Source organism: Candidatus Margulisiibacteriota bacterium (genome assembly GCA_041661965.1).
Classification (GTDB): Bacteria; Margulisbacteria; WOR-1; order O2-12-FULL-45-9; family XYB2-FULL-48-7; genus XYB2-FULL-45-9.
In genome coordinates, this window is the sequence record JBAZTH010000003.1 from 257,250 (window position 1) to 371,534 (window position 114,285).

Here is a 114,285-nt window from a genome sequence, read left to right on the forward strand (position 1 = left end):
GTGATCTTTTCCGGGATCTTGACCTCGACCAGGACGAAGAGATCTCCTTTGCCTTTGCGGCCGAGGTGGGGGAGTCCTTTTTCTTTCAGCCGGAGGTTGGTATTCGGTTGAATACCAGCCGGGATCTTGAGTTTAGTGTCACCATCGATCGCCGGGATAATGATTTCGTCCCCCAGGATCGCCTGGACAAAAGAGATCGAGGTTCGATAGTAAAGATTGGCCCCATCCCGGTTAAAGCGGGGGTGGGGGTCGACGGTAATGAAGAGATAAAGGTCGCCCGGTTCGCCCCCCCGGTTACCGGCGTTCCCGGCCCCCGGGACCCGCAGACGCGAACCGGAATCGATCCCGGCCGGGATCTTCACCGAGATGGTATGCTTTTTCTTTTCTTTGCCGTTGCCGTGGCAGTTGGGGCAGGGGTGCTGAATGGTCGTCCCTTTTCCCTGACAGGTTGGGCAGGGGGTAACCTGCATGAAGCTCCCTAAAACTGTCCGCTGGGCCCGCTTGATCTGGCCGGTGCCGCCGCACTTTTCGCAGCGGGTTGGACTAGTCCCTGGTTTTGCCCCGCTCCCTTTACAGGTGGCGCAGGCGGTGTAGTGGACAATTTCGAGCTCTTTTTCGATCCCCTTAGCCGCTTCTTCGAGGGTCAGCCGGACATCGTAACGGAGATCGTCACCCCGTTCCGGCCCAGTCCGGTGTTGGGGGCGGCCCGCTCCGCCAAAGAACATGTCGAAGAGGTCGCCAAAATCGCCAAAGTTCTCCGCGCCGTTAAAGCCCCCCTGGTTGAAGCCGCCGTAACCGCCGGCTCCTTGCTGACTGCCGGCTTCGCCGTAGTAATCGTATTGGGAGCGCTTCTGCGGGTCGGAGAGGATCTGGTAAGCCTCGTTGATCTCTTTGAACTTATCGGCCGAGCCGGCTTCTTTGTTGACGTCGGGGTGGTATTTGCGCGCCAGGTTACGGTAAGCCCGCTTGATCTCGTCAGCCGAGGCTCCCTTGGCGACCCCTAGTGTATTATAATAATCCTTCATGCTTTTATCCCGCGAATAAATTCGCGGTAAATAGGCGAGAATTCATTCTCGGCCCTATTATTATTCCTTATCTTTTACTTCATAGTCGGCGTCGACCGTCTTGCCTTCCGGTTGGCCTCCGCCTTGACCTTCACCTTGGCCTTCGCTTGGCGGCGGTGTCGCTTCTTTGTAGAGCTTGGCCGACATTTCATAGACCTCTTTTTGCAACGCTTCAAAGGCCGCTTTGATGGCGGCGGTATCTTTTTCCGCCAGGACCTTCCGGGTTTCGGCGATCGCTTTTTCGATCTTATCTTTGGTGGGAGCGTCGACTTTGTCTCCCGCGTCTTTGAGGGTCTTTTCGGCGGTGTAGCAGAGCCCGTCCGCCTGGTTCCTGACCTCGGCCTCATCTTTGCGCTGTTTGTCGTCCGCTTCGTGGGAGGCGGCTTCTTTCTTCATCTTTTCGATCTCGTCTTTGGAAAGGCCAGACGAGGCGGTGATAGTGATCTTCTGTTCCTTGTTGGTCCCTTTATCCTTGGCTTTGACGTTCAGGATCCCGTTGGCGTCGATGTCAAAGGTGACCTCGACCTGCGGAATGCCGCGCGGCGCGGGGGGAATGCCGTCCAGATGGAAGCGCCCCAGGCTCCGGTTATCGGCCGCCATCGGCCGTTCCCCCTGCAGGACGTGGACTTCAACGGAAGTTTGGCCGTCGGCCGCGGTCGAGAAGACCTGGCTCTTGCTGGTCGGGATAGTGGTGTTCCGCTCGATCAGCGGGGTCATGACACTGCCGAGGGTTTCAATACCAAGGGTCAGCGGCGTGACGTCGAGCAGGACCAGTTCTTTAACTTCACCGGCCAGAACGCCACCCTGAAGAGCGGCGCCGATGGCGACGACTTCGTCGGGGTTGACCCCTTTATGCGGTTCTTTACCGAAGTAAGATTTTACCGCTTCCTGGACTTTTGGCATCCGGGTCTGGCCGCCGACTAAGATCACCTCGTCGATCTCTTTGGTCGAGAGTCCCGCGTCTTCTAAGGCTTTGCGGCAGGGGATCATCGAACGTTCGATCAGCGGGGTGACCAATTGTTCCAGTTTCGCCCGGGTCAGTTTGATGACCAAATGTTTCGGGCCGCTCTGGTCGGCGGTGATAAACGGCAGGTTGATCTCGCTTTCAGTCGACGTGGAGAGTTCGCATTTGGCTTTCTCGGCCGCTTCCTTGAGCCGCTGCATTGCCATCCGATCTTTACCGAGGTCAACTCCCTGGTCTTTTTTGAACTCGTCGAGGAGCCATTGGATAATCGTCTGGTCGAAGTCGTCGCCGCCAAGGTGGGTATCGCCGTTGGTCGATTTGACTTCGAAGACCCCGTCGCCGATCTCCAGGATCGAAACGTCGAAGGTCCCGCCGCCAAGGTCATAGACGGCGATCTTTTCGTTCTTCTTTTTGTCGAGGCCGTAGGCGAGGGCGGCGGCGGTCGGTTCGTTGATAATTCTTACGACCTCCAGCCCGGCGATCGTCCCGGCGTCTTTGGTCGCTTGGCGCTGGCTGTCATTAAAGTAGGCCGGGACGGTGATGACCGCTTTCTTGACGCTTTCGCCGAGGAAGTCTTCCGCCGACTGCTTCATTTTTTGCAGGACCATGGCGGAGATTTCCGGCGGAGTGTAATCCTTGTCGTCAACTTTGATCTTAACTTCCCCTTTACCGCCGGAAGTGACCCGGAAGGAGATATATTTCAATTCCGCGCTGACTTCGTCGAAGCGCCGGCCGATGAACCGTTTGATCGAGGAGAGGGTGTGTTCCGGATTGGTGACCGCTTGCCGTTTGGCGACCTGGCCGACGACCCGGGAGCCGTCTTTCAGGAACGAAACGATCGACGGGGTGGTCCGGCCTCCTTCGGCGTTTGGAATGACCGTCGATTCTCCCCCCATCATCACCGCGACGCAGCTGTTCGTAGTTCCCAGATCGATACCGATAATCTTTTCTTGTGCCATTTTAGAGTCCTCCTTGTTTCTTAATTAATGTCAAATGACCAATGACAAATATTATTTATTATTCCAAACTTGAGCATCTTCTTCATTAAATTCTTCCCAGTCTTTTTTAGATAAGAAACTAATTTTGTCTAAATATTGATTTAATAAAGCCTCTTTTTGAATTCTTGATAAAGCAATTATTTTGTCAAGTTCTTTAACAATTACTTCTTCAGCTGTAGGAGCTGTTCTTTCTAAGTTTTCAATATATCTTTTGTAAACTAAATTATATTCGCGCATAAAATTATAAATAGAAAATATGCGACCCTCATCTTTTTTGACGGCGGAAAAAAGAGCATTTCTAATCATTGAGTCAAAAGCGACAAAAACCGGATCAACATAAATGAGTCTTTTTAATAAATGTTTGCTTGTTAAAGTTGTTTTTATGTCTTCGGAAACTCGTCCTAAATCAATCATTTGATAAAAGTTGTGAAAAATTTCATATTTTAAGGCTCGCCTTGTTGCCTCTTCTTTTGGTCGCTTATCAAAGAAGGTTTCTTTTATCCAAAAACCGATAATTGTTAAAATAAAGGCCAAAAATGTTAGGCCTAATTGTATGAGGTTAGTTTCCAAAATAGATTTAATTTGAGGAGTTGGCGCTACTTTAGCTATTACTTCAATGGTTGGTATGATTAAATTTTTAATCATTATTGTTTGCATATTTCAATAACGCCGCTGGAGGCGACCCCTTCATTTGTCATTTCTTGCTCACAATTACCATCGATGGCCTGATCACCCGGCCGCGAAAAACGTAACCTTTTTGCATCTCTTCAATGACGATCCCGGCGGGACCGCTATCTTCTTTCTGTAGGATCGCTTCGTGCAGGTTCGGGTCGTAAGGCTGGCCGACCGCTTCGATCTCCTTGAGGCCGTGTTTGCCAAGGGTATCTTCGAACTGTTTCTTGACCAGGGCGATCCCTTTGAGCATCTCTTCCGCCATCTTGGCCGCGGCGGCGGCGTCTAACGCCCGCTTCAAGCCGTCGACGATGGGGAGGAGGTCGGTGACGATCGTTTCGTTGGCGAACTGGGCAAACTGTTCGCGTTCGGCCGCGGTCCGTTTCTTATAATTATCAAAATCGGCTAAGCAGCGCAAATAACGATTTTTTGTCTCTTCTAATTCTTGTTCTACGGGATTAATTGTTTCTTCGGCCATTATTCATCTCCTAACAGGCTAAGTCTTTCGGCGAGGGCGGCGAGAACCGCGGCGGTCCTGGCGTACGACATCCTGGTCGGGCCGATGATCCCGATCCCGCCGGAGGCGCCGTTCTTCATGTCGTAAGAATTCATGATCACGCTGTAATTCTTGACTTCTTTAAACTTGTTCTCGTTGCCGACGTGGATCGTCAGCCCTTTTTGCTGGGTATATTCCTTGACCATATCGACCATCAGCTCTTCCTCTTCCAGGGTCGAGAGGAGCTGGCGGGTGTTGTTGATGTCGGTGAATTCCGGTTGTTGGACAAGCCGGGCGAGGCCGGAGGAGAAGACCTGTTTTTTATCTCCCAGGGTCGCGACCAGCGAAGCGTATTCTAAAAGGTGGGAGAGGACCTTCAAGGTCTGGCGGATCGCTTCTTCCACGCTCTGGTTGATCTGGCCAAGGGCGGCGGCGATGTACTCTTCTTCTTTGGGGGTCAGTTTGCGCGACTTCATAACATGGTCGATGTAATAGCGGTAACCCAGGTCGGTCGGGATCCGGCCGGCGGAAGTGTGCGGCTGGGTGATGAGCCCCATCTCTTCCAGATCGGCCATTTCGTTCCGGATCGTGGCCGGGGAGAGCTCGTCCATGTGGGCGCACCAGATCGCTTTGGAAGCGACCGGTTCGGCGCTATGCAGGTAATCCCGGACGATACATTCCAGGATCTGTTTCTTGCGGTCATTGAGTTCGAATTGTTTTATCATCTTAGCACTCTCTGTGTGTGAGTGCTAATTATAGCAATTGCCGCAACGGGGTGTCAAGGGAGGGGGGATCAGACAAACTTTTCGAAGACTAGGTTCCCCAGATAGGGGTTGCGGCAGAAAAAAAATAAACTGAAATATTTGAAAAAACGGTCGACATATATCTGTGAGCGGTTTCAATAATGGGTCGGACGAAGGTCAATAGGAGGAAAAAAATGGCTAACGGAATGAACGCAGTCGGCAGAAGTTATCGTCGGAGTTTTGTTCCAGCGCTTCTGGTAATGGCAGGGTTGGCGGCTTCAGTTTCCGGGTGTAAAGAAAAGCCGCGCGTAAATCTCACGGTTCCCGCGTCGGAGCTTCAGAAAAATAATGCCCGAGTGGCCGCCGATGGTGTTGCCTTTAGGGAAGTCCGCCTAGATACTGCAGGGTTAGCTCACATAGTATTAGAACAAACCAACCCACAAGTAACAATCATGCTTGGTGCTGGTTTGAAAGATTACCTGCCGGTTGAAAGGCGTGGAAGTCTTTCGACGTTCCAAGTTCCATATGGGGATAAACCCTTTTTTGATGCCCCAGTTTCCTATGGAGCTACCGGTGTTGAGGTGCAAGTCCGAGTTCTCGATGCATCCGGCAATAAATTGTTCAGTGTTAACGGAGTTTTTTCCGGCACTGCCAAATAGAGATTGTAGATTAAAAGATTGAAAGAAAAGGGGCCGTCTGCTTAGGTAGGCGGCCTCTTTTTTATCAGACAAACTTCTCGAAAACCAGGTTCCCCAGATAAAGACCTTGTTTAGTCAGCTTATAATTGCCGTTCTCTTCTTTTAATAAGCCATCCGCAATTAGTTCCGCGACCTCTTTTTCGAACCCATGGAATTTTTCGGTTGGGAGGCCGTCGAGCAAGCGAAGGCCCATGAAAAGGAGTTCGTTCCTCCTTGCTTCATCAGGAAACCGCGACGAGACTGTCGCAGGTTTTCTGATGAGATATTCTTCGATGCTATCAACATTGGCCCACAATTTCCCGTCAACATGCGAATGCGCGCCGGCCCCAACGCCAAGCCAATTCCCCATCTGCCAATAGTGGAGGTTGTGGCGGCACTCTTTGCCAGCTTTTGCGAAGTTAGAGATCTCATAATGCTTGTAGCCGGTCAGCCAAAGGGCCTCGATGGTGTATTCATACATGGCTAAGGCGACTTCTTCCGTTGGTAGATTTAATGCTTTACCTTCATTTTTCATTTTTAATTTGTCATTTGTCATTTCCCAGAAAGGTGTTCCTTCCTCAATTTGTAAACTATAAGCCGAAAGATGTTCCGGATTAAGGGCGATCGCTTGTTGCAGATCTTTTTTCCACTCTTCAAAAGACTGATCGGGGAGGGCAAAGATCAGGTCGAGGCTAATGTTTTCAAAACCGACCGCCCGCGCGTCTTCATAGAAGTGAAGGGCTTGGGACGAAGAGTGGATCCGCCCTAGAGTTTGAAGATGGTGATCGTGAAAGGATTGGATCCCGATCGAGAGCCGGTTGATGCCAAGCGAGCGGAGCTCTTTTAGCTTGTTCAGGTCGGCGGTTCCGGGATTAGCCTCAATTGTTATTTCAATCTCTGGAAGCCGCGACGACATTGTCGCTGGCTTCCAGGAAAGGGTTGTTAGGATCTTTTCGTAATGCTTTGGCTCAAGGAGGGTGGGCGTTCCGCCACCAAAGAAGATAGTAGAAAGTGGAGCGTCGAGCGTAGGAAGTTGGAGCTTTATTTCCTGGATCAGCGTCTCAACATATTCGTCAATCAACTCTTCTTTACCGGCATAGGAAACAAAATCGCAATAGTTGCATTTCTTTTTGCAGAAGGGAAGGTGAATGTAGAGAGAAGGGGCGGCCATTAGGTTCCGATCCGGAGCACCGCCAGGAATGCTTCTTGCGGCAGGTCGACCCGGCCGACCCGTTTCATCCGCTTCTTTCCTTCTTTTTGCTTTTCCAGCAGTTTGCGTTTGCGGGTGATGTCGCCGCCGTAACATTTGGCGAGGACGTTCTTTCCCATGGCGGAGATATTTTCTCGGGCGATGACCTTGGCGCCGATCGAAGCCTGGATCGGGATCTGGAACTGGTGGCGGGGGATCACTTCCTTGAGCTTCTCGACTAGTTTCTTCCCTTTATAGTAAGCCTTTTCCCGGTGGACGATGATCGATAAGGCGTCGACCGGTTCCCCGTTGAGAAGGATGTCGAGCTTCACCAGGTCAGATTCTTTATAGCCGATCAGTTCGTAATCCATGGAAGCATAGCCGCGAGTGACCGATTTTAGCTGGTCGTGATATTCAGAGATGATCTCGGAGAGGGGCATTTCAAAGGTCAGCATGACCCGCTTTTGATCAAGATATTCCATATTAATAAAGGTCGCCCGCTTGTCGATCGATAAGTCCATGACCGAGCCGACATAGTCGGATGGAGTAAAGATCGTCAGCTTAAGATATGGTTCTTCGACCGATGAGATCTCACCGACGGGGGGCATCATTGATGGATTGTCGACGTACCGGGCTTCTTTATTGAACAGGTTTACTTTGTAGACGACGTTGGGGGCGGTGGCGATGATGTTCAGGTTAAACTCGCGCTCCAGCCGTTCCTGGATGATCTCCAAATGAAGGAGGCCAAGAAAGCCGCAACGGAGCCCGTAGCCGAGAGCGGCGGAAGTTTCCGGTTCAAAGAAAAGGGCGCCGTCGTTGAGTTGAAGTTTGCCGACCGCGTCCTTCAGATTTTCATAATCTTCACCGGCTAAAGGGTAGAAACCGCAAAAGACCATCGGTTTGATCTGGACGTAGCCGGGGAGCATGTGGGCGGCTGGTTTGACCAGGTTGGTAATGGTGTCACCGACCCGGCATTCTTTAACGTTCTTAATATTAGCGACAACATAACCGACTTCGCCGGCGGTCAGCTCTTCCTGCGGCATCAAACCAAGCTTCAAGGTCCCGACCTCCTGGATCTCGAACTCGCCGCCGGCTCCCATCATTTTGATCTTCTGGCCCGCTTTGATCCGGCCGTTAACGATCCGGACATAGGCGATGACCCCGCGAAAAGAGTCGTAATGCGAATCGAAGATCAGGGCTTGGAGCGGGGCGTCAGGGTCGCCTTCCGGGGGCGGGACCCGTTCAATGACCGCGTCAAGGATCTCACTGATACCGATCCCTTCTTTGGCGGAGGCGAGGATGACCTCGTCCCGGCTGATGGCAAAAATATTTTCGATCTCTTCCTTGATCTTTTCCGGTTCGGCCGCCGGGAGGTCGATCTTGTTGATGACCGGGATGATCTTCAGCTTGGCCTGGGTCGCCAGGTTGGCGTTGGCCAGAGTTTGCGCTTCGATCCCCTGGGAGGCGTCGATCAGGAGAAGGGCTCCTTCGCAGGCGGCAAGTGAGCGGGAAACTTCATAAGAAAAGTCGACATGCCCGGGGGTGTCGATCAGGTTGATGATATAACCTTTATAATTCATCCTGATCGCCTGGGCTTTAATGGTGATGCCGCGTTCCCTCTCCAGGTCCATGGAATCGAGGATCTGGGCTTTCATGTCCCGTTTGGCGATCGTGCCGGTAAATTCGAGCAGGCGGTCGGCCAGGGTCGACTTGCCGTGGTCGATGTGGGCGATGATCGAGAAGTTCCGAATTTTTTTCAACATACGTCTATTTTAACACAACCGTGTTGACATTAAAAATAATAAAAGAGATAATAGCCTTGCGAAATGACAAATGACAAATTAAAAATGACAAATGGGGTCTCCCCATCGCGATTATTAAAATACTTCGGCCGTCTTACCCTGTTTTTGCTGATCGCTTATTGCTTTATGCTTCCCGCTTTCGCCGCTCTTGACTTAAGCGAGATAGGGGTTGGGGCCCGGCCGCTCGGCATGGGGAAAGCTTATTTTGCCATCGCCGATGACGCCAGCGCGATCTTCACCAACCCGGCTGGCTTGGCTCTTAATGACCGCTTAAACTACACCAGCATGAGCGGTTCGATGCTGGGAGATGCCAACTATCTGATGCTTGGCTTGAGCGACAGTTTCCTGATCGGCAAGTTCGGCCTTGGCTATGTTAATGCCTCGGTCGGCTCGATCCCTTTGACCAGGCTGATCGGTTCCGGGCCGAGCCTCGAAGTTGAACGTTACGCCCAGACCGATTACTCCTCGAGCATGGTCTTTCTTTCTTACGGCACCAAGCTTAGCCGTCTGCTGCGCAACAACGCGGGGAGCGGGATCTCCCTCGGCGGGACTTTGAAATATTACTTCCAGGGCTTTAACGGCGGTGGGGATACGATGAAGGATACCGTCGGCTACGGAATGGACCTTGATCTTGGTATGTTGTGGGATGTTAATGACTGGACGACTTACGGTCTGACTTTTCAGAATGTATTGCCGACCAACCTGGGCGGGAAATTCGTTTGGAAAGAACGGAACGGCCATCCGGAAGTGGTGGAAAGCATCCCGATGATAACCCACTTGGCCGGCCGCTTTAAACTGCTCGGCCCGCTTGGTTTGCAGCGTTTGACCGACCAGCGGCTTGATCTGGCGATCGAATACGAGAAAAATAACAACCTGAACTGGCCCGATACTTACCATCTCGGCTTTGAATATTGGCCGATCTCGATGTTAGCGATCCGGACCGGGATCGACCAAAAAGCGAGAGCGACCGAAACAGGGACCGGGGTCGACAGCAATTATACCTTCGGGGTGGGGACCGTCTGGGAAGGCTTTACTTTTGATTACGCTTATCACCAGTTCGGCGAACTGTCCGAAAATACTTCGCACTTCTTCTCCTTTGGTTATCGGGGGATCGAAAAGATCTGGGACAAGACCGGCAAGAAGAAAGAAGAGCGTAAAAAACCGACTATTCCGGCGCCGGAGATCGTTCCCAAACCGTCGCTGGAAGCGTTCTCCGACGTGCCGGAAGGGCACTGGGCCCGTAAGCCGATCCAATACCTGGCGACCCTGAATATTTTTCCGGGGGATGCCGACAAGAAATTCCGGCCCGACAAAGAGATGACCCGCGGCGAGATGGCCGTCCTGCTGATCAAGGCCAAAGGGTTTACGGTCGGTAAAGAGATCAACGTTAAGTTTAGAGATGTCCCGCTCCAGTCGTATGAGGCGCCGTATATCAGCCTGGCGGTGGAGCGCAAATATATCAGCGGGTTCCCGGATGGTAAATTCCAGCCTAAAAAACGGCTGACCCGGGCCGAGACCGCGGTGATCATGGCCAAGTTCTCCGGCCTGTACATGAAGCCGAAAGTTGAAGCCAAACCGTTCCCGGACGTTACCGTTAAGCACTGGGCGGCGCCGGCGATCGGCGCCGACAAAGCGGCCGGTTTCTTTGAATATTTGAGCGGCAAGAACTTTCTCCCCAATGCTTTTATTACCCGGGCCGAAGCGGCCGAGGTCATCTCCAAAACTCCTTTCGCCAAACAGCAGATCGAGCAGTTGATCTCCGGCAGTAAGTTCGACTAACAGTAGCAATACGGAGGGATGGCCGAGCGGTTGATGGCGGTAGTCTTGAAAACTACTATGCGCGTAAGCGTATCGGAGGTTCGAATCCTCCTCCCTCCGCCAATTTTCACTTTTTGTGAAATCGTAAGAAACAGCCTCGGCGCAAAGCGCCTCGGCATGGTATTTTTCCGCAATTTTGAAGGCATTTTTGAAATCGCACGCCAGCGTGCGGTCGGCAATGCGGAAGTTCGAACCAATCTTTTTGAGAAAATCCCGAATCCTTTCGGGATTTTCTTGTTGAGCGTATTTTTCGGCTTGGTTGGCGTCTTTTAGAAAGGCAATGGCAAGTTCGAACCGATTATTGCTCTTTCGCCCAAAAGCGGTAATTTTTTCTTCCAAATCTTTTTTAGCGAGAATGAGCTTGTACTTTTTTGCAGTGTATTCCGCTTGCGACAAATTGCCGTCCAGTTGTAAATCAAGCAAGCGATCAAGTTTTGTTTCTATTTCTACAAGCTCATTTCTCGCTTTTTGGGCAAAAGAGCTTTCCGCTTGGGCAATCTTCATTTTCTCATTTTCAAAATAATTGATTGAAGCGTTTGCCCAAGCGGAAGACAAAGAAACTTTTTTGATTTCTTCCTTTATTTGAGAAGTGATGGCGTCCTCTCTCGCGTATCTTTGCGAACAAGGATTTTTCCGTTTGGTACATCGCAAATAGTTATGACCTTTTTGCGTTTCGGTGGTAATGAAACAGCCACATTCTCCGCAACGGAAAAATCCTCTAAAAACATAAGGTTTGAGTTTTGGCGATTTCGGTTTGCTCTTGTTCGCCATCACTTCTTGAACGGAATCAAAAAGTTTCTTTGTGATAATCGGTTCGTGCTTTCCGTCATACAATTCTCCGTTGTACTCAATCATTCCGCAATAGATTTTATTTTTCAGCATATACTGATAATTTGAGACGGAAAGCATTTTGCCTTTCTTGCCAACCAAGCCCAAGGAATTGATAATCTTTCGGATTTGAGCGAGTGGGTATTCGCCAGTTGCGTACATTTCAAAAGCCCGCTTGATATATTTTGCCTTTTCTTTGTCCACGGCGATACAGCGGGCATTTTTGTCGTTCACATAGCCAAGTGGAGCCCAAGCGGGCCATATTCCATTTCGCAATTTCTGGCGAATACCCCTCTTTATATTTTCCGAAAGATTATCAATGTAATATTTTGATTGCCCAAAAGCGATAGACAACATAAATTTTCCCTGTGGTGTCGGATCAAACCAAAAAGTAGGAAATTTTAGCGTGGTAATTTTGCCAGTATCTACCAAGTAAATTATTCTTCCGCCGTCTATGCTATTTCTCGCCAATCTATCGGGGTGCCACGCTAAAATTCCTTCGGCTTCATTTTTCTCTATGCTTGCGATCATGTCGTTAAAAATCTCTCTGCCCGGCTCTTTGGCGGTTTTGCTTTCCACAAATTCACGGACGATATTTAGGTTTTCTTTTTTGGCATATTCTCGCAACTCAAACATCTGTGCCTCAATGGAAAGCACTTGTCGCTCTGGCTCGTCCGTGGATTTGCGGGCATAGAGAAAAATCTTTTTGGTTTGTAAATTTATGTTGTCCATATTGTTTTTAGATTAGTTTTTGGGCAATCGGGGAAAAATACGCTCAACCTTTCGCTGAAAGCGAAAGAAAAAAGATTGGTTTGCAAAATTTCATTTTGCCAGAGCTTCGCTCTGCGAACTTCCGCATTGCCGACCGCACGCTGGCGTGCGATTTCAAAAATGCCTTCAAAATTGCGGAAAAATACCATGCCGAGGCGCTTTGCGCCGAGGCTGTTTCTTACGATTTCACAAAAAGTGAAAATTGGCGGTGTTTTTTGATTGATGTTCGAACTTTTTTTGAGCAAAACCCCCAATAAGGAAGCCAGACCCGCCACTGCTCGACAAGCTCGCCACACCACAGAAAAATACTCTTTGCTCTTTTCATTTTGCGCGCGCCCGATTTCTTTTTCTTTTAATGAAAAGAATATTTTTCTGCGGTGTTCTGCCCTCCAAGTATTCAGGCAGGTGGCGGGGCTGGCCTCAATTTGATTTCGCAAAGGAAAAGCGGAATTCCCCCCAAACCCCCCTTCCGCTTTTCCTTTGCTCAAACGGAACGGGAACGGAAGCAGGCGGGCGAAAATTCCTTCCCCCCAACCCCCTTCCTTTTTGCCCGCCCGCTTGGGCTTCGCCCCCAAAACTTTTCGGCGGACGGATTTTTCGGCGGAATTTGAGGCTGTATTTTGCAAAGCAAAATGCGCCACCAAAGAAGATGTTGTCCTTGACCCACCCAACCCATTCGCGGGCAACGCCAAGGAACTCCCTTTTTGTTTGCCAAATTTTAATATTTTTGATACCATTGTATTAAGCAAGTTGATATACACTCAATATAAGTAGTGTATTATAATAGTTTATCAAAGTCAAACCAATATGGCAAATACAGTTAGCGAAAACATTCGCAAATTGCGAATCAAAAAAGGAATTTCACAAGATCGCCTCTCAAAAGACGCTGATTTGGCGTTAAATACCGTTGTAAAGATAGAAACAGGCGAAAGCCCGAATCCTACTGTCGATACATTAGAAAAACTAGCCAAAGCCCTCGGCGTGCCAGTGGCGGAATTGTTTAAATAAAATTATGGATAACTTTTCACAACAAATTAAAACTGATGAGCTACGAAAATGCCAACGAGAGGCATATTCCAAAATTCTTGAGCATTTTTCAAAGCCACAAGCGGAAAGGAGCATACTTGTCCAGTTACCAACTGGAACAGGGAAAAGTGCTCTTATTGCAATTGCTCCGTTTGGTCTAGCCAAGAAAAAAGTTTTAGTGCTGACACCAAATGTTAAGCTCGCAAAACAGATCGAATCAGATTTAGATATTATAAATAACACATCAGGAAACATTTATAAAAAACTTAGTTTGATAGAAACGAGTACTTTGAGTACGCTTGAACTCTATGTTTTAAGACTAGAGGGAACAGTTAGCCAAAGCGATATTGCCGAACATCAAATTTTGATCGCTAATTATCAGCAGTTACAAGATATAGAAAAATGGTTTAAGAACGAGAAAGAAGCGGTTGATTTAATTATTATTGACGAAGCACATCATCAAGAGGCAAATACTTATCAAGAAATAATTAAATTTTTTGATAAGTCAAAAATTATTGGTCTGACAGCAACTCCCTTTCGTTCAGACGGCAAAAAAGTTGAGGGTAATATTATTTATAAATACCATTTTCACGAAGCGATCAAGGATGGTGTGATTCGAAATATAAAAATCATCAATGTTTCCCCCCAAGAAGTAGAACTATCTTTTACAGATGACGGCTCTAAAATTTATTCTCTCGAACAAATTTTAGAGCTCAAAGATGAAGCGTGGTTCAATAGAGGTATCGCATTGTCTCCCGATTGCTGTGGCTCAATTGCTCAAAAAGCTAAAGAAAAGTTAGAGGAACTAAAAGCAGAGTTTCCAAACACTAAACATCAAATAATCGCTTCAGCGATTAGCAAACGCCACGCACGGGAATTTGTTAAGCCCGCTTTTGAGAAACTTGGTTTGAAAGTTGGACTGGTAAGCTCGGATGCCCAAGACATGGCAACGAATGACAAAGTTTTTGACGATTTGAAGTATGGAAAAATTGAAGTGATAATTCATATTGGTATGCTTGGCGAGGGCTTTGATCACCCGCCACTTGGAGTCGCTGCAATTTTTAGACCATACAAGAGCTTAAATCCGTTCATTCAATTTCTTGGACGAGTTATTAGACGAAATGATGAAACTTCTCATTGCTTTGTTGTATCTCATATAGGATTAAACCAAATTAAACGCTTTCAAGAATTTAAGATGTTTGATTATGAAGATCAAAAATTTTTGGAGGAACTTTTTACAGAAAAAGATACGGACGATAGTTTTGTAAAAGACGGAAACAAGTCAGGCGAGAAAAGGGATTCCGAAGAAGAACAATTATCAATTCGAGAGGTTGGAGATGATGTTGTAAATTTCGAGTCCCAATTCCTTTCACCAGAGCAAGGAATAGAAAAACTGGTCGGACAAGTTAAGCAACTTTCACCGGAAGAAAAGAAGAGTTTTTTTGAAAAATTCGGAATAGATGTTGCGGATACAGAATTATCTGTTGGAAAAAAGGTAAAACGAATAAAACCAGTTGATAAAAGAAAGGCATCTCGTAATTTACTCAATGAGAAAGAAAAAAGTATAACTGTTGATATACTAAAGAAGTTATCCTTAAAAACACACGACCGAAATTTTAATCCTCTTTATACCAACCTTGCGTGGGTGAAAAAGAAGGTAAGTAAAGAGGTCAATAAAAAGTTATCGATCAAAAAGAATCAAAGGAAAACAATAGACAATACTGCTTTTGACGGAATTGAAAAGAACGGATTACTCAAGGATGTTTCAAGTGAGTGTTTACAGTATTTTCAAAATAAATTGAACGAAAAATAACTATGGCAAAAGATTATTCAAAACTGGAAAAAGACGACTTGCTCAAAGTCATTGAAAAACTGGAATCCCGCAAAAAATACGGGTTGATTTGGGACGAGGAAAAAACCAAAGAGCAATTTGAAAAAGAATCAGAAAATGCCTTGCCAGTTTTAAAAGAGGTCAAAGGCAAAGAAATCAAAACCGACGCGAGCAAGCCAACCAATATTTTAATTGAAGGCGATAATTATCACGCCTTATCTGTTTTGAACTACACCCACCAAGGCAAAATTGATGTTATCTATATTGATCCACCATATAACACAGGGAATAAAGATTTTAAATACAACGACGATTATGTAGATAAAGAGGACGCATATCGCCACAGCAAATGGCTTTCTTTTATGAGTAAGCGTTTGCGCCTTGCAAAAGGTTTATTAAAGGAAGAGGGTGTGATTTTTATATCAATTGACGATAACGAAGTCGCACAACTTCGTTTGTTATGCAATGAAATATTTGGTGAACTAAATTTTATCGCGACATTACCAACAATAATGAATTTGAAAGGCAACCAAGATCAATTTGGTTTTGCTGGAACACATGAATATACGCTTGTTTATTGTAGAAATTATTCGTTAGCTCATATCGGAGAATTTACTATCGAAGATGACGGCTTGGATGAATGGGAGCAGGATGAATATGGTTATTTTAAAAAAGGGGCAAACCTAAAAGCTACTGGCGTTAATGCTCCGAGAAGCAAGAGACCCAATCTATTTTTTCCTATATTTATTACATCTGGCGGGAATATCTATGTAACAGATAACGACAAACCGGAAAGCAAAAAAGATATTATTTTAATGCCAATTACCGACAGCAAAGAAATGTCATGGCGTTGGGGTAAAAACAAGATAAGAAATGAAAGACACAATATCATTTTTGAAAATAATGGAAGCAACGCAATTTATAAAAAACAAAGACCCTCACTTGGTGATATTCCTTCGAAAAAACCAAAAACAGTTTTTTATAAGCCCGAATATAGCAGTGGCAATGGGACAGCTCAATTAAAGGATATTTTTGGCGACAAAATATTTAATAACCCGAAGCCACTAGACTTGATTAAAGACTTTATTGTTCTTGGAGCTGACAATCAAGGAATAGTATTGGATTTTATGGCTGGATCAGGCACTGCCGGTCATGCAGTTTTAGAATTGAATAAAAAAGATAGTGGCAATCGACAATTTATTTTATGCACCAACAATGAACTTAACGGTTTTGAAAAAGAGCTTAAAGAAAAGGGATTGAGCGATAAAGAAATCCAAGAGCATGGAATTTGTAGAAGAGTAACTTATCCGAGAATAGAAAAAGCAATTAAAGGATACAAAACACCAAAAGGCGAAAAGATTGAAGCACTTGGCGGAAACTTAAAATACTACAAAACCGCTTTCGTTAAAAATTCTATCAGCCGAGATGATTTGAAAATACGCATTACCCGCGAATGTACAGAAATGCTTTGTTTGCGGGAAGGAATTTTTGACGAGGTAACAGCAAAACCTGACTATCATATTTTTGAACAAAATGGCAAAATAATGGCGATATATTATGCGTTAGAGCGGGACGGCTTGGAGCAATTGAAAAAGGAAATGGACAAAATGAAAGGCGAAAAGATTTTGTATTGCTTCACGCTTGATCCGTTGGGATTAAATAAAAACGATTTTGTTGATTGGCAAGGCGTAAGTTTGGAGCCGATACCACAAAAAATATTAGATATTTACGAGCAAATATATGAATATTAATTTAAAACAATATCAAGAAACAGCGGTCGGCGAGCTTATCGCCACCATTAAAACACTTCTCACAAAAGAGGGCGAAAAGAAAGTGTGTGTTTTTCAAGCTCCGACAGGAAGCGGAAAAACTTTGATGACAGCCAAATTTATTGAAGAAATCATCAGAGAACTGCCGGAAACGGATTTATGTTTCGTGTGGGTAAGCATTGGCAAAGGTGAACTGCACTTGCAAAGCAAACGCAGTTTAGAAAAAGTTTTTGGCGGTGCGCCGAGAGTGTCGCTGGTTGAAGAAGAATTTACTGGCGGGCGGGAGCGGATTGTTCGCAATGAGGTTGTTGTGGTGAACTGGGAAAAATTGCGAAGCAAGTACAACAAAGACGAGGGAGAGAACAAAAAAGGTGACTGGAAAAATATATTGATGAAAAACGGCGAAAAGCTGAATTTTCGCGATGTGTTGGCAAAGACGCGCGAACAGCGGAAAGTCATCTTGATTATTGACGAAAGCCATATCGGAGCGACTGCTGAACGAACAAACGAATTGCGGGACGAGATAAACGCTGATGTGATTTTGGAAATGAGCGCAACGCCTAAAATAAAGCCCGATGCCCGTGATTTGGCGCGCGGAACGGCGGGATATGTTTTTGTTGAGCCGAAAGATGTGATTGACGAAGGCATGATCAAGAAAGAATTGATTATCAATGAAAAAATTGACGAGATAACAGATAACGAAGCCGATTCGCAAGAAGTGGTTTTGGAAATTGCGTATAAAAAACGGCTGGAATTGAAAAAACTTTTTGAAGTTGAGAAATCAAACATCAATCCGCTTGTTTTGGTACAGATACCAACAGCCGAAGCGGGCGAAGATAAAATCAAGGCAGTCAAAAAGTTTTTGGCTGACAAGGGAATAACAGAAAGAAAAGACGGGCATGGCAACGGCAAGCTGGCCATTTGGCTTTCGGAGCAAAAATCCGAAACATTGGACTGGGTATCAGAGCCAGACAATGAAATTGAATTTCTAATTTTCAAACAAGCGATTGATACTGGCTGGGATTGTCCGCGCGCTCATATTTTGGTGAAGTTTAGAGAATCGCGTAGCGAAACTTTTGAAATCCAAACAGTCGGGCGTATTTTGCGTATGCCTGAACAAAAGCATTACGCCAGCGAAGACTTGAATCGTGGCTATATCTATACGAATGTCCAAAGCATTATTGTCAAAAAAGAAGAATACAATCCGAACATTATCAAGCACCTAAAAGCAACGCGAAAAGATATTTACAAAAATATCGCGATTACTTCCTACTATAAATCGCGCGCCGATTATGGAGATATTACTTCCAGTTTTTCGGCTGTGTTTGAAAAAATGACATGCGAACACTTTGACTTAAAAGGCGACCATACTTTCTTTGCGCAAAATGTGAAGAAATTGGAAGATCAAGGCGTGATTATTGATGTTACAAAATATCAACAGGAAATTATCGCCAACGCCAAAATTGAAGGCACAACATTTGACGAGATTGAGGGCAAAATTGATTCCGAAGCGCGCGCTCGTCTTACAATCGCCGGTAATGATTTACAGGCATTGTTTGAGCAAATTATAAAAGCTCATCTCGGTTCGTTCAAAAATATCAAAAGGTCAGTGCCAGCCGTAAAAACTGCAATTTATTCGTATTTTAGAAAATATCTTGGTTCAAAAGCATGGCCAGAAGAAGCAATCCTCGTGCAAATGGTGATTGTCCACAACGGCAATAGAATAAAGTTTGAGGAAATTTTGGCACAAGCTGTTGAAAAATACAAAGCGGTTAGAGAAAAGGAAATCCAAAAGAGAGTTCAAGAAAGCGAGAAATGGTATGAGTTCGAAATTGCCAAAGAGAGTTTTTTCAATCAGCACACGGACGAACTGGTGGATTATGAAAAATATGTTTATGAGCCGTGTTATTTGAGCGTGGCGCGCCTTAATCCTGAAAGGAATTTTGAAAAGTTTTTGGCGGAAAATAGCGATAAAATAGTTTGGTGGTGGAAAAATGGCGAAAACAAACAAGATTATTTTGGCGTTAAATACGAATACCCCGTCGGAGTGATTCATACTTTCTACCCTGATTATCTCGTGCAATTAGCTGACGGACGAATTGGAATTATTGAAACGAAAGACATGGGAGATCGCGACGGCGGAAACTATACAAAAGCTAAAGCGGAAAAATTGCAGGAATATATCAAAGAGCAGAAAGGCAAAAAACTTTTCGGTGGTATTGCGATTGAAAAAAGCGACGGCTGGAAGATAAATCAAAAAGATAAATACGATTGGAGCAAGTGCGAAAGGAATGATTGGAGCGATTGGGAAAAATTGGATTTGAAATAAAACTATGGCAACAACTATTACAACATCATTCCAAAAACTAAAAGAAAACCTTGAAATAACAGGGCTTCAAAAAAGCACAACTTCAACTCGTCAAGAAAATGTTCGCGATGTTGTGGCGAATGAAATGGATGTTTTAGATTCTTTTTTAACTGGCTCATATGCAAGATCAACAATGATTGCTCCTCTCGTGAAAGCAGATATTGATATTCTCATTGTTCTTGATCCGAAATATTTTGAGTCAGACGGACAGGCAAGTTTGTTGGATAAAGTAAAAAGAGCGTTACTAAAAACCTATACAAAAACTCCAAAAATAAGCAGAAACGGACAAGCAGTTACTATCACTTTCACGGATTTTATTGTTGATGTTGTTCCTGCTTTTAATAGAAAGGGTGGAGGTTATTTAATTCCAGACACGATTCCGAAAGTTTGGATAGCCACAAACCCCAAAATCCATGTTGATGTAATGGCTAGCGAAAACAAAAGTCATAATGGCGATTTAGTACCAATTATAAAAATGGTTAAAGGCTGGAACAAAAATATCAACGATGATTTTGTTTCATTTTATTTAGAATTATTAGCAATCAAGATTTTTAAAAATGTTACTATCAACGACTATCCCAGCGGAATGAGATTTTTCTTTGATAAAGGACGGGAGGCAATAAAATATAAAGTTCAAGATCCAGTTGAATATGGCAGTCAAATAAATCCATTAAGAAATTGTCAAACTGTTGATAACGCAGTAGGTAGATTTGAAACTGCATACAATCGGGCAATTAAAGCTGAACAGTATGCTAAAAATGGAAATACTGAAAATGCTATTGATGAGTGGAAAAAAATATTTGGTGATTATTTTCCAGCATACGGATAAATTAAAATACTATGAATAATCAAGAAAAAATTATAAACGAGGCCAAAAGAATTGAGGAAGACAGTATTTACTCTGCCAAAGGTCATTTTTATGCTGGTCAATGTTGGGTAAATATGAACCTTTGGCTCGGCGGAATTTCCGCTGTTCTTTCTGCAATCGCTGGGGCTTCCGCTCTATCTCAATTCGATTATCACAACATCGTCGCTGGCGGACTTTCAATTATTGTAGCTGGCTTAACTGCTGTGATTACTTTTATAAATCCAAGCGAGCGATCAGTCGTTCATCAAAAGATTGGAAACGAATATAATGCTTTGCGAAATGATACAAGAATATTTTATGATATTGAGGTTAATAATATGGACGAGAAACGGGCGATTGAAGATTTGAAAAAGTTAAACGATAAAAGAAACAAATTAAATTTGGAATCCCACCAAATCCCCAAATGGGCTTTTGAAAAAGCCCGAAAAGGGATTGAAGAAGGAGAAGCAAAATACAAAGTTGATAATTAAAAAGAAGTCCGCCGAAAAGTTTTGGGGGTGAAGCCCAAGCGGGCGGGCAAAAAGGAAGGGGGTTGGGGGGAAGGAATTTTCGCCCGCCTGCTTCCGTTCCCGTTCCGTTTGAGCAAAGGAAAAGCGGAAGGGGGGTTTGGGGGGAATTCCGCTTTTCCTTTGCGAAATCAAATTGAGGCCAGCCCCGCCACCTGCCTGAATACTTGGAGGGCAGAACACCGCAGAAAAATATTCTTTTCATTAAAAGAAAAAGAAATCGGGCGCGCGCAAAATGAAAAGAGCAAAGAGTATTTTTCTGTGGTGTGGCGAGCTTGTCGAGCAGTGGCGGGTCTGGCTTCCTTATTGGGGGTTTTGCTCAAAAAAAGTTCGAACATCAATCAAAAAACACCGCCACTAGATAAAAAGTTGAAAAATAGGAGGGGTAAATGATTATTCAAGGAGTAAATATTTGGGCCGCAATCACTGGTTCGCTTATTAGTTTCATCGTCAGTTTTGTTTGGTATATGATCCTTTTTCGCGCCCCGTACATAGAGGGGCTTGGCAAGACCGCGGAGCAGCTGGCCAAAGGGCCTTCGATGCTAGTTGCTTCCGTCCTTCAGCTGATCGGCTACCTGGTGACCGCCGTTGTTCTGGCCTGGCTGATGAAACGCACTGGTCTGCAATCGGTCAGCCAGGGGTTGTTGTTGGCGGTCGTGGTTTGGGGTGGTTTTGTCGCGGCTGTTCTCGGGCCTTTTTACGCTTTTGAAGCCTTCTCCCTGAATTTCTTTTTTATTACTGCGGGGAATGTCCTGGTTTCGCTTTTGATCATGGGGGCGATCTTCGGAAGTTGGAAATGAAGCGATTAAGAGGGCCTATGAAGGTAAAGCGCCTTAATCTCCTCAATAATAAACTACCCAACTAAAATTGATTAAGGTATAATTGAATCAACGCGGAGGAGTACCCAAGTGGCTCAAGGGGACGGTTTGCTAAACCGTTAGTAGGGGCAACCCTAGCGTGGGTTCAAATCCCACCTCCTCCGAGTTTTTTAACGGTAGGTGAAGAGGGCGCCCCAGCCGGCTACATCGTCGGCGGCCAGCACGACCGGCGGATTGAACCGGTAAACAGTCGTATCGGCGCCGGAAAACCCCAGATTGAACTTTTCGACCGAGTCAGCCTTTTCCCCGATCCCTTCAATAAAATTGTCGTTGGCGGCGTAAAGCAGGGCTTTTTGTTCGTTGGCCAGGTTAAGGTTGAAATGTTGGATCCCGGTCCCGGCTTTATGTCCGGTAGCGTTCCGGTCAATAACCAGGATCGCGTTGGTGTAGGGGACAATCTCTCTTTCCATTTCGCTTGAGGTCAAAGTGTACATCACGTAAACATCGAGGATTAGCAGGCTATTTGGATATTTTTTCATCAACTCTTTGATCGTTTCGGTCGAGGGAAGGACATCCCCCTTGATCCTGATGATCGAATCGAATTTCCTGGAATCGACATAGCCGATCAGATCGGTCGTTTCAAAAAGGAGCCGCTCTTTTGGTTTGACCAGGGGCCTTCTTTCCAGGACCGGTCGGGCCTGGGTGATCACGATATGGCCGTTATTGACCGCGTACTCAATGTCATACGGCCGTCTTGGTGTTGAAGCCTCTTCTAAAAAGTGGGCAAATTCCCCCAACTTGAGCTGCATATCCGGGAAGCGTTTTTCTAAGGTTTCCACGTAAAGGGGCGGAAATAAAACGGCCGCCCGCGGCCCGGTCAGGTATTCCTGGTTGCCCGTTTTGGTATTGACGGCATAAATCCCGCCGGTATTTAAACGGCCTTCAATGGAAAGATGGCGCGGGGCGATCCTCCGGTCGCCGCAGGCTTTGGGGAGTTTGTGCAGCAACCCGGACCCGCTGTCGCTAACCGCGGCCACTCCCAGCCCCAGGACCGTCGCGACCATTCTGGCGTTCCGGATCGAGGTGTTGATGATCCCGGCCAATTCCGGGCAGAAATATTCTGGCGCGAATTCCCATTGCCGGCCGACGACTTCCTGGATCAGGACCGGGATCTGCGGGATGCGGGAATAACCCTGTCTTTCCCAATAGGGCTGGGCTTTCCGGGCGAAGGCGGAGTTTAAAACGTTCAACAGTTTCGCGACAAAGCGGTCTCTGTCCTTGGTCGTGTTAAGCTCGCCGGAATCGAATTCAGTCTCAAATATCCCGGCCGCGACCGAGCCGCCGAGGTCTTCAACCTGGCCGGAAGAACGGATCGCGATTGGTCCCCTTAAGTATCTTTTTAAAATATCGAATAGCTGGCTGATCCTGGACGGAGTTAGTGCTTTTACGTCTATTGGCGTGATCTCGGGTTTGATCTCACGGGGAAGGAAGGGAAAAAACCCCGAGCCGATGATAATCGATCGCGGGATGCTGATCCTTGCTTGCGGCAAATGGTTCAATTTTTCGTCCAAAAAGGCGGTCCCGCCCCCTTTTCCGCCAATGACCGGCGTTCCGGCGATAATTATCCGGCCCGAGCGGCTGGCGCAGACCCCTTTTTCTACCGGGACGAAATGGTATTCACCGTACGATTTGGTCGAAACCCTAATGCCGCTCATTGTTGCCCTCTTTGGAAATATTTATTAATAAACAAGGCGAGTTGTTTTATCTTGTCATATCTCGTGTATTTATCGCGAGCATTGAAATCGGCGCCGTAATCCATCATTTCCCAATTCATGATCGGATCGTTGGAATTGGCCAGAATATATCCCCGATAGCCCAGGCCTCTTAATTCTTTGATTATTTCAGTACCGGTCAGTTTTTCTCCGGTCGTGCCGGTCCCCAGGTTTCCGTCCATGATGATCAGATCGGGCGCCGCGGCCGCGACCGCGGCCAAAACCTGTTCTTTGATCGGGCAGGGAGATTCCGGGTCGATGCAGGCGGGTCCGACCCCCAATTTCATTTCGATCTTGCCGGCCATGTTCTTAAGCAGCTCCGCTTGGTCGTCAACTAACAAAATGGTTCTGACCTCCGTCGGCCGGTTTTCGATCCAAAAAGGGAGCTTTAGCCTGGCGGCTCTGGAGTGTTCAAAAGTCTTGGTCACGAGGCCAAATGATAGGCTGGTAAGTTTTCTGATGCTCATGGCTTATTATCAGCGATATATTTGGAAAATTTCAAACAGATCGATTATAATTAAGCCATGAATTTAAAAGAACTTCTCGCCGAACTCAAAAAACACGCCAACCCAAAAAGTGTCGCCGGCATGGCCCGCTTTGGGATTAATCCTAATAATACGCTTGGCATCAGTATCCCGACCCTCCGTGCTTTGGCCAAGAAAATAGGGAAGGACCACCAGTTGGCGGCGGAGTTATGGCAAACCGGGATCCACGAGGCGAGGCTACTGGCCGGATTTATCGATGACTATAAACAGGTCACCGAACGGCAGATGGAGCGCTGGGTCAAAGATTTTGACTCCTGGGACATCTGCGACCAGGTTTGTTCCAATCTTTTTGATAAAACTCCTTTGCCTTATAAAAAGGCGAAAGAGTGGGCTGTTAGAAAAGAGGAATTTGTCCGGCGGGCCGGGTTCGTAATGATGGCTTGTCTGGCGGTCCATGATAAGAAAGCGCCGGACGAGAAATTTGAGCCCTTTTTCCCGCTGATCAAGAAATATTCGACCGATGAGCGGAACTTCGTGAAGAAAGCGGTCAATTGGGCTTTACGGCAGATCGGCAAACGGAATAAAACGCTTAAGGCTAAAGCGCTCAAGCTTGGGGAAGAGATCGTTAAAATTGATTCGCCGGCCGCCAAGTGGATCGCTCGCGACGCCATCAGGGAATTGAAAAGCCGGGCGATTTGAAGCGGGCGCTAAAAAGAGCTAAGATTATGGGGTGATGGCAAATGGGAAAGTTCTGGTCCTGAATGCTTCCTTCATGCCGATCAATATTACCAGTTGGCGTCGGGCGATGGGCCTGCTCTACAAGGGTAAAGCGACCGGTCTGGTCTATAACGGCAAAATGATCAACGGCCAATTTCGTCTCCCCGAAGTTATCCGCTTGACCCATTACGTTTTTGTGCCGTTCTCCGACGTTGTTTTTTCCCGCAAGAACATCTTTCTGCGTGATAATCATACTTGCCAGTATTGCGGCAAAAAGCATGTTACCCTAACCATCGATCACGTTATTCCGAAAAGCCGGGGTGGGCGCGATGTGTGGGAGAATGTGGTTGTCTGCTGTTCGTCGTGCAATAGCCGCAAAGGAGACCGTCATTACGAAGAAGTGGGGCTCAACCTGCGGATTAAACCGTACCGGCCGTCTTCGACCCTTTATCTGCATATTACCCGGATCGCCGCGCCGGAGAGCTGGAACCGCTATTTCTTCCGCGCTCCGGAGAGCTCTTCTATTCGTAATCCAGGGGAAGCGACAATTTCTGTTTGAGAGCGATATTGTAAGCGTCGATCTTTTGCTGGGCGTAGGCTGGGCTGATATAATGCGCCGGCGTCGCGTTAAACGCGTCGATGAAAAAGCCGACGACCATCCCCAGCGCCCCGCCGGTCACGACCTTGGAATCGGCCCCCAGCGCCGCGCCTCCCAGCATTACCCCAAGGCCCGAGCCGATCAGGATGTTGCCGACAAAACGCATTTTTCCTTTTTGGTCTTCGATCCCCTGAATGCGGGCGACCTCCCGGTCATCACCGACCAGTTTCAGAAATTCATAGTCGGAAATTTCGCTGATCCCGCCGAGATAGATATACCATTCGTTGATCACCTTGGTTTCTGCTTTCTCGTAGCTCTGGCTGGTTATGCTGGTCGTGGAATCACGATATGACGGCAGATAGAAGGTCGAAGTGTTGATGTCGGTGTTGTTGTAGTTCCGTTTTTCATCGATCAGCCGTCTCCGGGTCAGTAATTCCAGCTTGTTGTGCCGGTAATAGAGCTTATTGATATAGTCCTGATCGGACTGTTGGGTAACCGGCTGGTCGGCGGCAAAGGCCAGGGTGGCGGCGCAGAGCAGGAGCATAATGAGGGCTAATTTCTTTATCATTATATAATTATAGTACAACCCCTGGGGTATTTCTACTTCCCAAGGTATGGCTCGGAAACCTGCGGCAATATCGCCGCGGTTTCCTAAAAACAGGAACCTGCGAACCTGCCTACCGGCAGGCAGGTGAGGAATATTGAGATAGGGCTAAGTGGCTTGGCAAGTTAAGTTTTGTTAGAAAACGAGAAGAAAGTCGGCTGCCAGCTAATAAAAAACTAAATGCTAATGAATAAATGGCGGGCCCGAAGGGATTTGAACCCTCGGTCTCCTGCGTGACAGGCAGGCGCGTTAAACCAGACTACGCTACGGGCCCACTATTAAACAACGGCAATCATTAGTATATCAGATAACAAAATACTTGGGAAGATGGCTTACCACCACACTAAAGTGTGGAGAATAATTTGGCTATAAATTATATTCCCCAGACTTTAGTCTGGGGTTATACGGAATAAATTGGTAAGCGAAATGCGTGCCCATTGTTTCCTGGTTGTTAGTTGTAGCGAACGAAGAGAGCGTCTGTCAGTTGTTAGTTAACTACTGCGCCTGGACCGCGGTGATCGCGATCACATTGAGGATATCTTCCACGCTGCAACCACGAGAAAGATCGTTCACCGGTTTCGCTTCCCCCTGCAAGATCGGGCCGAAAGCCTGCGCTTTGGCCAACCGCTGGGTCAGTTTGTAACCGATATTACCGGCGTCGAGGTCGGGGAAGATCAGAATATTGGCCCGTCCGGCGATAATGCTCCCGGGCGCTTTGCGGCTGCCGACCTCGGGAACGATGGCGGCGTCGAGTTGGAGCTCGCCGTCGAGGAGAAGTGTCGGCTTTTTCTCTTTGGCGATCTTGGTGGCGTTGATCACTTTATCGACATCGGGATGGACCGCCGAAGTCTTGGTCGAGAAAGAGAGCATCGCGACCCGCGGTTCGCGGCCGACAAGTTTCACGAACTGGTCGGCGGTTTGGATGGCGATGTCGGCTAATTGTTCTGCCGTCGGATTGGGAACGACGCCGCAGTCGGCGTAAAAGAAAATTCCTTCCTCGCCGAAAGTTTTGTCCGGCAGGATCATCACGAAATAGCTGGAGATGATCGATTGTCCGGCCCCTTTGCCGATGCAGTCGATCGTCGCCCGAAGCGTATCGGCGGTGGTGTGGGTCGCGCCGGAGACCATCCCGTCGGCTTCGCCCTGGTCGACCAGCATCGCGCCAAAGTAGGGATAGTCGCGGGTCAGGAGCTGGCGCGCTTTTTCAATCGTCATTCCTTTAGCGGCCCGTTTATCTTTCAGGACCTGGATAAATTTATCGAGCTTGGGATGTTCGAGCGGGTTGATGATCGTCAGGCCCGAGAGATCGACGTCACCGGCGCCCGGGGTCTTTTTGATCTTGTCGGCCTCGCCGATCAGGATGATCTTAGCGATCTTGCTTTGGGCGGCCAGTTCCGCCGCCTTCAGGGTCCGGGCGTCATCGGTTTCCGGGAGGACGATCGTTTTGTTGAGGCGTTTAGCTTTGTTCCAGATCTCGGCGATTAAGTCCATGAAAATTATTTTAGCACAAGTTCGTATTTCCGGCTACCCAGGCCGATCTTCTCGGCGTGAGCGAGCTGGACGCTCCAGTCGACCGCCGGCCAGAGGGCGCGGAATTTATCAACCCCGGCGGCTTTATTGACGAGGTCGACACAGGCCTGGTCGAGCGCGACCGGGTCGAATGAGGCGGCGATCCCGAGGTTCGGGACGACTGGCGGATCGTTGTGCGGATAGCAGTCGCAATTTGGCGAAACGTCGGTGATGAAATTAAGATAAGCGATCTTCCCTTTGAAATGGGCGGCGATCCCGGCGGCGTACTCGGCGATTTTTTCCTGGACCAAGACGGGCGAACCGAACCAGCAGGCGTCAAAGGTTTGGTTTTTGCGGCAGGTCTTAACTTCGGGGCAATGCTGGCAATCCTGATGCATTTTTAGTTTGCCCAGTTTGCTCCCCAGTCCCATGCCGATGTTTTTCAGGGCGCCGCCGAAACCGGTCGTTTCATGCCCTTTAAAATGAGTGATCACGATCATGGCCTTTGCCGTCAGAACTCTGGCGGCGACATAAAGTTTTTTGAAGTGCGGATAGTTGACGGCTAATTCTTGGCCTCGCTGGTCGCCCGGTTCATCGGCGATGACCGTTTCCGCGCCGGTCTTGGCCGGCGTATAACCATGTTCGCGCGCGGTTTGAAGATGAGCGTCGTTGTTGTTCCGCTGGCCGTTATAGAGAGTATTGGCGTCGGTCCAGAAGGGGAGCCCTCCAAGTTGTTTGATCTTAGCGGCGATCGGGCTGACCCGGTCCGGCTTAAGGTAAGCGTTATTTCCCGGTTCGCCGAAATGAATTTTGAGGGCGACGGGATCATCTTTGGCGATCGTTGATTCAAACCCGGCGGCGGAAAATAATCGAACGGCGGCCTCGGTATTTTGGGTGAAGTAAACTTGTGACATTAACTTTTGGAATTAGCCAATTCCGCCACTTTCTTTAAGTATTCCAGGGCGTTCTTAACTTCTTGCATATCCTGCCAGGTAGTCCACTTGGGGGAACCTTTTTCTTTGGCCGGATTCCGCAACAGGTAAGCCGGATGGAAGATCGGCATGATCGAAATATCTTTTTTCCCGGGGAACTTGAACCAGCGGCCGCGGAGCGAAGTCATGGGGTCATCCATATTCAGGATCGCTTTGACTGCCGGCGCGCCGAGCAAAATAATGATTTTCGGGTCGACCAGCCTGATCTGGGCTTCCAGATAAGGAGCGCAGGCGGCTTGTTCCGGCGCGAGCGGCGCCCGGTTGTTTGGCGGCCGGCATTTCACGGTGTTGGCGATATAAACGTCATCCGGCCGTTTGATTCCGACCGAACCGAGGATCTGGGTCAGCAGTTGACCGGAGCGGCCGACAAAAGGGAGCCCTTGTTCGTCTTCGTCCGCGCCGGGAGCTTCGCCGATGATCATCAGATTGCAGGGAACCGGGCCGTGGCCAAAAACGACCTTGGTTCGACCGTTAGCCAGCGGACATTTCGTGCAGGTTTGCGCGATCTTTTCAATTTCAGCGTAAGAAAGTTTGCTAAATTCCGGTTCTGTGCCGAACAACTCCATGATTAATATTTTAGCAATAATAATAGAGAAAATCAAACTTTAGAGCGATCAGTAAGTTTAAAAGAGGGGGCTTCTACTGTTTTGCTTTGGCAAAGCAAACTTGAGCCTCGGCGGTTCGGCCTAACTTGGTTAGGACCACTCCTTGGGCATACCAGATTTCCGTTAAAAAAGGCGCTAATTCCAAGGCGTGGTTGTAACAGGCTAACGCTTCGATATTATTTTTGGTGAGGCTGAACGCGTCTCCTTTAAAACAATAATGGGTGGCGATGCTTAGCCGATCGGGAGTGGGACTCTCGCTGGTCTCCTCAAAAATTGATTCGACCGCGTCTAATTTATAGTTTTTTCCAGCGATGGTCGCGATGACGTAAGCGTGAACATCGATCTCTTTAACTTGCGCCTTGATCCCGGCCGCTCTTAAAAAGACGGTCAATAAAAAGCTGTATTCGAGGCAGATGGCCGATCTTTTCTCCGGCGGCAGGCTCAAGAGTTCTTTCGGCAGTAAATTGCCGTATTTTTTCCGCATGGGGAGCTCGGGGCGGTCATCGTAGGGGATATTCAAACCTCCCTGATCGGAACGAAGACCGAAATATCTGGTTTGATCAAAGACAAACGAATTCTGTTCCGGTATTACCGCCCGCAGTAAAAGGATCGCCTGCTCTAATGGTGAAGCGGTCCGGCCATTGTTCTTGGTGAAGATCATTTTCGTTTTGGCCTTGATCTTGGGGGCGATTTCGAACGGGTCTTCCAAACCCGAGCGGCGGAGCGCCTTTAACGTGCCGGCGATGACCGGGTTTTCCCGACCTTTGACGGGTTCATCTGCCCGCCGATCCAGTGCGATATCCCATAATCTGGTGGTAGGGAGGTGGCGTAACCTGGCCCGGTCGGTCCGTTGTTCGCCGAACTTTTCTTTGATCAGCTGGTTTAAAGAAAATGATGTTTTACCAATAGCCATCCTGAATATATATCGACAAAAAACAGCGGATATTTCAAGGCAATTGAGGGGGCAAGGTGTGCTATAATTTCTCCATGCAGGTTAAACTTTTTGATACTACTTTGCGCGATGGCGCCCAGACCGAGGGCATCAGTTTTTCCCTTGAGGATAAAATAAAGATCACCCGCCTGCTTGATGAGTTCGGTGTTCACTATATTGAAGGGGGCTGGCCGGGGAGCAACCCGAAAGATATTGAATATTTCCAGAAGATGAAGTCGATCAAACTGAAACAAGCCAAGCTGGTCGCTTTTTCTTCCACCCGCCGGGCCGGAATAAAAGTTGAGGACGACAAAAACATCGCGACCCTGATCGCCGCCGAAACGCCGGCCGTTTCGATCTTCGGCAAGAGCTGGGATTTCCATGTGACCGACGCCCTCAAGACGACCCTGGAAGAAAACCTGGCGATGATCTCCGACACGATCGCGTACCTGAAAAAAGCGGGCCGCGAAGTGATCTACGACGCCGAACACTTTTTCGACGGCTACAAAGCCAATCCGGAGTACGCCCTGAAATGTTTGCAAACCGCGGCCGAGGCTGGGGCTGATATTCTCTGTTTGTGCGATACCAACGGCGGCACGCTCGCTTTTGAAACCCAGCTGATCATTAACGAGCTTAAATCCCGGTTGACCGTTCCCTTTGGGATCCACGCTCACAACGATTCGGAATGTGCCGTCTCCGTTTCCGGCATGGCGGTCTATTGCGGCGCGACCCACGTCCAGGGGACGATCAACGGTTACGGCGAACGCTGCGGCAACGCCAACCTTTGTTCGATTATTCCGCTGTTGAAGTTGAAGCTGAAGATCAATTGCGTTAGTGACGAGAAACTGCGCGGGTTGACCGAGCTTTCCCGGCATGTCGCGGAGATCGCCAACCTGCCGCAATCGCCGCATCAACCCTATGTTGGCCGATCGGCTTTCGCTCATAAAGGGGGAATTCATGTCAGCGCGGTCGCCAAAAATCCCGGCACCTACGAACATATCGCGCCCGAAGCGGTCGGCAATGAACGGCGGGTGACGATCTCGGAGCTTTCCGGGGTCAGCAACATCCTCCATAAAGCGGAAGAGTACGGGATCGACCTGAAGAAGGATTCGCCGGAAATCAAAGGGCTGATCAAAACTTTGAAAGAGATGGAAAATCAGGGTTATTCATTTGAAGAAGGGGAAGCCTCCTTCGAAATGCTGGTCAAAAAAGCGCTTGGCCAATTCAAGCCGTACTTTGACCTCGAAGAATTTCGGGTCGAGACCGGGAAGCAGGGCTTGGCTTCGGCTAAAGTAAACGCCTTTATCAAGCTGAAGGTCGGCGATAAACATTATGACGCCAGCGCCGGCGGCGACGGACCGGTCAACGCCCTTGATAACGCCCTCCGTAAAGTCCTGGAAGGGTTGTATCCCCAGCTCAAAGAGATGAAGCTGACCGACTACAAGGTTAGAGTCTTGAATACTGAAGCCGGGACCGCCGCTAAAGTCCGGGTGACGGTTGAATCGGCCGATGACAGCAAAGTTTGGGGGACGGTCGGTGTCTCCGAAAACGTGACCGAAGCCAGCTGGCTGGCATTGATCGACTCGATCGAATACAAGCTGATGCTCCGCGCCGGTTAGCTTACCGCACTGAAATATTAGACAGGACAAATCCCGCCGGAACTCTCGCTTGGCCGATAAAAACCAACTCCACTCTTTTAATGTCCTGAACTTCAGCCGGTAGAGGAAGCTTGAGGTCTAACCCGTTTTCAACGGCGACCAACGGAGTCGGTGTTTTCCCTTTACAGTTGCCGTATTGCCCTAGCTGGCATAATTCCGACAAAATAACATGGCGTTCCGGATCATTAGAACCGGTTATCTGAACCGACGCGTAGTGGTCCCAATTTTCTAATTGAACTATCGGGCCTTGGAGCCGCAGGGCAAGCGTGCGGGTTGCCCCTAGCTGTAAGGGAGTAGGAAAGGCGATAAAGAAACCAGGGTCTTTCCCTTCGATCGTAGCGGTTGTTCTGACCAGGTCGGAGAGGACCGCGACTTTGCCTTCCGCCCCGTTGTAGCCAACGACGGAAAAAACTGGTTGGACCGGGCGATTGGTAACGGTGGGGACGGAGGCGATTGGGGTCAGTGTTGCCGGGGTTTGGGCCGGTTGCCGGGTGCTTTCAGCGCAACCCAAGTGCGCGGCCGAAAGAGCCGCGACGAGACTTAGGGACCGAAGGCTTAAGGGACGAACGTTTCTGATCATTTTTTTCTCCTTTTTTATTCGAACCGAATATTTCTGACTTCAATTTGGCACGAGCCAAGATCGCTGCTTAATTGCCATTGCAGCTTTTGGAGGTTGCTCACTACACTTCCCAGGTAAATTATAACTTCGGTCCAATCATTGGTAACGTCAATTGAGTCGAAGGTTATCGTTGGCTGGCCGGCGTTGTTCTTGTCATTGTAAACTTGGGCGATTAATCTGGCCCAATTGCCGTGTTTGGTGATTGATCCCCGGACCTCGAAACGGAGCGTTTTTCGCCCACCTAGATCGGCGTTGCCGGTCGCAATGCCAAAACCCGGATCAGCGGCCCGATTGGCCTGAAAGGTGTAAACACCGTTTTCTTCTTTTATTGAACTGTTGCTCGGATTGTAAACATATGAACGTTGCTGGATGGAACCGATCGGCAAACCGATGACCCGGCTGACCGCTGGAGCCGGGACCGGCAGGGCTGCGGTCGTTGTCGGCGTGGGGAGGGTTGGGGCGGCGGCTGTCGGTGGTTGTTGGGTGGCTGCTTCTAAGGTGGAGTACCGGATCCAGTCGTAGAAAGCGATTTGCCGTCCGCCTGAATAGACTTCGCCCAGCCAGCCGATAATATCCGGCTTGGTCGAACCTTTCCAAATATTAGCCATGATTTGAGTTTCGCCGTTAGGAATGTTAGTTGTGACATGTCGGACCGGCTGGCCGTCAACGTAGAAGGTCAGATCGTTCGGCGCCCAGCGAAAGCCGTAATTATGGAAGTCTTTAGTCGGGTCAAAGTTTAACGGGATGTCTTCTTTGTTCTCGCTATTTTTCCCTGAACCGGCGAAATAATAGTTGGTTTCAACCATGTTCGATTGATTGCCGATGAATTCGAAATCGATCTCCCGATGCGAAGCTTCTCCCCACGTGCCGCTAAAAACAAAGCCGGAGCCGCCCATGATCCCCTGTGCGCTAGCTGGCTTCATTCTCCATTCATAATAACCGTAGCTGTAGTCCGTTCCTCTGGTGCGATATTCTCCCGATGCGTAAGGAAAGCCTTTACAATTTGACCGACAGCGATCGAGGCTTAGTTGCAGGACCCCGTCTTGAAAATCAACCATACTGGGTTGAAAAATACTACCGAATGTCTCTGGTCCATTAGCCCCGTTCCTGATGTCCCAAGCACTTTCAGGCGCGTTCATCTCCTGGGCCATTGTTGGCTTCCAGGTAATTAGGGCGTTACTTGGTTTGATTTGTGATTGGACGCTTGGCGGAGCGGTTATTGTGCTTGTAGGTGTGGTCTGGATCGGTGCCGGTTTCTGTCCGCCGCAAGTTGAACTGCACGCGGCCAACACCGTCGTGCTGGCTAATATAAAAGGCCGAGAAAGTTTGGGCAAGCGCTGGGTCAATTGAATTGTTTTCATGGTTCCCTCCCGGATAGTTATCATTAACATATCCGGAAAATTTCACGTTTTTTAAGGATATTTTTTATGGTATAATTTAGTCATAATGCCATACGTAAATTTGCCCAACACCACGAAAATTAATACTGTCGGCCATTTGGAAATTGGCGGGTGTGATCTGCTCTCGGTCGCTAAGGAATTCGGGACCCCGCTTTACGTGATCGATGAGGCGACGGTCCGCTCCCAGTGCCAAACATATTTAAAATCTTTCCGCGCCCATTATCCGCAGACCGAACTGGTTTTTGCCAGCAAGGCCCTTTGCGCGATCGGCGTGACGAAAGTTGTCGCCGGCGAAGGATTTGGTTTCGATGTCTCTTCCGGCGGCGAACTTTTTACCGTTTTGAAAGCCAAAGCCGACCCGAAAAAGATCTGTTTTCACGGCAACAACAAATCACCGAAAGAGATCGAAGAGGGGATCAAGGCCGGGGTTGGGCGGTTTGTTGTCGATAATCAATATGAACTGGCCAATCTGGCGGATGCGGCGGAGCGTTTAGGCCGGGATGTTTCGCTCCTGATCCGGGTCAATCCCGGGATCGAAGCCCACACTCACGAATTTATCCAGACCGGCCGGATCGACTCGAAATTCGGCGTCCCGCTTGACCAGTTAGCTGAGCTGGTGGCGGCGGTCCGCAAAACCAAGCGGCTCCAACTGGCCGGTTTTCACGCTCATATCGGTTCGCAGATTTTGGACGTCGAACCTTTTATCGCCGAAGCGAAATTGCTCGTCTCCTTGACCAACAAATACGGGACGAGCGAGATCAGCCTTGGGGGCGGGATCGGGATCCCGTACCTGGCCAGCCAGCAAGCGCCGAACATCGAAGAGTTTGCCAAACGGATCGCGGCCGAACTGAACGGGAAGACCACGGCGAAATTATATCTTGAACCGGGCCGCTCCATCGTCGGATTGGCCGGGGTCACGCTTTACACCATCGGCGCGATCCGCGACATTCCGGGGATCAGGAAATACCTGATTGTCGACGGCGGAATGTCCGACAACCCGCGCTACGTCCTTTATCAGGCGGTCTACGAAGCCTGTCTGGCCCGTGATCCGGCCGCGGCCAAGACTGAAACGATCACTATCGGCGGACGCTTCTGCGAATCGGGCGATCTGGTCATTAAAGACGGCAAATTGCCGCCGGCCAAAGTCGGCGATCTGATCGTCGTCTCCTGTACCGGCGCTTACAACTATTCGATGGCTTCCAATTACAACCGGGTGCCGCGGCCGGCCCTGGTCATGCTGAATGGCGGCCAAGCGAAAGTTGTCGTCAAACGGGAAAGATACGAGGATTTGATCGCCAATGATGCCATTTGAACTTCGCTGGGTCGACCTGATAGATATTTTTACGGTCGCGGTCTTTATTTATTACTCGCTTCTCTGGTTGCAGGGGACGCGGGCGATCTCGCTCATCCGCGGGTTGATCGTTTTATTGCTTCTTTACGCGACCGGGCGGCTGATCGGGCTTTACACCATCAACTGGCTGTTTGAAAAGTTCGCGCCGGCGGTCGCGGTCATGCTGGTCGTTCTTTTTCAGCCGGAATTGCGCCGCACTCTGGAGCGATTCGGCCGGGGCCGGATCCTGGGGATCTTTTCTCTTTCCACCGTCCGGGAGGGGAGCTATTACATCCGGAGCGTGGTTAGGGCGGTCCAGCAGTTGTCGGAAGAAAAAGTCGGCGCGCTGATCGTCATCGAGCGGGTGATGGGAATGACCGAGCATCTGGAATCCGGGGTGCGGCTTGACGCGCTCCTTTCGACCGAGCTTCTTCTTTCGATCTTTGACCCGCGCTCGCCCCTGCACGACGGAGCGGTCATCGTTCAGGGGGATCGGATCGTTTCGGCGAGCTGTCTCTTGCCGATCTCCGATAGCCGCCTCCTTGATCATCGGTTGGGGACCAGGCACCGGGCGGCGGTCGGCCTGTCGGAAATATCCGACGCCATGGTGATCGTCGTTTCCGAAAAGACCGGGATCGTTTCCGTTGCCGAGAACGGCAACCTGATCCGCCATTTGACCGGTGATTTGCTGGAAGAAAAGCTTTGCTCTCTTTATCGGGTGGAAAAACCGAAATTGGATCTCTTTGGCTGGAAAAATGAACATCAAACAACTGCAAAATAAAAAGGGCCGGGAAAAAATAGTGATGCTGACCGCCTACGATCAGCCGATCGCCAAGCTTCTTGACGGGGCCGGGCTCGATGTCGTTTTAGTCGGTGATTCCTTAGGGAACGTCGCCTTAGGCTACCGGAACACCCTGCCGGTGACCATGGATGAAATGGTTATTCATGTTCAGGCGGTCGCCCGCGGCGTTGAAAAGGCTTTGATCGTGGCCGACCTGCCGTTCGGTTCTTACCAGATCGAACCGAAAGAGGCGGTCCGGTCCGCTGTCCGATTGATTAAAGCCGGGGCCGACGCGGTCAAGCTCGAAGGGGCGGAGCATCTGGACGCGGTCCGCCAAATAATTAAAGCCGGGATCCCGGTCATGGGGCATCTGGGTTTTACGCCGCAGTCGGTCAAACTTCTCGGCTATAAGGTCCAGGGGAAAGAAAAAAGTTCTGCCGCTAAAATATTGGCGGACGCTAAGCTGCTGGAAAAAGCCGGTTGTTTTGCGTTGGTTATTGAACTGGTCCCTGAAGAGCTGGGGGCGAAAATTTCCAAGGCGCTGAAGATCCCGGCCATCGGGATCGGCGCCGGTCCGAAAGTCGACGGCCAGGTTTTGGTGACGAACGACCTGATCGGCCTCTTTGATTCGCCGCCGAGCTTTGTTAAGCCGCGCGCGAACGTGGCGGGGGTGATCTTGCAAGCGGTCCAGGGTTTTATTAAAGAAGTAAAGGATGTTTGATGAGTGATCGAGCCCCCGTAGCTCAGTTGGATAGAGCAGCAGTTTCCTAAACTGTTGGCCGCAGGTTCGATCCCTGTCGGGGGCAGATCGCACAGTAAGATATCTATGAACATAATACTAATCGGCTTTATGGGTTCCGGAAAATCGGCGGTCGGTCGGGCGCTCGCCGAGCGGCTGCGCCTGGAGTTTTTGGATACCGACGAGCTGATCGAAGGGACGGAGGGGATGAAGATCAATAAGATCTTCAAGGAAAAAGGGGAAGAGTATTTTCGCGCCCTGGAATCGGACACCTTGGAGACCTTGGCCGCTTACGATAATTTTGTCCTGTCGACCGGCGGCGGGATTATTTTACGGGAAGCGAACGTTGCGCTGTTGAGAAGTTTGGGGAAGGTCGTCTTACTCTGGGCCGAGCCGGACGTGATCTTTGAACGGGTCGGCAAAGAAAAACACCGTCCGCTCCTCAACGTTCCGGACCCGAAAGCGGAGATCAATAAGATCCTGAACGCCCGACGGGCGAAATATCAGGCGGCGGCCCAGATCACGATCGATACGTCGGCCCTCCCGGTCGCCGAAGTGGTCGAAAGGATAATTAAACAATTATGAACAAGATCCGGGTTAACTTAAAAGAAAACAGCTACGACATTTTGATTGGGACCGATATTCTCCCCGAACTTGGCAAGATCATCGAAGCGAACGGCTGGGGACGCGAAGTCATTATTATTACCGATCCGCTGGTCAACGATCTTTACGGTGACCGGGTCCGCAAGAGCTTTAAAACGAAACCTCTGGTCATCGAAACCAAGCGCGGCGAAAGCCACAAGACCCTGGCTGAAGCGGCCAGAGTTTTTGACATCTTGGTCCGTCACGGCGCCCACCGCGATTGCCTGATCCTCGCCCTTGGCGGCGGAGTGGTGGGGGACCTGGCCGGTTTTGTTGCCGCCAACTACATGCGCGGCGTTCCTTATATCCAGGTGCCGACGACCCTTTTGGCCCAGGTCGACGCCTCGATCGGCGGCAAGACAGCGGTCAATCATCCTAAAGGGAAGAACCTGATCGGCGCCTTCTACCAGCCGAAACTGGTCTTCATCGATGTAAAAACCTTAACTTCGCTGCCGGTGCGTGAATTGCGGACCGGTTTGGCGGAGATCGTTAAATACGGGTTGATCAAAGATGCCAGCTTCTTTAAGTTTTTGGAAGAGAACGCCCACCATCTCCACACCAGGGCCTTTGAAAAAGAAGATACCTTGCGCGCCGCCCTCAAGCTCTGGCAGACGATCGTTGCCGAATCGGCCAAGATCAAGGCCGAGGTGGTTGAAAAGGACGAAAAGGAAGCCAAGCTCCGGATGATCCTGAACTTCGGCCACACCGTCGGCCACGCCATTGAATCGCTGACCCGTTACCGTTCTTACAACCATGGCGAAGCGGTGGCGATCGGTATGGTCGCGGCTTCGCTTATTTCGCAGAAACTTGGCGTTTGCGACCCCATTGTGACGGAGCGTCTTTGCCGCCTGTTCGACAAGCTGGGCTTACCGTCGGAGATCAAAGGGTTCCCGGCGGCCAAAATCATGGCCGGGATCAATCTCGATAAGAAGGTCCTCGACGGCCGGATTAATTTCGTTCTGCCGGAAAAACTGGGGAAAGTCATTATCCGCGACAATGTGCCGAGCGAGATCGTCAGACAAGCTTTGGTCGAATTGGGGGCAAAATGAAAAACGCAGCGGAACAACTGGAGATCATCAAACGGGGAGCGGTCGAAATTATTCCCGAAAAGGAGCTGGAGGAAAAGCTTAAGAAAGATCGTCCCCTCCGGATAAAGTTTGGCGCCGATCCGTCGGCTCCCGATATTCACCTGGGCCACACCGTCGTCTTGAACAAGCTCCGCCAGTTCCAGGAGCTGGGGCATCACATCATTTTCCTGATCGGCGATTTTACCGCCATGATCGGCGACCCGACTGGAAAATCGGAGACCCGGAAAGCTCTTTCCAAAGAACAGGTCGAAGAAAACGCCAAATCCTACAAAGAACAGGTTTTCAAAGTCCTCGATAAACATAAGACCGAAGTCGTTTATAATTCCGACTGGCTGGAAAAGATGAGCCTGATGGATGTCTTCAAACTTTCCGCCCAGTACACCGTCGCCCGAATGCTGGAACGTAAGGATTTTGCCGCTCGCTTCGAGAACGAGAAAGATATTTCCATCCTCGAATTCCTTTACCCGCTGCTGCAAGGACATGATTCGGTCCACCTGAAGGCTGATATTGAAATTGGCGGGACCGACCAGAAGTTTAACTTGCTGATGGGGCGGACCCTCCAGCAGAAAGCGGGGCAGGAGGCCCAAATTGTCCTGACGATGCCGCTGCTTGAAGGGACCGACGGGGTCCAGAAGATGAGCAAGTCGCTTGGCAACTATATCGGCATCACCGAAGCGCCGAACGAGATCTTTGGGAAAACAATGTCGATCTCCGACACTCTGATGCTGCGCTACTACGAACTGCTGACCAGCGAACCGCTGGCCGAGGTCAAGTCGCTTCACCCGATGGAAGCGAAGAAAAAACTCGCTCGTTTGATCGTGGCCCGCTTTTACGGCGAGAAAGAAGCCGGCGCGGCGGAAGAGCATTTTACTTCGGTTTTCAAAAAAGGGGAGCTTCCCCAGGAAATTGAAATGATTTCCCTTAATCGCGGCGAACTGCCGCTGATCGATCTCCTGGCCGAAACCAAGCTTGCCCCTTCAAGATCGGAAGCCAAGCGGCTGATCCAGCAGGGTGGCGTGTCGGTCGACGGTGCCACGATAACTGACGAAAAAACCAATGTTTCCTTGGCGAACGAACGGACGATCAAGGTCGGTAAACGGAAATTTCTGCGCGTCAAAAATGGCTAATCTCCATTTAATATACGGCGACGAACGTTTGCTGGTCGATGAAAAAATCGCCGCCTTCAAAAAATCGGTCGCTGATCCGTCGATCAACCTCGAACTGCTGGAAGGGGACTCTGTCACCCCCGGCGACTTAAGCAACGCCCTTCAGACCCAAACTCTTCTTGGCGGCGACAAGGTTGTGATCGTCCGCGAGATCGACGTTACCTCCGATAATCAGGCCGACTTTATGGCCCCGTTGATCAATCTCGCCCCCGGGGTGACCGCCGTTTTTCATTTCTCTTCAATCGATAAGCGGATGAAGTTTTTCAAGTTCCTGACCGAGCGGGCGGAAGTGACCGAGTGCAAGTCATTCGCTCCCTGGGAGACCGAGCAGATCGAGAACTGGGTTTGGGAGCGGGCGCAAAAGAACGGGAAAAAGCTGATCGGCGACGCGGGGCGCCTGCTGATCGAGATCTGCGGGACCGACCTGGCTTTTCTGGCCAGCGAGATCGACAAGCTTGCCACTTATGTCGGTAAAAAGCCGGAGATCAATTCAACCGATGTCAATAAGGCCGCGTCGCAAGGAGAGGTGAATGTCTTCGCGCTGACCGACGCGCTTCGTTACAAAAACCTGCCGCAGGCGCTGGGCCTTTTCCAAAACCTCCTTCACAACCGGGTGGAACTCCTGCCGCTCCTGGGGCTCCTGCGGACCCAGTACCGGCTGATGCTGCAGATCAAAGCGTTGCCGGGGCGGGACCGCAATCCCTTTAACGTCGCTAAAGCGATCGGCGGGAACCAATTCAACGTCCGCAAATGTCTGGAGACGATCGACCGTTTCTCGCTTGCTGAACTAAAAGCCGATATTCAACTGTTGTTGGAAACAAACTTAAAATTGAAATCCGGCGAGTCGCAAACGGTCGTCTTCGAGACTTTGCTGACCGCCCTGTGCGGGTCGTAACCGATGCCGCTTAAGATTCGCCTTCGCCTGTTATTCGGTTTTTTTCTGATCGGTTTTCTCTTGGTGGTTATCCGGCTGGTTGACCTGCAGATCATCCATTATCAATTTTACCGGGAGAAATCGCAGAACCAGCGGCTGCGGATCATTCCGATCTCTTCCAACCGGGGGGATGTCATGGACGCGCAGGGGGATATCCTGGCGACGACGGTCGATTCATATTCGGTCTTTACCAATAAGAACGGTTTTTCCTGGATCATTCGTAAAGTCACGGAAGCCGAAGCGAAAAAAGCGCTGGCCAAGAACCCGAAAGCTTACCGAATGATCAAGGAGAAAAAGCGGATCTATCCAAAAAATAATCTTTGCTCCCAGGTCATCGGTTTTGTCGGCGTCGATAACCAAGGGCTGTCCGGGGTTGAGCTTGCTTGGGACAAATATCTTCAGGGGAAATCGGGGAAGGTCGTGACCGAAGGTGACCCGACCGGCCGCGAGCTTTACGGCGCGGTCCGGGAGATTGAACCGAGCGGTGACGGGCAAAACGTTACCCTGACGGTCGATAGCGCGATCCAGTACGTCGCTGAACGTGAGCTCGCCAAACAGGTCCAGTCGACCCGGGCTAAATCGGGGATGATTATCGTTATGAGTGCCAAGAACGGCGATATTCTCGCCCTGGCCAGTAAACCGGATTTTAATCCGAATAGTTTCGGCAAATATAATTCCCGCCTCTGGCATCCCCGCGTTCTTGATCCTTACGAGCCGGGTTCGACCTTTAAGCTGATCCTGGCCGCGTCCGGCTTGGAGCAGGGGGTGATCAAGGCCGATTCCCGCCTCAAAGCACTCGACCAGATCGAGATCGGGACCCGGATCGTCAAAAATTCCCACCAGATCAAATGGCAGGGGAGTACGATCTCGATCTCGGAAATGCTGGAGCAGTCGATCAATACCGCCACCGTCCAGGTTGGGGTCATGATGGGAGCGCAGAATTACTACAAACATATTAAAAAGTTTGGTTTTGGCGAATTGACCGGTTTTGGCCTAGCCGGTGAATCGCGCGGCGTCGTCATGGATTGGGAGCGGTGGCCGAAATCGGCGGTGGGGATGACAACCTTCGGGCAGGGACTGTCGGTGACGCCGATCCAGCTTTTGCAAGCAGTTTCCGCTTTTGCCAACAAAGGGAAAATGGTGAAACCTCACCTGATCAAAAAAATTGAAGCGAGCGATGGTAATTTTATGAAAGTTTATGATGAAAAGCCGTCTAAGCGGGCGATTTCCGAGAAAGTCGCCAAAGAGGTTTTGGAGATGATGCGGAACGTGGTCCTCAAAGGGACCGGGAAAAAAGCTCAGATGGCCTATTTTAGTGTTGGGGGGAAGACCGGGACGGCGCAAAAAGCGGCCCCTAACGGACGCGGCTATTTGAAGAACTCGTTCGTTACTTCATTTATCGGTCTGGCGCCGTTAAGCGATCCGGAGATCATCACGCTGGTGATCGTTGACGAGCCGCAAACTTCGATCTGGGGGGAGACGGTGGCGGTCCCGCCGTTCAAGACCGTGACCGAACACGCTCTCCGTTATTTGAACGCCAAGCCGGACATGCTATAAGGGCTGGCAATAAAGTTGCTGCCTCTCCCACCGTTCCGATATGCATCGGAACGGTCCCCCCTCTCCATTTCATGGAGAGGGCCGGGGAAAGGGGATGATGGTTAAAAGAGTGAAGGTTCAACGGGCAAGGGAGTTGAGGAAAGGACAAACCGAGGCAGAGGCGCGACTGTGGTGGTTGTTGAGAAAGAAGTTGATGCTCGGTTATAAATTTAGACGACAGCATGTGATCAAGGGGTTTATTCTTGATTTCTATTGCCCGCAAGCAAGGTTAGGGGTTGAGCTTGATGGTGGGATCCATAAGCAGCAGGAAGATTATGACAAGGCTCGCGATAAAGTGCTCAAAGATCATGGCGTAGAAGTAATTAGATTTACGAACAAGGAATTGTTCCAAGCCCCGGTTAAGGTCATAAGTTTAATAACGAAAGTCCTCTCAATTCGGCCCTCTCCATCGAAGATGGAGAGGGGGGACCAACCCGATTGCATCGGGTTGGTGGGAGAGGAAAAGAGAATGGCGAGAACCAATTGAAAAGGATGAATAAATGAGTAAAACAAAAGCGAAATTAATATTTTTATTTGTAGCAATAATGTTATTTGGATATTTATCCGTTGCTTTTGCGAGTAATACGGATATTTTTGAGGTTGAAGAAGAAGGGCGGTTTGGAGCTATTGCCGGAACAAATAATTATATAGGAATTAATCTTGATTGGTTTGAGTTTAAAATCAGAAGGGCAGTTGGTATGGCAATATCTTATCGGAAAGGTGACTTTCCCGATGATTATATTTTATCAACAGATCTTGTGTTTAAGCAGTATAATTCCGAGCTTTTAATTAATAAACATATCATATATGAAGGCATTGGTTTAGGGTATGCTTCTGTTCAAAATCCAAATAATGGAAGATCTAGCGGTACATATATAAGTAACACAAAATACGATTATATTTATATATCTGGATTGCTTGGTGTGGTTTATTGGGGGGATCGGTTTAAATATTATTTGGAATGCCAACCTGTTTTAAGCCGTGATGGAGCGGTATTTCTCTTCAAGATAGGGGCTTATCTTTAAATTGCTTATTCCTTTCAACTCGGCCCTCTCCATCGAAGATGGACCTGCCTGCCGGCAGGCAGGGAGGGAGGGGGGACCAACCCGATGAAATCGGGTTGGTGGGAGAGGCATAAAATATAATTTGTGTTATAATAATCCATAAATCTTATGACTAGAAAACGTGTTTTATCAGGAATTCAGCCGACCGGGAAACTCCACCTTGGTAACCTTATTGGAGCGGTGGAGAATTGGACCCGGCTTCAGGACCTGTACGACTGCTTCTTTTTTCTGGCCGATCTCCATGCTTTGACGACTGCTTACGCCGAAAGCGGTAAGATCCGCGACAATGTTAAACAGTTGACTATCGACCTATTATCCGCCGGGATCGACCCGGAAAAAGCGGTCCTTTTTCGTCAATCTGATGTACCGGAGCATTCCGAGCTCCATCTAATCCTTTCAATGATCACGCCGCTTTCCTGGCTGGAACGTGTTCCGACCTATAAAGGGAAGATCGAAGAGATGAAAGAAAAAGACCTGGGGACCTACGGTTTCCTCGGTTATCCGCTCCTTCAAGCGGCCGATATCCTGATCTACAAAGCGGACCTGGTCCCGGTCGGGGAAGACCAATTGCCGCATCTGGAACTGACCCGGGAAGTCGCTCGGCGGTTCAATTTTCTCTATAAGGAAATATTCCCGGAGCCAAAAGATGAGCTGACCAACTTTCCGGTCCTCCCCGGGCTTGATGGCCGAAAGATGAGCAAGTCATATGGCAACACGATCGCCATCTCCGATTCGCCGGACGAGATCCGGAAAAAGATCGGGACGATGATCACCGATCCGGCTCGGATCAAAAAAGACGATCCGGGGCATCCCGAAGTTTGCCCGGTCTATTCATATTATAAGGTGTTTGCGAAAGAACGGATCGAGACCGTTGCCACGGAGTGCCGCGAAGCCAAGCGGGGGTGCGTTGCCTGTAAGAAAGAATTGGCCGAGGTTTTGGTGAAATATCTGGAGCCGATCCACGCCCGCCAGGCTATTTTCCAGCGCGATCATGAATTGGTCGCCGGAATTTTAGCCAACGGAGCGGAGCGGGCGCGGGTGGTCGCCGCTAAAACCCTGAAAGAAGCCAAACAGGTGGTGGGATTGATATGAGCGAAGAAGCGCTTCTCAACCGGTCGACCGATTATCAGGTCAAGCTTGATGTCTATGAGGGGCCGTTCGATCTCCTTCTTAAAGCGATCGACGATGGCAAGCTGGAAGTGGGGACCGTTTCCATTAACCAGATCATCACGACCTATTTCGAATATTGGAAAACTTTTCGGCCGAGCCTGATTGCCGCCTCCGACTTTTTGTACATGGCCGCTTATTTGATCGACCTGAAGACCCGCGGGCTCCTGCCGGTCAGGCAAGTCGAAGGCGAAGCGGAGAATGATCTCCAGATCGAAGAGTCGCTGATCTCCCACATTCATGAGTATGCCGCTTACAAGCAGATTGCCAAGAGCCTGCGCCAGCGCAAAGAAGTTTTCGACAAGATCTATTCCCGCCACGAAGGGGAGAAGGTTGAGAAAGATATCCAGCTGGTCGATATTTCACTGCGCGACCTGGTCGTCGCCTTCAAGAAAGTCTATGACGATGCCGCCGAGCGCGATAATATTTTGTCGATCAAGGCGGAAGAGATCACGTTGGAAGACCGGATCATCGAGGTTCGAGACCTTTTGGCGAAGCGGCCGGGAGGGGTGCCGTTCGAAGAATTGTTCATCCGCAAGACCAGGCTGGAAGTGGTCGTGACATTTTTGGCGATCCTGGAATTAGCCAAACAGGGGAATCTGCAGATCAAGCAAGACCGTCGTTTCGCGACAATTATGATATCATTGGGCGGAGATCGACCGGAAGGAGGGGATAGTGATGGAAACAGTTGAGAACCTTGGCAATACGGTAGAAGCTGTCGAAAGCGTGACGCTCGATCCAGCCAGGATCAAAAACATTATTGAATCGGTTTTGTTCGTGGCCAGAAAGCCCTTGTCGGTTGAACAGTTGGAAGAAGTGCTTGAGCTTTCGCGCGATGTTTTCCAGCCGGTTTTAGACGAATTATTGGTTGAATACCAGTCTAAGGGGCTGACTATTTTTCCCGCCGCCGGCGGTTACCTGATGGGGACGATCCCGGACAATGCCGATTACGTGCAAAAGATTTTGCGTCCCAAGGTTGAAACAACTTTGACGCCGACCGCTCTGGAAACCTTGGCGATCATCGCTTACAAACAACCGGTGTCAAGGGGCGAAGTCGAACGGGTCCGGGGAGTCAATTCCGATTACGTTATGGATACGCTGATCTCCAAACGGTTGATCAAAGAAGCGGGGCGGAGCGAAGCGCTCGGCCATCCCTATCTTTACGTCACTTCCGACGACTTTTTGCGGCATTTCGGCCTGAAAGATATTTCGGAGCTGCCGCCGCTGCCGTTTGATATTAACGAAGAACCGATCGATTACAAAGCGATCCTGCCGGAAGAACTTCCCCAGGAAGAAAGTAAGGAGGAGGCTACGACCCTTTAAATCGTATGTTGCGTTACTGGGTGGGGGCGAATTTGGTGGAGGGGGTTGGGCCGGTCAAGCTGAAAAAATTGCTTTCAGACGGTTCCATTAAAGCCGTTTGTGAAAAATTAAACGCCCCGCTGGATCTGGCCGATAAGGAAATCGCCGCCGCCCGCGCTAAAAATATCCAGCTGCTTGCTCTCGACCAAGATAATTATCCACAATTGCTAAAACAAATCCACGATCCGCCGCCGGTCCTTTATCTCAAGGGTGAATTGCGGCCGACTGATCAATGCGCGGTCGCGATTGTTGGGACCAGAAGAGCCTCAACTTATGGGTTGGAAACCGCCCGCCGATTGGCGGGCGAACTGGCTGGCCAAGGGATAACCGTAGTTTCCGGCCTGGCGATGGGGATCGATGCCGCCGCCCACGAAGGGGCGTTGACGGCTGGCGGCCGGACGATCGCGGTCCTGGGTGGCGGGGTCGACGATCCGCAACCGGTCTGTAACGCCGGGCTAGCCGTCCGTGTAGCAAAAAACGGCGCGCTGGTTTCCGAATATCCGCTCGGTTATCAGCCAAATATCTGGTCTTTTCCCCGGCGGAACCGGATCATTTCCGGCTTGTCGCTGGCGGTGATCGTGGTTGAAGGGAGCGAGCAGAGCGGCGCGATGATCACCGCCCGGTTGGGTTTGGAACAGGGGCGGGAAGTAATGGCTGTCCCGGGGCGAATCGATTCCCCCTTGAGCCGCGGACCGCACTCTCTGCTTAAGGACGGCGCCAAATTAGTCGAAACCGTTGGCGATGTTTTGGAAGAATTAAATCTCGCTTCAGAGAAGACGCGGCCGTTGGTCGAACCGGCATATCAATTGACGATCGAAGAACAACGGATTGTCTCCGCTCTGGGATCTGACCCCAAACATCTCGATCTCCTCGCGGCCGAGCTCTCTCTGCCGGGTCACCAATTGTCCGCCGCACTCCTGGCCCTGGAAATGAAAAAAGCGATCAAACAGCTCCCGGGACACTTTTACGTTATGCTATAATAAAACAATGTAGGGGCTCGGCGATCTGGCGCGCTTTAATCCTTCGATTATGAGCTCTAGATTCCCTAGTCCGGCAAATCAATCAGGGAGCACTCATCATGGTTTTATTTTCCGAGATGTTTGCTTCTGAACTCATTGGCATTCCGGTTGTCGATCGGGTTCAGGAGAACATTGGCAAAGTAAAAGATATCCTCATCACGCTGGGCGAAGCTTTCCCTAAGGTCGCGGGACTTCTAATTATTACTCTGGACGGGAAAGAAAAAATCCTGCTGATCGGGGAGATCGACCTCATCGGCCGCCGCTTCGTCTCCACCCGCAACCCCAAAGGGCAGGTCGCCCTGGCTTCCAAACGAGACGGCGAGGTCATGCTGATGCAGGACATCGTCGACAAACAGATCGTTGACTTGGAAGGGGCCCGGGTCATTCGCGTTAACGACCTGAAACTGGCCAAGATGAACCAGGATGTCCGCCTGATCGGGGCCGACGTCGGAGTGCGCGGGATGTTCCGTCGCCTGGGGCTCGAAGGGCTGGTCAATTGGTTCACTTCATTCTTCCATCACCAGGTCCCGGAAAGCCTGATCGGTTGGGACCATGTCCAGTGGCTGGCCGGCGGCAAGATCACCATCCCGAGCAAAACGATCTCCGACCTCCATCCGGCCGACGTCGCCCAGATCATTTCCCAGCTCCATGTCGACGAAAAAACCGCGATCTTTTCCGAACTGGCCGATAAGACCGCGGCCGAAGCGCTCCATGAACTGGAGCCGATGCTCGGCGCGATCATCATTGCCAATATCGATACTAAAAAAGCGCTCGGCGTCCTGGAAAAGATGCCGGTCGACGAAGCGGCCGACATCATCGGCGACCTGACCGAAGACAAAGCCCAGGAACTCCTCCGGCTGATGAAAGTTGCAAAGGCGGGGAAGATCCGCGAGCTGCTGAAGCACCATGATGAAACTGCCGGCGGCTTGATGAACACCGAATTTATTACCTTCCCGCAGGACCTGACCGTTGAGCAGACCATTCTTCGGCTCCGGGAGATGGCGCCGGAAGCGGAAACTATTTATTACCTTTATGTCGTCGACGAACAACAGCGACTGCTCGGGATCTTAAGCCTGCGCAAACTGATCGTTTCTCCGCCGGCCACAATGATCAAGGGCATCATGCTCAAGGATTTCGTGACCCTCTCGCCGGAAATGAAGGAGCGGGAAACGGCCGATATCTTTTCCAAATATAATCTGCTGGCGGTTCCGGTCGTTGATGAAGAGAAGCGGATTCTGGGGATCGTGACGATTGATGACGTCGTCGATTATATCCTCCCGCCTGTTTCCAGACGGAAACGCCAGAGGATCGGATGAAATACTGGAAGCTCCGTTGGCTGATGTTCCTCTCGGTCGTTGGGCCGGGGATCATTACCGGGACCGCCGATAACGACGCCGGCGGTGTCGCGACCTATTCGATCGCCGGGGCGCATTTCGGCTATTCGATGCTCTGGATCTTGATCCTGATCACCTTTATGCTTTACGTTACCCAGGAGATGGGGATGCGGTTAGGTGTGGTGACCGGGAAGGGGCTGGCCGATCTGATCCGGGAAAAGCTAGGCCTTAAGACCGCTTTGATCCTGATGGTCCTGGTCTTTGTCGCCAACTTTTCCAACATCCTGGCCGATGTTTCCGGGATCGCCGCGGTCGCCGATATCTATAGCATCCCTCGCTTCCTTTTCGTTCCATTCTTCACCTTGTTGATCTACTATATAATTGTAAGAGGAAGTTTTAATTTTGTGCAGAATATTTTCCTGACCTCTTGTCTCCTGTTCTTCTGTTACATCGTTAACGGTTTTATCGCCCGGCCCGATATCCCGGCGATGCTACGCGGGAGCTTTGTCCCGACGCTGCCGATGAACCGCGAGTTTATTTTCACCGCCACCGCCCTGATCGGAACGACCCTGACCGTTTGGGGGCAATTTTTTGTCCAGTCGTATTTCGTTGACAAAGGGGTAGGGAAGAAACACCTGAAAAGCGCCCGGTTGGACGTCCTTTTCGGCGCTTTCTGGACCGATCTGGTCGCTTATTTCATTATCATTTCCTGCGCCGCGACTTTGTTCGTCAACGGGGTCAGGGTCGAGAGCGCGGTCGATGCCGCCCGCTCTCTGGCCCCATTCTTGGGGGAATTCGCCAAACATCTTTTCGCCTGGGGCTTGCTTAACGCTTCACTTTTGGGGGTTTGCGTCATCTCCATGGGGACCGCTTACGCGATTACCGAAGTGCTAGGGACGGAGCGGAAGGTCAACGCTTCTTTTCGGGAGGCGCCGCTTTTTTATTCGATCATTGGTTTTTGCATCTTGCTCTGCACTTTGCTGGTCATGATCCCCAACCTGCCGATTATCTTCATCCTGACCGCTTCTCAAGCCTTGAACACGGTCATTTTGCCGGTCATCTTTGTTGTTATTCTCGGCCTGATCAATGATAAGAAGCTGATGGGGAACCACGTCAATGGCCATATTTTTAACGCGATCGCCTGGCTGACGATCGTTTGCTTTACCGTTATTTCCCTGATAATGCTCTATTTGACCTTCTTTTAATTCCATGGTAACATTCGTCGCATGTTCAAAAAAATACTGATCGCTAATCGTGGCGAGATCGCGGTCCGGATTATCCGGGCGGCCAAAGAGATGGGGATCAAGACCGTGGCGGTTTATTCCGAAGCGGACAAGGATTCCCTTCACGTCAAGATCGCCGACGAATCGTATTGCATCGGTCCAGCGTCCCCGACCCAGAGCTATCTCAATATCCCCAGCATTATTAGCGTCGCCGAGGTTTCTGGCGCCGAAGCGATCCATCCTGGCTACGGCTTCCTGGCCGAGAATTCCAAGTTTGCCGAGATCTGCGCCGCCAATAAGATCGTCTTTATCGGTCCCGATCCCGAAGCGATGGACAAAATGGGGGACAAGGCGACCGCGAAAAAGACCATGGCCAAGGCCAACGTGCCGGTCGTCCCCGGCTCTGACGGGACGATCTCCGACGAAGGGGAAGCCCAGCGGGTGGCCGACAAGATCGGTTTCCCGATCGCCATCAAAGCGACTGCCGGCGGTGGCGGTCGGGGATTGCGCATTTGCCTCGACCCCAAAGATTTTCTCCACCTGATGCGGACCGCCAAAACGGAGGCGGGAGCGGCGTTCGGCAATCCGGAAGTATATCTCGAACGGTTCATCGAAGAGCCGCGCCATATCGAAGTCCAGATCCTGGCCGATAAGCACGGCAATGTCGTTTATCTTGGCGAGCGCGATTGTTCCATCCAGCGGCGGCACCAGAAGCTGGTCGAAGAATCACTTTCGCCGGTCGTCGACGAGCGGACCCGCAAAAAACTGGGAGAGGCCTCCGTCCGGGCGGCCAAAGCGGTCGGTTACCACAGCGCCGGGACGATCGAATACCTTTTCGATAAGAAGGGGAATTTCTATTTTATGGAGATGAACACCCGCGTTCAGGTCGAGCACCCGGTGACCGAAATGATCACCAGCATCGACATCATCAAAGAGCAGATCATGATCGCGGCCGGTGAACGGTTAACGTTCCGCCAGAGCGATATCAAATTCCAGGGGCACGCCATTGAATGCCGGATCAACGCCGAAGACCATACCCGCAATTTCATGCCGAGCCCGGGTGAGATTCGGGTCTATCACGCGCCGGGAGGGCCGGGGATCCGGGTCGATAGCCACGCTTATTCCGGTTACTTCATCCAGCCGCATTACGATTCACTGATCGCTAAGTTAATTGCCTGGGGTAAAACCAGAGCCGAAGCGATTTCGCGGATGGAGCGGGCGTTAGACGAGTACGTTATTGACGGGATCCACACTACCATCCCATTCCACCTCAAAGTTCTCCGCAACGAAGCCTTCAAGCGGGGGGATGTCACCACCAAGTTCATCGAAGAGCATTTCGGGAGTTAAACGCTTCTTTTTCCTTCTGCCGTTTCTTCTACACCCGCTTCAACTTCAACGACTTCCTGCACCGGTGCGGGCGGTTCAGAAACTCTTTTTCTTGAATCACCAGATGATAGTGATTCAGCAACTCTTGTCCTGGCCTTATCAACGGCTGGCAACTCTGCCGGTAGCTGCTCTGGCGAATTGTCGGATTTTTTTGCCAGCAATTTCAGCTCCTTTATAATTTTCATCGCCAAGTCCCGGTCAAAATCTTTGATTGAAAAAAGGATGCGGTTTTTATCTTCCTTTTTAACTTTGCTCAATAAGCGGGCAATTTCGTTTGGAGTTGCCCCATTAATTGCAGCTTTCAAACTAGCATCACGGGCATTCATTAGTCGTTCAAGCCGTGTCACACAGTAAGCCATCACACTACTTAAAACGGTCATGGCGGCGAAACAGGCCCAAAATATGATGGCTCCTGTTGCTATACTGGCGTTGATCATTAACCCTGAGAAAATAACTGACATTAACGATAAGCTGGAGAGCAACGCTCCAAGAGCCATTACTCTGGCCTGTTTAATAGTTTTATTCTCGCTTGCCAAAAAATCATTAAACCTGTTCTCTATCCGTGGAGTGACAGCGGATACCTCTTCATTGCTTTTAACCCTGACTAGCGCTGTTTCCGGGGAAACCACTTCAACCGCCGGGCTCGGCGCGGCAAATAATGCTTGAATCGCTTCGGTGACATTGGCGGGAGAGATTTCAATCTTGACTTCCAATAATCTGGCTTTATTGCTGTTAGCGATGCCGCTTAAGCGGAAAAAGAGACTGCCGTCGCTAGTCATTTCATGCGGAGCGCTTAATAGCCTCGTGATTTGTCCGGTGGCTTTATCCCTGACGGCGAGATCGTTGCCCAAGCTTAAGTCGTTGATAATAAAACCGCCGTCAAAAGGAGTGATAATTGCGTGCAGATCGTCAATTTTGCTGTCAATGATTCTAATATCGCTTTCTTTTGAACTGCCGATAGTGATCTGCCGGCCTCTGGGGATATATAATGTTGAGCCGTTAAAACGGAGCAGGCCAGCAACGTCGGCCGCCGGCTGGAGCAAGCCGCGCTTAACTTCGAAGCTTAATTTCCCGCCGCCGTGAATTAGTGAAGTGGTGTGGCTGGTGTAGCCGATCCTGATCTCTCTTTTGATTGCCTGATAGGTTCTGGAAATAGTCATTTATACTCTGCTCCTTGTTAGCTCTTAGCTATATTGGGTCGCCGAACCCTTACTAAACTATCTCGTCTCATTTCTTGGCAAATTTCAGGGCGGGTGATATACTGAACATATGGGTAAACGAACAACTTCCCGTCGCTTAGCGATGCAGGCTCTCTATCAGGCGGAAATTTCCAATAATTCGATCGAAGAGTCGCTAAAGAACCTCTTCGAGGCGGAAAAATTTATCGACGAAACGGTTGGTTTTTCCGAGAAACTGGCTAAACAGGCTTGGATCGACCGGGACGGAAGCGACCAGATCATCGTTAAATTGTCGGTTGACTGGCCCCTCGACCGGATCGGCAAGGTCGACCGGAGCATTCTGCGCCTGGCCTTAAGCGAGCTCAAGAGCGGGGAGACCCCCCAATCGGTCGTGATCAACGAAGCGGTCGAACTGGCCAAAAAGTACAGTTCGGAAGAAGCGGCGAAGTTCATCAACGGGATCCTCGGGGCCTTCCTTCGCGAGCAAAAGCCCAGTTAACCCTGGCTTGAGAAAGCCGCCAAAATGTGGTAAAATTATCCCTATGTTTACCGGAATTATCGAACAAATCGGCAGTGTTGCCTCCCTTGTCAGACAAGCGAATGCGGCCAAACTGGTAATCTACGGCCGGAAGTTTTTCGAAGGGACCAAAGTCGGGGAAAGCATCTCCGTTAATGGGGTTTGTCTGACCATTACCCACCTCCGCCGCGATTACGCCGAATTCGACGTTTCCTCGGAAACCCTCAAAAAATCAACGATCGGCGACCTCCGGATCAGCGACAAAGTTAACCTGGAAAAAGCCCTTTTGGTCAGCGCCCGGCTCGGCGGCCACATCGTCACCGGCCATATCGACGGGGTCGGCGAGATCAGGGAAACGGTCCGTTCCGGGGACGGGGTCGATTTTTATCTCTCCATTCCCAGCGACGTGATGAACTATTTCGTGACCAAGGGTTCGATCGCCATTGAAGGGGTCAGCTTGACGGTTGCCGGTTTCCGCGACGGACAGCTGCGGGTCTCGGTCATTCCGCTGACCCTCAAGCAGACGACGCTCGGTTCGCTGGCCGCCGGCGACAAAGTGAACATCGAAGTCGATATTTTCTCCAAATATATTGAACGCCATCTGCAGAGAGAAGAGGGCTCGGAGCTGCTGGATGATCCGATGATGCGGGTCGGCTTCTTGCCGATGGGCTGGATAGAGAACTAACCATGCGCAAAGAGATAAAATTCAATAAGATCGAAGACGCGATCGAGGATATCCGCAGCGGCAAGATGCTCGTCGTGGTCGACGATGCCGACCGGGAGAACGAAGGGGACCTGGTGATCGCGGCGGAAAAAGTTACCCCGGAGATTGTCAACTTCATGATCTCGCACGCCAAAGGTTTGGTCTGTGTCCCAATGTCGGGCGAGCGGCTCGACGAGCTGGAGATTGGCCAGATGACCGATAACAACCGGGAGAAGATGCGGACCGCCTTCACCGTTTCCGTCGATGCCGGTCACCGCTTCGGCGTTTCTACCGGGATCTCTCCCTCCGACCGGGCGAAAACGATCGAAGTCCTGATCAACCCGCGCTCTAAAGCCAAAGACCTGGTCAAGCCGGGTCATATTTTCCCGCTTCGTGCCGTCGAAGGCGGGGTCTTGCGCCGCGCCGGACACACCGAAGCTTCGGTCGATCTGGCCAAACTGGCCGGACTTTATCCGGCGGCGGTGATCTGCGAGATCATCAATCCCGACGGGAGCATGGCCCGCGTTCCCCAGCTGATGGAATTTGCCCGCTGGCATAAGCTCAAAATTATCACGGTTGCCGACCTGATCTCTTACCGGACGAAACACGAGAAGCTCGTGAAACGGGTCTCGACGGTCAAACTGCCGACCAAACACGGCGATTTTACCGCGATCGGTTATGAGAGTTTGGTCGATGGTGAGTTGCATCTCGCCCTGGTCAAAGGGAATGTTAAAGGAAAAAAAGATGTCCTGGTCAGGGTCCATTCCGAATGTTTGACCGGCGATGCCCTTGGGTCGCTCCGCTGTGATTGCGGCGAGCAATTGAACAGGGCGCTGGAGAAAATTGAATTCTGCGGCCTGGGAGTTCTGCTCTACATGCGGCAGGAAGGGCGGGGGATCGGGCTAAAAGACAAACTCCGCGCTTATGAACTGCAGGAACGCGGCTACGATACCGTCGAAGCCAACGTTAAGCTCGGTTACGCGCCCGACCTGCGCGACTACGGGATCGGCGCCCAGATCTTGTGCGATCTCGGCCTTTCGACGATCCGCCTGATGACCAATAATCCGACGAAAGTAGTCGGTCTTGAAGGGTACGGTTTAAAGATCACCAAGCGGGTGCCGCTGGAGATCGATCCGAACCAATATAACGAGCAATACTTGCGGACCAAATCCCGCAAGATGGGCCATTTATTAGAGGGGGTAATGAAACATGGTAAAAGTGATCGGCGGAAACCTGGAAGCAAGTAAGTTAAAAGTTTGTATCATCGTCTCTCGTTTTAATGAAATGATCTCGAAAGGTCTGGTCGGCGGGGCCGAGGACTGCCTGAAGCGCCACGGCGCCAAGGACGAGAACATTACCATCGTTTGGGTTCCCGGCGCGTTTGAAATGCCGCTCATCGCCCAGAAAGTCGCCAAGAACTTTGACGCCGTCATTTGTTTGGGGGCGGTCATCAGGGGGGGAACGCCGCATTTTGATTACGTTGCGTCGGAAGCGGCCAAAGGGATCGCCAAAGTTTCTCTGGCGACCGGCGTGCCGGTTATTTTCGGGGTCTTAACGACCGACAATCTGGAACAGGCGCTGGAACGTTCCGGGATCAAAGCGAATAAAGGTTTTGCCGCCGCCCAATCGGCGATCGAAATGGCGAACCTTGGTAAGGAGATTTAAGTGGCTAAAGTAGTATTGGAGAACGTTTTTAAGTATTTTGATGATGTTGTCGCGGTCAAGAACGTCAATCTGGAGATCAAGGATAAGGAATTCGTCGTCCTGGTCGGTCCGTCCGGGTGCGGCAAAACGACCACTTTGCGCATGATCGCCGGGTTGGAAGAGGTTTCGGAAGGGAAGATCATGATCGGCGACCGGGTGATCAACGATGTCCCGCCCAAAGACCGGAATATCGCCATGGTTTTTCAATCTTACGCTCTTTATCCCCACATGAAAGTATACGACAACATGGCGTTCGGTTTGAAACTCCGGGGACTCCCCAAGAAGGAGATCGACCAGCGGGTCAAAGAAGCGGCGGAAAGCCTGGAGCTGACCAAACTGCTGGACCGTCTGCCGAAACAGCTTTCCGGCGGCCAGCGTCAGCGCGTCGCCCTCGGTCGGGCGATCGTCCGCAATCCCCAGGTCTTCCTGATGGACGAACCGCTCTCCAACCTTGACGCCAAGCTTCGGGTCCAGATGCGGGCCGAGTTGCAGCGCCTGCATAAAAAGCTGGAAACGACCATTATTTACGTGACGCATGACCAGGTTGAAGCGATGACCCTGGGCCAGCGGGTGGCGGTCATTTTGAACGGTGAACTGCAGCAGGTGGATAATCCGGTTAAGATCTACGAAAAGCCTGCCAATCGGTTTGTCGCCGGCTTCCTCGGCTCGCCCCAGATGAATTTTGTGAAAGGGGTCGCGAAGAAGAAAGGGGACCAGTATATTTTTGAAGCCGAAGCTTTTAATTTCGTTGTTCCGGCCGAAGTTGCCGGCTTGCTGGCTCCTCATGTCGGTAAAGAAGTGATCTTCGGGATCAGACCGGAGGATCTTTGGGATATTCCGTCTTCTTCCTGGCTGGAGCAGCAGCATCGGGTTACTCTTAAAGTCAAAGTCGATTTCCGGGAGATGATGGGCTCCGACATCAATGTCTATGTTAAGGCTGGGAAAGACCAACTGATCGGCCGGGTCGGGACCTTTGCCGATCCAAGACCGGGGAGCGATATCGACCTGGTGATGGACCTGCGGAAGATCCATTTCTTCGATCCGGAGACCCAGAAAGCGATTATTTAGAGACGATGAGCAAGCTGATCTTCGAAAAATCAACGCCTGGAGCGGTCGGCTATTCTCTGCCGGAGCTTGACGTGCCGGCTAAGCCGGTCGAACAGTTGGTTCCGAAAGAGTTACTGCGCGGCGACTTGCCTTTGCCGGAACTAACCGAGCTGGACGTTGTTCGCCATTTTACCAGGCTGTCGCAAAAGAACGTTTGCGTCGACACCCATTTTTACCCGCTTGGCTCCTGCACTATGAAGTATAACCCCAAAGTAAACGAAGAGGTGGCGCGGCTCTCCGGCTTCGCCGACAGCCATCCGTTACAGCTGGCGGACGAAACCCAGGGAATGCTGAAACTGCTCTACGATTTTGAACAAGCGATGTGTTCGATCTTTGGCTACGATGCCTTTACTCTTCAGCCGGCGGCCGGGGCTCACGGCGAATTGACCGCCTTAATGATGATCAAAGCGTATCATTTTGACCGTGGCGAGAGGGCTCGGACCAAGGTGATCATTCCCGATTCTTCCCACGGGACCAACCCGGCCTCGGTCGCGATCGTTGGTTTCCAGCCGGTCGTTATCAAATCGAACGGTCGCGGGAACGTCGATCTTGACGCGATCAAAGCGGCGCTCGGTCCCGATACCGCCGGTTTCATGCTGACCAACCCCAACACCCTTGGTTTATTTGACGAGCATATTATGGAAGTGGCCGAACTGGTCCACAAAGCGGGAGGACTGCTTTATTATGACGGGGCTAACGCCAATGCCAATCTTGGGATCTGCCGCCCGGCCGATCTCGGCTTTGACGTTGCCCACTTTAATCTGCACAAAACTTTTTCCACGCCGCATGGCGGCGGCGGTCCCGGGTCCGGTCCGGTCGGGGTCAACAAAAAACTGCTCCCGTTCCTCCCGTCGCCGCGGATCGTGAAAAAAGGGAAGAAATATGTTTACGCTGACGCGTCGCCGAAATCGATCGGGCGGGTCCATCCTTTCCACGGGAACGCGAATATTATCGTCAGAGCTTACGCTTATATCAGCTCGCTGGGGGGGGCTGGCTTGAAGCAGGTCTCCGAAAAGGCGGTTGAGAATGCCAACTACATGATGGAGCGGCTGAAGAAGTATTACTATCTGCCGTATGACCGGACCTGCCAGCATGAGTTTGTCATTTCCGCCAAATGGCAAAAAGAAAAGTACGGGGTTAAGGCCCTGGACATTGCCAAGCGGCTGATCGATTACGGTTTTCATCCGCCGACGATCTATTTCCCGCTGATCGTGGAGGAAGCGCTGATGATCGAACCGACCGAATCGGAATCGAAAGCGACCCTGGATGAATTTTGCGATGCGATGATCGCCATCGCCAAAGAGTGCGAAACCAATCCGGAAATTGTCAAACACGCCCCGCAAACGACCCCGGTTAAAAGGCTGGACGAAGCGAAAGCGGCCCGGGAGTTGAATTTAAAGTGGTCGCCCAAATAGAAACTGCAGCGGCCCGCCGTTAAGGGTCCAGAGGTTTCGTTTGGCCGATTCATAACCGGGATCGATCTCCAGCGCTTTTCGCAATAGTTCTCCCGCCTCATCATTTTTTCCTTCCCCGATCAACAGAACCGCCTTATTGGTTAAAGCGCAAACGTTGTTCGGGTCGATCGCGAGCGCTCTTTCGAAAGCCTGGGCGGCTTCCTCTTGTCCTTCCTTTTTGTAAAGGGAGAGGATCAGTGTGCCGTAATTGGTCCAGGCTTCGGTTGAGTCGGGCTCGATCTCGATCGCGGTCTGGATCGCGTTCAGCGCTTTTTCGGGACGGCATTGCCTGCGCAGGGTTTCGGCTTTATTGCAATAGAGCATCGCCATTGAGCGGCGATCCGATAAATAGTCCGGTTTGGCGATCGGTTCAAAGCGGGGCGGGATCTTGCCGCTGATATAGAACGCGTCCAGTTTGTACCATTGGCCGTTCAGTTTAGCCGCGACGAAGACGTGTTCCAGCCCTTCTTTGACCGGATAAGCTTCCAGGCCGGCGGCCCGCAGTAAAGCGGTCAACAGGAACGAGTATTCAACGCACTTCGCCGCCGGAGAAAAATCCTTTTCCCGCGCGGTGATGAGGTCGGCAGGCAGGGGGAAGCCCTCTGTTTCCCGTCTCATAATATGGTTAGCGTCGTTGGGATTACAATAGATTTCCAGTCCGCCTTCTTCCCGGGTCAATCCCGGGTAGGCGACCCCGCCGAAAGTGACTTTCTGACTGGCTGGGAAAACCGAACGAAAGAGCTTGAGCGCCGCGTCCAGCGCGGGCATAACTTGAGGGTTGGGGATCAACTTCGCAACGTGGCGCGAGACTTCCGGGGTGATCGCTAAGGGATCGGGGCCGGTCCGGTGCGGGGCTTCAAGCCTTGCCTGATTGACCGGTTTGGCCAACATTTGTCGAATATGGAGTCTGCCGATGTTCACGAATATATATCGTCTAAAATCAGCATAAATTTCATTCTCTTGCGTCAATAAGATATAATTAAGAGCATGAACTGGAAACTCTTGATCGATAAGGAAAAGAGCGGGGCCGAGAACATGCGTCGTGACCTCGAATTGTTTAACTCGTTTGAAGCGGGCGAGCTCACCCCGACATTGCGTTTTTATTCGTGGCAGCCGCAATGCCTGACCTTAGGGTATGCCCGGAAAATCGAGCGGGAGATCGATCGGGAGAGGGCCCAAAAACTGGGGTGGGATGTCGTTGTCCGGCCGACCGGCGGCGGGATTGTTTTTCACAATGAAGCGGAAGTGACTTATTCGCTGGTGATTGCCAAGGATGATCCGCAGTTGCCGTCCGGCTTAATTCCAGCCTACAAGAAAATCTCCGAAGCGGTCGTTGCCGGACTGAAGCTGATCGGGGTGCCGGCCGAAGTTCGTCAGGCGAATTGGCCCCTTCCGGCAGCCGGCTCAACTTTATGTTTTTCCTATCCGACTGAATACGAGGTCGTGGCCCAAGGGAAAAAGATCGTCGGGAGTGCCCAGAAAAGGGGGAAAAAGGCCTTGCTACAGCAAGGCTCGATCTTTGTTCGGCGAACTCCGGACGAGGCGTTCACGATGCTGCTTAACCCGGCTGATGGCACAGAAGCGATAAGCGTTGAAGAGTTGATTGGGCGGGAGATCAGTTTCAATGAACTGGCCTTGGCCCTTAAAACCGGGTTTAATCAAACGTTTGGGTGTTCGGGGTAGCCAAGAGCGCTGAAGATTTTATCGAGCTGGTTAAACTGATTTAAATGAAGAATATAATCAGGCGCGGCTTCTTTCAGGAACTTTTCCAGAGCTTTTTTCGCTTCTTCATTCCCGTTTTCCGCCAGTTCTCGGACCTTAATTATAACTCTGTCGCGAGCTCCGCGCAGATCATCCCCCCAGTAATTTAAAGCGGAACATATTCCGGCTAGTTTAATTATGCCTGTTGGTGATAATTGGCTAAGGCAGGGGTCCAAATGATCGTAATCGGCTAAATGATCGATGTATTCCGGTTCCCATTGTCCGGCATGCTGTTCCAGTAATAAGCCGGCGTCGAAATTTCCGCTCTGAGCGAGCCGAATTGTTTTAGCGATCAGCAAGTCGTACGGGCCGGTAAAGTTTTCGTCGTCATAAGATTCAGTTATTTCGCAAAGGTGAAAAATAGTCCTTGGCGGAAGATTATCCAAGACCAGTTTTAAAATTCGATTACTGGCGAAAACATCCAATTTTTTCTCATCCCAGTTCTTTGCCAGCCCGTTGAGACACTCGGCAGCCATTTGGTCGCCGGTCGCGGCCAGTTCAGCGACTTTTTTGACCATGATATTCCACCTAAAGTCCGGTCGGTCGGCTAAGGCCAGGATGCTTTGGGGCGGGAGATGCGCTAGGAGAGGCTCAAGCTGGCCGTCAAAATAGAGCTTAACCAACGCCTTGGCTGTCAGGTTGGGCAGTGTTTTGACAACTGTTCTTAAAGCTTTTGGTTCGCCGGCGGCGGCATGGCGGATGATTTTGTCCATGTTCTATTATCCGCGTCAATTTTGGGGAATTTCAGGGGAGGGTTAACTTTCTTTTTTAGCCGGAAGTTCGGTCGGAATATCGTTCGGTTTCAGGACCCCGCCCGAGATGATATATTTGAAAGCGGCTTCGATCTTCATGTCCAGAAGGACGACTTCCTTGGCCGGGACCAGGACCAGGAAACCGGTGGCTGGGGTCGGGGTGTTGGCGATAAAAACATTGAGCATCTTTTCCTTGGTCTTGGCTTCGATCTCGGCCGCGGCGTCGGAGGTGATGAAGCCGACCGACCAGACCCCTTTGCGCGGGTATTCGATCAAACAGGCGCGGCGGAATTCGTCGGTCCCTTTATGGACGAAGAGAACGTCGTTGATCTGTTTGGCCGAAGCGTAGATATGCTTGACTACCGGGATCTTGAAGATGATCTCTTCGCCGAGATGAAATAATTTTTCCCCAAAAATATGGGTCGCCGAATAACCGGAGAGGAAGATCAAGAGGACGGTGACGATCAAACCAAGCCCCGGGATCGAGTGTCCCAGGACCAGAGTAATAAAGTTACCCAGGATCCCGTCCAGAAAAGAGAACATGAACCAGAGGAGCCAGATGGTGATCAGGGCCGGGAGCAAGGTGATCAGTCCTCTGAAAAAATAAGAGCCTATTCTCTGCCACATGAATGAATTCTATCATCTTGGCTTGTTAATTGCAATTTGCTATACTGCGGAAAAAGGGGGAGAAATTATGACTAGCGCTTATATTTTGATCGAAGCGATGCCCGGAAAAGCGATCGAACTGACCAGTATAATCAAAGGACTAAGAGGGGTCAAAACCGTCCACATCGTGACCGGCCCGTACGATATCATTGCCTTTGTGGAATCGCCGGATCTGAAAACCATGGGGGAGATGATCGTCCGCAAGATCCAGGCGACCGGTTTCGTCGCCCGAACTTTAACTTGCATTACGGTCGAGGAATAGGTTAGTCGATCCCTTTGGCCCGGACTTGCGCCTGTGAGTAGATCATCCGATTGATCGCCGCGATATAGGCTTTGGCGCTGGCCAGGATAATGTCGGTCGAGGCGCCGTGTCCCACGTAGATCTGTTCGCCTTCTTTCAGCCTGACCGTGACCTCTCCCTGGGCGTCGGTCCCGCCGCTGATCGCCTGGATCGAGTAGTCGACCAGGTTGCTCTTGAGGTTGGTGATCTTGTCGACCGCGTGGTAGACCGCGTCGACCGGACCGGCCCCTTCAGCCGACTCTTCTTTAACGTTCCCTTTGTAATTAAGCCTGACTTTGGCGCTTGGCTTCCGTTCGGTCCCGGAGCAGACCTCGATCAGATCAATCGTGAAGGTTTCCGGGACGATGTAGACCTCTTCCGAAACGATCGCTTCCAGGTCGGCTTCGCCGATCTCTTTCTTCATGTCGGCCAGCTGCTTGAAGCGGGTAAAAGATTTTTCCAGGTTCTCTTCGGTGAGGGTATAGCCCATATCTTTCAATTTATCGGCAAAAGCGTTCCGGCCGGAGTGTTTCCCCAGGACCAGCTTACTTTCGGTCAAGCCGATATCTTCCGGGAGCATGATCTCGTAGGTCTGGCGGTCGCGGAGCATCCCCGCCTGGTGGATCCCCGATTCATGAGCGAAGGCGTTGGCGCCGACGATCGCTTTGTTCGGCTGGACCAGGAGCCCGGTTAAGTTGCTGACCATCCGGCTGGTCTTGTAGATCTCTTTGGTGTTGATCCCGGTCGTGCATTTGAAATAATCGTGGCGGGTTTTCAAGGTCATGACGACCTCTTCCAGCGAGGCGTTTCCCGCCCGTTCACCGATCCCGTTGATGGTGCATTCCACCTGGTTGGCCCCGGCTTTGATCGCCGCCAGGGAGTTGATCGTTGCCATTCCCAGGTCGTTATGGCAGTGGACGGAGATCGTGATCCCTTTGGCTTTGATCTGCGGAACGTTGGCGATGACATTCTCGATCAATTTTCCGAATTCCCAGGGGGTGTTATAACCGACGGTGTCGGGGATATTGATCGTCGTCGCTCCGGCTTCGATGGCGGTGCCGACCACTTGATAGAGGAACTCCGGCTCCGATCGTCCGGCATCCTCGGCGGAAAATTCAACGTCGGGGCAGAGAGAGCACGCGTAGGCGACCATCTCTTTGGCCGCGGCTAAGACTTGCTCCGGCGTCATCCGGAGCTTTTTTTCCATGTGGATGGGAGAGGTGGCGAGAAAGACGTGAATCCGCGGTTTAGCGGAATATTTGATCGCTTCCCAGGCGCTTTTAATGTCTTCTTTTTTGGCCCGGGCCAGACTGCAAATGATCGGCCCTTTGATCTGCTGGGCGATCTGCTTGATCGAATCAAAATCACCCGGGGAGGCGATGGCAAACCCGGCTTCGATTACATCGACGCCGAGTTTGGCCAGTTGACGGGCGATATCCAGTTTTTCTTCGGGGTTAAGAGAGGCGCCGGGACACTGTTCACCGTCGCGTAAGGTAGTGTCGAAGATCTTGATCTGCCTGGTCATTTTGCATCAGCTCCTAGCCCCCGATAGACCGAAAACTAAACGTCTCGGTTTATTGGGAAATTTAACCGCGCATTTAAGTGCGCGGTTAGAAAATAATTCTATTTTCAATAATAAATTTTAACATATCGAGAAAGTATTGTATACTATTGCCGAAAGCGAGGTTTTTCAAATGGCAAAAAAACTTAAAGTTATCGGGGTCATGACCACCGGCGGCGACGCTCCGGGGATGAACCCGGCGATCAGGGCGATCGTCAGAACGGCCAACTTTCACGGCGTCAAAGTCTTTGGGATCGAAAAAGGGTGGTACGGCGCGATCAACGATCATATTCGGGAGCTGACCGCCCATTCGGTCAGCGGGATCATTAACCGGGGAGGGACTTTTCTCCATACCAAGCGCTGTCCGGAATTTAAGGAGAAACGCAACCGCCGGGAAGCCATGGCCAACTTTAGGAAATATGGGATCGAAGGGCTGGTAGTTATCGGCGGCGACGGTTCAATGCGCGCCTCGATGGCTTTGATCGATGACTTTAAAATGCCGATCAACGTCGTTCCGGCCTCGATCGACAACGACATTCCGGGGACCGACTTTACCATTGGTTTCGATACCGCGGTCAACACCGCCATGGAAGCGATCGATAAGATCCGCGACACGGCCGACTCGCATGAACGGCTGTTCGTGATCGAAGTGATGGGGCGGCATAACGGCTTTATCGCCGCCGACGTGGCGCTGGTTTGCGGCGCCGAAGTCGTCATTATCCCGGAAGTGAAGCACGACATCGACGCGATTGCCGCCAAGATCAGCAAGGGACGCCAGCGGGGGAAAGAAAGCTTTATCGTGGTGGTGGCTGAAGGGGCGGAATCAGGCGTTTCAGTCAGGGACAAGTTGGCGAAAAGGCTGCCGGATATGGACATCCGGGTTTCAGTTTTGGGGCATATTCAACGAGGCGGCTCCCCAAGCGCCTTTTCCCGCGAGTTAGCCGGCAAGCTTGGCGCGACCGCGACCGAACTGTTGATCCAGGGGAAATCAGGTTTGTTGGTTGGGACGAAGTCGGATAAAGTTCACCCTGTTCTGCTCAATAAAGTCGGCCGCGTGATCAAAAAGATCGAGCTGGAACAGCTCCGGATCGCGGAAATGCTCTCTTCATAGTTTAAACGTCAATAATATTACTTAAAAGCCCTAGGTAAAACCGGGGCTTTTTGTTGTTTAAGTGAAATTAATTGTTTATTTAACGGAATATTAGGCAAGATGTTAAATAATCTTAGATTAAGAATAAACCGGATCGGATTTGTTGCTGCTTTGGCCTTAATGCCCGCGATCAATGTTAATTGTACAAAAAAACAAAACATTGCAATTGTTTCTTCTCCTGATCTGGCGATTCAGAAACAAGAGAGCATCAGGAATTTAGTTGCTGAATTGAATGGGATTATTCCGCAACGTCCGGTAACTAAAGTTAAAATTCACCCCTGTTATGGGCATTACAATCCGGAAACGCAGGAAATTACCGTTCCGGTCAAAACAGATGATTATTTGGATCCCGTTGCTCATGAAATGGGGCATGCGATCTATGAAACCCGTTTAAAGAATACTTTGTTTGGCGATTTTTGGGGGCAAATATACCAGGTCTCTTTAGGTTGGAAGAATTATCAGCTACTAAAAGATGATTCCTATATCAGTCCGGCTAGTTTAACCATCATTCATGAACAGTGTAATATGCAGTGGGGGCATGGAACCAACGAACCAAGCGAACTGTTTGCCAGCGCACTGACAATATATCGAAGACATTCTGACCAATATCTTGCTAGATTGTATTTACCGGGGCTTCCTGAAAAAAGCCGTCGGTTTGGCAAGTTGGTTTTTCTGTTTATGCGTGATTATGTTTTTGACGGGCGCTATTTTTCTGGGGTTGATCCTTTTGCCGGAGAACGATTTTTTGATCATGTCGGAAGGGACCTGAATGGTCTGGAGATTGACGCGCTAAGCAGTATTTGCCAGGATGATCAGTTGCCACTCTTGAAGTATGGCTTAGACTCTTATGCCTTAATTCACATTTTTAGATCGCATATCCGCGACGAAAGATTTTTTACAGCTTTAGAGAGACATTTCCAGTATTGTCCAAACAGCAGAGATTATATATTTCAACTAGCGGCTGAAGCAGGATTAGAAGATCTAAGAATGGATCCGATACCCGGTAACGAACGCTTTTTGCTTCTGGTTATCAAGGGTCTGGCGGATCAGAATGCCAGATATCGGGCAATGGAGGCGATTGTGGCTCTTAAGTTAAGGGACTCTAAATTGTTGGAGCCGCTGGTTAAGATTTTAGCGGAAGAAAAAAACGATGCCACTACTGCGATAGAAGCGTTGGCTGTTATCGGTGATAAGCGGGCCTTCCCTTATTTAGAAAAACTAATTAACCGCCCGGATGAAATTGGCCAGGCGGCTAAAAAAGCTATTTTATCGCTGAAAGCAAATCAATAATAATCGGCCGCGTTCCGCATCTTGAACAGCTGGTGGTCTTGTGGGACAAAGCGTCCGCCTTTGACTTCCAACAGGTTCCGGGAGACGATCTGGTCGCTTTCCAGGCCTGGGTAAACCCCGAACTTTCCTTCCAGCATAAAACCGAAGATCGCGTCGCCGTAGCGTAACCCCAGGATCCGGTCCATGACGTGGGCGACGCCGCCGCGGATGGCGTGGCCGCAGTTCTGATAGCGATATTCAAACCCTTTGGTGTGTTTCTCCAGGATAGCGTGGACATATTCACCGATCCCGCCGAGCTGTTCGTTGCCGAACGAGTCTTTCTTTTTCGGCATTTCGTGCCGGGCTTTGACCATGGCGTATTTAGGATCGGCGATCACGGTTTCGAGCATCGCCTGATGCCGTTTGTTGATCGCGTCAGGGTAGCGGGTGTCAAAGAGTCTGGCCCCTTCGGAAACGACGACGATGCAATGTTGTTTCTTAGCGATCGCTTTTTCAACTTGCTTGATAACGTTATCCATATTAAGGACTTCTTCAGGAAGCAGGGTGACTTCAGCCCCGCCGGCGATCCCGGCCCAGAGGGCGACCCAGCCGGCGTGCCGGCCCATGACTTCAATGACGAAACAGCGGTTGTGCGATTCGGCGGTTGTCCGGCAATTTTCGATAAAGTGGACCGATTCTTCAACCGACGATTCAAAGCCGTAGGTCATCTCGGTGCCGAAAACGTCATTATCCATCGTTTTGGGGGCGCCGAACATTGGGAACGAGTATTGCTGGCCGAGTTTGCCGGCTGCGCCCAGAGTATCGTCGCCGCCTAAAACCACTAAACAGTCTAAGCCGAGCTTTTTAATGTTGGCCATGGCCGTTTCCGGCATCTTGGCTTCGAGGTTTACTTTGGAGAAGAGATTGGTCCGTGATGATTTCAAGATCGTTCCCGCGACGGCAACCGATTCTTCAATGTCCAGGAGTTCAAGCGGTTTGACGATCTTGTTCAGCTCTTTTTCCGGGTCGCGGGTCAGGGCTTTCCACCCTTCGAGCAACCCGACCAGCTCCATTTTCTCACCGGCTGGAAGGGTGAGGTTGGCCTGGCTGATCCGCCGCAGTAGTCCGACGATCACCGCGTTGTGTCCAGCGCAGTCTCCGCCGCCGGTTAAAATACCGATCCGTTTGATATTGATCTCTTTTCCTTGAAATTTAACTTTCATAAGCCTGTCTTCCTTTCTTAAGCCTTTCCAGCCGATCCCAGGACGTTCGTGTTCTTAGCGACGATCAGCTTTTTGAGCTCTTCGCGCGCCGGGCCTAAATACTTTCGCGGATCGAATTCGGACGGGCTTTCAGCAAAAACCTTACGGATAACTGCCGTCATGACCAGCCGGCCGTCGCTGTCGATGTTGATCTTACAGACGGCTGATTTGGCCGCTCTGCGAAGCTGTTCTTCGGGAACGCCGACAGCGTTATCCATCTTGCCGCCGAACTTATTGATCATGGCGACGTAATCCTGGACGACCGACGATGCGCCGTGCAGGACGATCGGGAAACCTGGTAACCGCTTTTCCACTTCTTCCAGGATGTCGAAGCGGAGCGGCGGAACCGACTCGCCCGGTTTAAGCTTGAACTTATAGGCGCCGTGGGAGGTGCCGATCGAGATCGCCAGCGAATCGACGCCGGTCCGCTTCACGAAATCTTCTACCTGGCTGGGGTCGGTATAGGTGTGCTTTTCCGCTTTGACTTCGTCTTCGATCCCGGCCAGGACGCCGAGCTCGCCTTCGACCGTGACGTCGAACTGATGAGCGTAGTCGACAACTTGTTTGGTCAGCTTGATGTTGTCCTCATAAGTGTGGCTGGAGCCGTCGATCATGACCGAGGAAAAACCGTAGTCGATGCATGATTTGCAGAGTTCAAAAGTATCGCCGTGGTCAAGGTGAAGGCAGATTGGGATGTTGCTCTTCAAGTCTTTCCGGCACATTTCCACCGCTCCCTGGGCCATGTAGCGGAGGAGGGTTTGGTTGGCGTATTTCCGGGCGCCGCTGGAAACCTGGATAATGACCGGGGAATTACTTTCCGCGCAGCCGCCGATGATCGCCTGCAGTTGTTCCATGTTATTAAAATTGTAAGCTGGAACGGCATATTTCCCCGCCATTGCCTTCGCGAACATCTCTTTACTGTTAACGAGGCCTAATTCTTCATACAGTTTCTTTGCCATTTTATTGCTCCTTTTCGCTTTTTATTTTTTCTAACTGGAGCTATTTTAACATAAATGCTTAAAAAACCAAAGGGCTTAAAATCGTGGCCGAAAAATGGCCGGTAAGGGCAAGAAAATGGCTTTTTATTACGATAAATATATATAATGGCTATCAATATATATGAAGGGAACCGTTGTGTTGGTTGGTATGACAATAATGCTTGTTATCTGGCGAAAGAAGACAACTGTTCTCTTTTGAGCCCCGAAGAGCCGAAAGTTACGGTTACTCCCGCTTCTAAGCCTGTCGCGCAACCAAAAAATATCGGTTTGGAAATTGCGGCGGGCGTTTTTAATATTTTTGGCGGGATGCTTATCGGTTGCAGCGACCAGTCGCTCAACTGTCGGACCGCCGAAGAATGGGGAACCAGCTGTTCTTCCGTTTCGGTCCCTTTAAACTTTAGTGGGGAGATCAAACCCGAGAAACAAGCGGCGATTACCGCTGCCGCTAATACAGTTTTGGCCATGATCGACTCTTGCTATTTAAATGGCGTAACCGCCATTAATTTTGTGCCGGAACTTGACCGAATGGGCCGGGCTACTACTAATGGAAAGGACCTTACCAGCATTGTTTATGTCCGCTATGGCGATATCGAGCCGAAACAATCAGCTTTATTGTTTTCCGCTGATTATTGGGTTACTACCATTATTCATGAAATTGCGCATCATGTACAGGAAACTTCCTGCGATGACCATGGCTTCGGTCAGATCTCGTGGTCGACGCCTGACCAGACGAAAGGAGAGAAAGATTTTGACAACTTTGTTTCCGGTTACGCGACGAATAGCCGTGACGAAGATTTTTCCGATTCATTTGCTTATTACATTCATCATCCAGCTCATTTTCGGTTTTTAGCCGAACGAAACGAACAGGTCAAGGCCAAATATGAACTAATGAAGCATGAGTACTTCCATGGCCAGGAGTTTAAGCAACCCTGGGATCAGGTTGATGTTGCCACTCTTCGTGTGGGGCGCGGCGAAATGGCGGAATCTTTAATAAGTTATAATGAATTCGATCAAAAATATGGCGAGCAAGACGGGGTCGCGGCTGATTTGCACGACAAAATAACCTTTGATCTCATGACCTTCTTTTTTAGTCCCACCAACTTAAGGTTATCGCCGCAAGAGAAAGTCTCCGAGATGAAGGCTCTAATCGAGGCTTATCGTGATAAATACCCTAAATTAATCGCGAGTTACCAAGAAGCTTTGGATAAATACCTTAGTTAATGGTTTTGAAAAAAACGGGCGCTGTTGATCTCCTTCTGTTTTAACCCTCTCAAATTATTCCTTGTTGTGGCTCTGTTGCTAAAGACGATTTAGTGAAATTTGTTCCCCATCCGGCCGATAAAAAATAGACTTGAGTCGTATCTTCAAGGAGTTAATAATGGCAATTAAAATCAATCGACCGATAGTAAGACCGCTCCCAGTTCATGAAAAACGGGGTTTTAGAGCTATGGCGGCCGTTGCTTTGACCGGTTTAATCAGCGCCGGTTGCGGCGCCAGAACCGGCTTGGAAGTTGATTATCATGCGCCTATATCCGCTGAAGACGGCGGCGTCAAGCCAGACGCGACGCCGATCATTGACGCCGCGCCGGATAAGGATGCTCCGATAGCCGTTAATGAATGTTCCAGCGGAAAGTATGAGCTTGTCCTGCCCAAGCTGATTCAGGAGAACAGCTGGGGAGGAGCGGTTGCCTGGAATGGCGAGAACTATGGGGTCTTCTATAATCGCAAAGAAGGGGAGATCTGGGGGACCTATTTGAAGAAATTCTCCAGCGAAGGGGAGCTGGTTACTTCTGAAGTTAAGGTCAAATCGGTCGGTTCGGAGATCGAAGACCCGATGGCTTATTTAAACGGTAAAGCAGTTTGGACCGGGACCGGTTACGGTTTAAGCTGGGATAGTCTTGACCAGAACAACTATTCAATCAACTTTTCGGTGCTCGATCCCCAGGGGGTCGAGACCAAAGTGATCGGCAAGCTCCATAACGGTTCCGTTTCGGCCTGGAGTCCTTTTACTCATAACTTGATCTGGAACAGCGAGGCAAAACAATTCGCTTTGTCCTATGATGCTTGTGGGGCCGAGGTCTATAAAGATTGCCACTCTTACTTGAGTCTTTTTAGTGAAAATGGGAATCCGGTTGGCGACGAAAAGATGGTCAATGACGGCGCGACGGAGCTCGCTTTTCAGCCGAGCATGGTTTGGCAAAAAGAGGCTAATTCCTACCGGTTTGTTTGGGCGGATGGACGCAACCATTACGGTGATCCTTACAAACAAGTTTCCGAACTTTATTCGTCAGTTTATGATGTTAATGGCAATAAGATCAAGGGCGACGTCAAACTGACGGCCAAGGGGTTAATTGACTGGTATCCGGCTCAAGTTTCGAATGGCGTAGAGAATTTACTCCTCTGGCATGAGCTTAGCTTGGACCAAGGGTTGCATACGGTCAGATACGCGAGGATCGGGGCCTTGGCTGATGTATTTACCCCGGAGAGCGAATTGGAATTAAGTCTGCCGAATACCCGCGATAAGAAAGGGGTCAAGGCGGTATTAAGCGGCTCAACGTACGGCGTTTCCGTTCTGGCGGTTAGAAAGAATAGTTCGACCGAAATAAGTTATTACAAGCTTTTCTTTTCAATCATTAATGGGAGCGGGAAAATGCCTTTCGGTCCGGTTGAGGTCTCCGCTACTTTGCCAAACAAGGCCAACTGCGACTTTACCAGCCTAACCTGGACCGGTTTAGATTACGGGTTGATTTTTCAATGTTACACGACCGAAGATGCTGGAACGACAATCAATTCCAATCTCTATTTTTCCCGGGTCCGCTGTTTGAAGCCTTAAAACTTCGCCAGTTTTTCGAAGCTCTCGGCTTTTAAGCTCGCGCCGCCGACCAACCCGCCGTCAATATCGGCCTGGGACATCAGGACTTTGATGTTGTCCGGGGTGACCGACCCGCCGTAAAGAATTCTGACGACATCCGCAGTCGCTTGATCGAAAAGTGAAACGATCAATTTGCGGATAAAGGCGTGGACTTCCTGGGCTTGTTCCGGCGAGGCGGTCTTGCCGGTCCCGATCGCCCAGACCGGTTCGTAAGCAACAACTGTTTTGGCCATTAATTCTTTTGGCAATCCATTTAAGCTCCCTTTGATCTGGGTCTCAATGACTTGAAGAGTTTTGTTCCCTTCCCGTTCCGCCAGTGTTTCCCCAACGCAAACGATCGGCAATAATCCGTGCTTATGCGCGGCATTTAGTTTTTTGTTGACCGTGGCGTCGGTTTCGCCGAAAAATTGGCGGCGTTCGGAGTGACCGATAATAACGTAGCTGGCGCCGACCGATTTCAGCATCGGACCGGAGATCTCGCCGGTAAAAGCCCCTTTATCTTCCCAGAACATATCCTGTCCGCCGACCATGACGACCGAGTCGCGGAGGGCGTCGGCTACCTGGCTGATGGCGGTGAAAGGGGGGCAGACCAGCAGGTCGCGATCGTTGATGTTGGCGACCAGTTTTTTTATTTCGTTGGCCAGGGTGACCGATTCTTGGGCGATCGTATTCATTTTCCAGTTTCCGGCGATCAAGGGCTTTCTCATGTGTTTCTCCTTTGTTAAATTTATATTTTATTATAACTTAGAGTGATTATGCTTGTAAAGCGTGCTACAATTTTGCCATGCGTAAGACTAAAATTGTTTGTACCCTTGGTCCGGCCGTTGACGATCCGGAGATTCTAAAAAAACTCCTTCAGGCCGGGATGAATGTCGCCCGTTTTAACCTCTCTCACGGTACCTATGAAGAACACGAAAAAAGATTGCAGCAACTCCGCAAACTTTCCCCCAATATGACCATTCTGGTCGATCTCCAGGGGCCGCGGATCCGGACCGGTTCTTTGCGCGAAAAAAGTGTTGAACTGAAAACCGGCGAGCTGCTTACCTTAACGACCCAAAATATCGCCGGAGATGCCAAGATCATTTCAATCTCGCCCGGTACTATTTTACCCGATATCAAGGCCGGAGACCTCATTTTGCTGGCGGACGGCGCTATTACGCTAAAAGTCGCGGCTAAAAGGCAATCGAACCTCGAGTGCCAAATCGTCGAAGGGGGGGTGATCGGCGAACATAAAGGGGTCAATCTTCCTCACACCAAGTTGAATTTGCCATCCTTGACCGCGAAAGATCGCAAAGATTTGGAGTGGGGGATTAAGCAAGGGGCCGATTTTTTTGCCCTTTCTTTTGTCCGGAAGCAAACCGACATTCTGGAGTTGAAAAAACTTTTGAAGAAGTCGGGGATTCCGGTCATTGCCAAGATCGAGAAGCCGGAAGCGATCGAGAACCTGGAGTCGATCATTGCCGTGGCCGATGGGGTGATGGTTGCCCGGGGGGACCTGGGGGTCGAGCTCTCGCTGGAAAAAGTGCCGATCATCCAGAAAGACATTATCGAACTTTGCCGGTTATTCGAAAAGCCGGTGATCGTCGCCACCCAGATGCTGGAGTCGATGATCAAGGAACCGAACCCGACCCGAGCGGAAGTTTCCGATGTCGCCAACGCGATCTTTGACGGGACCGACGCGGTGATGCTGTCGGCCGAGACTTCGATCGGCCGGTATCCGGCGGAAACAGTGGAAATGATGGCCCGTATCGCCGAGGAAGCCGAAACCAGATTGAAATCTTTCGCGACCGACATTACTTTAGAGAATAAGATTGATACGGCCGTCGCCCATGCCGCCGGGATCCTGGCCAAGGTGATGAACGCCAAAGCGATCGTCACTTTTACCGAGACCGGTTCGACCGCCTTGCGGGTCTCCAAACAGCGGCCGGAGATGCCGATCCTGGGGGTCGTTACCAATGATCGGGCTTTCCGCCGGCTGGCGCTTTACTTTGGCGTCCGATCGATCAGGATCGACGAGTTTAAGACGATTGACGAAATGATCATGAAAACCCAGAAGGCGATCGAGACCGAAAGGTTACTTAAGAAAGATGATCTAGTGGTCATCACGGCCGGCATCCCCGTTCATATCCCCGGAACGACCAACCTCATTAAAGTTCATCGGCTGGGAGAGAAGATAACTCTATAGGCGTATAGCGTGTCGATCGTCCGGCTCCTTCGCTTTGGACCAAATTCTTGCTGACCAGTAAAGTTAATTCAATATGGGCGGTCTTGTGGGAGACGTCAAAAGCTTCCCGGTACTCCCGGTTGGTGATGCTGTTGTGTTCGGTGATTATTTGCATCGCCCGGAGTTGCCGTTTGTTCAAGCCCTTGCCCGACCATGGGGAAGCCAGGGCCTGGATCTCTTGTTCTTCGGCCGGCCGGGAAATATTGGCATCGCGGATATAGCAGATGTCGTCGGTCCGGTACGGTTTGTCTTCGCCTTCCAGGACATGCAAGACGATGATCTTTTTTTCGAAGCGGTCGACGACCTCTACGGTGACATTAATTGGTGGTTGGCAGTGATTTTTGGCGATGGTTTTGATCCAGTCTTCCAGGTCTTCGCGGAGAGTGGCGCCGAGGAGGTGCTTGCTTTTGTCGTCCAAACCGTAAATGATCTTCCCGCCATCAGCGTTGGAGAAACCGACCAGTTCCCTGGCGATATCGTCCTCTGATGGGACATTTTTTTCGAACTCTACCGACGGGCCTTCTCCCTGGATCAGCAGTTTCAGGATATCATCCCAGGTCATGGTAGAGCATAATAGCATATGTTATAATCGCAAGCAATGTTTTTAGATTCGCTACTGGATTTGATTTTTCCGCCCCGTTGCGAGGTTTGCCGGAAGCTGGGGGACGAAGCCCTTTGCCCGGACTGTTTTAACCAGGTCGCCTTCATGAAACCGGCTTTGGGGATCTTTTCCGCCACTAAATATGAAGGGGTGGTCCGGCAGGCGATCCAGCGGTTGAAGTTCGAGCGGCGCAAACGACTGGCCGAGCCGCTCGGGGTCTTGCTAATTAAATACGTCACTCATACGCCGCTTCTCAATATGCGGGAGATCGACGCTTTTATCCCGGTCCCTTTACATCCGAGGCGCCGCAAACTGCGCGGCTTCAATCAGGCGGAACTGCTGGCCGGTTTTTTAGCTAAATATTACGATACGCCGTTGGTGAACGCCCTGGAGCGGACTAAAGAGACAATGCCGCAGTTCGAACTTCCCCGCGTCACCAGGCTGGAAAACGTCAAAGGGGCGTTTAAAGTCGCCGAGCCCCGGGCGGTCTATAACAAACGGGTCCTGCTGGTCGATGATATCTATACGACCGGCGCGACGATCGCGGAATGTTCCAAAAGCCTGATGATCGCCGGGTCGAAGAGGGTGGAGGTCCTGACTTTGTCTCGGGCGGTGAATGAAGCCGAGTAGCTGTTAAGTTGAGCTCTGTCTCTTTATTTGCTACAATTCCCAAAGGAGGATAACTATGCAACTTACTATTTCTGGTCACGGGATGGAAATGAGCCAGCCATTAAAGGATTACGTCAGCGAAAAGGTGGCTAAATTCGAGGAGTTTTTCGCTAATATCCAAAAAACCGAGGTCGTTCTTGACGCCCGCTCCAACGACAACGCGGAACAGCGCCAGGTTGCCGAAATGCGGGTTTGGGCGGCCGGTCATAAAATGATTATGGCCAAGGAAGCGGGCCGTGACATGTATACCGCAATTGACTTGGCGAGCGCCGATGTTAAACGCCAGCTGGAAAAACATAAAGAAATGATGGTCAAAGAACACCGCCGTGGAGGGACCGAGCTTAAGCATCTGTCGAGAGAACTCCCCGCAGAATAACCACATGATTTTAGAATGGCTCGCGAAACTGATCGGTTCTACCGATGAGAAGAAGACCAACGAACTTCTCCCCTTGGTCGAACGGATAAATAGCTTCGAACCGGAGATGCAAAAACTCTCCGACGAAGAACTGCGGGCCAAAACCGCTGAATTCAAAAAATTACTCGCTGAAGGGAAAACCCTCGATGATATTTTGCCGGCCGCTTTTGCTGCCGTTCGTGAGGCTTCGGTCCGGACGACCGGCTTGCGTCATTTCGATGTTCAGCTAATCGGTGGGATCGTCCTCCACCAGGGGAAGATCGCCGAGATGCGGACCGGCGAAGGGAAGACCCTGGTTGCCACGCTTCCCGTTTACCTCAATGCCCTGACCGGCAAAGGGGTCCACGTCGTTACGGTCAATGATTATCTGGCCAAACGCGACAGCGAATGGATGGGGCCGATCTATCGGGAACTGGGCCTTACGGTTGGAGTCATTCAACACTGGATGGAGCCGCCGGAGCGCAAGGTTGCTTACGCCGCCGACATCACCTACGGGACCAACAACGAGTTTGGCTTTGATTATCTCCGCGACAACATGGCCATTACCCTGGACGACTGCGTCCAGCGCGACCTGCACTTTGCTATCGTTGACGAAGTCGACAGCATTTTGATCGACGAAGCCCGCACGCCGCTGATCATCTCCGGTATGGTCGAAGGGGCGGCCACCAATTATCAGAAAGCTAACGATATCGCCAAGCGCCTGACCAAAGGGGGCGATTTTACCGTTGACGAAAAGACCCGCAACGCGGTCCTGACCGAGCACGGGATCAAGAAGGTCGAAAAGACCCTCGGGGTCGAGTATTTATATGACGTAGTCAATATCGATATTGCCCACCAGATCACCCAGGCGCTGGTCGCCTGGAACATTTTCGAAAAAGACGTCGATTATGTCGTTAAAGAAGGGGAAGTTATCATCGTTGACGAATTTACCGGCCGCTTGATGCAGGGGCGCCGCTATTCGGAAGGGCTCCACCAGGCGATCGAGGCCAAAGAAGGGGTGGAGGTCCAGAACGAATCGCAGACCCTGGCGACCATTACCTTCCAAAATTATTTCCGCTTGTTCAGCAAGATTGCCGGGATGACCGGGACCGCCAAGACCGAAGAAGGAGAGTTCTGGAAGATCTACAAGATGGAAGTTCTCCTGATCCCGACCCACCGCGATATGGTCCGAACCGACTATACCGATCAGATCTATAAGAACAAGCGGGCGAAGTTCCGGGCGGTCGTCAACGAGATCATTGAATGGAACAAAAAAGGCCGGCCGGTCCTGGTCGGCACGATCTCCATTGAAAACTCCGAGCTGGTCTCGGAAATGCTCCGTCGCCGCGGGGTGCCTCACCATGTTTTGAACGCCAAACAACACGATCGCGAAGCCGAGATCATCGCCAAAGCGGGCCAGCACGGGATGGTCACTATTTCCACCAATATGGCCGGCCGCGGAACCGACATTGTTTTAGGCGATGGGGTGGCCGCTTTGGGCGGTCTGCACGTCATTGGGACCGAACGGCACGAAAGCCGCCGGATCGACAATCAATTACGCGGCCGCGCCGGGCGTCAGGGGGACAAAGGCTCGACCCGCTTCTACGTTTCGCTGGAAGACGACCTGATGCGGCTTTTCGGTTCCCAGCGGATTTCCGGGGTGATGGAACGGCTGGGGCTGGAAGAAGACGTGCCGATCGAGCACAATCTGATCTCCAAAGCGCTGGAGAACGCGCAGAAAAAAGTTGAGCAATACCATTTTGGGATCCGCAAGCAGGTCCTGGAATTTGATGACGTCATGAACAAACAGCGCGAATCGATCTATACTTTGCGCCGCCGCTCTTTGGAAGGGAAAGATCTGAAAACCAAGATCTATGAGATGCTGGGGCAGGTCGTGGCCGAGATCGTTGACGCGTTTTTAATCGATAAGGTCGCGCCGGACGAGTGGGATTGGGACGGTTTGATCAAGGCGATCAACGAATTGGTGCCGGTCGACGGACTGGAAGGGCTCAAAGAAGAGAAGACCCAGGAAGTCAAAGCCAAGATCATTAACCTGCTGGAGCGGGCTTACGAAGAGAAAGAAAAAGAGTTTGGTGAAGAGACGATGCGCTCTCTCGAACGGGTCGTCGTCCTTCGGACAATCGACGCCGCCTGGATCGAACAGCTCCACAATATGGATGTCCTGCGCGAAGGGATCGGCTTGCGCGGTTACGGCGGCAAGGACCCGCTGGTTGAATATAAGATCGAGGGTTACACGATGTTCCAGGAGATGATGCGCGGCGTCCGCGCCCAGATCATCTCGCTGATGCTCCGTATTCAGCAGGCCGAAGGGGAAGTCGAAAATACCCAGCCGAAAAGACGGGCCCTGACCTACGGCGCGCCGGAAAAAAGGGAAAAGCCGGCGACCGTCCACGTGCCGGAAAAAGTCGGCCGGAACGATCCCTGTCCGTGCGGTTCCGGAAAAAAGTACAAAAAATGCTGCATGAAGAGCTAAAAGAAAGTTTATCTTCCTTAAAACAGAAAGGCCTCGAACTGGAAAAAATCCTCGCGATCGACGACAAGAAAAAAAAACTGTCTGAAATTGAAGCCGCTGCCTCTGACCCCAAGCTTTGGGAAAACCAGGACCTGGCCAGAAAACTGATGCAGGAGAAAAGTCTCCTGGAGAAGGTGGTCCGGCAATGGGAGACCCTGCGCGACCAGCTTGATGAGCAAACCCTGCTCCTGGAAATGGCGAGCGCGAGTGAACTGGGGGAGATCGTCCTGGAAGTTAAAAAGCTGCGGGCGCTGGCGGGGGAACTGGAGATCGCCATGCTTTTCAGCGGCGAGTACGATCAGAACGACGCGATCCTTTCAATTAATGCCGGCGCCGGCGGGACCGACGCCCAGGACTGGGGACAGATCTTGCTTAGGATGTACACCCGCTGGGCGGAAAAAAAAGGCTTCAAAGTAGAACTGCCGGACATCTCTTACGGCGAAGAAGCCGGGATCAAAAGCGCGACCTTGCTGATTTCCGGTCCATACGCCTATGGTTATTTAAGGAATGAAGCGGGAGTCCACCGGCTGGTCCGAATTTCCCCGTTCTCTTCAGAAGGAAAGCGCCACACTTCTTTTGTCGCGGTCGAAGTCACGCCGGAAATTACCGAAGATATCAAGATCGAGATCAATCCGGGCGATTTGCGGGTTGACACTTACCGCGCTTCCGGGCCTGGCGGCCAAAACGTCAACAAGGTCAGCTCCGCGATCCGGATCACCCATCTTCCGACCGGGATCGTTACCCAGAGCCAATCCGACCGCTCCCAGCATAACAATCGGGACACGGCAATGCGGATGCTGAAGGCTAAATTACATGAGATGCTGGTCCTGCAACGGAAAGAAAAGATCGATGAACTGGTCGGGGAAAAGCGGAAGATCGAGTGGGGGAGCCAGATTCGTTCCTACGTTTTCCAACCTTATACTTTGGTCAAGGATAACCGGACCGGGGTTGAAGTCGGCGACGTCCAGGGCGTGATCGACGGAGAGATCGATCCTTTTATCGAAGGGTCTTTGCGCGCGAAAATCCAATAACCGGAGGGTGCGATGCTAAAAAGAATCATTTGGGGAATTCTAAAGATCAGCCTGATAATCTCCGTCCTGGTCGGTTGTTATTTTGGCCTGGAGCGCCACTTAGCCGAACAGGCGACCCGCTCGGTCCGGGTCGTCATCGACTTGAACGATCTGAAAAAAGCGGCCGCTTATGAAAAACAGCCGCTGACCGCCGTTCTCAAAGAGGTCCGGAAGATCGGTTTTTCCGAGCTGGGGGTCTTTGAGGAAACACTGCCTGATGCCAACGCTTTGGGTGAGATCTATTACGCCAAAGGGGGGAGCATTCGTAAGCTGGCCGCCTTTTCCCCGGTCTTTTCCGCTAAAATAAAAGAGATCAAACCAGATCGGACCTATATTTTTGCTCCTTTCCAGGAGTCACGCAAAAGGATCGTCGCTCAATTGACCTGGGCGCTGGGAGCCAAGTCGATCCGCTTTCTCGGCCGGGACGTGATCGAAGTCGATGAGGCGGAAGAAGAACTGCGGGCCCTGGGGCTGGGAATTTCCGAAGCGCAGAAAAATTATCTTGAGCGGCTTGGCTTTCGCTTGGTCCCCCGGGTTTGGAACGATCCCCGCTACCATCTTGGCAACATTGAAGCCAAGCTCTCCGGTTTAAAAGATTACCGGACGATTATTTTTGACGGAGAAGAGCTCCTCGGGTTTCCGGAAGCGGTCCCGTCTCTGGCCGAAGCCCTAAAAAAGTTCCGGCTGAACTACGGCTTCGTGGAAATCGTTAAACAGGACGGCGATTACCAGCTTAAAAACTTGATGGCGAACGAGGTTGTTCGGGTCCACAGCGTGCCGAAAGACGAGTTGAAAAAGCTGGAGAAGCCGGAAGTTCTGGACCGTTACCTCCGGGCGGCCAGGGAGCGTCAGGTCAAATTGCTTTATGTCCGGCCGTTCCTGCCACCGCAAATCGATGCCGTTCCCGTTGAATACAATCTCCGTTTTTTTGGCGAATTGAAGAACAAGCTTGCCGCCGCCCACTTTACAATCGGCGAAGGAAAAGAGCCGCCGCCGCTTCAAATCACCGGCTGGCAGATCATCGCCCTCGGTTGGGGAGTTCTGGTCGGCACGCTTCTCTTGCTCAATGCCTTTGTCGCTTTGCCGTTGTGGGGACTGGTGATCGCGCTTTTAGCGGGTGTTAATGCCCTGCTTTTTCTGGCGGCCAAGCTGACCATCTTGCAGAAACTGCTCGCGTTTACGGCGGCGGTCGTTTTCCCATCGCTGGCGGTGATCAGTTCCGCTAACCGTCTGAACCGGCAGGGAGGTTTCCCCCTATTTCAGGCATTCTATTTTGTCTTGCGCATTGTGGCGATAACGGCCTTAGGGATCATTTTTATCGTTGGTTTACTGGCCGATTCCCGCTATATGTCGGGGGCGCTGGTCTTTCCGGCGGTCAAGGCGGGGCTGGTCCTGCCGATCATGATCGTGGCAGCCTATTTTCTGTTGAAGGAAGGGGAGCTGAACCTGATCGATCGGGTGAAGGCGATCTTAAGGACCAAGGTTAGCGTGGCGAACGCCTTAATCGGCTTAATTTTACTGGCCGCGTTGGGACTTTTTCTCGCTCGGTCCGGGAACTTTACCATCCCGGTCCCCGGGATTGAAAAAGCTTTTCGCAACTGGCTGGAAGTTCTCCTTTTTGTCAGGCCGCGGACCAAGGAGTTCCTGGTCGGTTATCCTTTCCTTTTCCTGGCAGCCGTTTATTATTTGAAGGCGAGCGATCGGAGCTGGCTCTGGGTAGTCATGGCGATCGGGGCGATCGCGCCGGTCTCGGCCCTCAATACTTTTTCCCATATCCATACGCCGCTGACGATCTCGATCGTCCGCTTGATCAACGGCTTGGTTCTTGGCCTGATTTTTGGTATCATAATCGCGATAGTCGCCGGCCGCTGGTTTTCAAAAGAGGGTGAAAAATAATGCGCGTATTATTGTCCGGTTATTACGGCTACGGTAACGTTGGCGATGAAGCGGTCCTGGAATCGATCGTTGACGGTTTGCGGCGCCAGGACCCGACCCTGCAGATCACCGTCCTTTCCGCCTCGCCCCAGATGACCGCTCAATTCTATAACGTCAAAACGATCGGCCGTTATTCTTTAGGCGTGTTCATTGAAATGCTCAAGACCGACGTTTTCGTCAGCGGCGGCGGGACCCTTTTCCAGGACTCGACCAGCAACCGGAGCTTCTGGTATTACACCGGTTTATTGCTCCTGGCCAAAGTCCTTTTTAAAAAGACGATGATCTTTGCCCAGGGATTCGGTCCGATCAAAGGCCGGGCCAATCGGCTGCTTGCTTCTTTGGCGATCAAAAGGGTCAACCTGATCACGGTTCGCGACGCCGAGTCGAAGGCCGGCTTGGTTAAGATCGGCATTCGGCCGGAGAAGATCAATGTGACCGCCGATCCCACCTTCCTGTTGAAAAATCCTTCCGGGCTGGAGGGGCGCAAGGTCCTGGCGCTGGAAGGGGTGACGACGGAGAAGCCGCTGCTCGGCGTTTCCGTGCGGAGTTTGCCCCGCCGGCAGGGGATCGAACTGCAGTTTTACCGGATGCTGGCCGAAACGCTCGACTCGTTCGTGGAAAAAAATAATTATCAGATCGTTTTTCTGCTTCTGCATTGTCCGGAAGACATGAGAGAGACCTCCAAGGTCATCAATTTCATGAGCCGGAAGTCGAACGTCGTTTTCAAGATCTGTTCGCCGCACGAGATGCTTTCGGTCGTTTCCCAGTGCGACTTTATGATCGCGATGCGCCTACACGCCCTGATCTTCGCGGTCAAATCGCTGGTCCCGGCTTTCGGCCTCTCTTACGATCCGAAAGTGAAATCTTTCATGAACAGCGTCGGCTCGCCCTGCCTGACCGTTGACGAAGTCCTCGATCAAGGCCGCTTGGAAAAAGCGGTCGCGGCGCAATTTGCCATCAGGGAAGCGAGTAAAAAAATGCTGGAAAAGGTCTTGGTCCATTTAAGAGAGCAAGCCCAGGATAATTTTTCGCTCTTTTTCCGGACTTTTAAATAGTGCGGCCATGAAAATCCTGGTTATTGGGGCGGACGGCCAGTTAGGGAGCGACCTGGTCCGGACCGTTCCCAAAGCCGAGCTTATCCCTTTAACGATCAAGGATCTTGATATTACCAAACGGGAAAACACCCTGCTGGTCATTAAAGGCCACAAGCCTGACCTTGTCATTAACACCGCCGGTTATTCTCGTGTCGATGATGCCGAGGACCATCAGGACCAGGCTTTCGCCATCAACGCCGAAGGCGCGGCAAACGTCGCGCTGGCTTGTTTGGAGAGCGGGGCGGGGTTGGTTCATATTTCCACCGATTATGTTTTCGATGGGCTAAAAAACAGCCCGTATACCGAGGACGATAAGACGGCGCCGCTCTCCGCTTACGCCCGGTCGAAGGTTGCCGGGGAAGAAAAGATTGCTACTATTTTAAAAAAATATTTTATTATCCGCTCTTCCGGTTTGTTCGGCGCCGCCGGCTGTCTGGGCAAGGGTGGGGGGAATTTTATCGACAGCGTGATCGCCAAAGGTAAAAGCGGAGCGCCGTTCAAGGTCGTCAACGACCAATATTTTTCTCCGACCTACACTCTGGACCTGGCCGGAAAGCTGGTCCAGCTGGCTAGGACCGATCATTATGGTCTTTATCATATTGTTAATCACGGCGCTTGTTCCTGGTATGAACTGGCGGCGCGGACCTTTGAGTCGCTCGGGTTGGCCGTTAATTTTACGGCCATCCCCTTTGCCGAGCTTAATGCCAAGGCCAAGGCGAAACGGCCCGCTTACTCGGCCCTCGATAATAAACGCTTGCGAGCCGTCGGGTTGGACGATCTCCGGCCCTGGCCCGACGCCCTCCGGGCCTATTTAATGGAAAAGGGGCTTTGATGAAACTGGCGATCGTCCATGATTATTTGAACCAGTTTGGGGGCGCGGAACGTTGTCTGGTTGATCTTCACGAGGTTTTTCCCGACGCGCCGATCTACACCGCGATCTACGATCCGGAAAAAATGCCGCCGGTCTTCCGTGAAATGAAGATCGTGACTTCCTTTATGCAGCGCTTACCCGGGATCTTTAAACATTTCAAGAAATATCTTTTTCTTTATCCCTTCGCTTTTTCGAGCTTCGATCTGTCAAAGTATGATGTCATCCTTTCTTCCAGTTCCGCTTTTGCCAAAGGGGTCCGGAAACGGCCGGGGCAGGTCCATATTTGTTACTGCTATACTCCGATGCGCTTTGTCTGGCGCTATGACGACTACATTAAGCACGAAGCCCTGCCTGGTTGGCTGAAGCGGCTCCTGCCGCTCTTAATGGGTCCGCTCAAAACCTGGGACCTGAAAACCGCCGGTCAAGTCGATCGTTTTATCGCGATTTCCAGGCTGGTCGCTCAACGGATCAAAGAGCTTTACCATCGCGAATCTGATATAATATACCCGCCTGTTGATTGCGATCTTTTTCAGCCGACAGAGCGGTCGGGCGACTATTTTCTGGTCCTTTCCCGCCTTAACGCTTACAAGCGGATCGATCTCGTGATCGAAGCGTTCAATCGTTTAGCTTTGCCGTTAAAGATCGCGGGGGACGGTCCCGATCGCCGGCGCTTAGAATCGTTAAGCGGACCAAACGTTGAATTTCTGGGCCGCCTATCGGACCCGGCGGTTAAGCAAATGGTCGCTGAATGCCGCGGCCTGATCTTTCCGGGGGAAGAAGACTTTGGGATCGTCCCGGTTGAAGCGATGGCGGCCGGTCGGCCGGTGATCGCTTTTCGCGGCGGCGGCGCCCTGGAAACGATCGTCGAGGGTGAGACCGGCCTCTTTTTTGACGAACCGACCCCGGAATCGCTGATTAAGGCGGTTGAAAAGTTCAAGCGTTTGACCTTTGATCCCCGGACCGTGCGGGCCCGGGCTTTGCAATTCGACCGAAAAATCTTTAAACAAAGGATGGCGGAATACGTTGAAAAAAACCAATAAAGCCCGGCCTTTTTCTTTTGATCTGGCGCTTGAACTTTGTGTCCTACTGATCATTTTCCTGGTCCCGGTCATTTTTGACCGCCGGATCGGGATCGTTTTTTCCGGTACCAAGGTCGTTTGGCTTAGGACCTTCATCGTTATTGCCATGAGCTTGTGGTCCGCGAAATTGCTGATCACCGGCAAACATCGCTTCGTTCGGACCCCGCTCGATTGGCCGGTCCTGACCTTTGTTTTGACGACGACGGTCGCGGCGCTGACCTCGGTCCATGTCGTCACCAGCGTGGCCGGGTTTTACGGCCGGTTCGAAGGGTTGACGACCTGGTATGCCTACGCCCTGCTCTTTTTTCTGACGACCAACTATATCCGTTCTTTCGACCAGATCAAGAGGCTGATCGTTATCGCTATTCCGGCGGCGACTATCCAGGCGATCTACGGGATCATTGCCCGGGCCGGGATCGATCCTTACGCCTGGGGCGGGGTCCCGACCGTCATGCGGGTGATCGGGCTGATCGGTCAACCCAACTTTTTTGCCGCTTTCGTGATTATGACCTTCTTTTTGACCCTGGCCCTGTTTCTGGAAAACCGGCAGGATGGTAACGATAATCCGGTCGGCTGGCAGGGCTTGACCCTGGCCAACTGGCTGCCGCTGGCGGCCTTCGTGTTCGTCAACGGTCTTTTTGTTTTCTTGATCTATTCGTTGGGGGCGTATGATGTTCCCCAGTGGATCATCGGTTTTATTTTAATGGGAGCGGCCGCACTATACCTGGCCTTTACTTACCGGCAGCTGCCGATTCTAGTCTGGGACGGCGTCCTGCTCGTTTCTTTGTTGCTGATGTATGTCGCGCTTCTTTACACCCAGAGCCGCGGCGGCTACATGGGTTTTTTCGCGGGGGCGGTCCTTTTTGCCCTCTATACCGGCCGGGCCCGGATTTTTGATAATCTTAAAAAACTATTCCTGCTGACGGCCGTGATCGCGGTTATGACCGGAGTGATTGCTTTTGACCCGGCTTTTTCGCCGTTCCAGCGCTTTACTTCGGAAGTGACGATCAAGAATAATTTCGATCCGGGGCCGAGCAAAGAAGACGCGCCAGAAACCGCTCCCCGGTTGGAATTGAAAGGGGCGGCCGGTTCCCGCGGCGAGACCTGGAAGAGCGCGGCTAAAATTATTGTCGATTATCCTTTGTTCGGTATCGGCCCGGAAGTTTTGAAAATGGTTTTCCCCCGGTACGAGACCGACATGTTTCGCTTTCTGGAAGCATTCCACGTCAAACAAGACCGTTGCCACAACGAATCGTTCGATGTCCCTGTCACTAAAGGTTTGATCACCTTTTTTGTTTATCTCTGGATCATCTTTACCGTATTTAAAGTCGGCACGAGGATTGCCAAGCGGACGACCGGAACGCAGAATCTCCTGATTTCGGGGACGATGGCGGCGATCCTCGCTTATCTGATCCAGAATCAGTTCAGTTTCGGCGTGGTGGCGATTACCTCTATCTTTTGGGCCCTTTGGGGGGTGGTCATGAGCCTCGATGCCGCGGACAAACTGCCGGCGCCGGAAGCCGGGAAGATTGCCTGGGACGATGTCCCCTGGCTGCCGCTGGCGGGCATCGTGGTGATTGCCGGCGGCTTGATCTATCTGTCGTTTATTCCGTTTTGGGGAGACCGTGATTTTAAGACCGGCAAGACTTATCTGGAAATGAAACGGGTCCCGGAGGCGGTCTTAAACCTTAGTCGTGCCCTGGCGGTCTATCCTTTCGAAGGGACGACGATCTCGCATTTGGGGATCGGGTATCTTAATCAGAATGACTTTGACAACGCGATCAAGGTCTTGATCTTCGGGACCAAGGCCGATCCTTATAATGCCGACAATTTCCTGATGCTGGCCAAAGTTTATTTGGTGCAATACGATCAGGGGAACAAAGCGAAGCTTGGCGACGCTTACCGGATGTGCGAGATCGGGGTGAAGATCGATCCTTATTACGCCGAGATCTTTCAGTTGACGGGAATGATCTGGGAACGCCGCGGCGACAAGTTGAAAGCGGCGCAGATGTATCAGAAGACCTTTATGATCAATCCGAATCTGGGGGACGCGATGCTGGCGATGGAAAAAGTCGCGCCGCCGGAATTCACCCGCCGGGCGTTCCGTCAGCTGTTTGATAAATATAAGGACCGGTATAATGTTTTGGAAAAACTGGGGACGTATTATTTGGGCCGGGGGGAGGTTGAGAAGGCGCTTGATCTTTCCCGCCGGCTGATGAGGATCGAACCGAACAGGGTCTCCGGCTATTTACTGGCCGGCGAGATTTATTTTAGCAAAAACGATCTGAAGTCGGCCCAAAAAGCTTTCGAACAGGTTGTTTTCTTTGATCCCAAAAATGTTTCCGCCCACCAGGGGTTGGGGGCGGTTTATCTGAAACAAGGGGATCGGATAAAAGCCCGGGTCGAGTACGAACAGGTGCTGATCGTTGAGCCGGGGAATGAGCTGGCCAGAAAAATGGTCGCCACTCTCCGATAAAGGAGCCGGATGCTCAAGCTATTTTTGGATATCATCCTGATCAATCTTTCTTTTATTTTGGCCTACTATTTTCGGTTCAAGGTCTTGATGTTCATCGCGCCGACCTCGATCCCGGTCTTCGGCCAATATCTTTCCTCGCTGGTCTTTATTACCGTGATGTGGCTGGCGGTTTTCCGCTTGGTCGGTGTTTACGACCAGAAAAAATTCACCGCTTTGATCGACGAGCTGGCCTTGCTTCTTTGGGGAGTGATCTGCGCCAGCCTGGTCTTGGTGGGGCTCCTTTTCCTTTCCAGGGGACTTTGGTTCTCTCGGTTGGTCTTGGCCAATGTCTGGTGGATCTCTTTTCTGCTTTTGGCGGCCAGCCGCTTGATCATGGCTTACGTTCGCCGGCTTTTATATGCCCGCGGTTTTGCTTTGAAACGGACGTTGGTCCTGGGGGCCGGGGAGATGGGGGCGACGATGACGATGAAAATGATCGCCGACAAGGGCTTGGGTTATCAGGTTATCGGTTTTCTTGACGATGATCCGGCCAAAGCGGGACGGACGATCCTGGGGTTGCCGGTCTTGGGGCCGCTTTACAAGACGAAGGAGCTGGTTCGCGAACAAAAGATCGATTACGTGATCATTGCCAGCGCCAAGATCCCGGCCGAGACCACTCTAGATATCATTACCGAATGCGAACGTTACGGGATCGAGTTTAAGATCGTCCCGGGGATCCTGGAGATCATTGCCAGCCGGGTCGATGCCGATGAGCTGGGCGGGATCCCGATTCTGACCGTTTCCGAGATCAGATTGAAAAGCTACAACGCGATCATCAAGCGTTTTGTCGATGTGCTTCTTTCCGGGTCGGCCATTATTGTTCTTTCCCCGGTTTTTATTTTGTTTTCGATCCTGATCAAAGCGACTTCCCCGGGGCCGGTTTTTTATTGTCAGGAACGGGTCGGATTGGACGGTAAACTCTTTAAAATGTTCAAATTCCGTTCGATGGTTGATAAAGCGGATGAAAAGATCAAGGAGCTTCAGCCGCGCTCTGAAGTCGGCGAATATATTTTCAAAATAAAGAATGACCCGCGAATCACTCCTTTGGGCCGATTGATGCGGCGCTACAGCATCGACGAACTGCCGCAATTCTTCAATGTCTTTTTCGGCACGATGAGTCTGGTCGGCCCGCGACCGCCGCTGCCGCGCGAAGTCGAGAAGTATAATTCCTGGCATAAGAAGAGATTGCGGGTCAGACCGGCGATCACCGGTCCCTGGCAGGTTTCAGGGCGGTCCCACCTGCCGTTTGAAGACATGGTCCGCTTGGACATCTACTACATCGAGAATTGGTCGCTTTGGCTGGATTTTAAAATACTTTGTCGGACCGTTCCGGTGGTTTTGACCGGAAGCGGGGCTTATTAACGATAAACGATCAGTTTTCCCCGCATTATTTCACTTTTGCCGCCGCTGGAGAGCAAGATCGCGTACGGATAAACGCCGTTCGCGACCGTCAGGCCGAAATGATCATGCCCATCCCAGGTGAAAATGTTGGTGGTCGCGGCCAGGGACTCTTTCTTCCAGATCAGTTCACCGGTTAGATTGAAGATGTATATTTTGACGTCGATCGGCGGCGTAAGTCCGGCCCCTAAACGGCAGATGAAATAGGTCCGGCCGTCGGCCGTCGGCGAAAATGGGTTGGGGGCGTTGCCGATCTCCGTGAGCATCGTGCCGGAAGCTTTGACCGCTGAAAAGAAGCTGATCGTTTGGGTCGACGAATTGCCGGCTTGGTCCCGGCCCTCGACCATGATCAGATTGTTGCCGGTTTGGACCGGGACCTCGATTGAAAACGAAGTCGAACCCGGGACGTAGGAGCCGATTCTTTTTCCGTTATTGGTAATAACGACTTCGGTGAGATAACGATCTTCGACCGCCCCTTTGATAAGCAACGTTTGCCGGCTGGTTACTTCCGGCGTCCCGTCCAATCCCAGCCGCGGAGCTTGGGTATCGACGCAAAGACGGTAGGTTTGCTCCGGCCCGCTGTTGCCGATCCGGTCGCGCGGCAAAATGGTCGCTTCATAAGTTCCGTCAGCCAACGGGAACGGACTGCGCGCCCAAAGCGCCTCGCCGCTGCCGAAAACCTCGCAACTGACCGGGCCGATCTTGACGATTGTGCCGGACAGATCGATCCCGCTCCCCTGATCGGCGAGCGGGATCGGCAGTTCAAAGGCGGAGTTGCCAAAGACCGTCGCGCCGCCGGTCACGGTTAAGGTCGGCGGCGTAGAGTCAATATTTAGCGGGAAGATTTTATGGTTTTCAAACAATTTTACTTCGAGCTCCGTCGACCCGTCTTTGAGCGGCGCGGGGAGAGGGACGATCCCGGAGAGCGATCGACTCGCTTTGTCGTAAATCAGGGTCTCCGCCAAAGACTGTCCGGCGACGGTTAAAATAGCTTCATCTTCATCCTCGAGCTCGTTCTTTGGGTCGCTAACCTGGAGTTCCAGGAAGACTGCCGCGCCCGGCCTTAACCAGTCGGTCGCAGAAGGTTTTATAAGTTTCAGCCGGATCGTGGTGGGGACGGAATAGTTTACGGAGAAAAGTTTCCGGACGGAATTTCCGGCTTCGTCCGTTGCCGTTAAGATAAAGTCATTTGAACCAGGATTCAACTGGCAAGTTAGTTCAAACGTTCCGATCTGACTGACCCCCGGCTGGTTGTTGATGGTTAAGGTTGCGATTTCATTTAAACTGCCGGTCAGCCGATAGGGGGTATCCAGCGTTTCCCGGCTTGAGGTAAGGATTAGCGCTGGGGGGGTCCGATCTAGTTTAAAGACGGGCGTGTTTATCAGGGTGTAGGTCATAAAACCGTCGCTGATCTTCAAACTGGCAAAATATGATCCGTCCGCCAGGTCGGCCGGCAAAGAAAAGATCTCGTTGCCGGAGCCGGGGAGGGCGATTTTAGTTATGGTCCTGGTGTTCAGCGGAAAAAAATCTTTGTCCGGCGAGAGCGAGATCGTCCAGATGGCCGGATCGGCCAACAGGAGGTTTGTCGCCGTTTCCAGCGAAGCGCGGTCGTTCTTAACGGTCAATTGGTAGTTCTGCGCCGCCGGCGGAAAAAGCTCTTTCAGCGTCAGTTCCGCCGGTAATGTTCCGGCGAGAGGGGCTAAGTAACGCCATTTGTCCCCGTCATAAAACAGGCGGAGCGGCGGTCCGATCTCGATCCGTTTCGGCGAGGAAAAAGAAACTCCGTAATCAAGAGAGGTTATCAGCTGGGTTTCGGTGCGGTCTAAATATTGCTGTTGCCAAAGGATCAGCGGCCCGGCCGGTCCCTGGGCCAGCCGCGCCAAAACGATCGGGTCAAAGCTTTCGACCAGTTTTTTTAAGCCGGTCTTGGCCGAATAGTAATAGAGGCGCGACCGTTCCGGTTGTTTACTGGTCGTGACCAGGACCAGGGCGCAGCCATTTTGCCCGTCCGGCCGGAGCTCCAGTTGTCCGATGCTTTCACCGGTTGGAGCGATCAGCTCCGCCTGATGCCAGGTTTCGCCGCCGTCTTTGGAACTGGTCAAATAGACGACCGGTTTGCGTTCGAAAGAGAGGGTTTCGCTTTGCCAGGCGGCAAACAATTGGTCGCCGCTGCTGATTAGCCGGGGCGATGAAGCGGGGCCGGCCAGGCGTCGGGCGGGAATAAAGGCCAGGTTGTTGCCGCTCGAGCGGGTAAAATAAACTTCCCGCGATACTTCGAAGACCAGGAAATTGATCGAGTTCGGATCGACCGCGAGATCGTATGATTCAACGGAGAGAGCGAGCGTTTGCGTCGGCGCGAAAGTTTTTCCCTGATCGGGGGACCGGGCGACTTTAACGCTTTTGCCGTCCAGCCAGGATTGAAGCAGATTGCCCGAAGAGTCGTAAATTACTTGCGGAGCGGCAAAAGCGCCGTTGACCCCGAAAAAAAGCAGTAATAACGCTATTTTTAGCTTCACGGGCAAATTTTAGCATTCTTTACTTGGCATAGCAAATCAGTTATAATCACTCTGAAAGATGAAAAAACCTTCAAAAATCGTCATTGTTGGGGCCGGTCCGGTCGGCTGTTATCTCGGCCAACTTTTAAAACAACAAGGGTTTGATCCGGTCATTTTGGAAGAGCACCCCGAAGTCGGGAAACCTGTCCAATGCGCCGGGATCGTCGGCCGGGGTCTTTTCGAGGACTTGCGGCTACCGCTTTCCCAAAGATCGATCCTCAACGTCATCGACGGGTCAAAGATATCGTACCGCGACCAGTCGTTCGAATTAAATCGTCCCAAAGTTGCCTACATCATCGACCGCGAGATCTTTGATAAAGAACTTAGCCACAAACTTAACATTGAATACAATACCCGCCTTAACGATATCAAGAAGATCAAGGACGGTTACGTGTTGGAAACGAACAACGGCGAGTATTTTACCGAGATCGTGATCGGGGCCGACGGCCCAAACTCCCGGGTCCGCAAGGCGCTGTCGTTCTTTTCCGAGATGCGGCTTTACCGCGGTTATCAGTACCGGGTCAAAATGAAGCTGGACCGGCTCGATCGGGTCGTGACCGATTACAACGTTCCGTTCTCGCTTTTTAACTGGATCATTCCCGAAGGGGAGAATGGACTGGTCAGGATCGGAACGATTTCCAATAATCCTTACCAGGACCTGAACGCTTTTATCGAACGGCAGAAACTGGAATTCGAGTTGGTGGAGAAAAACGCCGGGGCCATTCCGATTGGGACCTGCCAGCTGGTCAAGGAATGGGCGGCGCTGGTCGGTGATGCCGCCTGCCAAATCAAACCGATCACTTCCGGCGGGATATATTACGGCCTGAAATCGGCCGAACTGCTGGCCGACGCCGTAAAGGCGGGGAATCTGTCCCAATATGAGATCCGCTGGGCGGAGGAATTCGGCCAGGAGATCAAGACCTGCCTTCTGATCCGCAATGTCCTGGAAAACATGGACGAAAAAGTCCTGGCCAAGGTCTTCGATTACGTTCGCGACAATGCCAAAGTCCTGGAAACGATGGGTGATTTTGAGAACCATTCCTCGGTCGTTTGGGCGCTGCTTTCCAATCCGCGGACCTATTCGACCGCCGGGTTGGTTTTAATGGGAATGGTTAAGAACCCTAAATTTTTGCTCCAGTCGCTGCTCAAGTTCCCCCGCAACAAATGATCAGAAAATTCCTCAATTTATTAGTGGTCCTTCTGGTCGTGGGGGGCGGGCTTTATTTAGCTCATCCGCTGATCCTCCAAAGCCTGGCTGATTTTCTTATCGTTAACGACAAATTGGAGAAAGCCGACCTGATCGTCGTGCTGGCCGGCGACTATAACGGTGAACGGGTCAGGCGAGCGGTCCAGCTCTACCGCCTGGGGTACGCGCCGGCCGTTTTGATGTCGGGCGGGCCGATGGGCTGGAAAGTGACCCATGCCGGGAACATGAAAAAGGAAGCTTTGGCCCTGGGGGTGCCGGCCAGAGCGATCCTGATTCAGGATCGTTCTTTTTCGACGTTAGAGGACGCGCTCTATTCTCTGCCGATCGTCCAGGAACAAAAGGCCTACTCGATTATCGTCGTTACTTCGCCGCAGCATTCTCGGCGGGCGGCCCGGGTCTTCCGCAGAGTCTTTGAGCCGGAGAAGATCTCCGTCTTGATCTCCCCGGTCAAAAACAGCAGTTTCAATCCTACGCGATGGTGGACCAGGCATGAAGAGAGCTCCGCTGTTCTTTGGGAATTTGGTTCGCTTGTATTTTACTTTATCAAAGGGTATTAATAAGTTAGAATTACAGAGAGGAGCAATTAACGTGAGAATTGGGTTTGGTTACGATGTTCATAAGCTAGTCAAAGGGCGCCCCCTGATCCTCGGCGGGGTCGAGATCCCGCATGAGAAAGGGCTTCTTGGCTGGTCCGACGCTGACGTTCTGCTCCATGCCATTATCGACGCGATGATCGGCGCTATCGGCGAGGGGGATATCGGGGCCCATTTTCCGCCCGGTAACCCGGAGTACAAAGGGATATCCAGCCTTAAATTACTGGAGTTTGTTAATGAGTTGCTGCGCAGCCGTGGCTATTCCATCGCTAATATCGATTCGACCATTGTGGCGGAAGAGCCCTATTTCGCCCCTCATATCCCGGCGATGCGGCAGGCGATCGCGGGGAAACTGGAGATCCCGGAGACGGCGGTCAACGTCAAGGGGAAAACCGAGGAAAAGCTTGGTTTCACCGGGTCTAAAAAAGGGATCAAAGCTTACGCCGTCTGTTTGGTCCATCGGGAGATCACGAAGTAAAAATGTTGAAACTCGGCGTTAATATAGACCACATCGCGACTCTGCGGGAGGCCCGCAAAGAGGCTTTTCCTGACCCGCTGCTGGCGGCCAAAGAAGCGCTGGCTGGAGGAGCGGACGGGATCGTTTGCCATTTGCGGGAAGACCGGCGGCATATTCAGGAGCGTGATGTTCTGGGTTTAAAAAAAATGAAGGTCCGACTTGACCTCGAAATGGCGCCGACGGCGGTGATGCAGGCCTTTGCCCTCAAGATCAAACCGGAAATGGTCACTTTGGTGCCGGAAAAAAGAGTGGAGATCACGACCGAAGGCGGACTTGATGTGGTCAGGTATTCGCGCAAATTGAAACCCATGGTCCGCTCTTTGCGCCAGGCCGGTATCAAGGTCAGCTTATTTGTCGATCCGGAACCAAAACAGATCGCTGAAGCGGCGGCCGTTGGGGCGGATTTTGTCGAATTGCATACCGGGCGTTATGCCAGGACCGGTCAAAAGAAAGAGCTTGGCCAGCTGATTAAAGCGGCCGCGCAAGCGATTGAACTTGGTTTATCGGTCAATGCCGGCCACGGCCTGGATTACCAAAACGTCAGAGCGATCGCCGGGATCGACGGGCTTAAAGAATTAAACATTGGTTTTTCGATCATCGCCAGAGCGCTGGCTGTTGGGTTGAAAAAAGCGACCGAAGAAATGAAAGCCTGCCTGCCGGCAGGCAGGGAGGCCATCAAATGAAAATTGCGTTAGCGTCTGATCACGCCGGGTTTGCCATGAAAGAGCTGGTCAAAAAGCATCTTCAGGCAAAAGGACTGATCGTCAAGGATTTTGGGACCAACTCCGAAGAGTCGGTCGACTACCCTGATTACGCTTACCCGGCCGCTCAAGCGGTGGCGAAAGGGGAGTTCGACCGGGGGATCTTTGTTTGCGGGTCGGGGGTCGGGGTGACGATCGTCGCCAACAAAGTTAAAGGGGTCCGGGCGGTCAATGCTCCGGATATCTATACCGCCAAACAAAGCCGCGAGCACGGTAACTGCAATGTCCTCTGCCTGGCCGGTAAACGGCTTTCTCCGGCTGAAGGGTTGGCGATCGTTGACGCCTGGCTGGCGACCGAATTTTCCGGGGATGAACGGCACCTGCGCCGCATCAATAAAATAGACCGATGAAAGCGCTGATCATGGCGGCCGGCTACGGGACCAGGATGGAGCCGCTGACCCTGGCGGTCCCCAAGCCGATGACCCCGATCGTCAATCTGCCGACCATGCAGCACAACCTCGAGCTCCTGAAGCGCTATGGTTTTGAAGAGCTGATCGCCAATATTCATTACCACCCGGAGCAGATCGAGAACTATTTTGGCGACGGTTACGGCTTCGGCGTCAATCTTACTTACTCCTATGAAGAAGAACTTTTGGGGACCGCTGGCGGGGTCAAGAAAATGGCGGCGGAGGTTGCCCGGGTCGACGATTCATTTCTGGTCCTCTCTTCCGACGCGCTGACCGATATTAACCTTCAGCGCTTGGTCGAATTCCATAAGAGTAAAGGCGCTTTGGCGACTATTGCCCTGGCTAAAGTGGGGAGCGTCAGCGACTTTGGTGTCGTCCTGCACGATGAGGATGGGCGGATCACCGGTTTCCAGGAAAAGCCGACCCCGGAAGAAGCCTTAAACGACCTGGTCAACACCGGTATTTATATCTTCGAGCCGGAGATCCTGAAAATGATCCCGGCCGGTTTTTATGATTTCGGCAAACAGCTCTTTCCTGAACTGGTCAAGAAAAAAGCGCCGCTCTACGGCTACAACATGGTCGAATATTGGAGCGATGTCGGCGGCCTGGATAAATATATCCTCTCCAATTACGATGCCATGAAAGGGCTGGTCCAGATCCGAATTCCGGGGAACAAGGTCGCCAGTTCGACCTGGATCGGCGAGCGGGAAAAGATCGAGCCGAGCGCCCGGTTTGAAGGGTCGGTCATCATCGGCGACCGTTGCCTGATCGGCAAGGATGTCTATATCAAGGATGCCGTGATCGGCGATAAATGCGTTATCCGGGACGGCTCGGTTGTGACCGGTTCGGTTCTCTGGTCCGATGTGATCGTTTCCAGCGGTTCCCAGGTCAATGGTTCGGTTATCGGTAATTTCTCATATATAGGAGAAAAAGTAATAGTCAAAGAGAACTCGGTCATTGCCAACCGCTGTGTGATCCGGAGCGGTTCCTCCTTACCTGATCCTCTGCGCCTGCGCCCCAATTCGATCATTTAGTTATCATTATAAGGACGCAAGTTTTCCCTCTCCCAGTCCGATAAGAATCGTGAAGGGGTGAGCGAATGAAAAAATTTGCCGTACTTTTCCTATTGGTTATATTTGCGGTTCCGTCTTTCGCCTTCGATCTTGGGGCGCGCGCGATGGGTATGGGGGGCGCTTTTACCGGGTTGGCCGACGACGTTAACGCTATTGTCGTGAACCCGGCCGGTTTGACCTCCATCAATCGGGAGTCGAGCCTGATCGCGACCCGGATCTCCAGCTACCGCCAGTCGAGCTTGATCGGCGGGGTAGAGGTGACCAATATCGGTAATTTCGGGATAGCTTATTCTTCCTCAACCGACCAGGCGGCGATCGGTAATCTTGATTTCAGCGAGTTTTACTCGGAAAATATTGTTTCTTATAGTTCCCAGACCGTTTACCTCTCCTACGCTAATGAACTAAATAAAGCGATGTCGGTCCCCAACAGTCTCGGGGTCCTCTCTTATGGTGTGAACGTTAAACTTTCCAGCCGTAAATTCAACTCGGCCCAGGGGTTGGCCCAGGACGCGGGCTCGAATGTCGACGTTGATTTGGCGACGATGTTCAAACCGAACAATAATCTTTCGCTGGGGATGGCGGTCCAGAACATGATGAGCAGTGAGAAAGCGAATCAAGGCGGATCGTTAACCGCCAATGATGGCAAAGCCGGGCTTTTGCTCGGTATTTCCGGGAAGCTTCTGGATGGGGGGCTGATCTGGAGCGCCGATACCAACCAGCTTGGTTGTGAATGGCGGGTAACGGACGGCCTGGCTTTCCGGGTCGGCCGGGACAAAGAGAGCCTGACCTCCGGTTTGGGGCTCAATTACCGGGGATTCAGTGTCGATTACGCCTGCGCCCAGCGGAGCGGCCTGGTCCACTATGTTTCAGTCGCCATTGCCCCCTTTGGTGGGGAGTCGGCGGCCAAACAGGCGGCCTTGCCGGTTGAGTGATGCAAGTTTTTGGCCGGTTTGACCGATATGTTGAGTGTAGGGAATTAGTGTAGGAGGAAAGGTGTATGGCATTTAGCGACATAAATTTTACGTCCGGAGTTGCCGAATCAAGGGCCTCCTATGTCGGCAAAAAACCGGGTTCAAGGGAAGACATCAGAGGTAATTCCAATAAGCTTGGCTCTGAAATTGAGGACAGCGGAGCCGCTGTTTCTAAACAATTTAAGGACAGCGAATCTGGTCCGGTCGTTTTGGCCGATCCGGGGACTCCGGAGACTGCCGCGGTTCCTGGCCAATTGCAAACAACCCAGGAGCAAAAACGTCCTGGCGTGGTCGTTTAAGGAGATAATTTAATGAGTGTTGGAACCGTAGCCACCCCAACTTCCGCGCCGCCGAGGACCGACTCGGTCGGCCGCGCTGCTTTGCCGTCGGATAGACACCCCACGATGATCAACGTTAGCGGGATGCTTTATCGGATGACCGGTAAACATCCGGCCGATAACGCGGAACAGAAATTCGGCGGGGTCCTGGGGATCGGCGGGACGACCAAATCGTACAAACAGGTTTGGGATGCCGCGGTCCAAGACGGGAAAATCACCCGGGACGAACTCGAACAAATCCTTCAGTTCTACGGCATCGACACGGTGACCGATAAGTTTTGGTCTGCTTTCGCTGGCAGCGGGACCGACGGGACGGTCCGCGACAGCCTGACCCTGGGGGACCTGGAAAAACGGATCTCCCTCCTGCAGCGGATCGACCACCTGACGGCTATCGGCCTCAAATACATGTGCGAATCGACCGATATCACTATTGTCCCGACCAAAGAATTTACGAGAACGATTAAAGATCGGGGAGCAAGTTACTGGGAGAATTCCACAAATCCAGTCGTCAGAGATGCCTGGCAGAACGCCAAAGCCCGTTCCGGTTTGCGGTCGGGCGACGCGCCGACCCAGGATACCTGGGACTGGTTTGCCCTCGACATGATGACGAAATTTGCTAAAGATCTTAAAGAGAGCGGGATTGATGTTTCCGATCTGAACCTGAAGCATGGCCTGACCCGGCAATTGTTTGATAAGCGGGTTGAGGAGTGGATGACTAAAAACATAACCATAACGGAAGACCAATGGTCGGCTCTGGTCGAGCAAGGGAAGATGATCGAAAAGTTGGAAAGCGCTTACGGCATTAAAATTGACGAGATTCAGCTTAATTCGCCGCAGGACGCGGCCGATCTTAACCAGGCCCTTAAATTGTTTGACGACGATAAAACCAAGAACAAGACCCAGGTCATGCAGATCCTGGGCCGTCTCCGCAATAGCCGGGTGGCGATGCCCGGGCAATTTGTGCCGGGGGCTTCACCTCCGCCTCAAGCCGGCAGTCTGCCGCCCCAGGCGCCAGTCGTGATTGCTTATGCCGGGCCGGTAACTTATCCGGTCAATAGGGCCGCGACCCCAAGTCATGGCGGTCGTGATTACTAATTGATTTTCAAAAAAGGCTATGGTAGGGTACAACCATGATTGAGATATTTAAGGATTTCCACTGGCCGACCTTTTTTTTAACGCTGACTTTTTTTATCATTGGGCTTAACATCTGGTTTTTTATCGTCGCCAAACTCAATTATCAGGTTGCCAAGAACAAGGCCGACGAGGTTGATCTTAAACTTAAAGAACTGCTGCGAAAAATGGGTGAAGAAAACAAGAAAATCAATGAAGTTCTTGGCAAAACCACGCCAAAAAAATAGCCTTCCGTCGCGCAAGTTTTCTCCCCCGGGAACCGATATATAATTAGCAATGCCTATTAACGGAATTACCCCAAAATATATCGAAGATATTAAAAGCCGGGACGACATCGGCGTACCGGGCGAAATCCCTTATCTGCCTAACGACGACGAACAATTTTCGACTGACGAAACCGGCGATACTTCCGGCGTTAACAGTTCTTCTTCGACCAGCCAGACCGGCTCTACCACGACGATGAGCGGGGATTATGACTCCGGTTACATCGAGAACAGCGATGAATACAACAGCGCGGTCGACCACGCCACCGGTTCCCTGGACAACTCGGAAGCGACCGTCGACGAGATGTTCGCCGGGATCAACGACAGCGACTATACCAGCGATGCCGGGAACGGCTACCAGTCGGTTAACGGCGAAAAGCTGGCCAATCTCCTTATTTTTCTTAACCTCCTGACCAACGCGCAATTGGCGATGAAGATGGTCCTCGACTCCCAGGATGAATTGAGCAGTAAATTGCGGGATATCCTTTTCGAGCTTCAGCCGGAAGAAGGGGCGGACGAAGCGACCGCCGCCGCCAAAGAGAAGATGTTCAAGAACGCCAAAGAGAAGCTGAAGATCGTCCAGCAGTTCATTTCCAGCCTCTACAAGAAAATTTATAACCACAACATGCAGGTCTACCAACAGCGAATGAAAGAGCTTGAAGAAGAAAAAGAAGACCGCGCCTGGTATGACGACGTCGGCAACTACTTCTCCGGCGGCCAGCAGGATATTGACAACGAAAAAGCTAAGCTGGAAGCGACCCAGCAGTATAGCGCCGCGCTTTCGGCCAACCTCACGGCCTTGCAGTACGCCCTGCAAACGATGGCGATTGTTTTCGAACAGATGAACACTCCGGAAGGGCGGGCGATCGGCAAGTCGCTTCGCGAGCTCAACCAGAGGGTGTCGGATGCCAACGCCGGAATGATCGCCGGCGGTTATGAGGATTATTACGACGCCGACAACATGGGGAACCTCTTTCAGGATATTTTAAGCGAGATCCGCGACCGGATGGTCCAGGCGGAAAACATCTACCGGGCGATCGCTTATCTGCAGTCGGCCCAGCAGGAACTTTCCGATTCGGTCCGTGAATCGGTCCTGGAGATCTCGCCCCACTCTTCCAAACTGCAGTACCGGATGATTGCTTCGGAGGGCGTCTTCAACATGGCGAACATGTTCTTTGATAACGCTTACAATACCCTGATGATGAAGGTTAAAGCGCACAACTCGGAGGTCCAGATCTCCAAGAACATTGAAAAGCTAAAAGCAGCCCAGGGGTGGAAGATTGCCAGTATCGGTTTGCAGGTCGTGGCGGTGGTCCTGGCAGTCGTGGCGTCAGTTTTTTCCTTCGGCGCGCTGGCCGCTCCGGCCACTATCGCCGTCATTTCGCTTTGCAGCGCGCTGGCCGGCCTTGGCGCCGCTGGGTTGAATTCGATTGGCTCCGCCATCGCGGCCGGCGTTGACGATAATTACGATGTCAACGACCCGACTTTCTCGAAGGCTGGCGGGGTCGACCTGCAGAAACGCCGGAGCGTGACCGATGTTATCGACGATGCGGAAAGAGCGGAAAACGAAGTTATCAGCGGGATGGGGTCCGGCCTGATCGAAACGACGCAAGACGGGTATTGCAATCTGAATTCAAGAGCCTTGTCCGCCATGGAAGTTCGCCAGCAATCGATCCAGAACCTGGTCAAAATGATCGTTTATCTCAAAAAAGCCCAGCGCGACCTGAACCGGGCGATCCTCGGGATCGTCCTGGAGAAAGCGATCAAAGACCATGGCGAAGGGTATCTTATCAATAACCTTGAAAATTCGCTTCACCAGCGCCAGCTGATGACCCAGGCGATCAAGTTCCAGTTGCAGGAGAAAGTGACGGCCAAAAACATCGCCCGCCAGAATGAGATCATGGCGAGCAAGGCTTTTTGGAGCAGTACCTCCGGCGTGATCGGCGCCGGCCTCGGCGCTTTGTGCGCCGCGATCCCGGGCGCCGGCGGTTTGGCGGTTGTTCCGGCTTTAATGGGGATTGGTTCGGCGATCGGTTCGTCCCTTTATAATTACATCGAAAGCCACTCCGAAGCGAGCGGCTACGGAATGAAATATGAATCGCACAGCCAGGAATTTGACCGGTTGATGACGGAGCGGCGGAAAGCGGCCCAGCAATCGCAAATTGCCGAAGATAAACTTTACCAGCTGGAAAACGCCGCTATTGAAGAGCTCATGGCCAATGGTTTAGTCGGCACCGGTGATGGTTATTCCGGGGTTAACTACACTCTGGTCGGTAAAGCCTATCAGCAGATGCTCAATATTCAAAATATCCGCCAGTTCCTGGTTGAGATTAGGAACGCGATGATCCGCCAGAGCGCCTCGACCCGCCGCCAGGTCTTAGGGATCAGTACTTCCGAAACGACCGATCTCGGCAATATTGTCGCCCAGCGGGGCTTGACCCAGGCGATGGCGATAGTCGCTTCGGTCACCCGGATGCTGTCCGACAAAGCGGCGGTCCAGAACCGGGCCCGCGACGCGCAGAAAGCGGCCAATATGGCGACCTTTTCCTTCGCGACCAACGTTGTCGTGGCGGCGGCCGGGATGGGGGCTGGTTATTCCCCCGGTGTCGTCGGTGAAACGGCGGCCGCGGTTTCCAGAAATATTACACCCGGTTTAATGGGATTGGTAAATGGAACGGCCAGTCTGATCATGAACGCGATTTGGGCGACAGATGATTACGGCGCCTATAACAATTACAGTTCCGATAAAGCGGTGAAAGAGATCCGGGGGAACCGCCGGCAAAAAACTGAACAGGATAATTTTGATAAACTGGCCGCGCTGGAAAACCAGGTCTTCCAGGAAATGGGGGAGAACTTGGTCCAGACCCTGCAGGGGGGGACCGGGGCGGTCAACGGCGAAATCACCGGAATTCTTAATTCCCGGATGCACGCTTTAAATAATTTACGCAAGAGCTTGTTGATCCTCCTCTCCGCCCGCGACTCCTTCAGCCAGGCGATCCGCCGGAAAGTCGGGGTCGGCGGCGGTCCGATCGCCGACCAGACCGATCTCGCTTCGCCGCAGGAGCGGGTCACCCAGGCAATCCTTGGCGCTTTAACCCAAGGAGTCCAAACTCTGGTCGAAAGACAAAACCAGATCTCCCAGGCTGAACGGCAAATGTTCGTCAGCAGTTTCAGCGTGGTGATGAGCGCTGTTTCCGTCGCGCTTGGCGCGGTCGCGGCGACCAAAGCGACAGAGGCCGATACTTTAAGTAAGGACTATGAAAATACGGCGACAAGACAGGAGTCTAACCTGCAAACTGCCAAACCGGCGGCCGCTTCAACTACGGCGGCGACCAATCAACCGGTCACTCCGCCGACCCCGGCCCCGGCCGCTCCGGCTGGGGACGCTAATAAACCACCGGTCACACCGACGCCGGCGCCGGCAAACCAACCGGTTTCGCCCAATCAGCCAGCTCCTCCAACTGCCGGGGCAACCACGACCCCTTCAGCGCAGGCGGCGGTTCCTGGTCAGGAGCCAAAAGTAGCTCCAAATCCCGATGGGGTTGATTCGTCCGCAAAAAAAGGCCGGCTAACTGAATTACGGGGTAAGATCGACGATGTCCAAAGCTCTTATCGGGCCTATAGCATTGCTTCAGCCTCTATTTCTTTGGTCAATACTTTCTGGTCGTTTTATGGCGGCGAAGTTTGGGACAAGGGGCAGGAAGAGAAAAAATCAAGTCACAGTGAATCCAAACTCGATGCCGTTAGAGACGGTAAAACCGCCAAAAAATCGTCCGCTCTTTCCGGTGAATCGTCCACCGCTTCTTCGGAAGGGAGCGGGATCTACGAAACTACCGGCGCTAACGAGGCCGAAGCGTTAGACTCTGAAGTGATGATCTCGTCCTACTCGACTCCGACCGCCGCGGCAATCTCGCTCCAGCGGGCGGAACAAATGGTTAATACCTGGATGGATGGGGTTAACCGGAGCGGGTCGCTCTTGGCCTCGACCGCCAAGCCGAAGAACCCCTGGACGATAAGCGCCAATGAGAAGACTGAAGCGGCCGTCCCGGCCGGCCTGGTCCCGCATGCCAACCTGAATACCGATCTTAACGCGACCTATAAATTCGTTAAAGAGAGCGATGACCCGGTCAAGTTTGTCAGAGAAGCGGTCGACCAAAAGCGGGTGACCCCGGAGAACGGGGTCAAGCTTCTGGAGCGGTTAGCGGCCGAACGGCCGGAACTGAAACCGCAGATCGACCCGGTCAGAGCTTCACTAGCGGCGGCTGTCAGTCAGCCGGCGCCGGTTCAGCAGACAAACCCGGTTCGCCCGCAATTCAGCACCGATCGTCCGGCGGTCAATGCCAGCCGGGCTCATCTTCAAAGGGCCGATGAAATATCGAAAAACATAAACATTAAAATGGCGGACGCCGCGAAGCAGGAGCAAAGCATCGCGCAGGCAAATGCCAAAATCCAGGCTCATGTCGCGACCAAGGGGAGTCAGGAACCAGCAACTTATCAGCAAGTCTTAGAACAGTTGGTAAGAGATAGGGATGACTTGGTTAAGAAGTACTCTCAAACAGTTGATGAGATTAAAAAATTGTCTGATGAAGTTAAAGTCTTAAAAACTCAACGCGGAGCGCTTCTTTCCTCTCTCGAAGCGGAAAAGGCAGCCGTGCTTGCGCAAAATCCTAACGATCCTAATGTTAAACCGACCCTCGATATGATTGAAGGGGTGAAGGGCCAGCTTAATGAACAGCTCGACAGACAGGTCAAAGAGGCCGAACAAAAAGTTGTAGCCGCCAAGGCCAAACTGGTGGAGATTAAGGGGCAATGCTCCCAGATCAATCAGCAGATCGCCATGGTCCAGCGTGAGCTTGCCAAGGAAAGAGAGCTAGCTAAAAAGGAAGAGATCAAGGCTAAGGAAGATCAAGAGAAAGTCCGGTCGGCGGGCAACCGGGAAGCGGTAGCGAAGGCTGGGAATTTAGGGCACAGTGGCGGGAATGGCAATGGGGAAGGGAGTAAGGGCGGTAACGGCTACAAGAGCAAAGCCGATCAATTGCAGGAAGAGCAGGATCGCGTTTTAGCTTCGTATCGCGGTAACGGATCGTCAACGATGGGAGGGGTATCATAATGGACGGGATTTTTGGGGTAAATCCGAACAATAAAGTAAACAATCATCAGGAGAGCAAGAAGACTGCTACCCCCGGCGGGATCGATTTCAAAGCGGCCCTGGGTGAGCTTGCCGCGACCGCGCAAAAGAAGGTTAATAATAAAGGGGGGAAAGAGGGGCTGGAATTCGATAACTGGCGCGACCTCGAAGAGACCCTCTATTACGACAAAGAAGAAGTTGAAGAAAAAGCGACTTTAGAGAACATTAAAAAGCTGAAGAAGATGATTAAGAGCAAGCTGGAGGGGGAGAGGAAATAGCCCTCATCCAGGTTGAACCAAACAACGACTTATTCTTTCCAACCTTCTCCCAAAGGGAGAAGGAGTGATTCTTCTCGTCAACAACCTCAAAACTCCCTCTCCCTCTGGGAGAGGGTTGCTAAGTACTAGCTAAACAAGCGGTTCCACTCGGGTGAGGGCTATTGGATGCAAGTTTTCGGCTTAATCGTCCGATAATTAAGTGAGAGGTGAGTTTAATGGCTAGTGTTAACAATGTTGGCGGTTCTTATAACGCGGCGGCGCAAGCCCCAAAAGCTAGTGAGAGCGCCCAGATATCCAGGAAAGATATCCAGGACCTTTTCATTAAGAATATCATTGCCCAGGCTAAATCAGCCGTCGGCAGTTCCTCGACCAAGATGAACATCTGCGTGACCGGCAAGGGCGGCAAGGCGTAAGCGGTTCAACCCCACATGACCCTCACCCAGTAAGAAGCTTACAGCTTACAGCTTACAGCTTAAAGCTTAAAGCTGTAAGCTGTAAAGGGAGAGGGTTGAGGGCGCAAGTTTTCCCCCTATCCCCACGATAAATATATGGAATGGATATTTCAAGTAACTCTTCAGTCAGCAGTGACCTTCAGCGGGGGGATAACAGCCTCTCCGGTTTGGGGGGAGGGAATGACCCCCTTTCTCGTCTTAATGATCGGGTCAGCAGCGCGCTGAAGCAGGACGATCAGACCATAAATAGCGTCGATTCCCAGGCGGTAAAAAAGATGATCTCGGAAATGTTCTCTATGCCCCAGGCGGGCCTGAACCATAACACGGTCGTCTGAAAAAAAGGCTGAAATCGCATGCAAGTTTTTTGCAGGCGGTCCCGATAAGTATATGTCAAGGGTTGAACGAGTTCCCGCTCTCGACAGGCGGGCGAAATAAACAGGAGGTGAACAAGGTATGTCTACTTACTCAGGTGCGGTTAATGATTTAGGAAATGCTCTGGATAAAGTTCAGGAAACTCTCGGCGCTAAGATCGAAGAGTTGGCTAGTAACATCGATAGTCTTTCCGCGGCGGCTAAATCCGGCGACGTTACGGGTGCCTCCGGAAATGTGACTGACGGTGGTATTGTTAAACTGCAGTATTGCATCAATAAATTAACGGGCGCTGCTGAACATGGGACTTCGACCTTTACTAAGGCTGAAGCTAATTCCAAACGGATCCAGCAGATGGCGATTCAGTAAACGAAATTTGGGAGGGGGAGCGATCCCCCTCCCTAACTCATGGGAAAGCTCTTCTCATGACTTAGGGATCAGTCAATCCAATAAAGGAGACGAAATAAAATGGCAGGGTTAAATCCAATTATATATACCGGGAATGTCGAGTCCAGTTTTGACGCCAAGACTACAATCAAATCGAAGTATAACGAGTTTGTCGATATCCTGGCGCAGATCTCGGACGCGATGATCAATGACAGTGAAATGACCTTCCCGTCGTTCCCGAACCAGAAAGTCAAACCGTCCGACGCTTCTTTTGCCGTTCTTTCGTCTTACACCATGGACCAAATCCAACAGCAGATGGAATCGCTCCTTGATTCCGTCAAAAAACGCTCCGAGCTCGACAAAATGACCTACGGTTTGTTCGGCTAAATAAGCCGGAGGAGACTGAATGTCAACTAACTTCCTAGCGAAACCCCGAAGACAATATAACGTCCAGCCGGACATCCTTAACTTTCCAACCAAGAATAAGGAGCTGTCCCAGGACTTTAATTTCGTCATGGAGATGTTCAAGTTTTTCCCCAAAATGCAGCAGCTCTCTTTTGAAGGGCGCCGCCGGCCGGAAGAAGAAGAGGCCAAAAAGACTGTGGCGGGGTGGGACCTGTCGGAAGAATGGTACCAGTCCTTGAACGAATACACCCTCAATGATAGCCAGGCCAATGCGCTATACGGCGATCAATACGCTAATAAAGACCATTATGGCGACGCGAACTGGAAGCCGAGAACCAACGAAGAAGTCGCGAATAAGTACGAAGCGCTGGGCTACAACGCCTGGAATTGGCACACCGATTGGGTTTATGGCTTTAACCATTTTACCATCGGGGCCTCGGCCGGCGAGTATTTCTGGGGAGAAAAAGTCGGCACCGGGCTGGGGAACGTCGATTTTATCGCCGAAGGGCGGGAATGGAACCACCTTGAGGAGCGGACCCCGGTCGGCGGGTTAGCCGCTCTTTTCACGAACAATAAAATCCCGAAAGATAAGGATGCATCGCTTGATCCTGATGTCAACCGGCCTTTCTTTATCAATTCTTTCCTGACCTCGATTGGTTCCAGTTGGGACGAAGTCAACGCCATGCTCAATAAATACCAGAACCAGAGCTTTTACCAGCTCGTCATGAACGCGACCCAGCCTGACCGGACTGGCGCTTCTTATCTGTCGATGAGCGACCGGGAGAAATTTCTTTTGGTCGCGGTCATGGTTGAGTCCAGGAATAGAGTTTATTCGATTTCGGAAAAGATCTTTGGCCCGGTCTCTCTGACCTGGGACGACAAGCAGATGATGGCCCATTTTGATAAATGGCTAAGTGAAAACAGCCGCTCCGCGCTCTCTCATGGGGTCAATGCTTTCCGGATCCTCTTTGAGATGCAGCATCTTTTCCTGAACGAAATGGCGATGTTTTCCGCGACCGATCAACATCGGGGTTATGCCGCCGGGGTCCTCGATCGTTATGCTTTTCAACAGTTTTCTAATGATCTGGGGGCGAGGAATTATCAGGACGGCGACTTTAGCGGCGGCAAAGGGGCCTTGTTCCGGTTTATCGAATCAAGGGGCATTCCCTTGAATTCTTCGGTTATGGCCTTTTTAAGAAGCAATTTGGCCAACCTGACTATCAACACCAAACCGGAAGATATCGCTTTGCCGGATGGTCTCCAGGGTTATGGTCCCCAGCTCCAGGCGGCCAAATGGCTTCTGGAACAGTGGTTCGGCGCCAATAAGGTTTTGGCCGGTTATAACAATATGCCGAAATCGGAAACCTATGGGCCAGTGATCGACTTCACTAAAAAGGACCAGGAAAATGGTTATGTGGAAGATAACGGGATCAAGGTCCCCTGGTCGATCTCTAACCCTGGGGCGGCCCGCAGTTACGGTTGGGACCGGGTTTCCGGTCCATACTTTGACTGGCGCTATGATTCCCGGAGTAATAACTTTATTAAAACTGATGACAGTCAGTATCAGGAAAACAGCCCGGAATGGACCGGCGTTTATGAATCATTAAAAGCGAAATATGGGTTGTCTTACCTTAACCCGAATTCATATAGTGACTACTACAACCACCGGAACTATACCAGAATGTTGATCGGCGGCTTGGATACCCAGGAGATCGCGGGACGGAGCGGGAACTTAGAACCGTATTTCAACAGTTGGGCGGTCTATGAACTGGGGAACATGATCCGCTACGGCGAGATTAAAGATAAGGCTAGAATGAACGTTTACAACTTCATGGAGTCGGCCGAGAAATTCCGCTACAAACGGGCGCAGGAAAAGTTTGAGGAAGAAAAAGACCGGATCCGAGACGATGAATCTCAAGACGAGAAGAATTTGAACAAGATCAAATCCAGCTATAAAAAGGCGGAAAAATTCGGCGAAACCATGATCAAGAAAGCTGAAATCGCCCAGAAGCAGGCGCAGAAGAACCTGGAACAGAAAACCGACGCCAAGAGGGCTGAAAAATCCCATTCGGACAGAAAAACGGCTTCCCAAGGGCCCAAAAAAGCCGCTAAAAAAGCCTAAAAAGACCCCCTGAATAGTGCAAGTTTTTCCCCTCAAAATCCGATATAATTAGTAGGAGAAGGGTGTTTAATTATGACTACTAATCAAGCAATTGGAGCGCAGGTTGGCAATAGCGCCGATAAATATTATGCCGCGATGTACCGCAATCCGGCAAGTGATAACTTGGCCGCGCGGGAAGCCGGCGAGCTCCGGTCCGGTGATTCAACCCGTGAAACCGGCTTTAATTGGGACAAGGACAGCCAGGGTGACGCTAACCTAAAAGCCGGGGTCGCCGATAGTTTGGTTTTATCGACCTCGACTGTTTCCCGGACGACTACTTTCCAACCGGTTGTTTCCACCCGCGGGGCGCAGGCAAAACTTCAGCAATTTAAAGATCAATTGACCTCCAAACTTCTCCAGTCTTACGAAGAAGTCTTTCGCAACACTTTCCACTGGAACCTGCCGCTCGCCAGCATGGCCAAATGGTCAATTGATAACATTTTCAATCGCCTGACCATTCTGGGTGTTGAACAGGGAAAACTTCAGCAAGTTCGGCAGGAGGTGACGGTCGCGATGCGGAGCGAGAACCGGGGAAATATGCGCCAGGTCGTCGAGACCGAGGCTTATCAAGAAGTGGGGATTGCCTAAATGGGCAGAAAAAGTAAAGCGCAAAACAAGGTCGTTAATGAACTTAAGAACCAGCTTCTGGTCCAGGCGGAACGGCTGGGGATCAGGAACGAGTATTCTCCCGCCTGGTTTGTGGAACAAAAAGTCCTGGCGTTCGGCAAAGTCCTCTCCGAATTATATGCCGAGCGATCAAATCTCGAGTATGAAATGAACATGCTCGGCTCCGATAAAAAAGATCTGCTCATCAAGCTGGAACGGCTTCATTCCTATATTCGCAAGGCGGAAAGCCTGCGCGAAAGATATACCAGCCAATTTGACCAGTTGATTGACAAAGGGTATAAGATAACCGAAAATACCCAGAAGCTTGACTGCCTCCACCGGACTGAAGTCAAAGCGCTCGCTTAAAAGGAGTTGCCATGCTCTCGATCTGCATGATCGTCAAGAACGAAGCGGAGAACTTAAAGCTAACCTTACCGGCGCTGGTCAAACTGGCCGCTGAAGTGATCATCGTCGATACCGGATCGACCGACGCGACGATTGAAACCGCCGAAAGCCTTGGCGCGACGGTCCGCAATTTCGAATGGATCAATGATTTTGCCGCCGCCCGCAACTTTAGTCTTTCCCTCGCTAAAAGTCCCTGGATCATGTGGCTCGATGCCGATGAATATCTTAAAGAAGAAGAGCTGGCGGCGCTGCTCAAATCGCTTAATGAAGCTCCGGCCGAGCATAAGGCTTACCAGTTGATCCTGACCGAATCCCCTTATGGCCAGACTGTCCGGGGGACGAGCTACCCTCGAGTCAAGGTTTTCCGGCGGGGGGAAGGGATCCATTTTGAACGGACCATCAACGAGCAGGTTGTCGATGCCAAAGGGAAGCTGGTGGACGGCGAGATCCTGCCGATCGTTATCTATCACTGGGGACGCTTCCTGACTGCCCAGCGGATGGCGGAGAAGAAAGCCCGCTATTATCGGATGTACGAGAATCACCTCCGCGATCAGGCCAACGATCCCTACGTTAATTTTCTCTTGGCCGATCTGTTAAAGGAAGATAAACGACTGCCCGAAGCTTATGACACCTACGCTAAAGCGGTTGAATTTGCCGGTTATGACGGCCGGTTGAAAAAGGACGCCCTGATTAAAATGGCCGAGATCGGCCTCAAGATCGGGAAGTTCAAGGAGTCGTTCGCTCTGGCCAAGGAAGTACTGGCGCTCGATCCGGAAGCGATCGCTCCCAAGAGCGTGATCGCGACCTTGTTGATCGGCGTTGAACAGCTTGACCCGGCGATCGCCTTAATGGAAGAAGCGCTGCAGAAAAGCGAAGAAACCGTCGACCCGATCCGGGACAAGATCATCCCGCGGGTCGTCCTGGCCGACGCTTATGCCAAAAAAGGCGACCAGGTGAAAACGGCCAAATATCAGGCCGAGGCCAAGGCTTTGGAGGAAAAATATAATGCCCGTCCAGCAGAATAATATCCAACAACAGGCGATCGCCGCCAACATGGCGGCGGCCGACCGGGTTTCCGACGCCAATAAAGAAGAAGTTATCCGGGAAGCCCGCGATACCCGTGTCAGTAACGCCGAGAGCGTCGTTAAGCAGGCCCTGAACGGGGCGACCGGCAATAAAGCGGGGAACCAACTGCTGGCTTCGCTGATGACCAAACTCGGCGATGCCTTCTCGACCGACAAGATCCTGGGGAAGTTTGAGCGTGAAGGAGCGGTACCGGAAGGAAAAGAAGATTACAGCGATACGGTTACGATCAAGTTGGCCAACAGCCGGATCGGCAAAACTTCCAACAAAGGGAGCCAGGAACGCGGCGGGGAAGAGGGCGATAGCCAGCGGCAGCCGGAAGTCAGGGATTATTTAAAGACCTATTCCCAGTTCCTGGTCAACGGCGGGACCGAACTAAAGAAACAAGTTGAGAAGCAGGAAAGCAACCTGATTGAACACGGCAAGGTCAAAGCCGGGGAACTGATGAAGTACCGGGCCGACATTGCCAAATCGGTCCGTCAGGAAGTGATGAAGCAGGTTAAAGAATCTTTCCAAAAAGAGCTCTTCGCCCAGGGGAAGATCGAATCGATGATCGCTCACAACGGGGTTCTCAAGGCGGCCGACTGGGCCTATTTGAACGAACGGATCGGCGGCAAGGAATTCGGCGGAATGAACACCTCTCTAAAGGGTTCGATCGATGAAGCGGCTGGCCAGGCCAAGGAAGAGATCAACACCTTTATGCAGGACGAACTTTCCCGCGCGGTTGCCAAGAAGATGATCGCCGACGGCGATGAAGCGGCCAAAGCGGAGCGGGAGATCAATGAATTGCTTAAGGTCGCGAGCAAGTGCGGCTTTGACGTTAATAACTTTATGCAGGCCGCTTCCAAGATGATCAATGACCAGGGGTTGATCCCGATCTTCGGTAACGAGCTGGCCGCCCAGGCCCAGATGGGAGAGAACAGTGATTCCGGCGAGCGTCAGCAATACCAATATAGTGAAGAAGAAGAAAAAGATGTCCTGATGGAACGGATGCGGGTCCTTTACATGCAGCGGGCGATCAGCGGCGACTGGCGGGGAAATCTGGATGTCTCCTTCAAAATGATCCGGACCAGAAATGGGTTGGTTAAGCTGGGGATCAAAATGGATGACTTCTCTCGCCTGGAAAAAGAGGGGCGCCAGCTGGCCAAGCTCAAACTGATCCAGATGCTGGAAGAGGGTTTTGGCGAAAGAGCTTCCTACGCCAAACTGCAGGGGGCTGCCTGGACGATGACCGAAAAGAAGATCAAGAATGTCCTCCGTAACCTGGTGAAATTGGGGGTCGAACTTGACGATAAAGACTTAGAAGCGATCCGGAACAAGATGAACGACAAGGTCTTTGCCGAGGTCGAGCATGAACTGAACATGATGGACGGGGCGCTGCAGGCCAGGGATTCGAACTACCTGCGGAATAAACGGAAAACTGCCCTGCAGATCCTGGACCGGCTCTCCAAGGAGTCGAATATTCCTTGGAATTATGATAAAATTAAGAAGGTTGAAGTCGCGACTTAAGGAGGAGTATATATGGGTGACATGGAAGTTTCCGGTTTTGGTGGTTCTCAAGGCGGCGTAAGTTATAATCCGATGGAAGAGACGATGAATCGTCATTTTCAATTGATCGAAACGGCGCTGAAAGCGAGCGACGATATTACCCAAAATCTCTTGACCCAGATCAAAGATGCCGAAAAAGATCTGGCTAAATTTAGAAAGAGCCTGGATGAGAAGAAATTACGAGAAGCCCTGCCGCAACTTAATAAATTGCAGGCCAGAGTCGATAATCTTCTTAAAATGCTCGATTCCAGCGCGATCTCTCTGACCCCGTCCGGGAGCGAAGCGCGGCGCAGTCTGGGGGTCCTTAAAGCTCAATTAACCGATGCCCAGGAACAAGCCAAGCGGGCCCGCCCAGCCGGCGGAGTTGTTCCGCCCCAGGATAACAACCTAATCTAAGATCTTGCGGATATTCTCTTTGAGGCCCGGCCGCGAATTGTTTTCCCGCCAGAATTCAGCGGCAATCTTGTTAAATATCCTCACCGCGACCGAACGTGGTTGTGTTTTTAACCTTTCCCAATGAGGGCCTTTAGCCGTCAACACTTGTTCGATTTCTTCACTGTTCCACCACTCGCCGCAAAAATCATAAAAAATACGCCAGAGGGGACTGTTCGGCGAGTGTTCAACGACGAAATTAACCTCTTTTAACGCCGGATTAAGATCCTTTGGAGTAAAGTCGACGGGGGCGTTGATATGGGGATTCTCTCCTTTTTTTGCCTCCGTGGTATAACCGATGCCGAACATCCTGGCCAGGTCAAGGGCGGCGTTGATATTTTCAATGACTTCAGCGGCTTTGCCTCCGGCATTAAGATCGTTATTTAAAGTATTGAGATAAGCGTAAACCTGTTCTTTCAAAAAGTCTTTCAGCGCGACCAGTCCCTTTTCGGTCCGAACGTAAAAAGCGGAGCGCCGGTCGGTTGCCAGGCCGTACTTGTTCCGGTAGAGCCCGTAACAGAGGACCGTAGCCGCCGGATGAAGGCTAAGATAAAGGAAGGCGAGCAGGTTTAAACGAAAAAGGGAGAGCCCTTTGGTCCTCCTCCCGTTTGGATAATCCCATTGCTGGAGAAATTCACCGAACAGTTCGGTCAGCCCCCCCATGATCAGGACGCATTCCTGAAAGATCTTTAAGCCGAAGTTTAGGGTCGGGGCCGAAAAATTCTTGCGGAGGAGAGTTAGCGGCAAGTTGTTGGCCTTGAAAAACTCGGCCGTAAAATATTTAGCCTGCTCCGGCACCAGAATCGGATACTCCTGGTTGCCAAGATATTCCGGGTCATCAAGGAACGTGCCGTTACAGCTCTCCAGAAAGAAATTGTGTTCGGTCGAAAAGATCAGCGGAAAAGTCTCTTCCCAGTTGCTGATGTTGAGCAGCGGCGTTTTCCAGATGAATTGGTACTGTTCCAGGGTAAAGTGATGCGGCGCGGTCAGTCCGTCCATCGGATAGTCGGTCAGCGGCAAGCCGTAAGCGATGAATTCGTTGAAGTGAACGTGCCCCTTTTCGCCGAAATAATGCTCTTTGGGCTGGTAATAGGGAAGCGCCGCCAGGAGCTGGGCGGGATGGACGTCGCTTTCATCTTCCGGTTTGGGCAAGGTCCCGAGGGAGACGTAGTTGAACTTGAAGTTTTCAAACAGGGCCAGGACGATCGACCGCCAAGCCAAATAATTAGGGCTTTTATCTTCCGGATCAAAGAGCGGGGGGAAACGGAGCATTCACTTGACCCCCTTAAACCCGCCGAAAGCGGCAAAATGATAGCGTTTCCAGAAGAGTTCGACCTCTTCGAAGCCTGATCTTTTCAGCCACTCCAGGTGATCTTCGACCGGGGCGGGAATATCTTCGGTCTCGTACTTTTTCTTTTCGTAGCTTTTTTCAATGTACTCTTCGGAGAAACCGTGTTGGCGCATATTATCTTTCCAGATACGCATATAAATGTCGGTGATCCGGGGGGAGCGCGATTTGATCAGGTCGCCGATGAGCAAAGCGCCCGGTTTGATGACCTGCCGGGCGATCTTTTTGATCAGGCCCGCTTTCTCTTTGTTCTCCAGATGATGCAGGGAGAGGTTCAGGACCACGACGTTGAATTGTCCGGGGGGGATCTCCCGGTCAAAGCCCATGTTGATCAGGGTCAGCCGGGGCGCGTAGTTGGCCAGACGCTGGCGGCAGATGGCGATCATTTGTTCGGAGAAATCAACGCCGGTTACTTTAACATTGGGAAAGCGTTCCAAAACTTTCCGGGCAAAATTACCGGTCCCGATCCCGAGGTCGAGCAAAGAAAAAGCGTCATTTCGCTGGAAGGGAATAAAGTGCAGGAGCGTTTCGTGCATGTCCAGATATCCGGGAACGTGTTTTAAGATCCGCTCGTCAAAACTCCGCGCGTCGCTGTCAAAGTTGATCTTAGTCTGGTCGCGGTTTTTCACTGGATCTCCCGGCTTAAATGGTCGACGAAACAGTCGGTCACGGCGGTGTTGGTCAGGAGCGAAAGCCACGATTCGGCGTAATGGACGTCGCGCCTTTTTTCGTTCAGGAAAAACCGGGTCTGTTCAATCGCAAAGATCAGGAAAAAGAGATCAAGCACGCTTTCCTGGCAACTTAGAGCGAGGCAATATTTTCGGCTGGCGGCGCGGAACTCGTCGATCAGGAAACGGGCCCGGGCCTGCCGATCGGCTAACGGCCGTTGTTGCGTCTCATTTGTTTCGCCGTAGAACATGATCCGGAAGGCGACCATAAAGAAGTTGTAGAGATCGAGGAAGGGAAGCCCGTTGTTTTGCGCGTCTTCCCAGTCGAGCAGGATCAGGTCTCCCTCGGGGGTCAGCAGGATGTTCCAGGGATTATATTCGTGATGGACCAGGACTTCGGGGACCGTTTGCCCGGCCCAGCTTTTAACTGCCAGAAATTCATTCAGATATTTTTCCAGATGGGCGATCTGGTTGGGATAGTATTCCAGGATTTCCCGGACCGGGCGGAGCAGGCGCTGTTCAATGAAGGAATCGTTGATGACCAGCTTTTTTCCCTTGGTCCTGGCGCTGTAAGTGGTCAAGAGATCGACTCCGATCCTTAAGAAGCGGGCGACCTTGGCCAAATCGTTCTCGGCGTCGATATACTGGTGGAGCATTTTCCCTTCGTAGCCTCTCATCAGCAAGACCGGAACCGAGTCGATCTCAATCAGCCGGAAAAGCTGCGGCCCTCCGCGCAATTCCTTGAGTTTGGCCGCTTCGTTGCGCAGAGCGGCAAAAGCGATCGTTCCTTCGCGGTAACGGGGAAGTTTGAGGACGACGGCCGGTTTGCCGGCATGATAGATCATAAAGGTCAGCAAGGAATGAAGGCCGATCTTTCTGATCGGCATCAATTTGAAATCGAGCTTGGTTTGGTCAACTTTGGGGAGGCCGAGCTTGTCCCAATCGGTCAGGACTTGGGCGGCGATTTTCTTGAAATCTGTTTGGGTGTATATCATCGGCATTTTCTTGATTTTATCCGACAAAAATGAGGTTGTCAATTTCAGAGCGTTAATTTATAATCCAAAACACATGACTAATCTAGCCTGTCCGCGTTGCCTCGGAGACCTGGTTAAAAAAAATAACGGCCTTTATTGCGCCCGCTGTCAGTCCGTTTATTCGGCCGATAAGATCCTGGATTTTTCTTCTTCCGCCCGGAGCGACTGGGAGCAATTGACCCCCGAACAGTACGAAGAGCTTTTTGCCGATTACCGGCGGCTTTCGTGGCGGGAGGCGTTGGAGCGAATCTTCCTCAAATATTGGGACCAATACTTGGTTGACTACAACACCAGCCCGGAACGCTCCGTTTTTATTGACGAAGTGCTGGGGAAAGAGATCGATCTGGCCGGAAAAGATGTGCTCGAGATCGGCTGTAGTTTTGGGAACATGAGCCGGAAACTGGCGGCGAGAAGCCGCTCGCTGGTCGCGGTCGATACCCCGAGGAAAGTCATCGAATGGTTGAACCTGGTAAAAGAGAAAGAACGAATAAATAATTTAAGCGCGATCAGGATCGATAACCTTGATTTTTCTTCCTTGCCGTTCAAGGACGGGAGTTTCGATGTCGTGGTGCTTGGCATGACCTTGCAGTGGATCGGGACTTCGGAATCGGGGGAATCGCCCGATGTTCTGCAGCGGAGGGTCTTGGCCGATATCAATCGGGTCCTGAAAAAGGACGGCCGCTTATGCTTTTTTGATAAGAACCGTTACTCGTATAATTATTTTCTGGATGAACCTGACCCCAGTACTCTGAAATACGCTTCTCTAATGCCGCGCTGGCTTGCCGACCTGTACGTGAAGTTGCTGGCGCCGATCAAGAGACGGGATAAAAAACATTTCCGTTACGTTAAAGAGGTGACCTTGGCCGGCGCGCGTTACCGCAACTATCGCCATTCGCTCCCTCAAATAAGGAAAATGATCGCCGGGGCCGGGTTTGCCGACCTTAAATCTTTCATTCCTTTACCGGGCGTTAGATTCCAGAAGCTCTTTATCCCCTTGGCTGATGAAAGGGCGGGGGAGTTATTGTTTGCCAAATGGTTTAGCAAGTTCAGGCAGGCAATAAAAGGGCATCCGGTCGTAAAAATGTTTTTTTGGGTAATGTTAAAAATGAAGCTCGCCCGCTATTTGGCCGACGGCTACCTGATAATCGCGAAAAAGGGCTAGACGATCTCTTCGAGTTTTAACTTGCCGTCGTAGAGAGCTTTGCCGACGATGCAGCCTTCCGCGCCGATCTCTTTGAGCTTCTCGATGTCTTCTTTGGTGGAAACGCCGCCCGAGGCGATGACCGGGACCTTGACCCCGTCCATGAATTTCTTGATCGAATCGACGTTCGGGCCTTCGAGCATTCCGTCCCGGCTGATGTCGGTGTAAACGAAGCGTTTGACCCCAAGGCCGATCGCTTCCTTAGCCAGGGTGAGGGTGTCTTTCTTGCTGACGTACATCCAGCCTTCGACCGCCGCGAATTTACCCTTGGCGTCGATTGCCACGGCGATCTTGTCGCCGAACTTTTCGCAGACGTTGCCGAGCAGGTTGGGATTTTTGATGGCGGTGGTGCCGAGAATGATCCGGTCGGCGCCGAATTTAAGCAATGACTGGATGAGGTTGAAATCGCGCACGCCGCCGCCGATCTGGATGGGGACGGCGACTTCCTTGATGATCGCTTTGATGATCTCGATGTTGGCGGCAATGCCGGTCTTGGCGCCGTCGAGATCGACGACGTGGAGGCGGGGAGCGCCGGCCGCTACCCAGCGCTTGGCGACTTCAAGCGGTTCGGCCGAATAAACGGTCTCCGAACCGTAATTTCCCTGTTTGAGGCGGACGCATTTCCCCTGGAGCAGGTCAATCGCCGGGATAACTTCAAATTTCACTTGCACAGTCCTCCAAAGTTTTTTAAGATGGCCAGGCCGACCTCGCCGCTTTTCTCGGGATGGAATTGGATGCCGAACAAATTGTCCTTCCAAACAGAGGAGGCAAAATCGTAGCCGTAATCTGTCGTTGTGGAAACGATTATATCATCTTTTGGCTGGACATGGTAGGTATGGGCGAAATAAACCATACTGCCGTCCTCGATCCCGCCAAGGATCGGTGAGGGTCGTTTGATGCGCAGCCGGTTCCAACCCATGTGGGGGACGCTCAATTCCGGCTGGTCGGCAAGCGCGAAACGGACCACTTTCCCTTTCAATATTCCCAAGCCACCGAGCTTTCCTTCTTCGGAAGAGTCAAAGAGGTGCTGCAGGCCGAGGCAGATGCCAAGAAACGGTTTGCCGATTGCGATCGCCTCTTCAATCACGCTTTCCAGCCCTAGCGAGCGGAGTTCACTGATCGCCGGGTCGAACGAGCCGACCCCGGGGAGAATGATCCCTTTGGCGTTGCGGATGGTCGTTCGATCGCGGGTTATCTCCGGGGAAAAACCGAGCTTGGCAATCGCTTTTTCGACGCTCCGGAGGTTCCCGGCCCCGTAATCGATGATCGCTATAGACATAACGCCGCCGCTCCCAGGACGCCGGCGTTGGTGCCGAGCTTGGCCGAGACGATCTTTACCGACTTGGCCGGCAGGTAGAGGGCATATTCCTTAAACTCTTTTCGGACCGGGTTAAAAATCAGCTCGCGCATTTTGGCGA

Annotated in this window: 111 protein-coding genes and 4 tRNA genes (2 of these 115 running past the window's edge); 81 read left to right on the forward strand and 34 right to left on the reverse strand. The window is 51.4% G+C overall.

Annotation, left to right across the window (positions count from 1 at the left end; genetic code table 11):
• The 5 genes in view from dnaJ to WC772_07055 are tightly spaced (at most 60 nt apart) and all read right to left on the reverse strand, a layout consistent with a single transcriptional unit that may run on beyond the window.
• Positions 1–1,025: the 5' portion of a molecular chaperone DnaJ gene (gene dnaJ / locus WC772_07035; GenBank protein MFA6170506.1), read on the reverse strand. The gene continues 46 nt to the left of window position 1, outside the view; only the first 1,025 of its 1,071 coding nucleotides appear in the window; its start codon is at positions 1,023–1,025; its stop codon lies beyond the left edge, outside the window.
• Between the two features lie 60 nt (positions 1,026–1,085).
• A complete protein-coding gene (gene dnaK, locus WC772_07040) occupies positions 1,086–2,987 on the reverse strand; it encodes a molecular chaperone DnaK (GenBank protein ID MFA6170507.1) in 1,902 nt (633 codons plus the stop codon).
• Positions 2,988–3,038: 51 nt separating this feature from the next.
• Entirely contained in the window at positions 3,039–3,671 is a 633-nt protein-coding gene (locus tag WC772_07045; protein MFA6170508.1) for a hypothetical protein, read from the reverse strand.
• 49 nt (positions 3,672–3,720) lie between these two features.
• Entirely contained in the window at positions 3,721–4,176 is a 456-nt protein-coding gene (gene grpE / locus WC772_07050) for a nucleotide exchange factor GrpE (GenBank protein ID MFA6170509.1), read from the reverse strand.
• Entirely contained in the window at positions 4,176–4,919 is a 744-nt protein-coding gene (locus WC772_07055; protein ID MFA6170510.1) for a hypothetical protein, read from the reverse strand. Before WC772_07055 ends, grpE begins: the two co-directional genes overlap by 1 nt.
• 212 nt (positions 4,920–5,131) lie before the next feature.
• Here WC772_07055 and WC772_07060 point away from each other — a divergent pair, with 212 nt between their 5' ends.
• Positions 5,132–5,596 carry a hypothetical protein gene (locus tag WC772_07060; protein ID MFA6170511.1) on the forward strand — a complete coding sequence of 155 codons (465 nt, stop codon included), beginning with the start codon at positions 5,132–5,134 and terminating at the stop codon, positions 5,594–5,596.
• Positions 5,597–5,660: 64 nt separating this feature from the next.
• Here the strand turns inward: WC772_07060 and hemW are convergent, their stop codons facing one another.
• Together hemW and lepA are read right to left on the reverse strand one after the other, a co-directional pair.
• A complete protein-coding gene (gene hemW, locus WC772_07065; GenBank protein ID MFA6170512.1) occupies positions 5,661–6,785 on the reverse strand; it encodes a radical SAM family heme chaperone HemW in 1,125 nt (374 codons plus the stop codon).
• Entirely contained in the window at positions 6,785–8,566 is a 1,782-nt protein-coding gene (gene lepA / locus WC772_07070) for a translation elongation factor 4 (GenBank protein MFA6170513.1), read from the reverse strand. The genes hemW and lepA overlap by 1 nt, the downstream gene beginning before the upstream one ends.
• A gap of 63 nt (positions 8,567–8,629) precedes the next feature.
• Between lepA and WC772_07075 the strand changes: the two genes are divergently transcribed.
• The 3 genes from WC772_07075 to WC772_07085 all read left to right on the forward strand — a co-directional run bounded on the left by WC772_07075 (position 8,630) and on the right by WC772_07085 (position 10,696).
• The gene (locus tag WC772_07075) at positions 8,630–10,384 is read left to right on the forward strand and encodes an S-layer homology domain-containing protein (GenBank protein ID MFA6170514.1); all 1,755 of its coding nucleotides are present in this window, start codon (positions 8,630–8,632) and stop codon (positions 10,382–10,384) included.
• A gap of 12 nt (positions 10,385–10,396) precedes the next feature.
• A tRNA-Ser gene (locus WC772_07080) sits at positions 10,397–10,486 on the forward strand.
• A gap of 54 nt (positions 10,487–10,540) precedes the next feature.
• A complete protein-coding gene (locus WC772_07085; GenBank protein MFA6170515.1) occupies positions 10,541–10,696 on the forward strand; it encodes a hypothetical protein in 156 nt (51 codons plus the stop codon).
• Between the two features lie 1,274 nt (positions 10,697–11,970).
• On the opposite strand, the gene WC772_07090 is transcribed toward WC772_07085, so the two are convergent.
• A complete protein-coding gene (locus WC772_07090) occupies positions 11,971–12,759 on the reverse strand; it encodes a hypothetical protein (protein ID MFA6170516.1) in 789 nt (262 codons plus the stop codon).
• Positions 12,760–12,829: 70 nt separating this feature from the next.
• On the opposite strand from WC772_07090, the gene WC772_07095 reads away from it, so the two are divergent.
• From WC772_07095 to WC772_07135, 9 genes are all read left to right on the forward strand, one after another.
• On the forward strand, positions 12,830–13,030 hold the full coding sequence (locus tag WC772_07095) for a helix-turn-helix transcriptional regulator (GenBank protein MFA6170517.1): 201 nt from the start codon (positions 12,830–12,832) through the stop codon (positions 13,028–13,030).
• Between the two features lie 4 nt (positions 13,031–13,034).
• Entirely contained in the window at positions 13,035–14,861 is a 1,827-nt protein-coding gene (locus WC772_07100; protein MFA6170518.1) for a DEAD/DEAH box helicase family protein, read from the forward strand.
• Positions 14,862–14,863: 2 nt separating this feature from the next.
• Complete coding sequence (locus tag WC772_07105) at positions 14,864–16,630, forward strand: site-specific DNA-methyltransferase (protein ID MFA6170519.1); 1,767 nt, start codon at positions 14,864–14,866, stop codon at positions 16,628–16,630.
• A complete protein-coding gene (locus WC772_07110; GenBank protein ID MFA6170520.1) occupies positions 16,620–18,977 on the forward strand; it encodes a DEAD/DEAH box helicase family protein in 2,358 nt (785 codons plus the stop codon). The genes WC772_07105 and WC772_07110 overlap by 11 nt, the downstream gene beginning before the upstream one ends.
• Before the next feature lie 4 nt (positions 18,978–18,981).
• Complete coding sequence (locus tag WC772_07115) at positions 18,982–19,845, forward strand: CBASS oligonucleotide cyclase (GenBank protein MFA6170521.1); 864 nt, start codon at positions 18,982–18,984, stop codon at positions 19,843–19,845.
• A gap of 11 nt (positions 19,846–19,856) precedes the next feature.
• The gene (locus tag WC772_07120; protein MFA6170522.1) at positions 19,857–20,354 is read left to right on the forward strand and encodes an SLATT domain-containing protein; all 498 of its coding nucleotides are present in this window, start codon (positions 19,857–19,859) and stop codon (positions 20,352–20,354) included.
• Between the two features lie 27 nt (positions 20,355–20,381).
• The gene (locus tag WC772_07125; GenBank protein MFA6170523.1) at positions 20,382–20,783 is read left to right on the forward strand and encodes a hypothetical protein; all 402 of its coding nucleotides are present in this window, start codon (positions 20,382–20,384) and stop codon (positions 20,781–20,783) included.
• Complete coding sequence (locus WC772_07130; GenBank protein MFA6170524.1) at positions 20,780–21,190, forward strand: DUF1761 domain-containing protein; 411 nt, start codon at positions 20,780–20,782, stop codon at positions 21,188–21,190. Before WC772_07125 ends, WC772_07130 begins: the two co-directional genes overlap by 4 nt.
• A gap of 94 nt (positions 21,191–21,284) precedes the next feature.
• A tRNA-Ser gene (locus WC772_07135) sits at positions 21,285–21,372 on the forward strand.
• 6 nt (positions 21,373–21,378) lie between these two features.
• Here the strand turns inward: WC772_07135 and WC772_07140 are convergent.
• Together WC772_07140 and WC772_07145 are read right to left on the reverse strand one after the other, a co-directional pair.
• Complete coding sequence (locus WC772_07140; protein MFA6170525.1) at positions 21,379–22,923, reverse strand: PEP/pyruvate-binding domain-containing protein; 1,545 nt, start codon at positions 22,921–22,923, stop codon at positions 21,379–21,381.
• Positions 22,920–23,447 carry a hypothetical protein gene (locus tag WC772_07145; protein MFA6170526.1) on the reverse strand — a complete coding sequence of 176 codons (528 nt, stop codon included), beginning with the start codon at positions 23,445–23,447 and terminating at the stop codon, positions 22,920–22,922. The genes WC772_07140 and WC772_07145 overlap by 4 nt, the downstream gene beginning before the upstream one ends.
• A gap of 57 nt (positions 23,448–23,504) precedes the next feature.
• On the opposite strand from WC772_07145, the gene WC772_07150 reads away from it, so the two are divergent.
• Both WC772_07150 and WC772_07155 read left to right on the forward strand, forming a co-directional pair.
• Positions 23,505–24,164, forward strand: coding sequence for a DNA alkylation repair protein (locus WC772_07150; GenBank protein MFA6170527.1), 660 nt, complete (start codon positions 23,505–23,507; stop codon positions 24,162–24,164).
• A gap of 34 nt (positions 24,165–24,198) precedes the next feature.
• A complete protein-coding gene (locus WC772_07155; GenBank protein ID MFA6170528.1) occupies positions 24,199–24,741 on the forward strand; it encodes an HNH endonuclease in 543 nt (180 codons plus the stop codon).
• Here the strand turns inward: WC772_07155 and WC772_07160 are convergent.
• From WC772_07160 to WC772_07185, 6 genes are all read right to left on the reverse strand, one after another.
• A complete protein-coding gene (locus WC772_07160; GenBank protein MFA6170529.1) occupies positions 24,704–25,348 on the reverse strand; it encodes a hypothetical protein in 645 nt (214 codons plus the stop codon). The genes WC772_07155 and WC772_07160 overlap by 38 nt on opposite strands.
• A gap of 231 nt (positions 25,349–25,579) precedes the next feature.
• A tRNA-Asp gene (locus tag WC772_07165) sits at positions 25,580–25,658 on the reverse strand.
• A gap of 221 nt (positions 25,659–25,879) precedes the next feature.
• Complete coding sequence (pta, locus tag WC772_07170; GenBank protein ID MFA6170530.1) at positions 25,880–26,875, reverse strand: phosphate acetyltransferase; 996 nt, start codon at positions 26,873–26,875, stop codon at positions 25,880–25,882.
• Between the two features lie 5 nt (positions 26,876–26,880).
• The gene (locus tag WC772_07175) at positions 26,881–27,807 is read right to left on the reverse strand and encodes a DUF362 domain-containing protein (protein MFA6170531.1); all 927 of its coding nucleotides are present in this window, start codon (positions 27,805–27,807) and stop codon (positions 26,881–26,883) included.
• Positions 27,807–28,451 (reverse strand): uracil-DNA glycosylase, encoded by a 645-nt coding sequence (locus WC772_07180; GenBank protein ID MFA6170532.1) that lies wholly within the window; start codon positions 28,449–28,451, stop codon positions 27,807–27,809. The genes WC772_07175 and WC772_07180 overlap by 1 nt, the downstream gene beginning before the upstream one ends.
• Before the next feature lie 73 nt (positions 28,452–28,524).
• Positions 28,525–29,403, reverse strand: a complete 879-nt coding sequence (locus tag WC772_07185; protein ID MFA6170533.1) for a tetratricopeptide repeat protein — start codon at positions 29,401–29,403, stop codon at positions 28,525–28,527.
• A gap of 74 nt (positions 29,404–29,477) precedes the next feature.
• Here WC772_07185 and cimA point away from each other — a divergent pair, with 74 nt between their 5' ends.
• A complete protein-coding gene (cimA, locus tag WC772_07190; GenBank protein ID MFA6170534.1) occupies positions 29,478–31,040 on the forward strand; it encodes a citramalate synthase in 1,563 nt (520 codons plus the stop codon).
• A 1-nt stretch (position 31,041) separates the two neighbouring features.
• On the opposite strand, the gene WC772_07195 is transcribed toward cimA, so the two are convergent.
• Both WC772_07195 and WC772_07200 read right to left on the reverse strand, forming a co-directional pair.
• A complete protein-coding gene (locus WC772_07195) occupies positions 31,042–31,659 on the reverse strand; it encodes a hypothetical protein (protein MFA6170535.1) in 618 nt (205 codons plus the stop codon).
• 14 nt (positions 31,660–31,673) lie between these two features.
• Positions 31,674–32,849, reverse strand: a complete 1,176-nt coding sequence (locus WC772_07200) for a family 16 glycosylhydrolase (GenBank protein MFA6170536.1) — start codon at positions 32,847–32,849, stop codon at positions 31,674–31,676.
• Between WC772_07200 and WC772_07205 the strand changes: the two genes are divergently transcribed.
• The 19 genes from WC772_07205 (at position 32,809) to accC (ending at position 49,890) form a co-directional block, all read left to right on the forward strand.
• Positions 32,809–33,048, forward strand: coding sequence for a hypothetical protein (locus WC772_07205; GenBank protein ID MFA6170537.1), 240 nt, complete (start codon positions 32,809–32,811; stop codon positions 33,046–33,048). The two genes, WC772_07200 and WC772_07205, sit on opposite strands and share 41 nt — an antisense overlap.
• Before the next feature lie 96 nt (positions 33,049–33,144).
• Positions 33,145–34,410 carry a diaminopimelate decarboxylase gene (gene lysA / locus WC772_07210; protein ID MFA6170538.1) on the forward strand — a complete coding sequence of 422 codons (1,266 nt, stop codon included), beginning with the start codon at positions 33,145–33,147 and terminating at the stop codon, positions 34,408–34,410.
• Positions 34,397–35,209: a diadenylate cyclase CdaA gene (gene cdaA / locus WC772_07215; protein ID MFA6170539.1), complete on the forward strand. Its 813-nt coding sequence runs from the start codon at positions 34,397–34,399 to the stop codon at positions 35,207–35,209. The genes lysA and cdaA overlap by 14 nt, the downstream gene beginning before the upstream one ends.
• Positions 35,184–35,930 carry a 3-methyl-2-oxobutanoate hydroxymethyltransferase gene (gene panB / locus WC772_07220; GenBank protein MFA6170540.1) on the forward strand — a complete coding sequence of 249 codons (747 nt, stop codon included), beginning with the start codon at positions 35,184–35,186 and terminating at the stop codon, positions 35,928–35,930. Before cdaA ends, panB begins: the two co-directional genes overlap by 26 nt.
• 11 nt (positions 35,931–35,941) lie before the next feature.
• Positions 35,942–36,015, forward strand: a tRNA-Arg gene (locus WC772_07225).
• Positions 36,016–36,035: 20 nt separating this feature from the next.
• Positions 36,036–36,533, forward strand: coding sequence for a shikimate kinase (locus WC772_07230; protein ID MFA6170541.1), 498 nt, complete (start codon positions 36,036–36,038; stop codon positions 36,531–36,533).
• Positions 36,530–37,639, forward strand: coding sequence for a 3-dehydroquinate synthase (gene aroB / locus WC772_07235; GenBank protein MFA6170542.1), 1,110 nt, complete (start codon positions 36,530–36,532; stop codon positions 37,637–37,639). The genes WC772_07230 and aroB overlap by 4 nt, the downstream gene beginning before the upstream one ends.
• Positions 37,636–38,805, forward strand: a complete 1,170-nt coding sequence (gene tyrS, locus WC772_07240; protein ID MFA6170543.1) for a tyrosine--tRNA ligase — start codon at positions 37,636–37,638, stop codon at positions 38,803–38,805. Before aroB ends, tyrS begins: the two co-directional genes overlap by 4 nt.
• Positions 38,798–39,739: a DNA polymerase III subunit delta gene (gene holA, locus WC772_07245; protein MFA6170544.1), complete on the forward strand. Its 942-nt coding sequence runs from the start codon at positions 38,798–38,800 to the stop codon at positions 39,737–39,739. The genes tyrS and holA overlap by 8 nt, the downstream gene beginning before the upstream one ends.
• 3 nt (positions 39,740–39,742) lie before the next feature.
• Entirely contained in the window at positions 39,743–41,335 is a 1,593-nt protein-coding gene (locus tag WC772_07250; GenBank protein ID MFA6170545.1) for a penicillin-binding protein 2, read from the forward strand.
• Between the two features lie 97 nt (positions 41,336–41,432).
• The gene (locus WC772_07255; GenBank protein ID MFA6170546.1) at positions 41,433–41,861 is read left to right on the forward strand and encodes a DUF559 domain-containing protein; all 429 of its coding nucleotides are present in this window, start codon (positions 41,433–41,435) and stop codon (positions 41,859–41,861) included.
• 13 nt (positions 41,862–41,874) lie between these two features.
• The gene (locus tag WC772_07260; GenBank protein MFA6170547.1) at positions 41,875–42,399 is read left to right on the forward strand and encodes a hypothetical protein; all 525 of its coding nucleotides are present in this window, start codon (positions 41,875–41,877) and stop codon (positions 42,397–42,399) included.
• A 147-nt stretch (positions 42,400–42,546) separates the two neighbouring features.
• Positions 42,547–43,530, forward strand: a complete 984-nt coding sequence (gene trpS, locus WC772_07265; protein MFA6170548.1) for a tryptophan--tRNA ligase — start codon at positions 42,547–42,549, stop codon at positions 43,528–43,530.
• On the forward strand, positions 43,527–44,297 hold the full coding sequence (locus WC772_07270) for a segregation/condensation protein A (GenBank protein MFA6170549.1): 771 nt from the start codon (positions 43,527–43,529) through the stop codon (positions 44,295–44,297). The genes trpS and WC772_07270 overlap by 4 nt, the downstream gene beginning before the upstream one ends.
• Complete coding sequence (scpB, locus tag WC772_07275; GenBank protein MFA6170550.1) at positions 44,284–44,928, forward strand: SMC-Scp complex subunit ScpB; 645 nt, start codon at positions 44,284–44,286, stop codon at positions 44,926–44,928. The genes WC772_07270 and scpB overlap by 14 nt, the downstream gene beginning before the upstream one ends.
• Positions 44,929–44,936: 8 nt before the next feature.
• A complete protein-coding gene (gene dprA, locus WC772_07280) occupies positions 44,937–45,947 on the forward strand; it encodes a DNA-processing protein DprA (GenBank protein ID MFA6170551.1) in 1,011 nt (336 codons plus the stop codon).
• A gap of 116 nt (positions 45,948–46,063) precedes the next feature.
• A complete protein-coding gene (locus tag WC772_07285; GenBank protein ID MFA6170552.1) occupies positions 46,064–47,302 on the forward strand; it encodes a CBS domain-containing protein in 1,239 nt (412 codons plus the stop codon).
• Positions 47,299–48,525, forward strand: a complete 1,227-nt coding sequence (locus tag WC772_07290) for a divalent metal cation transporter (GenBank protein MFA6170553.1) — start codon at positions 47,299–47,301, stop codon at positions 48,523–48,525. The genes WC772_07285 and WC772_07290 overlap by 4 nt, the downstream gene beginning before the upstream one ends.
• Before the next feature lie 21 nt (positions 48,526–48,546).
• Positions 48,547–49,890: an acetyl-CoA carboxylase biotin carboxylase subunit gene (gene accC, locus WC772_07295; GenBank protein ID MFA6170554.1), complete on the forward strand. Its 1,344-nt coding sequence runs from the start codon at positions 48,547–48,549 to the stop codon at positions 49,888–49,890.
• Here the strand turns inward: accC and WC772_07300 are convergent.
• The gene (locus WC772_07300; GenBank protein ID MFA6170555.1) at positions 49,887–51,089 is read right to left on the reverse strand and encodes an FHA domain-containing protein; all 1,203 of its coding nucleotides are present in this window, start codon (positions 51,087–51,089) and stop codon (positions 49,887–49,889) included. The two genes, accC and WC772_07300, sit on opposite strands and share 4 nt — an antisense overlap.
• Before the next feature lie 109 nt (positions 51,090–51,198).
• Here WC772_07300 and nusB point away from each other — a divergent pair, with 109 nt between their 5' ends.
• The 6 genes from nusB to gcvPB are packed head-to-tail and all read left to right on the forward strand — an operon-like array spanning position 51,199 to position 56,553.
• The gene (nusB, locus tag WC772_07305) at positions 51,199–51,606 is read left to right on the forward strand and encodes a transcription antitermination factor NusB (GenBank protein ID MFA6170556.1); all 408 of its coding nucleotides are present in this window, start codon (positions 51,199–51,201) and stop codon (positions 51,604–51,606) included.
• Positions 51,607–51,649: 43 nt separating this feature from the next.
• Positions 51,650–52,309 (forward strand): riboflavin synthase, encoded by a 660-nt coding sequence (locus WC772_07310; GenBank protein ID MFA6170557.1) that lies wholly within the window; start codon positions 51,650–51,652, stop codon positions 52,307–52,309.
• A 2-nt stretch (positions 52,310–52,311) separates the two neighbouring features.
• Entirely contained in the window at positions 52,312–53,574 is a 1,263-nt protein-coding gene (locus WC772_07315; protein ID MFA6170558.1) for a bifunctional 3,4-dihydroxy-2-butanone-4-phosphate synthase/GTP cyclohydrolase II, read from the forward strand.
• Positions 53,537–53,992: a 6,7-dimethyl-8-ribityllumazine synthase gene (gene ribE / locus WC772_07320; GenBank protein MFA6170559.1), complete on the forward strand. Its 456-nt coding sequence runs from the start codon at positions 53,537–53,539 to the stop codon at positions 53,990–53,992. The genes WC772_07315 and ribE overlap by 38 nt, the downstream gene beginning before the upstream one ends.
• Positions 53,993–55,099 carry a sn-glycerol-3-phosphate ABC transporter ATP-binding protein UgpC gene (gene ugpC, locus WC772_07325; protein ID MFA6170560.1) on the forward strand — a complete coding sequence of 369 codons (1,107 nt, stop codon included), beginning with the start codon at positions 53,993–53,995 and terminating at the stop codon, positions 55,097–55,099.
• Between the two features lie 5 nt (positions 55,100–55,104).
• Positions 55,105–56,553 carry an aminomethyl-transferring glycine dehydrogenase subunit GcvPB gene (gene gcvPB / locus WC772_07330; protein ID MFA6170561.1) on the forward strand — a complete coding sequence of 483 codons (1,449 nt, stop codon included), beginning with the start codon at positions 55,105–55,107 and terminating at the stop codon, positions 56,551–56,553.
• Here gcvPB and WC772_07335 read toward each other — a convergent pair.
• Positions 56,533–57,513: a tetratricopeptide repeat protein gene (locus tag WC772_07335; GenBank protein ID MFA6170562.1), complete on the reverse strand. Its 981-nt coding sequence runs from the start codon at positions 57,511–57,513 to the stop codon at positions 56,533–56,535. The two genes, gcvPB and WC772_07335, sit on opposite strands and share 21 nt — an antisense overlap.
• Positions 57,514–57,579: 66 nt before the next feature.
• On the opposite strand from WC772_07335, the gene WC772_07340 reads away from it, so the two are divergent.
• On the forward strand, positions 57,580–58,275 hold the full coding sequence (locus WC772_07340; protein ID MFA6170563.1) for a lipoate--protein ligase family protein: 696 nt from the start codon (positions 57,580–57,582) through the stop codon (positions 58,273–58,275).
• On the opposite strand, the gene WC772_07345 is transcribed toward WC772_07340, so the two are convergent.
• Both WC772_07345 and WC772_07350 read right to left on the reverse strand, forming a co-directional pair.
• The gene (locus WC772_07345) at positions 58,251–59,066 is read right to left on the reverse strand and encodes a hypothetical protein (GenBank protein MFA6170564.1); all 816 of its coding nucleotides are present in this window, start codon (positions 59,064–59,066) and stop codon (positions 58,251–58,253) included. The two genes, WC772_07340 and WC772_07345, sit on opposite strands and share 25 nt — an antisense overlap.
• Before the next feature lie 42 nt (positions 59,067–59,108).
• Complete coding sequence (locus WC772_07350; GenBank protein ID MFA6170565.1) at positions 59,109–59,732, reverse strand: DUF502 domain-containing protein; 624 nt, start codon at positions 59,730–59,732, stop codon at positions 59,109–59,111.
• 67 nt (positions 59,733–59,799) lie between these two features.
• Here WC772_07350 and WC772_07355 point away from each other — a divergent pair, with 67 nt between their 5' ends.
• On the forward strand, positions 59,800–60,033 hold the full coding sequence (locus WC772_07355) for an Lrp/AsnC ligand binding domain-containing protein (protein MFA6170566.1): 234 nt from the start codon (positions 59,800–59,802) through the stop codon (positions 60,031–60,033).
• Between the two features lies 1 nt (position 60,034).
• On the opposite strand, the gene WC772_07360 is transcribed toward WC772_07355, so the two are convergent.
• Positions 60,035–61,576, reverse strand: coding sequence for a 2-isopropylmalate synthase (locus WC772_07360; protein MFA6170567.1), 1,542 nt, complete (start codon positions 61,574–61,576; stop codon positions 60,035–60,037).
• Between the two features lie 169 nt (positions 61,577–61,745).
• On the opposite strand from WC772_07360, the gene WC772_07365 reads away from it, so the two are divergent.
• Both WC772_07365 and WC772_07370 read left to right on the forward strand, forming a co-directional pair.
• Positions 61,746–62,723: an ATP-dependent 6-phosphofructokinase gene (locus tag WC772_07365; GenBank protein MFA6170568.1), complete on the forward strand. Its 978-nt coding sequence runs from the start codon at positions 61,746–61,748 to the stop codon at positions 62,721–62,723.
• A gap of 99 nt (positions 62,724–62,822) precedes the next feature.
• Entirely contained in the window at positions 62,823–64,052 is a 1,230-nt protein-coding gene (locus WC772_07370) for a hypothetical protein (protein ID MFA6170569.1), read from the forward strand.
• On the opposite strand, the gene WC772_07375 is transcribed toward WC772_07370, so the two are convergent.
• Positions 64,046–65,254 (reverse strand): ATP-dependent 6-phosphofructokinase, encoded by a 1,209-nt coding sequence (locus WC772_07375; GenBank protein MFA6170570.1) that lies wholly within the window; start codon positions 65,252–65,254, stop codon positions 64,046–64,048. The two genes, WC772_07370 and WC772_07375, sit on opposite strands and share 7 nt — an antisense overlap.
• Positions 65,255–65,271: 17 nt before the next feature.
• The gene (locus WC772_07380; protein ID MFA6170571.1) at positions 65,272–66,252 is read right to left on the reverse strand and encodes a class II fructose-bisphosphate aldolase; all 981 of its coding nucleotides are present in this window, start codon (positions 66,250–66,252) and stop codon (positions 65,272–65,274) included.
• Between the two features lie 144 nt (positions 66,253–66,396).
• Here WC772_07380 and WC772_07385 point away from each other — a divergent pair, with 144 nt between their 5' ends.
• Both WC772_07385 and WC772_07390 read left to right on the forward strand, forming a co-directional pair.
• Complete coding sequence (locus WC772_07385; GenBank protein MFA6170572.1) at positions 66,397–67,512, forward strand: hypothetical protein; 1,116 nt, start codon at positions 66,397–66,399, stop codon at positions 67,510–67,512.
• 226 nt (positions 67,513–67,738) lie between these two features.
• Positions 67,739–69,124 (forward strand): hypothetical protein, encoded by a 1,386-nt coding sequence (locus tag WC772_07390; GenBank protein ID MFA6170573.1) that lies wholly within the window; start codon positions 67,739–67,741, stop codon positions 69,122–69,124.
• On the opposite strand, the gene tpiA is transcribed toward WC772_07390, so the two are convergent.
• Entirely contained in the window at positions 69,121–69,870 is a 750-nt protein-coding gene (gene tpiA, locus WC772_07395) for a triose-phosphate isomerase (protein ID MFA6170574.1), read from the reverse strand. The genes WC772_07390 and tpiA overlap by 4 nt on opposite strands.
• A gap of 77 nt (positions 69,871–69,947) precedes the next feature.
• On the opposite strand from tpiA, the gene pyk reads away from it, so the two are divergent.
• Complete coding sequence (gene pyk / locus WC772_07400; protein ID MFA6170575.1) at positions 69,948–71,348, forward strand: pyruvate kinase; 1,401 nt, start codon at positions 69,948–69,950, stop codon at positions 71,346–71,348.
• Here pyk and WC772_07405 read toward each other — a convergent pair.
• Positions 71,311–71,949: an RNA-binding domain-containing protein gene (locus WC772_07405; protein ID MFA6170576.1), complete on the reverse strand. Its 639-nt coding sequence runs from the start codon at positions 71,947–71,949 to the stop codon at positions 71,311–71,313. The genes pyk and WC772_07405 overlap by 38 nt on opposite strands.
• A 36-nt stretch (positions 71,950–71,985) precedes the next feature.
• Here WC772_07405 and WC772_07410 point away from each other — a divergent pair, with 36 nt between their 5' ends.
• The 10 genes from WC772_07410 to WC772_07455 are packed head-to-tail and all read left to right on the forward strand — an operon-like array spanning position 71,986 to position 85,510.
• Positions 71,986–72,618, forward strand: coding sequence for a ComF family protein (locus tag WC772_07410; protein ID MFA6170577.1), 633 nt, complete (start codon positions 71,986–71,988; stop codon positions 72,616–72,618).
• A gap of 55 nt (positions 72,619–72,673) precedes the next feature.
• The gene (gene raiA / locus WC772_07415; protein MFA6170578.1) at positions 72,674–73,033 is read left to right on the forward strand and encodes a ribosome-associated translation inhibitor RaiA; all 360 of its coding nucleotides are present in this window, start codon (positions 72,674–72,676) and stop codon (positions 73,031–73,033) included.
• A gap of 7 nt (positions 73,034–73,040) precedes the next feature.
• Positions 73,041–75,545 carry a preprotein translocase subunit SecA gene (gene secA, locus WC772_07420; protein ID MFA6170579.1) on the forward strand — a complete coding sequence of 835 codons (2,505 nt, stop codon included), beginning with the start codon at positions 73,041–73,043 and terminating at the stop codon, positions 75,543–75,545.
• The gene (gene prfB / locus WC772_07425) at positions 75,527–76,615 is read left to right on the forward strand and encodes a peptide chain release factor 2 (GenBank protein ID MFA6170580.1); all 1,089 of its coding nucleotides are present in this window, start codon (positions 75,527–75,529) and stop codon (positions 76,613–76,615) included. Before secA ends, prfB begins: the two co-directional genes overlap by 19 nt.
• Before the next feature lie 12 nt (positions 76,616–76,627).
• Positions 76,628–78,550: a DUF5693 family protein gene (locus WC772_07430; GenBank protein ID MFA6170581.1), complete on the forward strand. Its 1,923-nt coding sequence runs from the start codon at positions 76,628–76,630 to the stop codon at positions 78,548–78,550.
• Positions 78,550–79,644 carry a polysaccharide pyruvyl transferase CsaB gene (gene csaB / locus WC772_07435; protein ID MFA6170582.1) on the forward strand — a complete coding sequence of 365 codons (1,095 nt, stop codon included), beginning with the start codon at positions 78,550–78,552 and terminating at the stop codon, positions 79,642–79,644. Before WC772_07430 ends, csaB begins: the two co-directional genes overlap by 1 nt.
• A gap of 7 nt (positions 79,645–79,651) precedes the next feature.
• Positions 79,652–80,515 carry a dTDP-4-dehydrorhamnose reductase gene (rfbD, locus tag WC772_07440; GenBank protein MFA6170583.1) on the forward strand — a complete coding sequence of 288 codons (864 nt, stop codon included), beginning with the start codon at positions 79,652–79,654 and terminating at the stop codon, positions 80,513–80,515.
• Positions 80,515–81,594 carry a glycosyltransferase gene (locus WC772_07445; protein MFA6170584.1) on the forward strand — a complete coding sequence of 360 codons (1,080 nt, stop codon included), beginning with the start codon at positions 80,515–80,517 and terminating at the stop codon, positions 81,592–81,594. Before rfbD ends, WC772_07445 begins: the two co-directional genes overlap by 1 nt.
• Entirely contained in the window at positions 81,578–84,109 is a 2,532-nt protein-coding gene (locus tag WC772_07450; GenBank protein MFA6170585.1) for an O-antigen ligase family protein, read from the forward strand. The genes WC772_07445 and WC772_07450 overlap by 17 nt, the downstream gene beginning before the upstream one ends.
• Before the next feature lie 9 nt (positions 84,110–84,118).
• Positions 84,119–85,510, forward strand: coding sequence for a sugar transferase (locus WC772_07455; protein ID MFA6170586.1), 1,392 nt, complete (start codon positions 84,119–84,121; stop codon positions 85,508–85,510).
• Here the strand turns inward: WC772_07455 and WC772_07460 are convergent.
• Positions 85,507–88,062, reverse strand: coding sequence for a hypothetical protein (locus WC772_07460; protein MFA6170587.1), 2,556 nt, complete (start codon positions 88,060–88,062; stop codon positions 85,507–85,509). The two genes, WC772_07455 and WC772_07460, sit on opposite strands and share 4 nt — an antisense overlap.
• 58 nt (positions 88,063–88,120) lie before the next feature.
• Between WC772_07460 and WC772_07465 the strand changes: the two genes are divergently transcribed.
• The 22 genes from WC772_07465 (at position 88,121) to WC772_07570 (ending at position 108,580) form a co-directional block, all read left to right on the forward strand.
• Positions 88,121–89,269, forward strand: coding sequence for an NAD(P)/FAD-dependent oxidoreductase (locus tag WC772_07465; protein ID MFA6170588.1), 1,149 nt, complete (start codon positions 88,121–88,123; stop codon positions 89,267–89,269).
• Entirely contained in the window at positions 89,266–89,865 is a 600-nt protein-coding gene (locus WC772_07470) for a YdcF family protein (protein MFA6170589.1), read from the forward strand. The genes WC772_07465 and WC772_07470 overlap by 4 nt, the downstream gene beginning before the upstream one ends.
• A gap of 31 nt (positions 89,866–89,896) precedes the next feature.
• Complete coding sequence (gene ispF, locus WC772_07475; GenBank protein MFA6170590.1) at positions 89,897–90,379, forward strand: 2-C-methyl-D-erythritol 2,4-cyclodiphosphate synthase; 483 nt, start codon at positions 89,897–89,899, stop codon at positions 90,377–90,379.
• A 2-nt stretch (positions 90,380–90,381) separates the two neighbouring features.
• Positions 90,382–91,101, forward strand: coding sequence for a pyridoxine 5'-phosphate synthase (locus tag WC772_07480; protein ID MFA6170591.1), 720 nt, complete (start codon positions 90,382–90,384; stop codon positions 91,099–91,101).
• Positions 91,098–91,529, forward strand: a complete 432-nt coding sequence (gene rpiB / locus WC772_07485; GenBank protein ID MFA6170592.1) for a ribose 5-phosphate isomerase B — start codon at positions 91,098–91,100, stop codon at positions 91,527–91,529. Before WC772_07480 ends, rpiB begins: the two co-directional genes overlap by 4 nt.
• Positions 91,526–92,620 carry an NDP-sugar synthase gene (locus WC772_07490; protein ID MFA6170593.1) on the forward strand — a complete coding sequence of 365 codons (1,095 nt, stop codon included), beginning with the start codon at positions 91,526–91,528 and terminating at the stop codon, positions 92,618–92,620. The genes rpiB and WC772_07490 overlap by 4 nt, the downstream gene beginning before the upstream one ends.
• Positions 92,621–92,685: 65 nt before the next feature.
• Positions 92,686–93,591, forward strand: a complete 906-nt coding sequence (locus tag WC772_07495; GenBank protein ID MFA6170594.1) for a hypothetical protein — start codon at positions 92,686–92,688, stop codon at positions 93,589–93,591.
• Between the two features lie 65 nt (positions 93,592–93,656).
• Positions 93,657–93,929, forward strand: a complete 273-nt coding sequence (locus WC772_07500) for a hypothetical protein (GenBank protein MFA6170595.1) — start codon at positions 93,657–93,659, stop codon at positions 93,927–93,929.
• A 12-nt stretch (positions 93,930–93,941) separates the two neighbouring features.
• A complete protein-coding gene (locus WC772_07505; protein ID MFA6170596.1) occupies positions 93,942–95,063 on the forward strand; it encodes a hypothetical protein in 1,122 nt (373 codons plus the stop codon).
• Between the two features lie 35 nt (positions 95,064–95,098).
• Positions 95,099–95,326 (forward strand): hypothetical protein, encoded by a 228-nt coding sequence (locus WC772_07510; GenBank protein MFA6170597.1) that lies wholly within the window; start codon positions 95,099–95,101, stop codon positions 95,324–95,326.
• Positions 95,327–95,375: 49 nt separating this feature from the next.
• Positions 95,376–100,472, forward strand: coding sequence for a hypothetical protein (locus WC772_07515; protein MFA6170598.1), 5,097 nt, complete (start codon positions 95,376–95,378; stop codon positions 100,470–100,472).
• The gene (locus WC772_07520) at positions 100,472–100,768 is read left to right on the forward strand and encodes a hypothetical protein (GenBank protein ID MFA6170599.1); all 297 of its coding nucleotides are present in this window, start codon (positions 100,472–100,474) and stop codon (positions 100,766–100,768) included. Before WC772_07515 ends, WC772_07520 begins: the two co-directional genes overlap by 1 nt.
• 215 nt (positions 100,769–100,983) lie before the next feature.
• The gene (locus WC772_07525) at positions 100,984–101,181 is read left to right on the forward strand and encodes a hypothetical protein (GenBank protein MFA6170600.1); all 198 of its coding nucleotides are present in this window, start codon (positions 100,984–100,986) and stop codon (positions 101,179–101,181) included.
• Positions 101,182–101,321: 140 nt separating this feature from the next.
• A complete protein-coding gene (locus tag WC772_07530) occupies positions 101,322–101,555 on the forward strand; it encodes a hypothetical protein (GenBank protein ID MFA6170601.1) in 234 nt (77 codons plus the stop codon).
• Positions 101,556–101,673: 118 nt separating this feature from the next.
• Complete coding sequence (locus tag WC772_07535) at positions 101,674–101,958, forward strand: hypothetical protein (GenBank protein MFA6170602.1); 285 nt, start codon at positions 101,674–101,676, stop codon at positions 101,956–101,958.
• 99 nt (positions 101,959–102,057) lie between these two features.
• Positions 102,058–102,363, forward strand: a complete 306-nt coding sequence (locus tag WC772_07540) for a hypothetical protein (protein MFA6170603.1) — start codon at positions 102,058–102,060, stop codon at positions 102,361–102,363.
• A 19-nt stretch (positions 102,364–102,382) separates the two neighbouring features.
• Complete coding sequence (locus WC772_07545) at positions 102,383–104,503, forward strand: hypothetical protein (protein ID MFA6170604.1); 2,121 nt, start codon at positions 102,383–102,385, stop codon at positions 104,501–104,503.
• 72 nt (positions 104,504–104,575) lie between these two features.
• Positions 104,576–105,130 (forward strand): hypothetical protein, encoded by a 555-nt coding sequence (locus tag WC772_07550; protein ID MFA6170605.1) that lies wholly within the window; start codon positions 104,576–104,578, stop codon positions 105,128–105,130.
• Positions 105,131–105,514 (forward strand): hypothetical protein, encoded by a 384-nt coding sequence (locus WC772_07555; GenBank protein ID MFA6170606.1) that lies wholly within the window; start codon positions 105,131–105,133, stop codon positions 105,512–105,514. It begins immediately after the preceding gene.
• Positions 105,515–105,525: 11 nt separating this feature from the next.
• Complete coding sequence (locus WC772_07560) at positions 105,526–106,578, forward strand: glycosyltransferase (GenBank protein MFA6170607.1); 1,053 nt, start codon at positions 105,526–105,528, stop codon at positions 106,576–106,578.
• On the forward strand, positions 106,559–108,145 hold the full coding sequence (locus tag WC772_07565) for a hypothetical protein (GenBank protein MFA6170608.1): 1,587 nt from the start codon (positions 106,559–106,561) through the stop codon (positions 108,143–108,145). Before WC772_07560 ends, WC772_07565 begins: the two co-directional genes overlap by 20 nt.
• Positions 108,146–108,157: 12 nt before the next feature.
• The gene (locus WC772_07570; GenBank protein MFA6170609.1) at positions 108,158–108,580 is read left to right on the forward strand and encodes a hypothetical protein; all 423 of its coding nucleotides are present in this window, start codon (positions 108,158–108,160) and stop codon (positions 108,578–108,580) included.
• On the opposite strand, the gene WC772_07575 is transcribed toward WC772_07570, so the two are convergent.
• The 3 genes from WC772_07575 to WC772_07585 are packed head-to-tail and all read right to left on the reverse strand — an operon-like array spanning position 108,572 to position 111,633.
• The gene (locus WC772_07575) at positions 108,572–109,888 is read right to left on the reverse strand and encodes a hypothetical protein (GenBank protein ID MFA6170610.1); all 1,317 of its coding nucleotides are present in this window, start codon (positions 109,886–109,888) and stop codon (positions 108,572–108,574) included. The genes WC772_07570 and WC772_07575 overlap by 9 nt on opposite strands.
• On the reverse strand, positions 109,889–110,593 hold the full coding sequence (locus WC772_07580) for a class I SAM-dependent methyltransferase (protein ID MFA6170611.1): 705 nt from the start codon (positions 110,591–110,593) through the stop codon (positions 109,889–109,891). It lies immediately after the preceding gene.
• Positions 110,590–111,633, reverse strand: coding sequence for a phosphotransferase (locus tag WC772_07585; GenBank protein MFA6170612.1), 1,044 nt, complete (start codon positions 111,631–111,633; stop codon positions 110,590–110,592). Before WC772_07585 ends, WC772_07580 begins: the two co-directional genes overlap by 4 nt.
• Before the next feature lie 67 nt (positions 111,634–111,700).
• Between WC772_07585 and WC772_07590 the strand changes: the two genes are divergently transcribed.
• Positions 111,701–112,828 carry a class I SAM-dependent methyltransferase gene (locus WC772_07590; protein ID MFA6170613.1) on the forward strand — a complete coding sequence of 376 codons (1,128 nt, stop codon included), beginning with the start codon at positions 111,701–111,703 and terminating at the stop codon, positions 112,826–112,828.
• Here WC772_07590 and hisA read toward each other — a convergent pair.
• The 3 genes in view from hisA to WC772_07605 are tightly spaced (each overlapping or abutting the next) and all read right to left on the reverse strand, a layout consistent with a single transcriptional unit that may run on beyond the window.
• Entirely contained in the window at positions 112,825–113,532 is a 708-nt protein-coding gene (gene hisA / locus WC772_07595) for a 1-(5-phosphoribosyl)-5-[(5-phosphoribosylamino)methylideneamino]imidazole-4-carboxamide isomerase (GenBank protein MFA6170614.1), read from the reverse strand. The two genes, WC772_07590 and hisA, sit on opposite strands and share 4 nt — an antisense overlap.
• Positions 113,529–114,146 carry an imidazole glycerol phosphate synthase subunit HisH gene (gene hisH, locus WC772_07600; GenBank protein MFA6170615.1) on the reverse strand — a complete coding sequence of 206 codons (618 nt, stop codon included), beginning with the start codon at positions 114,144–114,146 and terminating at the stop codon, positions 113,529–113,531. The genes hisA and hisH overlap by 4 nt, the downstream gene beginning before the upstream one ends.
• Positions 114,137–114,285, reverse strand: the end of a protein-coding gene (locus WC772_07605; protein MFA6170616.1) for an ROK family protein. It continues 724 nt past the right edge of the window; the window shows 149 of its 873 coding nt (coding positions 725–873); its start codon lies off the right edge, out of view; the stop codon is at positions 114,137–114,139. The genes hisH and WC772_07605 overlap by 10 nt, the downstream gene beginning before the upstream one ends.

Excerpts from the sequence above, each read along its gene's own strand:
- dnaK (MFA6170507.1), bottom strand. The coding sequence starts at position 2,987 with ATGGCACAAGAAAAGATTATCGGTATCGATCTGGGAACTACGAACAGC.
- WC772_07045 (MFA6170508.1), bottom strand. The coding sequence starts at position 3,671 with ATGATTAAAAATTTAATCATACCAACCATTGAAGTAATAGCTAAAGTA.
- grpE (MFA6170509.1), bottom strand. The coding sequence starts at position 4,176 with ATGGCCGAAGAAACAATTAATCCCGTAGAACAAGAATTAGAAGAGACA.
- WC772_07055 (MFA6170510.1), bottom strand. The coding sequence starts at position 4,919 with ATGATAAAACAATTCGAACTCAATGACCGCAAGAAACAGATCCTGGAA.
- WC772_07060 (MFA6170511.1), top strand. The coding sequence starts at position 5,132 with ATGGCTAACGGAATGAACGCAGTCGGCAGAAGTTATCGTCGGAGTTTT.
- hemW (MFA6170512.1), bottom strand. The coding sequence starts at position 6,785 with ATGGCCGCCCCTTCTCTCTACATTCACCTTCCCTTCTGCAAAAAGAAA.
- lepA (MFA6170513.1), bottom strand. The coding sequence starts at position 8,566 with ATGTTGAAAAAAATTCGGAACTTCTCGATCATCGCCCACATCGACCAC.
- WC772_07075 (MFA6170514.1), top strand. The coding sequence starts at position 8,630 with ATGACAAATGACAAATTAAAAATGACAAATGGGGTCTCCCCATCGCGA.
- WC772_07085 (MFA6170515.1), top strand. The coding sequence starts at position 10,541 with ATGGTATTTTTCCGCAATTTTGAAGGCATTTTTGAAATCGCACGCCAG.
- WC772_07090 (MFA6170516.1), bottom strand. The coding sequence starts at position 12,759 with ATGGTATCAAAAATATTAAAATTTGGCAAACAAAAAGGGAGTTCCTTG.
- WC772_07095 (MFA6170517.1), top strand. The coding sequence starts at position 12,830 with ATGGCAAATACAGTTAGCGAAAACATTCGCAAATTGCGAATCAAAAAA.
- WC772_07100 (MFA6170518.1), top strand. The coding sequence starts at position 13,035 with ATGGATAACTTTTCACAACAAATTAAAACTGATGAGCTACGAAAATGC.
- WC772_07105 (MFA6170519.1), top strand. The coding sequence starts at position 14,864 with ATGGCAAAAGATTATTCAAAACTGGAAAAAGACGACTTGCTCAAAGTC.
- WC772_07110 (MFA6170520.1), top strand. The coding sequence starts at position 16,620 with ATGAATATTAATTTAAAACAATATCAAGAAACAGCGGTCGGCGAGCTT.
- WC772_07115 (MFA6170521.1), top strand. The coding sequence starts at position 18,982 with ATGGCAACAACTATTACAACATCATTCCAAAAACTAAAAGAAAACCTT.
- WC772_07120 (MFA6170522.1), top strand. The coding sequence starts at position 19,857 with ATGAATAATCAAGAAAAAATTATAAACGAGGCCAAAAGAATTGAGGAA.
- WC772_07130 (MFA6170524.1), top strand. The coding sequence starts at position 20,780 with ATGATTATTCAAGGAGTAAATATTTGGGCCGCAATCACTGGTTCGCTT.
- WC772_07140 (MFA6170525.1), bottom strand. The coding sequence starts at position 22,923 with ATGAGCGGCATTAGGGTTTCGACCAAATCGTACGGTGAATACCATTTC.
- WC772_07145 (MFA6170526.1), bottom strand. The coding sequence starts at position 23,447 with ATGAGCATCAGAAAACTTACCAGCCTATCATTTGGCCTCGTGACCAAG.
- WC772_07150 (MFA6170527.1), top strand. The coding sequence starts at position 23,505 with ATGAATTTAAAAGAACTTCTCGCCGAACTCAAAAAACACGCCAACCCA.
- WC772_07155 (MFA6170528.1), top strand. The coding sequence starts at position 24,199 with ATGGCAAATGGGAAAGTTCTGGTCCTGAATGCTTCCTTCATGCCGATC.
- WC772_07160 (MFA6170529.1), bottom strand. The coding sequence starts at position 25,348 with ATGATAAAGAAATTAGCCCTCATTATGCTCCTGCTCTGCGCCGCCACC.
- pta (MFA6170530.1), bottom strand. The coding sequence starts at position 26,875 with ATGGACTTAATCGCCGAGATCTGGAACAAAGCTAAACGCCTCAACAAA.
- WC772_07175 (MFA6170531.1), bottom strand. The coding sequence starts at position 27,807 with ATGTCACAAGTTTACTTCACCCAAAATACCGAGGCCGCCGTTCGATTA.
- WC772_07180 (MFA6170532.1), bottom strand. The coding sequence starts at position 28,451 with ATGGAGTTGTTCGGCACAGAACCGGAATTTAGCAAACTTTCTTACGCT.
- WC772_07185 (MFA6170533.1), bottom strand. The coding sequence starts at position 29,403 with ATGGCTATTGGTAAAACATCATTTTCTTTAAACCAGCTGATCAAAGAA.
- cimA (MFA6170534.1), top strand. The coding sequence starts at position 29,478 with ATGCAGGTTAAACTTTTTGATACTACTTTGCGCGATGGCGCCCAGACC.
- WC772_07195 (MFA6170535.1), bottom strand. The coding sequence starts at position 31,659 with ATGATCAGAAACGTTCGTCCCTTAAGCCTTCGGTCCCTAAGTCTCGTC.
- WC772_07205 (MFA6170537.1), top strand. The coding sequence starts at position 32,809 with ATGTCCCAAGCACTTTCAGGCGCGTTCATCTCCTGGGCCATTGTTGGC.
- WC772_07200 (MFA6170536.1), bottom strand. The coding sequence starts at position 32,849 with ATGGCCCAGGAGATGAACGCGCCTGAAAGTGCTTGGGACATCAGGAAC.
- lysA (MFA6170538.1), top strand. The coding sequence starts at position 33,145 with ATGCCATACGTAAATTTGCCCAACACCACGAAAATTAATACTGTCGGC.
- cdaA (MFA6170539.1), top strand. The coding sequence starts at position 34,397 with ATGATGCCATTTGAACTTCGCTGGGTCGACCTGATAGATATTTTTACG.
- panB (MFA6170540.1), top strand. The coding sequence starts at position 35,184 with ATGAACATCAAACAACTGCAAAATAAAAAGGGCCGGGAAAAAATAGTG.
- WC772_07230 (MFA6170541.1), top strand. The coding sequence starts at position 36,036 with ATGAACATAATACTAATCGGCTTTATGGGTTCCGGAAAATCGGCGGTC.
- aroB (MFA6170542.1), top strand. The coding sequence starts at position 36,530 with ATGAACAAGATCCGGGTTAACTTAAAAGAAAACAGCTACGACATTTTG.
- tyrS (MFA6170543.1), top strand. The coding sequence starts at position 37,636 with ATGAAAAACGCAGCGGAACAACTGGAGATCATCAAACGGGGAGCGGTC.
- holA (MFA6170544.1), top strand. The coding sequence starts at position 38,798 with ATGGCTAATCTCCATTTAATATACGGCGACGAACGTTTGCTGGTCGAT.
- WC772_07250 (MFA6170545.1), top strand. The coding sequence starts at position 39,743 with ATGCCGCTTAAGATTCGCCTTCGCCTGTTATTCGGTTTTTTTCTGATC.
- WC772_07255 (MFA6170546.1), top strand. The coding sequence starts at position 41,433 with ATGGTTAAAAGAGTGAAGGTTCAACGGGCAAGGGAGTTGAGGAAAGGA.
- WC772_07260 (MFA6170547.1), top strand. The coding sequence starts at position 41,875 with ATGAGTAAAACAAAAGCGAAATTAATATTTTTATTTGTAGCAATAATG.
- trpS (MFA6170548.1), top strand. The coding sequence starts at position 42,547 with ATGACTAGAAAACGTGTTTTATCAGGAATTCAGCCGACCGGGAAACTC.
- WC772_07270 (MFA6170549.1), top strand. The coding sequence starts at position 43,527 with ATGAGCGAAGAAGCGCTTCTCAACCGGTCGACCGATTATCAGGTCAAG.
- scpB (MFA6170550.1), top strand. The coding sequence starts at position 44,284 with ATGGAAACAGTTGAGAACCTTGGCAATACGGTAGAAGCTGTCGAAAGC.
- WC772_07285 (MFA6170552.1), top strand. The coding sequence starts at position 46,064 with ATGTTTGCTTCTGAACTCATTGGCATTCCGGTTGTCGATCGGGTTCAG.
- WC772_07290 (MFA6170553.1), top strand. The coding sequence starts at position 47,299 with ATGAAATACTGGAAGCTCCGTTGGCTGATGTTCCTCTCGGTCGTTGGG.
- accC (MFA6170554.1), top strand. The coding sequence starts at position 48,547 with ATGTTCAAAAAAATACTGATCGCTAATCGTGGCGAGATCGCGGTCCGG.
- WC772_07300 (MFA6170555.1), bottom strand. The coding sequence starts at position 51,089 with ATGACTATTTCCAGAACCTATCAGGCAATCAAAAGAGAGATCAGGATC.
- nusB (MFA6170556.1), top strand. The coding sequence starts at position 51,199 with ATGGGTAAACGAACAACTTCCCGTCGCTTAGCGATGCAGGCTCTCTAT.
- WC772_07310 (MFA6170557.1), top strand. The coding sequence starts at position 51,650 with ATGTTTACCGGAATTATCGAACAAATCGGCAGTGTTGCCTCCCTTGTC.
- WC772_07315 (MFA6170558.1), top strand. The coding sequence starts at position 52,312 with ATGCGCAAAGAGATAAAATTCAATAAGATCGAAGACGCGATCGAGGAT.
- ribE (MFA6170559.1), top strand. The coding sequence starts at position 53,537 with ATGGTAAAAGTGATCGGCGGAAACCTGGAAGCAAGTAAGTTAAAAGTT.
- gcvPB (MFA6170561.1), top strand. The coding sequence starts at position 55,105 with ATGAGCAAGCTGATCTTCGAAAAATCAACGCCTGGAGCGGTCGGCTAT.
- WC772_07340 (MFA6170563.1), top strand. The coding sequence starts at position 57,580 with ATGAACTGGAAACTCTTGATCGATAAGGAAAAGAGCGGGGCCGAGAAC.
- WC772_07345 (MFA6170564.1), bottom strand. The coding sequence starts at position 59,066 with ATGGACAAAATCATCCGCCATGCCGCCGCCGGCGAACCAAAAGCTTTA.
- WC772_07350 (MFA6170565.1), bottom strand. The coding sequence starts at position 59,732 with ATGTGGCAGAGAATAGGCTCTTATTTTTTCAGAGGACTGATCACCTTG.
- WC772_07355 (MFA6170566.1), top strand. The coding sequence starts at position 59,800 with ATGACTAGCGCTTATATTTTGATCGAAGCGATGCCCGGAAAAGCGATC.
- WC772_07360 (MFA6170567.1), bottom strand. The coding sequence starts at position 61,576 with ATGACCAGGCAGATCAAGATCTTCGACACTACCTTACGCGACGGTGAA.
- WC772_07365 (MFA6170568.1), top strand. The coding sequence starts at position 61,746 with ATGGCAAAAAAACTTAAAGTTATCGGGGTCATGACCACCGGCGGCGAC.
- WC772_07370 (MFA6170569.1), top strand. The coding sequence starts at position 62,823 with ATGTTAAATAATCTTAGATTAAGAATAAACCGGATCGGATTTGTTGCT.
- WC772_07375 (MFA6170570.1), bottom strand. The coding sequence starts at position 65,254 with ATGAAAGTTAAATTTCAAGGAAAAGAGATCAATATCAAACGGATCGGT.
- WC772_07380 (MFA6170571.1), bottom strand. The coding sequence starts at position 66,252 with ATGGCAAAGAAACTGTATGAAGAATTAGGCCTCGTTAACAGTAAAGAG.
- WC772_07385 (MFA6170572.1), top strand. The coding sequence starts at position 66,397 with ATGGCTATCAATATATATGAAGGGAACCGTTGTGTTGGTTGGTATGAC.
- WC772_07390 (MFA6170573.1), top strand. The coding sequence starts at position 67,739 with ATGGCGGCCGTTGCTTTGACCGGTTTAATCAGCGCCGGTTGCGGCGCC.
- tpiA (MFA6170574.1), bottom strand. The coding sequence starts at position 69,870 with ATGAGAAAGCCCTTGATCGCCGGAAACTGGAAAATGAATACGATCGCC.
- pyk (MFA6170575.1), top strand. The coding sequence starts at position 69,948 with ATGCGTAAGACTAAAATTGTTTGTACCCTTGGTCCGGCCGTTGACGAT.
- WC772_07405 (MFA6170576.1), bottom strand. The coding sequence starts at position 71,949 with ATGACCTGGGATGATATCCTGAAACTGCTGATCCAGGGAGAAGGCCCG.
- WC772_07410 (MFA6170577.1), top strand. The coding sequence starts at position 71,986 with ATGTTTTTAGATTCGCTACTGGATTTGATTTTTCCGCCCCGTTGCGAG.
- raiA (MFA6170578.1), top strand. The coding sequence starts at position 72,674 with ATGCAACTTACTATTTCTGGTCACGGGATGGAAATGAGCCAGCCATTA.
- prfB (MFA6170580.1), top strand. The coding sequence starts at position 75,527 with ATGCTGCATGAAGAGCTAAAAGAAAGTTTATCTTCCTTAAAACAGAAA.
- WC772_07430 (MFA6170581.1), top strand. The coding sequence starts at position 76,628 with ATGCTAAAAAGAATCATTTGGGGAATTCTAAAGATCAGCCTGATAATC.
- csaB (MFA6170582.1), top strand. The coding sequence starts at position 78,550 with ATGCGCGTATTATTGTCCGGTTATTACGGCTACGGTAACGTTGGCGAT.
- rfbD (MFA6170583.1), top strand. The coding sequence starts at position 79,652 with ATGAAAATCCTGGTTATTGGGGCGGACGGCCAGTTAGGGAGCGACCTG.
- WC772_07445 (MFA6170584.1), top strand. The coding sequence starts at position 80,515 with ATGAAACTGGCGATCGTCCATGATTATTTGAACCAGTTTGGGGGCGCG.
- WC772_07455 (MFA6170586.1), top strand. The coding sequence starts at position 84,119 with ATGCTCAAGCTATTTTTGGATATCATCCTGATCAATCTTTCTTTTATT.
- WC772_07465 (MFA6170588.1), top strand. The coding sequence starts at position 88,121 with ATGAAAAAACCTTCAAAAATCGTCATTGTTGGGGCCGGTCCGGTCGGC.
- WC772_07470 (MFA6170589.1), top strand. The coding sequence starts at position 89,266 with ATGATCAGAAAATTCCTCAATTTATTAGTGGTCCTTCTGGTCGTGGGG.
- WC772_07480 (MFA6170591.1), top strand. The coding sequence starts at position 90,382 with ATGTTGAAACTCGGCGTTAATATAGACCACATCGCGACTCTGCGGGAG.
- rpiB (MFA6170592.1), top strand. The coding sequence starts at position 91,098 with ATGAAAATTGCGTTAGCGTCTGATCACGCCGGGTTTGCCATGAAAGAG.
- WC772_07490 (MFA6170593.1), top strand. The coding sequence starts at position 91,526 with ATGAAAGCGCTGATCATGGCGGCCGGCTACGGGACCAGGATGGAGCCG.
- WC772_07495 (MFA6170594.1), top strand. The coding sequence starts at position 92,686 with ATGAAAAAATTTGCCGTACTTTTCCTATTGGTTATATTTGCGGTTCCG.
- WC772_07500 (MFA6170595.1), top strand. The coding sequence starts at position 93,657 with ATGGCATTTAGCGACATAAATTTTACGTCCGGAGTTGCCGAATCAAGG.
- WC772_07505 (MFA6170596.1), top strand. The coding sequence starts at position 93,942 with ATGAGTGTTGGAACCGTAGCCACCCCAACTTCCGCGCCGCCGAGGACC.
- WC772_07510 (MFA6170597.1), top strand. The coding sequence starts at position 95,099 with ATGATTGAGATATTTAAGGATTTCCACTGGCCGACCTTTTTTTTAACG.
- WC772_07515 (MFA6170598.1), top strand. The coding sequence starts at position 95,376 with ATGCCTATTAACGGAATTACCCCAAAATATATCGAAGATATTAAAAGC.
- WC772_07520 (MFA6170599.1), top strand. The coding sequence starts at position 100,472 with ATGGACGGGATTTTTGGGGTAAATCCGAACAATAAAGTAAACAATCAT.
- WC772_07525 (MFA6170600.1), top strand. The coding sequence starts at position 100,984 with ATGGCTAGTGTTAACAATGTTGGCGGTTCTTATAACGCGGCGGCGCAA.
- WC772_07530 (MFA6170601.1), top strand. The coding sequence starts at position 101,322 with ATGGATATTTCAAGTAACTCTTCAGTCAGCAGTGACCTTCAGCGGGGG.
- WC772_07535 (MFA6170602.1), top strand. The coding sequence starts at position 101,674 with ATGTCTACTTACTCAGGTGCGGTTAATGATTTAGGAAATGCTCTGGAT.
- WC772_07540 (MFA6170603.1), top strand. The coding sequence starts at position 102,058 with ATGGCAGGGTTAAATCCAATTATATATACCGGGAATGTCGAGTCCAGT.
- WC772_07545 (MFA6170604.1), top strand. The coding sequence starts at position 102,383 with ATGTCAACTAACTTCCTAGCGAAACCCCGAAGACAATATAACGTCCAG.
- WC772_07550 (MFA6170605.1), top strand. The coding sequence starts at position 104,576 with ATGACTACTAATCAAGCAATTGGAGCGCAGGTTGGCAATAGCGCCGAT.
- WC772_07555 (MFA6170606.1), top strand. The coding sequence starts at position 105,131 with ATGGGCAGAAAAAGTAAAGCGCAAAACAAGGTCGTTAATGAACTTAAG.
- WC772_07560 (MFA6170607.1), top strand. The coding sequence starts at position 105,526 with ATGCTCTCGATCTGCATGATCGTCAAGAACGAAGCGGAGAACTTAAAG.
- WC772_07565 (MFA6170608.1), top strand. The coding sequence starts at position 106,559 with ATGCCCGTCCAGCAGAATAATATCCAACAACAGGCGATCGCCGCCAAC.
- WC772_07570 (MFA6170609.1), top strand. The coding sequence starts at position 108,158 with ATGGGTGACATGGAAGTTTCCGGTTTTGGTGGTTCTCAAGGCGGCGTA.
- WC772_07575 (MFA6170610.1), bottom strand. The coding sequence starts at position 109,888 with ATGCTCCGTTTCCCCCCGCTCTTTGATCCGGAAGATAAAAGCCCTAAT.
- WC772_07585 (MFA6170612.1), bottom strand. The coding sequence starts at position 111,633 with ATGCCGATGATATACACCCAAACAGATTTCAAGAAAATCGCCGCCCAA.
- WC772_07590 (MFA6170613.1), top strand. The coding sequence starts at position 111,701 with ATGACTAATCTAGCCTGTCCGCGTTGCCTCGGAGACCTGGTTAAAAAA.
- hisH (MFA6170615.1), bottom strand. The coding sequence starts at position 114,146 with ATGTCTATAGCGATCATCGATTACGGGGCCGGGAACCTCCGGAGCGTC.